General features: G+C 40.9%; 79 protein-coding genes, 2 tRNA genes and 11 pseudogenes (2 of these 92 cut by a window edge). 47 read left to right on the top strand and 45 right to left on the bottom strand.

Features of this window, described 5'->3' with window-relative positions; genetic code table 11:
* Positions 1–626: the 3' portion of a Crp/Fnr family transcriptional regulator gene (locus NXX38_RS12790; RefSeq protein ID WP_148364334.1), read on the top strand. The gene continues 43 nt to the left of window position 1, outside the view; the window shows 626 of its 669 coding nt (coding positions 44–669); its start codon lies off the left edge, out of view; it ends in the stop codon at positions 624–626.
* Positions 627–716: 90 nt separating this feature from the next.
* Here the strand turns inward: NXX38_RS12790 and guaA are convergent, their stop codons facing one another.
* Together guaA and mscL are read right to left on the bottom strand one after the other, a co-directional pair.
* Positions 717–2,240, bottom strand: coding sequence for a glutamine-hydrolyzing GMP synthase (gene guaA / locus NXX38_RS12785; RefSeq protein ID WP_148364333.1), 1,524 nt, complete (start codon positions 2,238–2,240; stop codon positions 717–719).
* Positions 2,241–2,371: 131 nt separating this feature from the next.
* Entirely contained in the window at positions 2,372–2,818 is a 447-nt protein-coding gene (gene mscL / locus NXX38_RS12780; RefSeq protein ID WP_148364332.1) for a large-conductance mechanosensitive channel protein MscL, read from the bottom strand.
* A 142-nt stretch (positions 2,819–2,960) separates the two neighbouring features.
* Between mscL and gap the strand changes: the two genes are divergently transcribed.
* From gap to NXX38_RS12745, 7 genes are all read left to right on the top strand, one after another.
* Positions 2,961–3,971, top strand: coding sequence for a type I glyceraldehyde-3-phosphate dehydrogenase (gene gap / locus NXX38_RS12775; RefSeq protein WP_143258094.1), 1,011 nt, complete (start codon positions 2,961–2,963; stop codon positions 3,969–3,971).
* A 173-nt stretch (positions 3,972–4,144) separates the two neighbouring features.
* Positions 4,145–6,205 (top strand): M3 family metallopeptidase, encoded by a 2,061-nt coding sequence (locus NXX38_RS12770; RefSeq protein ID WP_148364331.1) that lies wholly within the window; start codon positions 4,145–4,147, stop codon positions 6,203–6,205.
* A gap of 24 nt (positions 6,206–6,229) precedes the next feature.
* The gene (locus tag NXX38_RS12765; protein ID WP_258979630.1) at positions 6,230–6,745 is read left to right on the top strand and encodes a DUF4847 domain-containing protein; all 516 of its coding nucleotides are present in this window, start codon (positions 6,230–6,232) and stop codon (positions 6,743–6,745) included.
* A gap of 8 nt (positions 6,746–6,753) precedes the next feature.
* Positions 6,754–7,203, top strand: coding sequence for a dCMP deaminase family protein (locus NXX38_RS12760; RefSeq protein WP_148364329.1), 450 nt, complete (start codon positions 6,754–6,756; stop codon positions 7,201–7,203).
* Positions 7,204–7,233: 30 nt separating this feature from the next.
* A complete protein-coding gene (locus NXX38_RS12755) occupies positions 7,234–8,985 on the top strand; it encodes a S41 family peptidase (protein WP_148364328.1) in 1,752 nt (583 codons plus the stop codon).
* On the top strand, positions 8,963–9,490 hold the full coding sequence (locus NXX38_RS12750; protein ID WP_229091884.1) for a 5-formyltetrahydrofolate cyclo-ligase: 528 nt from the start codon (positions 8,963–8,965) through the stop codon (positions 9,488–9,490). The genes NXX38_RS12755 and NXX38_RS12750 overlap by 23 nt, the downstream gene beginning before the upstream one ends.
* The gene (locus NXX38_RS12745; protein WP_258979628.1) at positions 9,435–10,226 is read left to right on the top strand and encodes a histidinol-phosphatase; all 792 of its coding nucleotides are present in this window, start codon (positions 9,435–9,437) and stop codon (positions 10,224–10,226) included. Before NXX38_RS12750 ends, NXX38_RS12745 begins: the two co-directional genes overlap by 56 nt.
* Here the strand turns inward: NXX38_RS12745 and NXX38_RS12740 are convergent.
* Positions 10,213–10,500, bottom strand: coding sequence for a DUF721 domain-containing protein (locus NXX38_RS12740; RefSeq protein ID WP_074638816.1), 288 nt, complete (start codon positions 10,498–10,500; stop codon positions 10,213–10,215). The genes NXX38_RS12745 and NXX38_RS12740 overlap by 14 nt on opposite strands.
* Positions 10,487–11,606, bottom strand: a pseudogene (recF, locus tag NXX38_RS12735) (DNA replication/repair protein RecF). The gene NXX38_RS12740 and the pseudogene recF overlap by 14 nt, the downstream one beginning before the upstream one ends.
* Before the next feature lie 160 nt (positions 11,607–11,766).
* Here recF and NXX38_RS12730 point away from each other — a divergent pair.
* The 9 genes and pseudogenes from NXX38_RS12730 (at position 11,767) to NXX38_RS12690 (ending at position 21,891) form a co-directional block, all read left to right on the top strand.
* Positions 11,767–12,450 carry a tetratricopeptide repeat protein gene (locus NXX38_RS12730; RefSeq protein ID WP_074638814.1) on the top strand — a complete coding sequence of 228 codons (684 nt, stop codon included), beginning with the start codon at positions 11,767–11,769 and terminating at the stop codon, positions 12,448–12,450.
* Positions 12,451–12,603: 153 nt separating this feature from the next.
* Positions 12,604–13,098: a 6,7-dimethyl-8-ribityllumazine synthase gene (ribH, locus tag NXX38_RS12725; protein WP_004301766.1), complete on the top strand. Its 495-nt coding sequence runs from the start codon at positions 12,604–12,606 to the stop codon at positions 13,096–13,098.
* Positions 13,099–13,148: 50 nt separating this feature from the next.
* Positions 13,149–13,231: transfer RNA gene (locus tag NXX38_RS12720), tRNA-Tyr, on the top strand.
* Positions 13,232–13,240: 9 nt separating this feature from the next.
* Positions 13,241–13,313 (top strand) — tRNA-Gly (locus tag NXX38_RS12715).
* Between the two features lie 62 nt (positions 13,314–13,375).
* A pseudogene (locus NXX38_RS12710) lies at positions 13,376–14,636 on the top strand (Gfo/Idh/MocA family protein).
* Positions 14,637–14,942: 306 nt separating this feature from the next.
* Positions 14,943–16,352 carry a Gfo/Idh/MocA family protein gene (locus tag NXX38_RS12705; RefSeq protein WP_258981946.1) on the top strand — a complete coding sequence of 470 codons (1,410 nt, stop codon included), beginning with the start codon at positions 14,943–14,945 and terminating at the stop codon, positions 16,350–16,352.
* Between the two features lie 114 nt (positions 16,353–16,466).
* A complete protein-coding gene (locus NXX38_RS12700; RefSeq protein ID WP_074560295.1) occupies positions 16,467–17,357 on the top strand; it encodes a YitT family protein in 891 nt (296 codons plus the stop codon).
* A 72-nt stretch (positions 17,358–17,429) separates the two neighbouring features.
* Positions 17,430–20,772: pseudogene (locus tag NXX38_RS12695) on the top strand (glycoside hydrolase family 2 TIM barrel-domain containing protein).
* A 30-nt stretch (positions 20,773–20,802) separates the two neighbouring features.
* Positions 20,803–21,891: a phosphotransferase enzyme family protein gene (locus NXX38_RS12690; protein WP_074560289.1), complete on the top strand. Its 1,089-nt coding sequence runs from the start codon at positions 20,803–20,805 to the stop codon at positions 21,889–21,891.
* A gap of 156 nt (positions 21,892–22,047) precedes the next feature.
* Here the strand turns inward: NXX38_RS12690 and NXX38_RS12685 are convergent, their stop codons facing one another.
* The 3 genes and pseudogenes from NXX38_RS12685 to truA form a co-directional block, all read right to left on the bottom strand.
* Positions 22,048–22,713, bottom strand: coding sequence for a DUF3256 family protein (locus tag NXX38_RS12685; protein ID WP_074560287.1), 666 nt, complete (start codon positions 22,711–22,713; stop codon positions 22,048–22,050).
* Positions 22,714–22,757: 44 nt separating this feature from the next.
* Positions 22,758–23,659: pseudogene (locus NXX38_RS12680) on the bottom strand (EamA family transporter).
* A 68-nt stretch (positions 23,660–23,727) separates the two neighbouring features.
* Entirely contained in the window at positions 23,728–24,483 is a 756-nt protein-coding gene (gene truA, locus NXX38_RS12675) for a tRNA pseudouridine(38-40) synthase TruA (protein ID WP_258979627.1), read from the bottom strand.
* A 129-nt stretch (positions 24,484–24,612) separates the two neighbouring features.
* Between truA and NXX38_RS12670 the strand changes: the two genes are divergently transcribed.
* From NXX38_RS12670 to NXX38_RS12660, 3 genes are all read left to right on the top strand, one after another.
* The gene (locus tag NXX38_RS12670; protein ID WP_148364320.1) at positions 24,613–25,110 is read left to right on the top strand and encodes a hypothetical protein; all 498 of its coding nucleotides are present in this window, start codon (positions 24,613–24,615) and stop codon (positions 25,108–25,110) included.
* A gap of 20 nt (positions 25,111–25,130) precedes the next feature.
* The gene (locus NXX38_RS12665) at positions 25,131–26,783 is read left to right on the top strand and encodes a flotillin family protein (protein WP_148364319.1); all 1,653 of its coding nucleotides are present in this window, start codon (positions 25,131–25,133) and stop codon (positions 26,781–26,783) included.
* 161 nt (positions 26,784–26,944) lie between these two features.
* The gene (locus NXX38_RS12660; protein WP_148364318.1) at positions 26,945–28,075 is read left to right on the top strand and encodes an ATP-binding protein; all 1,131 of its coding nucleotides are present in this window, start codon (positions 26,945–26,947) and stop codon (positions 28,073–28,075) included.
* Positions 28,076–28,453: 378 nt separating this feature from the next.
* Here NXX38_RS12660 and NXX38_RS12655 read toward each other — a convergent pair whose 3' ends face one another.
* Positions 28,454–28,891: a DUF6078 family protein gene (locus NXX38_RS12655; RefSeq protein WP_074560274.1), complete on the bottom strand. Its 438-nt coding sequence runs from the start codon at positions 28,889–28,891 to the stop codon at positions 28,454–28,456.
* A gap of 194 nt (positions 28,892–29,085) precedes the next feature.
* On the opposite strand from NXX38_RS12655, the gene NXX38_RS12650 reads away from it, so the two are divergent.
* The 18 genes from NXX38_RS12650 (at position 29,086) to miaA (ending at position 46,678) form a co-directional block, all read left to right on the top strand.
* Positions 29,086–29,946, top strand: coding sequence for a hypothetical protein (locus NXX38_RS12650; RefSeq protein ID WP_258979626.1), 861 nt, complete (start codon positions 29,086–29,088; stop codon positions 29,944–29,946).
* A gap of 85 nt (positions 29,947–30,031) precedes the next feature.
* The gene (locus NXX38_RS12645; protein ID WP_004301742.1) at positions 30,032–30,709 is read left to right on the top strand and encodes a DUF5715 family protein; all 678 of its coding nucleotides are present in this window, start codon (positions 30,032–30,034) and stop codon (positions 30,707–30,709) included.
* Positions 30,710–30,810: 101 nt separating this feature from the next.
* Complete coding sequence (locus tag NXX38_RS12640; RefSeq protein WP_258979625.1) at positions 30,811–31,803, top strand: PhoH family protein; 993 nt, start codon at positions 30,811–30,813, stop codon at positions 31,801–31,803.
* 86 nt (positions 31,804–31,889) lie between these two features.
* The gene (locus NXX38_RS12635; RefSeq protein WP_258979624.1) at positions 31,890–32,834 is read left to right on the top strand and encodes a phosphoribosylaminoimidazolesuccinocarboxamide synthase; all 945 of its coding nucleotides are present in this window, start codon (positions 31,890–31,892) and stop codon (positions 32,832–32,834) included.
* A gap of 162 nt (positions 32,835–32,996) precedes the next feature.
* Positions 32,997–33,734, top strand: coding sequence for a bifunctional demethylmenaquinone methyltransferase/2-methoxy-6-polyprenyl-1,4-benzoquinol methylase UbiE (gene ubiE / locus NXX38_RS12630; RefSeq protein ID WP_148364314.1), 738 nt, complete (start codon positions 32,997–32,999; stop codon positions 33,732–33,734).
* Between the two features lie 42 nt (positions 33,735–33,776).
* The gene (locus tag NXX38_RS12625) at positions 33,777–34,523 is read left to right on the top strand and encodes a shikimate dehydrogenase (RefSeq protein WP_004304542.1); all 747 of its coding nucleotides are present in this window, start codon (positions 33,777–33,779) and stop codon (positions 34,521–34,523) included.
* A gap of 18 nt (positions 34,524–34,541) precedes the next feature.
* A complete protein-coding gene (locus NXX38_RS12620; RefSeq protein ID WP_074560070.1) occupies positions 34,542–35,492 on the top strand; it encodes an alpha/beta hydrolase in 951 nt (316 codons plus the stop codon).
* A 72-nt stretch (positions 35,493–35,564) separates the two neighbouring features.
* Positions 35,565–36,482 carry a YgcG family protein gene (locus tag NXX38_RS12615; RefSeq protein WP_258979623.1) on the top strand — a complete coding sequence of 306 codons (918 nt, stop codon included), beginning with the start codon at positions 35,565–35,567 and terminating at the stop codon, positions 36,480–36,482.
* 47 nt (positions 36,483–36,529) lie between these two features.
* Complete coding sequence (locus tag NXX38_RS12610; RefSeq protein WP_004304537.1) at positions 36,530–37,111, top strand: LemA family protein; 582 nt, start codon at positions 36,530–36,532, stop codon at positions 37,109–37,111.
* A gap of 210 nt (positions 37,112–37,321) precedes the next feature.
* A complete protein-coding gene (locus NXX38_RS12605; RefSeq protein WP_004320904.1) occupies positions 37,322–38,488 on the top strand; it encodes an AIR synthase-related protein in 1,167 nt (388 codons plus the stop codon).
* Between the two features lie 3 nt (positions 38,489–38,491).
* The gene (gene prfA / locus NXX38_RS12600) at positions 38,492–39,604 is read left to right on the top strand and encodes a peptide chain release factor 1 (RefSeq protein WP_074560074.1); all 1,113 of its coding nucleotides are present in this window, start codon (positions 38,492–38,494) and stop codon (positions 39,602–39,604) included.
* 76 nt (positions 39,605–39,680) lie between these two features.
* Positions 39,681–40,505, top strand: a complete 825-nt coding sequence (gene pyrF / locus NXX38_RS12595; protein ID WP_074560076.1) for an orotidine-5'-phosphate decarboxylase — start codon at positions 39,681–39,683, stop codon at positions 40,503–40,505.
* Between the two features lie 30 nt (positions 40,506–40,535).
* A complete protein-coding gene (locus NXX38_RS12590; protein WP_258979622.1) occupies positions 40,536–41,765 on the top strand; it encodes an HD domain-containing protein in 1,230 nt (409 codons plus the stop codon).
* Between the two features lie 82 nt (positions 41,766–41,847).
* On the top strand, positions 41,848–42,888 hold the full coding sequence (gene lpxD, locus NXX38_RS12585) for a UDP-3-O-(3-hydroxymyristoyl)glucosamine N-acyltransferase (protein WP_217721561.1): 1,041 nt from the start codon (positions 41,848–41,850) through the stop codon (positions 42,886–42,888).
* Between the two features lie 3 nt (positions 42,889–42,891).
* Entirely contained in the window at positions 42,892–44,277 is a 1,386-nt protein-coding gene (locus tag NXX38_RS12580) for a bifunctional UDP-3-O-[3-hydroxymyristoyl] N-acetylglucosamine deacetylase/3-hydroxyacyl-ACP dehydratase (protein ID WP_148364309.1), read from the top strand.
* Between the two features lie 19 nt (positions 44,278–44,296).
* Entirely contained in the window at positions 44,297–45,064 is a 768-nt protein-coding gene (lpxA, locus tag NXX38_RS12575) for an acyl-ACP--UDP-N-acetylglucosamine O-acyltransferase (protein ID WP_148364308.1), read from the top strand.
* 21 nt (positions 45,065–45,085) lie between these two features.
* Complete coding sequence (locus tag NXX38_RS12570) at positions 45,086–45,640, top strand: plasmid pRiA4b ORF-3 family protein (protein ID WP_148364307.1); 555 nt, start codon at positions 45,086–45,088, stop codon at positions 45,638–45,640.
* A gap of 135 nt (positions 45,641–45,775) precedes the next feature.
* Positions 45,776–46,678 (top strand): tRNA (adenosine(37)-N6)-dimethylallyltransferase MiaA, encoded by a 903-nt coding sequence (gene miaA / locus NXX38_RS12565; RefSeq protein WP_004304526.1) that lies wholly within the window; start codon positions 45,776–45,778, stop codon positions 46,676–46,678.
* A 6-nt stretch (positions 46,679–46,684) separates the two neighbouring features.
* On the opposite strand, the pseudogene NXX38_RS12560 reads toward miaA, so the two are convergent.
* The 3 genes and pseudogenes from NXX38_RS12560 to NXX38_RS12550 form a co-directional block, all read right to left on the bottom strand.
* Positions 46,685–48,801 (bottom strand): annotated as a pseudogene (locus NXX38_RS12560) (TonB family protein).
* Between the two features lie 23 nt (positions 48,802–48,824).
* The gene (locus tag NXX38_RS12555; protein ID WP_009000503.1) at positions 48,825–49,193 is read right to left on the bottom strand and encodes a BlaI/MecI/CopY family transcriptional regulator; all 369 of its coding nucleotides are present in this window, start codon (positions 49,191–49,193) and stop codon (positions 48,825–48,827) included.
* Between the two features lie 139 nt (positions 49,194–49,332).
* Positions 49,333–49,635: a hypothetical protein gene (locus NXX38_RS12550; RefSeq protein WP_004304524.1), complete on the bottom strand. Its 303-nt coding sequence runs from the start codon at positions 49,633–49,635 to the stop codon at positions 49,333–49,335.
* A 154-nt stretch (positions 49,636–49,789) separates the two neighbouring features.
* Here NXX38_RS12550 and NXX38_RS12545 point away from each other — a divergent pair, with 154 nt between their 5' ends.
* From NXX38_RS12545 to NXX38_RS12535, 3 genes are all read left to right on the top strand, one after another.
* Positions 49,790–52,000 carry a S9 family peptidase gene (locus NXX38_RS12545; RefSeq protein ID WP_195648484.1) on the top strand — a complete coding sequence of 737 codons (2,211 nt, stop codon included), beginning with the start codon at positions 49,790–49,792 and terminating at the stop codon, positions 51,998–52,000.
* Positions 52,000–52,848: a lipoyl synthase gene (gene lipA / locus NXX38_RS12540; RefSeq protein WP_148364304.1), complete on the top strand. Its 849-nt coding sequence runs from the start codon at positions 52,000–52,002 to the stop codon at positions 52,846–52,848. Before NXX38_RS12545 ends, lipA begins: the two co-directional genes overlap by 1 nt.
* A gap of 63 nt (positions 52,849–52,911) precedes the next feature.
* A complete protein-coding gene (locus tag NXX38_RS12535) occupies positions 52,912–54,030 on the top strand; it encodes a hypothetical protein (protein ID WP_148364303.1) in 1,119 nt (372 codons plus the stop codon).
* On the opposite strand, the gene NXX38_RS12530 is transcribed toward NXX38_RS12535, so the two are convergent.
* Genes NXX38_RS12530 through NXX38_RS12520 form a run of 3 tightly spaced genes read right to left on the bottom strand, consistent with a single transcriptional unit; the run spans position 53,996 to position 56,626 of the window.
* Entirely contained in the window at positions 53,996–54,700 is a 705-nt protein-coding gene (locus NXX38_RS12530; protein WP_148364302.1) for an SAM-dependent methyltransferase, read from the bottom strand. The genes NXX38_RS12535 and NXX38_RS12530 overlap by 35 nt on opposite strands.
* A 54-nt stretch (positions 54,701–54,754) precedes the next feature.
* The gene (locus NXX38_RS12525; RefSeq protein ID WP_148364301.1) at positions 54,755–55,762 is read right to left on the bottom strand and encodes a gliding motility lipoprotein GldB; all 1,008 of its coding nucleotides are present in this window, start codon (positions 55,760–55,762) and stop codon (positions 54,755–54,757) included.
* 6 nt (positions 55,763–55,768) lie between these two features.
* Positions 55,769–56,626, bottom strand: a complete 858-nt coding sequence (locus NXX38_RS12520) for an enoyl-ACP reductase (protein ID WP_004304518.1) — start codon at positions 56,624–56,626, stop codon at positions 55,769–55,771.
* 216 nt (positions 56,627–56,842) lie between these two features.
* Here NXX38_RS12520 and NXX38_RS12515 point away from each other — a divergent pair.
* The 3 genes and pseudogenes from NXX38_RS12515 (at position 56,843) to NXX38_RS12505 (ending at position 61,759) form a co-directional block, all read left to right on the top strand.
* Positions 56,843–58,506, top strand: a pseudogene (locus NXX38_RS12515) (glycoside hydrolase family 28 protein).
* Positions 58,507–58,709: 203 nt separating this feature from the next.
* Positions 58,710–59,936, top strand: coding sequence for a DUF4861 domain-containing protein (locus NXX38_RS12510; protein ID WP_148364298.1), 1,227 nt, complete (start codon positions 58,710–58,712; stop codon positions 59,934–59,936).
* Positions 59,937–60,083: 147 nt separating this feature from the next.
* Positions 60,084–61,759, top strand: a pseudogene (locus tag NXX38_RS12505) (glycoside hydrolase 43 family protein).
* Between the two features lie 85 nt (positions 61,760–61,844).
* Here NXX38_RS12505 and NXX38_RS12500 read toward each other — a convergent pair.
* Both NXX38_RS12500 and NXX38_RS12495 read right to left on the bottom strand, forming a co-directional pair.
* Positions 61,845–62,273, bottom strand: coding sequence for a DUF6575 domain-containing protein (locus NXX38_RS12500; protein WP_309569435.1), 429 nt, complete (start codon positions 62,271–62,273; stop codon positions 61,845–61,847).
* Positions 62,270–62,644 carry a hypothetical protein gene (locus tag NXX38_RS12495; protein WP_258979617.1) on the bottom strand — a complete coding sequence of 125 codons (375 nt, stop codon included), beginning with the start codon at positions 62,642–62,644 and terminating at the stop codon, positions 62,270–62,272. Before NXX38_RS12495 ends, NXX38_RS12500 begins: the two co-directional genes overlap by 4 nt.
* Before the next feature lie 179 nt (positions 62,645–62,823).
* Between NXX38_RS12495 and NXX38_RS12490 the strand changes: the two genes are divergently transcribed.
* Together NXX38_RS12490 and NXX38_RS12485 are read left to right on the top strand one after the other, a co-directional pair.
* Positions 62,824–63,471: an HAD family hydrolase gene (locus tag NXX38_RS12490; protein WP_258979616.1), complete on the top strand. Its 648-nt coding sequence runs from the start codon at positions 62,824–62,826 to the stop codon at positions 63,469–63,471.
* Positions 63,472–63,614: 143 nt separating this feature from the next.
* Positions 63,615–64,754, top strand: a complete 1,140-nt coding sequence (locus NXX38_RS12485; RefSeq protein ID WP_258979615.1) for a glycoside hydrolase family 88 protein — start codon at positions 63,615–63,617, stop codon at positions 64,752–64,754.
* A 61-nt stretch (positions 64,755–64,815) separates the two neighbouring features.
* On the opposite strand, the gene NXX38_RS12480 is transcribed toward NXX38_RS12485, so the two are convergent.
* From NXX38_RS12480 to NXX38_RS12345, 28 genes and pseudogenes are all read right to left on the bottom strand, one after another.
* Entirely contained in the window at positions 64,816–69,102 is a 4,287-nt protein-coding gene (locus tag NXX38_RS12480) for a two-component regulator propeller domain-containing protein (protein WP_258979614.1), read from the bottom strand.
* Positions 69,103–69,999: 897 nt separating this feature from the next.
* Entirely contained in the window at positions 70,000–71,952 is a 1,953-nt protein-coding gene (locus NXX38_RS12475; RefSeq protein WP_258979613.1) for a discoidin domain-containing protein, read from the bottom strand.
* 23 nt (positions 71,953–71,975) lie between these two features.
* Positions 71,976–73,577, bottom strand: a complete 1,602-nt coding sequence (locus tag NXX38_RS12470) for an O-antigen ligase family protein (RefSeq protein ID WP_258979612.1) — start codon at positions 73,575–73,577, stop codon at positions 71,976–71,978.
* Positions 73,578–73,653: 76 nt separating this feature from the next.
* A complete protein-coding gene (locus NXX38_RS12465; protein ID WP_258979611.1) occupies positions 73,654–73,956 on the bottom strand; it encodes a DUF1573 domain-containing protein in 303 nt (100 codons plus the stop codon).
* Between the two features lie 65 nt (positions 73,957–74,021).
* Positions 74,022–74,855: a DUF4369 domain-containing protein gene (locus NXX38_RS12460; RefSeq protein ID WP_258979610.1), complete on the bottom strand. Its 834-nt coding sequence runs from the start codon at positions 74,853–74,855 to the stop codon at positions 74,022–74,024.
* A gap of 26 nt (positions 74,856–74,881) precedes the next feature.
* Complete coding sequence (locus tag NXX38_RS12455) at positions 74,882–75,697, bottom strand: DUF4369 domain-containing protein (RefSeq protein ID WP_122135676.1); 816 nt, start codon at positions 75,695–75,697, stop codon at positions 74,882–74,884.
* A gap of 15 nt (positions 75,698–75,712) precedes the next feature.
* On the bottom strand, positions 75,713–76,081 hold the full coding sequence (locus NXX38_RS12450; protein WP_258981944.1) for a DUF4251 domain-containing protein: 369 nt from the start codon (positions 76,079–76,081) through the stop codon (positions 75,713–75,715).
* Positions 76,082–76,517: 436 nt separating this feature from the next.
* Complete coding sequence (locus NXX38_RS12445; protein ID WP_148364290.1) at positions 76,518–77,243, bottom strand: DUF4369 domain-containing protein; 726 nt, start codon at positions 77,241–77,243, stop codon at positions 76,518–76,520.
* A 16-nt stretch (positions 77,244–77,259) separates the two neighbouring features.
* Positions 77,260–77,772, bottom strand: coding sequence for a DUF4251 domain-containing protein (locus tag NXX38_RS12440; protein WP_148364289.1), 513 nt, complete (start codon positions 77,770–77,772; stop codon positions 77,260–77,262).
* A 43-nt stretch (positions 77,773–77,815) separates the two neighbouring features.
* Entirely contained in the window at positions 77,816–78,526 is a 711-nt protein-coding gene (locus NXX38_RS12435; RefSeq protein ID WP_148364288.1) for a hypothetical protein, read from the bottom strand.
* 193 nt (positions 78,527–78,719) lie between these two features.
* Positions 78,720–79,055, bottom strand: a complete 336-nt coding sequence (locus NXX38_RS12430) for a hypothetical protein (RefSeq protein ID WP_148364286.1) — start codon at positions 79,053–79,055, stop codon at positions 78,720–78,722.
* Positions 79,056–79,085: 30 nt separating this feature from the next.
* Positions 79,086–80,496 (bottom strand): annotated as a pseudogene (locus NXX38_RS12425) (glycoside hydrolase family 28 protein).
* A 33-nt stretch (positions 80,497–80,529) separates the two neighbouring features.
* Positions 80,530–83,793 (bottom strand): DUF4450 domain-containing protein, encoded by a 3,264-nt coding sequence (locus NXX38_RS12420; RefSeq protein ID WP_258979608.1) that lies wholly within the window; start codon positions 83,791–83,793, stop codon positions 80,530–80,532.
* Positions 83,794–83,808: 15 nt separating this feature from the next.
* Positions 83,809–85,920, bottom strand: coding sequence for a hypothetical protein (locus tag NXX38_RS12415; RefSeq protein WP_148364569.1), 2,112 nt, complete (start codon positions 85,918–85,920; stop codon positions 83,809–83,811).
* 118 nt (positions 85,921–86,038) lie between these two features.
* A complete protein-coding gene (locus NXX38_RS12410; RefSeq protein WP_148364285.1) occupies positions 86,039–87,721 on the bottom strand; it encodes a RagB/SusD family nutrient uptake outer membrane protein in 1,683 nt (560 codons plus the stop codon).
* Entirely contained in the window at positions 87,721–90,864 is a 3,144-nt protein-coding gene (locus NXX38_RS12405) for a SusC/RagA family TonB-linked outer membrane protein (protein ID WP_148364284.1), read from the bottom strand. Before NXX38_RS12405 ends, NXX38_RS12410 begins: the two co-directional genes overlap by 1 nt.
* Before the next feature lie 21 nt (positions 90,865–90,885).
* Positions 90,886–92,550: a hypothetical protein gene (locus NXX38_RS12400; protein ID WP_148364283.1), complete on the bottom strand. Its 1,665-nt coding sequence runs from the start codon at positions 92,548–92,550 to the stop codon at positions 90,886–90,888.
* 3 nt (positions 92,551–92,553) lie between these two features.
* A complete protein-coding gene (locus tag NXX38_RS12395; RefSeq protein WP_148364568.1) occupies positions 92,554–94,278 on the bottom strand; it encodes a DUF5108 domain-containing protein in 1,725 nt (574 codons plus the stop codon).
* Positions 94,279–94,295: 17 nt separating this feature from the next.
* Positions 94,296–95,837, bottom strand: coding sequence for a RagB/SusD family nutrient uptake outer membrane protein (locus NXX38_RS12390; protein WP_148364282.1), 1,542 nt, complete (start codon positions 95,835–95,837; stop codon positions 94,296–94,298).
* 13 nt (positions 95,838–95,850) lie between these two features.
* The gene (locus tag NXX38_RS12385) at positions 95,851–99,108 is read right to left on the bottom strand and encodes a TonB-dependent receptor (RefSeq protein ID WP_122135667.1); all 3,258 of its coding nucleotides are present in this window, start codon (positions 99,106–99,108) and stop codon (positions 95,851–95,853) included.
* A 20-nt stretch (positions 99,109–99,128) separates the two neighbouring features.
* Positions 99,129–101,390 (bottom strand): annotated as a pseudogene (locus tag NXX38_RS12380) (fasciclin domain-containing protein).
* 34 nt (positions 101,391–101,424) lie between these two features.
* The gene (locus NXX38_RS12375; RefSeq protein WP_122135665.1) at positions 101,425–102,003 is read right to left on the bottom strand and encodes a hypothetical protein; all 579 of its coding nucleotides are present in this window, start codon (positions 102,001–102,003) and stop codon (positions 101,425–101,427) included.
* 18 nt (positions 102,004–102,021) lie between these two features.
* Positions 102,022–103,689 (bottom strand): polysaccharide lyase family 1 protein, encoded by a 1,668-nt coding sequence (locus NXX38_RS12370; RefSeq protein ID WP_122135664.1) that lies wholly within the window; start codon positions 103,687–103,689, stop codon positions 102,022–102,024.
* 183 nt (positions 103,690–103,872) lie between these two features.
* On the bottom strand, positions 103,873–104,985 hold the full coding sequence (locus tag NXX38_RS12365) for a hypothetical protein (protein ID WP_122135663.1): 1,113 nt from the start codon (positions 104,983–104,985) through the stop codon (positions 103,873–103,875).
* A 69-nt stretch (positions 104,986–105,054) separates the two neighbouring features.
* Positions 105,055–107,485 (bottom strand): annotated as a pseudogene (locus NXX38_RS12360) (glycoside hydrolase family 88 protein).
* 302 nt (positions 107,486–107,787) lie between these two features.
* Positions 107,788–109,098: a glycoside hydrolase family 28 protein gene (locus NXX38_RS12355; protein WP_258979607.1), complete on the bottom strand. Its 1,311-nt coding sequence runs from the start codon at positions 109,096–109,098 to the stop codon at positions 107,788–107,790.
* Between the two features lie 172 nt (positions 109,099–109,270).
* On the bottom strand, positions 109,271–110,761 hold the full coding sequence (gene ltrA, locus NXX38_RS12350) for a group II intron reverse transcriptase/maturase (RefSeq protein WP_258978446.1): 1,491 nt from the start codon (positions 110,759–110,761) through the stop codon (positions 109,271–109,273).
* A 232-nt stretch (positions 110,762–110,993) separates the two neighbouring features.
* Positions 110,994–111,146 carry a hypothetical protein gene (locus NXX38_RS12345; protein ID WP_167511788.1) on the bottom strand — a complete coding sequence of 51 codons (153 nt, stop codon included), beginning with the start codon at positions 111,144–111,146 and terminating at the stop codon, positions 110,994–110,996.
* A 1,043-nt stretch (positions 111,147–112,189) separates the two neighbouring features.
* On the opposite strand from NXX38_RS12345, the pseudogene NXX38_RS12340 reads away from it, so the two are divergent.
* Positions 112,190–115,154 (top strand): annotated as a pseudogene (locus tag NXX38_RS12340) (glycoside hydrolase family 2 protein).
* Positions 115,155–115,196: 42 nt separating this feature from the next.
* Here the strand turns inward: NXX38_RS12340 and NXX38_RS12335 are convergent.
* Positions 115,197–115,343, bottom strand: partial view of an alpha/beta hydrolase gene (locus NXX38_RS12335; RefSeq protein ID WP_258979606.1) — the 3' end only. The gene runs 741 nt beyond the window's last position; the window shows 147 of its 888 coding nt (coding positions 742–888); its start codon lies beyond the right edge, outside the window; the stop codon is at positions 115,197–115,199.

Here is a 115,343-nt window from a genome sequence, read left to right as displayed (position 1 = left end):
AAGGTCTTTGTCATGAAGATTTCACAAGTATTCTGGATAAGGTCAAGCTACACTTTATCAAGCATAAAGTGGGAGAAACTATCATAGAAAATGGTAGTCCGTGTAAACAACTCTGCTTTCTGTTAAAAGGAGAGGTTTCTATCGTCACAAGTTCCAAAGAAAATATATACACCGTCATTGAACAGATGGAAGCACCTTACCTGCTGGAACCACAGTCGTTGTTCGGCATGAACACCAATTACACTTCCGCTTATATAGCACATACGGAAGCACACACTGTCAGCATCAGCAAAGCGTTTGTACTTAGCGACCTGTTCAAATATGAAATATTCCGGCTCAACTACATGAACATTGTCAGCAACCGGGCACAAAATCTTTATTCCCGTTTATGGGAAGAACCGACACAAGACTTACAAGAGAAAATCATTCGCTTTTTCCTGCTACATTGTGAAAAAACGCAGGGAGAAAAGATATTCAAAGTAAAAATGGACGACCTTGCCCGCTACTTAGATGACACTCGGTTGAATACATCAAAAGCACTCAACGAGCTACAAGACAAAGGATTATTAGAGTTACGCCGGAAAGAGATTCTTATTCCGGACGCACAAAAGCTGATAAGCGAATAGATACGAATTAACCAACAAAAGAAATTATCTATCACAAAAATAGCCTCAACAGGAATTTCCATTGAGGCTATCTTTATGATACAAAGTGTATTATTCCCATTCAATAGTTGCTGGCGGCTTGGAACTGATATCATAGGTGACACGGTTCACTCCTTTCACCTTATTAATAATATCATTCGATACCTTACCCATAAATTCATAAGGCAGATGTGCCCAGTCAGCTGTCATGGCATCAGTAGATGTCACAGCACGCAAAGCAACCGCTCTCTCATAAGTACGTTCATCTCCCATTACACCCACGGACTGTACCGGCAACAAGATAACCCCCGCCTGCCATACTTTATCATACAATCCCCAGTCACGCAATCCCTGGATAAAGATATCGTCAGCATCCTGCAGAATACGTACTTTTTCAGGAGTAATATCTCCCAGAATACGCACTGCCAGTCCCGGTCCCGGAAACGGATGACGGGTAATCAGATGCTCCGGCATACCCAACTCACGGCCCACCCGGCGAACTTCATCCTTAAACAACAAACGAAGCGGCTCACACAACTTCAGATTCATCTTTTCAGGAAGTCCCCCTACATTATGATGGCTCTTTATTACCGTACCCGTAATAGACAATGACTCAATGCAATCCGGATAAATAGTACCCTGCGCCAGCCATTTCACGTCTTTTATCTTATGAGCTTCTACATCGAACACATCGATAAAGCCCTTACCTATAATTTTACGCTTACTTTCCGGTTCAACCACCCCAGCCAGTTCTGCGAAGAACTTTGCACTGGCATCAACGCCAATCACATTCAAACCGAGACACTCATAATCCTTCATCACATTCTTGAACTCATTCTTACGCAGCATACCATGATCTACAAAGATACAAGTCAAGTTCTTGCCAATAGCCTTGTTCAGCAACACTGCTGCAACCGAAGAATCGACTCCGCCACTCAAACCGAGAACGACTTTATCATCCCCCAACTGCGCTTTCAGCTCGGCAACCGTACTTTCAATGAATGAAGCCGGCGACCAGTCTTGTTTGCAACCGCAAACATCTACCACAAAGTTCTTCAGGATTTGAGTTCCGTCTTCACTATGGAATACTTCCGGATGGAATTGAACACCCCACACTTGCTCACCTTCTACCTGATAAGCAGCAATCTCCACTTTATCTGTTGAAGCTATTTTCTTGAAATTATCGGGAATAGCAGTAATCGTATCTCCATGGCTCATCCATACCTGCGACCCATCACGCACTCCTTTAAACAGCACATTATCTTTGCAGAATGAAGCCAGGTGAGCACGTCCATATTCGCGTGTTCCGGCCGGTTCCACTTTTCCGCCATTAGTGTATGACATAAATTGTGCACCATAACAAATACCCAATATCGGATATTTACCACGAATTTCACTCAAATCTACTTTGAAAGCATCTTTATCGTAAACCGAGAAAGGACTTCCGGAGAGAATAACCCCTTTAATAGTCGGGTCTTCTTTAGGAAATTTGTTATAAGGAACAATTTCACAATACGTATCCAATTCGCGTACACGACGACCTATAAGCTGTGTTGTCTGCGAACCGAAATCAAGAATTATTATTTTTTCCTGCATATCAATGGTTGGATTTTGAATAAATTGAGTTGCAAAAGTAGAAAAAAGTACGCAATCTATATTAATAATGAAGAGAAAAATAAAGGAGATTCACCAGTTTACACTTGGAACCTCCTTTATTTCAATTAGAATCAACGATTCTTTTCTTTCAATAAATCACGTATCTCCGTCAACAAAACCTCCTCCTTCGTTGGCGCAGGAGGAGCTGGAGGAGTGGCTGCCACTTCTGCCTGTTTTTTAGTTGTCAACTTCGTAATCAACCGTATAAATAAGAATATAGCGAAAGCTATAATCAGAAAATCAAAGGTGGCTTGCAGAAACTGGCCATAATCCAACGTCACGGCCGGAGCTATCTCCTTGCCGTCAGCACCAATCTCCGCTGCTTTCATCACCCATTTCAAATCTGTAAAGTTCACACCGCCAACCAGTAAACCAATCGGAGGCATGATAACATTAGCAACCAATGATGATACGATTTTTCCAAATGCACCACCAATAACAACACCGACAGCCATGTCAATGACGTTACCTTTCATAGCAAACGCCTTAAAGTCCTGTAAAAATGTGTTCTTTCCCATCTTTTTTCAATATTTAATGTGAATTTAATATGCGAATATAAAAACATTTTTGTAATTTTGCACCGCATTTGAAAATAAAACAAGTGCGAAGGCTGAGAGATATTTGAACAAATATTATAAAACCCTTAAAAGTTTAAACAAAATGATTAAAGTAGGTATTAATGGATTCGGACGTATCGGACGTTTCGTTTTCCGCGCTGCAATGACAAGAAACGATATTCAAATCGTAGGTATCAATGACCTTTGCCCGGTTGATTACTTGGCTTATATGCTGAAATACGACACAATGCATGGTCAATTCGATGGTACTATCGAAGCAGATGTTGAAAACAGCAAACTGATCGTTAACGGTCAAGCTATCCGTATCACAGCTGAAAGAAACCCGGCTGACCTGAAATGGAATGAAGTAGGCGCAGAATACGTTGTTGAATCTACAGGTTTGTTCTTGAGCAAAGACAAAGCTCAGGCTCACATCGAAGCTGGTGCAAAATATGTTGTAATGTCAGCTCCTTCTAAAGATGACACTCCGATGTTCGTTTGCGGTGTAAACGAAAAAACATACGTAAAAGGTACTCAATTCGTATCTAACGCTTCTTGTACTACTAACTGTTTGGCTCCTATCGCTAAAGTATTGAACGACAAGTTCGGTATCCTTGACGGTTTGATGACTACAGTTCACTCTACAACTGCTACTCAGAAAACAGTTGACGGTCCTTCTATGAAAGACTGGAGAGGTGGTCGTGCTGCTTCTGGCAACATCATCCCTTCTTCTACTGGTGCTGCTAAGGCTGTAGGTAAAGTAATCCCTGCATTGAACGGCAAATTGACTGGTATGTCTATGCGTGTTCCGACTTTGGACGTATCTGTAGTTGACTTGACAGTTAACTTGGCTAAACCGGCTACTTACGCTGAAATCTGCGCTGCAATGAAAGAAGCTTCTGAAGGCGAATTGAAAGGTATCCTGGGTTACACTGAAGATGCAGTAGTTTCTTCTGACTTCTTGGGTGACACTCGTACTTCTATCTTCGACGCTAAAGCAGGTATCGCTTTGACTGATACTTTCGTTAAAGTTGTATCTTGGTATGACAACGAAATCGGTTACTCTAACAAAGTTCTTGACTTGATCGCTCACATGGCATCAGTTAACGCTTAATTAGAAGCCTGAACAATATAGGAAACCGCTGCGGGAAACCGTAGCGGTTTTTTTATACATTTCATTTTATATATTGTTAAAAAGCAACGTGTTATCCGTTGAATAAGCTACAATTTTAGTAGCTTTGTACCTCTATGAAGAGATTAATACTAACATTGATACTAGTTTGCACTATGAACAATATAATAAATGCCCAGAATCCTTTCTACGGGCAATATCATACGCCGCACGAAACCGTGCCGTTCGACCGGATTAAAACCGAACATTATGAACCTGCTATTCTGGAAGGAATCAGGCTGCAAAATGCTGAAATAGAAGCTATCATACAGAATCCGGAAAAGGCTGACTTCACCAATACAATAGAAGCTTTCGACGAATCCGGAGAATTACTGGATAAAGTAGTAGCCGTCTTCGGCAATATGCTAAGCGCAGAAACGAATGACGACCTGCAAGAACTGGCTCAAAAGATAATGCCGTTGCTTAGTGAACACAGCAACAATATCACACTGAACGAAAAGTTATTCGCACGTGTGAAAGAAGTGTATAACCAGAAAGAGGCTTTGCAACTGACACAGGAACAAAAACAGTTACTGGAAAATGCATATAACAGCTTTGTACGCCATGGCGCCAACCTGGAAGGAGAAGCACGGGAAGAATACCGTCGCCTGACTACCGAATTGAGTAAACTGACTCTAACTTTCAGTGAAAACAATCTGAAAGAGACGAATGCTTATCAAATGCTGTTAACAAAAAAAGAAAGCCTCGCCGGACTACCCGAAATTATCATAGAAGCAGCTGCAGAAACAGCCAAGAGCGAAGGAAAGGAAGGATGGGTATTCACGCTTCACGCTCCGAGCTATGTTCCTTTCATGACGTATTCCGATAATCGGGATTTACGTCAAAAACTGTATATGGCTTATAACACCAAATGTACACACGATAACGAATTCAATAATATCGACATCGTAAAAAAAATAGCCAATACACGCATGAAAATAGCCCAATTACTGGGATACAAAGATTATGCGGAATATACGCTAAAGAAAAGAATGGCTGAAAACAGCAAGTCGGTATACAAGCTACTCAACCAACTGTTGGAAGCATATACTCCTACTGCACAGCAAGAATATAAAGAGATACAAGAACTGGCTCGTAAAGAACAGGGAGCTGATTTCGTTGTCATGCCTTGGGACTGGAATTATTATTCAAACAAACTGAAAGACAAAAAATTCAATATCAACGAAGAAATGCTTCGCCCCTACTTCGAACTGGAACAAGTGAAGAAAGGAGTGTTTGGTCTGGCTGAAAAGTTATATGGAATCACGTTCCGGAAAAACACAGAGATTCCGGTTTACCATAAAGAGGTGGAAGCCTTTGAAGTGTTTGATAAAGACGGCAAATTCTTAGCCGTCCTATACACCGACTTCCATCCGCGTCCGGGAAAACGTGCCGGAGCCTGGATGACGAGTTACAAGGAGCAATGGATAGATAAAAAGACCGGTGAAAACAGCCGTCCGCATGTATCCGTTGTAATGAACTTCACCAAGCCAACCGAGAATAAGCCTGCTTTATTGACTTTCAATGAGGTAGAAACATTCTTACATGAGTTCGGACATAGCCTGCACGGTATGTTTGCCAATTCCACTTACAGGAGTTTAAGTGGAACTAATGTATATTGGGATTTCGTGGAACTTCCCTCACAAATTATGGAGAATTTTGCCATAGAGAAAGATTTCCTCAATACCTTTGCCCGCCATTATCAGACGGGAGAAGTTTTGCCGGATGAATTGATAAAACGTCTTGTAGATGCATCAAACTTCAATATTGCGTATGCTTGTCTGAGACAAATAAGTTTCGGTCTACTTGATATGGCATGGTATACGCGTAACACTCCTTTTGAAGGAGATGTGAAAGCTTATGAACAGGAAGCCTGGAAGGATGCGCAAATATTACCGGTAGTACAAGAAGCTTGCATGAGTACGCAGTTCTCCCACATCTTTGCCGGTGGATATGCCGCTGGATACTACAGCTACAAATGGGCGGAAGTATTGGATGCTGACGCTTTTTCATTATTCAAGCAAAAAGGGATATTCAATCAGGAAGTGGCAGACTCATTCCGCAATAATATTCTGTCGAAAGGAGGAACGGAACATCCGATGGTACTTTATAAACGTTTCCGCGGACAGGAACCGAGCATTGATGCTTTGCTAATCAGAAATGGGATAAAGAAATAAGTATTAAGTTATTAGATATTAAATATGAAGAGAAGTATATTTCAAATAGTAGGATTGCTTTTATTGCTTCCTTTATTTTCTGGATGTAATGATTCGGACGATGTAGCTGCTATCTTTACAGGAAAAACTTGGAAACTAAATTATATCACAGTAGATGGAGGTCATGAGATGTTTGGCTTTTGGGAGAATGAAGAACAAGAAAAAGCAAGTATTGAAGAGCTTAATAAAAACGGTACATACAACATCGTATTTGATGGTACAGTAGATGGAGATGTTATCAACGGAAATATAAAAGGAAGTGTAATTGCAACCAGTACTTTTGAAGGGAAATGGAATGCCAACGCCAAGAACAACAGTTTTAAAGCTACAGTCACCACCGCTGGTAGCTATGGCAACGATAGACTCGCCAAAAATTTTATAGAGGGACTTAATACCGCCACATCTTACGAAGGAGACAGTAACAACTTATACCTTTTATACAAACCGGCATCCGGAAAACAAACTTTCCGCATGGTTTTCCGGATAGTCAGCAATAAATAGTAAACAACATGGACACTAAAAAGAAACAATTAGAACTTGACAAACGTTATATACGCATGGCCAGCATATGGGCTGAAAATTCCTATTGCCAACGCCGTAAAGTAGGAGCTTTAATTGTTAAGGATAAAATGATTATCTCCGACGGATATAACGGGACACCTTCCGGATTCGAGAATGTATGTGAAGATGAAAACAACCTGACAAAACCATACGTTCTGCATGCGGAAGCCAATGCCATTACCAAAATAGCGCGTTCAAACAACAGTAGCGACGGTGCTACCATGTACGTCACCGCCTCTCCTTGCATCGAATGTGCAAAGTTAATCATACAGGCAGGAATCAAACGGGTAGTTTATTCCGAGCATTACCGCCTGGAAGATGGAATAGAGTTATTAAAACGGGCGGGAATCGAAGTTATCTACACAGAGTTAGATGATAATTCCTCTCCCAATAAATAAGAAGACGAACGTTTTAAAAAAGGAATAGACATGAGTACAAAAAACTCTTCACGTTTCACACCTGTCATCATAGCAGTCAGCGTGGTAGTCGGGATTCTTATCGGTACATTTTATGCCAAGCATTTTGCCGGCAACCGTTTGGGTATCATCAACGGTTCCTCCAATAAGCTAAACGCGTTGTTACGCATTGTAGACGATCAATATGTCGACACCGTAAACATGGCCGATTTGGTAGAAAAAGCCATGCCGCAAATTCTAGCCGAACTGGATCCGCATTCAACTTATATCCCAGCCCAAAATCTCGAAGAAGTCAACTCTGAGCTGGAAGGCAGCTTCAGCGGAATTGGCATCCAGTTTACCATACAGAATGACACCATTCATGTCAATGCTGTTGTTCAGGGAGGTCCTTCTGAAAAGATAGGATTAATGGCGGGCGACCGCATTGTTACTGTAGACGATAGCTTGTTTGTCGGCAAGAAAGTAACGAACGAACGGGCTATGCGCACCTTGAAAGGTCCGAAAGGCTCACAAGTAAAATTGGGAATCAGACGAACAGGAGAAAAGGACTTATTACACTTCAACATCACGCGTGGAGACATTCCTCAAAATACCGTAGATGCCGCTTATATGTTAAATGACAATATCGGTTATGTGAAAGTCAGTAAATTCGGACGTACCAGTCATGTAGAATTGCTGAATGCATTAGCACAGCTCAACCATAAAAAATGCAAAGGTCTAATCATTGACCTACGCGGTAATACCGGAGGATATATGGAAGCAGCCATCCGCATGGTTAATGAATTCCTGCCCGAAGGCAAGTTGATCGTATATACTCAAGGCCGTAAATATCCACGTGCAGAAGAATTTGCTAACGGTACGGGTAGCTGTCAGAAAATGCCGCTTGTTGTATTGATTGACGAAGGTTCTGCTTCTGCCAGTGAAATCTTCACCGGAGCTATTCAAGATAACGACCGGGGTACAGTTGTAGGACGCCGTTCTTTCGGTAAGGGACTTGTGCAACAGCCCATCGATTTCAGTGACGGATCGGCTATCCGCCTGACTATCGCCCGCTACTACACCCCATCCGGACGTTGCATCCAACGCCCGTACGAAAGTGGTAAAGACCGTAACTATGAGCTGGATTTATATACCCGTTACGAACATGGAGAATTTTTCTCACGTGATAGTATCAAGCAGAATGAGAGTGAACGTTATAATACCAGCTTGGGACGTACTGTGTATGGCGGTGGTGGTATCATGCCGGATATATTCGTACCGCAGGATACGACGGGAGTCACTTCTTATCTATCGACAGTTATTAACCGGGGATTGACTATTCAGTTCACATTCCAGTACACCGACAACAATCGGAAGAAATTAAGCCAATACGAAACAGAGGAAGAATTGCTGAATTATCTTCGTCATCAGGGTTTGGTGGAACAGTTTGTCCGTTTTGCTGACAGTAAAGGAGTGAAAAGAAGAAACATCCTCATTCAGAAATCATACAAATTATTGGAAAAGAACCTCTTCGGCAACATCATCTACAACATGCTTGGATTGGAAGCTTATCTCCAATACTTTAACAAGACAGATGCTACTGTTATTAAAGGTATTGAGATACTTGAAAAAGGAGAAGCTTTCCCAAAAGCCCCGGTAGCCGTTGAAGAGGAAGAAGTGACGAAGGATAAAAAAGATGGAAAGAAAAAAAGAACTGCGCAAGCATATAGCATTACTGAAGACCCGACACGCGGATTCAACTATGCGAAAGCTGCAATCAGCTAACATACTTGCCGCCCTCGAAGCCCATCCGGCTTTCAGGGCGGCAAATACAGTATTACTATATCATTCACTGAATGACGAAGTAGACACACATGCCTTTATTCAAAAATGGAGGACTGAAAAGCGGATTCTACTCCCTGTAGTAGTAGGCGATGATTTAGAACTACGGATATACACCGGACCGGAAGACATGTCAATCAGCGGTATCTACGGTATAGCAGAACCAACCGGAGAAATATTCACAGACTATGCAGCCATAGACTTCATCGTCGTTCCCGGAGTAGCTTTCGATGCTAAAGGTAACCGTCTGGGACGGGGAAAAGGATATTATGACCGTCTCCTGCCACGCATACCATCAGCCTACAAAGCAGGAATCTGTTTCCCATTTCAATTAGTAGAAGAAGTTCCGGCGGAATCATTCGACATCCGCATGGATATAATTATAACAATCAATGAAGACGAATTATCACACCCATACCACCCGCTGCCATCATGCGACAGGGAGTGACGAAGAATTTGTTTTAAGTGCCATCAAAGGCGGCTATCAAGAATTAGGTTTTTCTGACCACACTCCGTGGAAATACCACACTGATTATATATCCGACATCCGGATGCTTCCCGAAGAATTAGCGGAATATGTGGAAAGCATCCGTTCGCTGCAAGAGAAATATAAAAATCAAATCAGCATAAAAATAGGATTGGAATGCGAATATTTTCCTGAATACATACACTGGCTAAAAGGAGTCATCAAAGAATATAAACTGGACTATATCATCTTCGGAAATCACCATTTTCACACAGATGAGAAGTTTCCCTACTTCGGCCGGAATACAGATTCGGTAGACATGCTCGAACTCTATGAAGAGAGTGCTATTGAAGGAATGGAAAGCGGACTATTTGCCTACCTTGCCCATCCGGATTTATTTATGCGTTCTTACCCCGAGTTCGATCGTCATTGTAAGCTAGTCAGCAGGCATATCTGCCGGACAGCAGTACGGTTAAACTTACCGTTGGAATATAATATCGGATATGAAGAATATAATGACATTCATGGTATTACTACCATTCCTCATCCAGATTTCTGGAAAATAGCCGCCCATGAAGGTTGCACCGCTATCATCGGCGTAGATGCCCATAACAATCAATATTTGGAAAATCCTTTTTATTACAACCGTGCAACCGAAACACTCCGGAAGCTAGGCATAAAGGTGATAAACAGAATATCTTTCTTCAACGAAAAATAATATTTGTAATAACGGTAGCCCCGACTTTCTGATTCAGCGTGCGTACCAATACCTCACGCCCCATCATCAATTCCTGACGAAGAGCAGCAGAAGTCAGATGCACATACAATGTCTGATTACGAATATAAAGATTGCTGGTATAAGCCGCCGCCGGTCCCAAGATTTGAGGCCAGGCATCTAGCAGCCTTTGTTCGTTCAGCGGAGATTCCAAACTCTCCTGACGAAGAAACTGTTGAATCAGTTTTCCTATTTGTTCGGCATCATTGCGCTTCATTTTCAGCCTCCGTTTCTTGAATTGTACCCTCCTCTACACGAAATATTTTATAATCGCTGCCTACCTTATGTAAAATACGGTCGAGATGTCCCCGGTTCGTATCCGTTATAAATATCTGCCCGAAATTGTCTCCGGCCACCAGCTTCACAATTTGCTCTACACGGGAAGCATCCAACTTATCAAAAATATCATCCAGTAATAATAAAGGAACAGTCCGACCGGTACGTTTCAAAAAATCAAACTGTGCCAGTTTCAATGCTACCAGATACGTTTTGTTCTGTCCCTGCGAACCTTCTTTCTTTATCGGGAATTCACCCAACAACATATTCAACTCATCTTTATGAATGCCACGCAAAGAGAATCCCATTATCTTATCCCTCTCCCTGCTTTGCTTCAACACTTCCAACAAAGAAGCATCCCGCGCATGAGACTCATAAGATAGTCCCACCACCTCTTTATCTTGCGAAATAAAGGAATAGAAAGATTGGAAAATAGGAATAAACTCCCGGATAAACGCTTCACGCTTCTGGAATACGATTGCACCGGCTTGCGCCATCATCTCCTCCCATACAAGAAACAGCTCCTCCTCCACCGGAAACTCACTCTTCAACAATGTGTTACGCTGCGCCAATGCTTTATTGTACCGTATCAGCGCTTCAAGATATTCCTTATCATACTGCGAAATCACTACATCCATAAACCGGCGGCGCTCCTCACTTCCTCCGGCTATCAATTCGGAATCGGCAGGTGAAACCATCACCAGGGGCAGAAAACCGATGTGGTCCGAAAAACGACTATATTCTTTCTTGTTCCGTTTAAATTGTTTCTTCGAACGGCGTTTCATCCCACAATAAATCTCTTCAGGAGTTCCGTCCTCCGCTTCCATAAAAGCCCTGAATCACGAAAAAGTCTTGTTCATGACGAATATTTTGAGAATCAATCGGGTTTCCGGAGCTCTTACAGAAAGACAAGAAATACACCGCATCCAGCAGATTCGTCTTTCCCATTCCATTCAGTCCGAAAAAGCAATTCAGCTTAGCAGAGAATCCCAGTTCTACCTCTTCCAGATTCTTATAGTTTAATACAGATATTCGTTTCAGTATCATTGTGTACACGTTAATTTGTTCACAAAAGTAGCAAGATTTTCGTGGTTTTCGGGTGTAAAACAAAAAAAGATGCTTCTAAATTTCGTTTGTAGATATAAAAAAACTACTTTTGCGAGTCGAAATATCAAACGGTGAATAATAACAAAAAGAATCATATAAAATGGCAGAACAAAAGAATCAGAACGAACATCTGAACGTAGAAGATGCACTGACACAATCGGAAGCATTTCTTATCAAGTACAAAAACGCAATTATTGGCGGTGTTGTTGCTGTGATTATTATTGTAGCAGGTTTTATCATGTACAAAAACCTCTATGCTGAACCACGTGAGGAAAAAGCACAGGCAGCTCTTTTCAAAGGACAGGAATACTTTGAACAGGATGCTTTTGAGCAGGCTTTGAATGGCGACAGCATCGGTTATGCAGGTTTCCTGAAAGTTGCCGATGACTACAGCGGAACAAAAGCGGCAAATCTGGCAAAAGCTTATGCTGGTATTTGCTACGCACAACTTGGCAAATATGAAGAAGCAGTGAAGATGCTGGACAGTTTCAATGGAAAAGACCAAATGGTTGCCCCGGCAATCTTGGGTGCTGCAGGTAACTGCTATGCACAACTTGGCCAATTAGACAAAGCGGCTTCTACTTTACTGTCGGCTGCAGACAAAGCAGACAACAACACATTAAGCCCGATCTTCCTGATACAAGCCGGTGAAATCCTGGTAAAACAGGGAAAATATGACGATGCTGTAAACGCTTACACTAAGATCAAGGATAAATACTTCCAATCTTATCAGGCTATGGACATCGACAAATATATCGAGCAAGCTAAATTGATGAAAAAATAATATACCTTATTATATAAGGGAATCGAGGCACGGATTACACCGGATTAAGCGGACTATCTATTAAAACCGTGGAATCCGTGAAATCCGTGCCTTTCTTCTTAATCTCTCATACTCTCAAATTTTCATTTTATAATCCTCAACTTTTAATTAACTATGGCAACAGCTTACCATAACTTATCCGAATATGATTTCAATTCCGTTCCGAATGCAGAAGCAATGAAATTTGGTATCGTCGTATCCGAATGGAATTTCAATATTACCGGTGCTTTACTGAAAGGTGCAGTCGATACATTAAAAAAACATGGAGCAAAAGACGAAAATATTCTGGTGAAAACTGTACCGGGAAGTTTCGAACTTACTTTTGGAGCCAACCAAATGATGGAAAATTGCGATCTTGATGCAATTATTGCAATTGGTTGCGTAATTAAAGGAGATACTCCACATTTTGATTATGTTTGCATGGGAGCAACCCAAGGAATTACCGAATTAAACGCAACTGGCGATATACCAGTTATTTACGGATTAATTACCACAAATACAATGGAGCAAGCAGAGGATCGTGCCGGTGGCAAACTGGGTAACAAAGGAGATGAATGTGCAATTACTGCAATAAAAATGATCGATTTTGTTTGGAGTTTAAATAAATAGTTGTATCTTTGCACCGCAATTGAGAAACAAACCTCCTCAAAAGCAAAAAAGGGCAAATACCAGAGTGGCCAAATGGGGCAGACTGTAAATCTGCTGTCTTTCGACTTCGGTGGTTCGAATCCATCTTTGCCCACAAAAAATTGCGGAAGTAGCTCAGTTGATAGAGCATTAGCCTTCCAAGCTGAGGGTCGCGGGTTTGAGCCCCGTCTTCCGCTCTCCAAAGAGAATCTGAGAAATTAGATTCTCTTTTTTTTGTTTAACTTTAGTCCGTAAGCTTATGAAGAATTCTCCGGTACAATCGCACGTACTCCGGCTAGCACATCCCCCCTATCCCCACTGTCCGCATCGGGATTATAGGACTGGGCAATCGAGGATTGCTCACCTTACAACGTTATCTGCAAATTGAAGGAGTAGAAATCAAAGCTCTTTGTGAAATAAGAGAAGGAAATTTAAGTAAGGCTCAACAACTATTAAAAGAAGCCGGCCGTTCCGAAGCCACAGGATATACTGGAGTGGAGGGATGGAAAAAGATGTGCGAATCGGACGAAGCAGATTTAATATTCATCTGTACCGACTGGTTAATGCACACTCCAATGGCAACCTTCGCAATGGAATGCAATAAACATGTAGCCATTGAAGTTCCGGCTGCTATGAGCGTGGAAGAATGTTGGCAGTTAGTAGACACTGCAGAAAAAACCAGGCGACACTGCATCATGCTCGAAAATTGTTGTTATGATCCTTTTGCACTAATGACCCTCAATATGGCCCAACGAGGACTGTTCGGAGAAATCATGCATGTAGAAGGAGCCTACATTCACGATCTTCGTTCAATGTACTTTGCCGAAGAGAGCGAAGGCGGCTACCACAACCATTGGGGAAAAAGATACAGCATCGAACATACAGGCAATCCTTATCCCACTCATGGGTTAGGCCCCGCCTGTCAGATACTGGATATTCATCGCAGCGACAGAATGGAATATCTCGTTTCCATGTCTACTCATCAGGCAGGAATGAGCGAATATGCCCGCAGACTATTCGGCGAATATTCACCGGAAGCCCACCAGAAATATCAATTGGGAGATGTAAATACCACTCTTATCCACACGCTCAAAGGGAAGACAATCATGCTTCAATACGCCATATCCACCCCACGTCCTTACAGCCGCCTTCAAACAATATGCGGCACACTGGGATTCGCCCAGAAATACCCTGTCCCCTGTATCGCCCTGGATCCTAATGGAGACACTCCACTTGAAGGAGAACTGCTAGAAAAAATGATGGCACGCTATAAACATCCTTTTAGCGCAACCATTGGCGAAGAAGCACATCGCAGAGGCCTACCTAATGAGATGAATTATGTAATGGATTACCGCCTTATTCATTGTCTGCGCAACGGGCTTCCACTGGATATGGATGTATACGACGCTGCCGAGTGGTCGTGCATCACAGAACTAAGTGAAAAATCTGTACTGAATAAGAGCATGGCAGTAGAAATTCCGGATTTCACCAGGGGAGCCTGGAAAAAATACAAATACTAGGTTCCAACAGAAGTACAGCTGAAGCAGGTAGCTTACCCCAACAAGAGTAGTAAACGTTAAGCAATTCTAAAAAGGTGACTTTTTTTTAGGAAGAGTCTCTTTATGACATGTCTTTTATATGTATTTGACGTCACATAAGCCTACACAAAATCAGGTAGAAAAAGCCTGACTCATTTTTTACCTCATAATAGAAACTTATCTGATGAAAATATCGATTATAAATACAAATAATTGGCTAATTAATTACTATTTTTGACACGTAAATGAAAAACAGCGAATAACCCCTATTAAAAACTTTAAAATATGATGAAGAAACTACTTACAGTCACTGCCATCGGCTTGGCTTTGTTAACTTGGCACACCAGTTGTACTCAACAACCAAAGACTCCGGAAGCCTTTACTCCCATCAAAGTAGAAACTCCTGCCCGCCCTGCCGGACAAGAAGATGTAATCCAACTCGTTACTCCTAAAATTGATACCGTTCGTGTCGGTTTCATCGGATTAGGAATGCGTGGTCCCGGCGCCGTGGCACGCTGGACCCATATCCCGGGAACTAAGATTATAGCATTATGCGACCTGCTTCCCGAACGTGTTGAAAAATCACAAGAAATATTGAAGAATGCCGGACTTCCTGAAGCTGCTTCTTACAGCGGTTCGGAAGAGGCATGGAAGCAACTTTGTGAACGAGACGATATTGATCTGGTATACATAGCCACCGACTGGAAACATCATGCAGCAATGGGTGTTTATGCCATGGAACATGGCAAACATGTAGCCATCGAAGTTCCTGCCGCCATGACACTGGATGAAATCTGGCAGCTAATCAATACTTCTGAAAAGACCCGTAAACATTGTATGCAGCTCGAAAACTGCGTATATGACTTCTTTGAACTGACCTCTTTAAACATGGCACAACAAGGCGTATTCGGAGAAGTGCTTCATGTAGAAGGTTCATATATCCACAATCTGGAAGATTTCTGGCCTGAATACTGGAATAACTGGCGAATGGATTATAATCATCTGCACCGTGGCGATGTATATGCTACCCACGGCATGGGTCCTGCTTGTCAGGTACTTAATATCCACCGTGGTGACCGCATGAAAACATTGGTATCAATGGATACGAAAGCTGTCAACGGACCGGCTTATATTAAGAAACAAACAGGAGAAGAAGTGACCGACTTCCAGAATGGTGACCAGACTTCTACCCTGATTCGCACAGAGAACGGAAAAACAATGTTGATTCAGCACAACGTAATGACTCCACGCCCATACAGCCGTATGTATCAAATAGTGGGAGCCGATGGTTATGCAAGCAAATATCCGATTGAAGAATATTGCCTGAGACCTTCACAAGTTGATTCAAAAGATGTGCCTAATCATGAGAATCTGAATGCACATGGTTCTGTACCTGAAAACGTAAAGAAAGCCTTGATGGATAAATATAAAGATCCTATTCATATAGAGCTGGAAGAAACAGCCAAGAAAGTAGGTGGACACGGTGGTATGGACTTTATCATGGACTACCGCCTGGCATATTGCTTGCAGAATGGACTGCCATTGGATATGGACGTTTATGACTTGGCAGAATGGTGTTGCATGGCTGAACTTACCAGACTTTCTATCGAAAACAATTCAGCTCCGGTAGAAGTACCCGACTTCACTCGTGGTGGATGGAATAAAGTACAAGGCTACCGTCACGCTTTTGCAAAATAAAACAGAATATTTCCTTTTAGCACGAGCATAATGAACCAATCCGGCTTCTCCCCCAAAGCCGGATTATTCATGGGTTCGTGTTTGAACATTTTATAGATTATCATTATCACGTTTATGAAAACAGCTATTCCAAAGCCTTCTAAGCAAAGCATTATCCGTGAAGCCAGAGATTATGTAATGATTGCCATCGGCATGATTTTGTATGGTATCGGTTGGACCGTTTTTCTGTTGCCTAACGATATCACCACCGGGGGAGTACCGGGTATTGCTTCTATCGTATATTGGGCCACAGGTTTTCCGGTACAATATACGTACTTCAGCATCAACCTCTTCTTGCTGTTACTGGCACTCAAGTTGCTGGGACTAAAGTTTTGCATCAAAACTATTTTCGGTGTATTTACTCTTACCTTCTTTCTGTCCGTCATTCAAAAACTGACGGCAGGTTTCGGTCTTCTCCACGACCAGCCTTTTATGGCATGTGTCATCGGAGCATCCTTCTGTGGAGGCGGCATAGGTGTTGCCTTTTCGGCCAATGGAAGTACGGGAGGTACAGATATTATTGCAGCCATCATCAACAAATACCGGGACATCACATTAGGAAGAGTCGTGCTTATCTGCGATATGATTATCATTTCTTCCAGTTATTTTGTCTTAAAAGACTGGGAAAAAGTGGTGTATGGGTTTGTAACTCTTTATATTTGTAGTTTCGTTCTCGACCAGGTAGTGAATAGCGCCCGCCAATCCGTACAGTTCTTTATCATATCTAACAAATATGAAGAAATAGGACGGCATATTAACGAATATCCACACCGGGGAGTGACGATTATCAATGCAACCGGCTTTTATACAGGACGAGAAGTAAAGATGATGTTTGTATTAGCCAAGAAAAGGGAATCGCCTATCATCTTCCGGTTGATAAAAGACATAGACCCGAATGCATTTGTATCGCAAAGTGCTGTCATCGGAGTGTATGGAGAAGGATTCGATCATATCAAAGTAAAATAAAAAAGAAATGAAAAACCAATATTGAGATACATGAAATTTCGACCAACCCCCAATTTATTAACAGGCATTTTCATGGGAATATTTTCCCTGACAACACTTAGTACAATGGCTGAGAAAGCCGTGAAACCTTATTGGCAGGACGTGCAGGTAGTTGAAGTCAACAAAGAGTATCCACGTACTTCTTTTATGACATACAACAATCGCGCTGATGCTTTGAGTGGCAAGTTCGAACGAAGCAAGTATTACCGCTTGTTGAACGGAACCTGGAAATTCTACTTCGTAGACTCTTATAAAAAGCTTCCCGACAACATTACCGATCCGAACACCAATACAGATTCGTGGGATGATATTCAGGTGCCCGGAAACTGGGAAGTACAAGGACACGGAATAGCCATCTACACCAATCATGGTTATGAATTCAAACCTCGGAACCCGCAACCTCCTACTCTTCCCGAAGCCAATCCGGTAGGAGTTTATCGCCGGGACATCGATATTCCGGCAGACTGGGACGGGCGGGATATCTACTTGCATCTGGCAGGAGCTAAGTCCGGCGTATATGTATATATCAACGGACAAGAAGTAGGATATAGTGAAGATTCCAAAAATCCGGCAGAATTTCTTATCAACAACTATGTGAAGCCCGGAAAGAACGTACTTACAGTTAAAATCTTCCGTTGGAGCACCGGTTCATATCTTGAATGTCAGGACTTCTGGCGTATGAGTGGTATTGAACGCGATGTTTTTCTGTATTCACAACCTAAAGCCGCTCTCAAAGATTTCCGAATTAAGTCTACGCTGGACGACAGTTACAAAAATGGAATCTTCGGTTTAAATGTCGATTTGAGAAATCATGAAAAGGCTGCAACTAATCTTACATTAGTTTATGAACTATTAGATGCACAAGGAAAAGTTGTAGCTACTGAAGAGAAGACAGCCTATATTCCATCGAACGAAGTGCGTACACTTTCTTTCGATAAGAATCTGACAGATGTCAGCACATGGACTTCCGAACATCCGAATCTATACAAACTGTTGATGACAGTAAAAGAGGATGGCAAAGTCAATGAAATCATTCCTTTCAATGTAGGATTCCGCCGGATTGAGATCAAGCCTATCGAACAGAAAGCTGCTAACGGAAAACCATATGTCTGCTTATTCATCAACGGTCAGCCTCTGAAACTGAAAGGGGTAAATATCCACGAACATAATCCGTCAACAGGTCATTATGTAACAGAGGATTTAATGCGCCGTGACTTCGAACTTATGAAGCAGCATAACTTAAACAGTGTACGCCTTTGCCACTATCCGCAAGACCGCCGTTTCTATGAGCTTTGTGATGAATACGGACTTTATGTATATGATGAAGCCAATGTGGAAAGCCACGGAATGTATTATGATCTCCGGAAAGGCGGTTCACTGGGAAACAATCCCGAATGGCTGAAACCACACATGGATCGCACCATCAATATGTTTGAACGTAATAAGAACTACCCGAGCGTTACATTCTGGTCGCTGGGAAATGGAAGCCGGAAACGGATATAATTTCTATCAGACTTATCTGTGGGTGAAAGAGGCAGACAAAGACCTGATGAATCGTCCGGTCAACTATGAACGTGCTCAATGGGAATGGAATTCCGATATGTATGTTCCGCAATATCCGGGTGCCGACTGGCTGGAAAATATCGGAAAGAATGGTAGTGACCGTCCTGTAGCCCCTTCCGAGTACGCACATGCCATGGGAAACTCCACCGGAAATCTGTGGGGACAATGGCAGGCAATTTACAAATATCCGAATCTCCAAGGCGGATATATCTGGGACTGGGTAGACCAGGGCCTTCTCCAAAAAGATAAAAATGGAAGAGAATACTGGGCTTACGGAGGTGACTTCGGGGTAGACGCACCGAGCGATGGTAACTTCCTCTGCAACGGTCTTGTCAATCCGGATCGTGGTCCGCATCCGGCAATGGCTGAAGTGAAATATGTACATCAGAATGTAGGTTTTGAAGCAGTAGATGCCGCAGCCGGTATATTCAAAATCACCAACCGTTTCTATTTCACTAACCTGAAAAAGTATCAGATTCACTACCATATACTCGCTAACGGGAAGACAATAAAAGGTGGAAAAGTATCTTTGGATATTGCTCCGCAAGCCTCTAAAGAGTTCACCGTACCGGTAAATAGTCTGAAAGCCCAACCGGGAACAGAATATTTTGTCAACTTCAGTGTAACAACCACAGAACCTGAACCGCTGATTCCAACCGGATATGAAATTGCATACGACCAGTTCCAACTTCCTATTCAAGCAGAGAAGAGTATTTATAAAGCAAACGGTCCGGCATTGAAAACAACAACCCAAGGAGATGAATTAATCGTTTCTTCCTCCAAAGTAAACTTTGTATTCAACAAGAATAGCGGATTAGTAACCTCGTATAAAGTAGACGGTACTGAATATTTCAAAGACGGATTTGGTATTCAGCCTAACTTCTGGCGTGCTCCTAATGATAATGATTATGGTAACAGCGCTCCTAAACGCTTGCAGGTATGGAAGCAATCAAGCAAAAACTTCCGCATAACGGATGCTACCATGACAACAGAGGATAGAGCAGTTTCTTTAAATGTGACCTACTTATTGGCTGCCGGCAACTTGTATGTCGTCACTTACAAAATCTATCCGAACGGAATAGTCAACGTAAATGCCAAGTTCACATCAACGGATATGCAGCCTACAGAAACAGAAGTTTCCGAAGCTACCCGCATGGCTACATTTACCCCCGGAAGTGATGCTGCCCGCAAGGCTGCCTCCAAATTGGAAGTCCCCCGTATCGGGGTGCGTTTCCGCTTGCCGGCACAGATGAATAATGTACAATACTTTGGCCGTGGCCCGGAAGAGAATTATATCGACCGCAATCACGGAACGCTCGTTGGCGTATATAAGACAACAGCGGATCAAATGTACTTCAACTATGTGCGTCCACAGGAAAACGGACATCACACAGATACCCGTTGGATCGCCTTATCTCCTAATAAAGGAAACGGTCTGGTTTTGGTAGCGGACAGTCTTATCGGATTCAATGCCTTGCGCAACTCTATCGAAGACTTTGACTCTGAAGAAGCTCTGCCCCACCCTTACCAATGGAATAACTTCAGCCCGGAAGAGGTTGCCAATCACGATGAAAACGTTGCCCGCAACGTATTACGTAGAATGCATCATGTCAACGACATCACTCCCAGAGATTTCGTTGAAGTTTGTGTGGATATGAAGCAACAAGGAGTAGGCGGATATGACAGTTGGGGCGCTCGCCCGGAACCTTTCCACCAAATCCCGGCTAACCGTGATTACCAGTGGGGCTTCACATTAGTGCCCGTTCGCTCGGCTAACCAGGCCAACGAAGCTGCTAAATATGATTATCGATAACCTTTGTATAAATTTTTAAAGAAAAAAAACATGAAAGATTTATCTAGCATCGTAGCTAAATTTAAAGTCCAAGGTACGATAGAAGAAATCAAACCTTTGGGTGCAGGACTTATCAACGACACTTATAAAGTAAATACCAAAGAAGCAGATGCTCCCGACTATGTTTTGCAACGCATCAATCATGCCATTTTCCAGAATGTAGAAATGCTTCAATCCAATATTACTGCTGTTACCAATCACATTCGCAAGAAACTGACGGAAGCCGGAGAATCGGATATAGACCGCAAGGTGTTGAGTTTCCTCGAAACAGAAGAAGGTAAAACATACTGGTTCGACGGTGACAGCTATTGGCGTGTGATGGTATTCATCCCACGTGCAAAAACGTATGAGACGGTGAATCCCGAATATTCCAACTATGCAGGAGAAGCCTTCGGCAGCTTCCAGGCTATGTTGGCCGATATTCCAGAAACATTGGGTGAAACCATACCCGATTTCCACAACATGGAGTTCCGCCTCAAACAACTACGTGAAGCCGTTGCAAAGGATGCTGCCGGACGGGTATCAGAAGTGAAGTACTATTTGGATGAAATAGAGAAACGCGCAGATGAAATGTGTAAAGCTGAACGTTTATATCGTGAAGGAAAACTTCCCAAACGCGTTTGCCACTGCGATACGAAAGTGAATAACATGATGTTCGACGAGGATGGTAAAGTGCTTTGTGTCATCGACCTGGATACGGTAATGCCTAGCTTTATATTCTCCGATTATGGTGACTTCCTACGTACAGGTGCCAACACAGGTGATGAAGACGACAAAGACCTTGATCGTGTAAACTTCAATATGGAAATATTCAAAGCATTTACCAAGGGTTATCTGAAAGGAGCTAAATCATTCCTGACGCAGATCGAGATTGAAAATCTTCCTTATGCGGCTGCTTTATTCCCATACATGCAGTGCGTACGGTTCCTGGCAGATTATATCAACGGAGATACTTATTATAAAATCAAATATCCGGAACACAACCTCGTTCGCACCAAAGCACAATTCAAATTACTTCAAAGTGTGGAAGCAAACACACCGGAAATGACAGCGTTCATCAACGAATGCTTGTTAAATTGAGAATTGAGAATTAAAAATTGAGAAATAGGGATTATTCAATAATCCCGCTGATTAAAAATATCAAAAAGGCAACTAACTCGTAAAGAATTAGTTGCCTTATATTTTTTATTTTGAGAATATCCAGAGATAGCCACAGCGCAGCTTATTTCTCAATTTTTAATTCTCAATTCTCAATTTAACAAATGCTCCATTTTTCCAATGGTAGACTACAGGGCGGCGGAGAAACGGTTTCAGTTTCTCTGCTGTTTCTTTTGACATATAGTCGGGGGTTGTTAACGTAAGTGTCAGTTCCGTATTTTCTTTATTAAAATCGGCTTTCATCAATAGCATATCTGCAGAACGACGTGCTTCATCAAACTTATAAACTCCTATTGAATCGGGAGCATTCAGAAAATCATCCATCAAGGGCAAGGTAATAAAGAGAGATGTAGTAAGCGGTTTCCAGTCGTCCGTATAGAAACGGATGCTGCTATCACAAGCAGGAGCACAAACAGTAGAGACTGTACAGATTACGTTCGTTGAATCATTTAGTGCCAACACTTTCATCTGCCAGGTAGATTGAGCTGACATTTGCATACGGATATAGTCTTTACCAAGATCAGTCATCTCCGACTTCTTGCCGAAACGGTTTTCCACTTGCGCTTTCATCTTACTTTCCAGAAAGTCTATACAATCTTCACGATTCACTTTTGTAAGCAAGGGACTTAAAGAATCCGGCATATTCACAAACAAAGTTTTGGCTTCTTGCGCCTGAAGAGCAGTCGAAACAAAAAGTCCGACAGCAGAGAAGAATATAGTGATAACAAGTTTATTTATTTTCATATCTGTCTTATTTAACCTATGACAAACAGTCTTGTGTTACTGTTTTAACTTTTAGACCCCAAATATAAGAATATCATTCCGATTAACACCAGTATAAGGTCAATCGCTTTGCTTTTTAAATTCTTTTCACGGAAGAAAAGCGCACCGAAAGTGAAAGAAACAACCACACTTCCCCGACGCACCATCGAAACGATAGAAATCATCGAATCGTCGTAACTTAATGCGTAAAAGTAAACAAAATCGGCAGCAGAAAGGAAAATGGAAATCAGGATAATCGTCCAATCCCAGCGGAACGGGTAGTGGACTTTCTTTTAGGCCACCAAAGCAACAGCAGGATAGGACACATGATAAACACCTGATAAACATTATACCAAGATTGCACCAGCATCGGATTCAGAGACTTCATCAGATATTTATCATACAAACCGCTGATAGCACCTGTAATGGCAGCCAGTACAATAAAAAAGATCCATTTGTTATGCTTAAAATCAATTCCTTCTTTCTTTCCCGAACGGCTCAACATAAAGAAAGAGGCAATGGCCAGCATCACGCCAATCCATTGATAGAGATTCAATCGTTCACCAAATACCAGCATAGCTCCCACGAGCACCATCACCGGACGGGTGGCATTGATAGGTCCCACAATGGTTATGGGTAAATGCTTCATTCCGAAATATCCGAATATCCACGAAGACAATACGATGAACGACTTGATGATAATATATTTATGCTGTTCCCAACCAGCAACGGGAACATTGAATATCGTTCCTCCCAACAAATCCGGTTGATAAACGGATATCAGGATAAACGGTAGAAAGATGAGACTGGAAAAAAATGTATTTAGAAACAAGACAGGAAGTACTGCATTATCTTTCAACGATTTCTTCTTGAATACATCATAAAAGCCCAGCAAAGTAGCCGATAGGAATGCTAATAATAACCACATAAGATGATTTACGATTTGACGATTTACTATTTACGATTGAAATTTCCTAAATGATAAGATGCTATTGGTCAGGTAGATTCAAATATATTTTCCGGATATTCCACATTGACCAGAAACAGGGCTTGCCCCGGAGCAGATGTCCCGGCTTTGCAACGGTCCTGCTGTTCTATAATCCGCCGGAAACCTTCAACTGTCAGTTTCCCGCGTCCCACTTCAATGAGTGTGCCTACGATGGCTCGCACCATATTCCGCAGAAAACGGTCGGCACGAATCGTAAATACCCAGGTAGCATCTTCTTCTTGCGTCCATTCGGCATGGGTGATATGACAAATATTGGTCTTTACATCCGTATGAAGTTTACTGAAACTCGTAAAATCGTTGTACTCGAAAAGGATACGTGCAGCTTCGTTCATGCGTTCATAATTCAACTGGTTATAAAGCCGCCAGCGATATTGCCTGTTAAAAGGATATTTCGATGTCGTCACATAATATTTATAAGTTCGCGCAGTCGCATCAAAGCGGGCATGGGCATCCGGCCGAACCCGGCAAACACGATAAATGGAAATATCGGGAGGCAGCAGACGATTTAATTTATCAGTAACAGAAGTAGTATCCAACGGTTCATCGGAATCAAAATGAGCAACCATCAGAGAGGCATGCACTCCCGCATCCGTCCGGCCTGCTCCTATTACTTCAATTTCGCGACGCAGAAAGGTAGCCAATGCTTTCATCAGACATTCCTGCACACTAATCCCATTCGGTTGAATCTGCCAACCGTGATAGTTGGTTCCGTCATAAGCCAAATAAATAAAATACCTTTGCACGCTAATTCCTCTCTTTTAGGGTTTTCGCGCGCAAAAGTAGTTATTTTATCTCATTTATCTTTGTATAATTCGCATAAACCTGTATATTTGGAGAACAAAATAATCATGATTCACTAATACCTCACAATTATGAGTAGTACCATTTTCCTTATTATTGCCCTTGTGACAACAGGAATATTTGTAATCCAATTCGTTTTATCCATCTTTTTCGGAGACATAGATGCCGATGTAGACGTGGATGCTGACATCAGCAGCGTAGTTTCTTTTAAAGGACTAACTCATTTTGGAATCGGATTCGGTTGGTACATGTATTTAGCGGGAAACACTGAAATTCAAAGTTATGTCATCGGTATTCTGGTGGGTCTTTTCTTTGTTCTGGCTGTGTGGTTTCTCTATAAGAAAGCTTATCAACTGCAACAAGTGAATCATTCTGAACAGACAGATCAACTTGTAGGACGGGAATGTACCATCTACTTCAAGCAAAGTGACAGCAAATATACAGTACAGACAAGCCGGGACGGAGCAATGCGCGAAGTAGACGTCATCTCCGAATCCGGAAAAGCATATCAGACGGGTGACAGAACAATCATCACCCGTTATAAAGACGGAACGCTATTCATTCAATAACTATTCAAATACACAATTCTATGACACAAGAAATGTTGATTATGGCTGCTATATTAGTGGCAGTCATCCTACTCACTTTTATTGGTATCCTTTCTCGTTACCGCAAATGTAAGAGTGATGAAGTCCTCGTTGTATATGGTAAAACAGGAGGAGATAAGAAGTCAGCGAAGCTATATCACGGTGGTGCAGCTTTCGTATGGCCGATTATCCAGGGATATGAATTCCTTTCCATGAAACCCATGCAGATTGAATGCAAACTGACGGGTGCACTGTCTGCTCAGAATATCCGTGTGGATGTGCCGACTACCATTACTGTAGCTATCAGCACTGATCCCGAAGTAATGCAAAATGCTGCTGAACGTATGCTGGGTTTGACGATGGACGACAAACAGAATTTAATTACCGATGTCGTATATGGTCAGATGCGTATGGTGATCGCCGATATGACTATCGAAGAATTAAATTCAGACCGCGATAAGTTTCTGGCTAAAGTAAAAGACAACATCGATACTGAACTTCGCAAGTTCGGTTTGTACCTGATGAACATCAATATCAGTGACATTCGCGATGCTGCCAACTACATTGTCAACTTAGGTAAGGAAGCTGAAAGTAAGGCTCTGAACGAAGCACAAGCTAACATCGAAGAACAGGAAAAGCTGGGTGCTATCAAAATTGCCAATCAGATTAAGGAACGCGAAACCAAAGTTGCAGAAACGCGTAAAGATCAAGATATCGCCATCGCAGAAACGAAGAAACAACAGGAAATCTCGGTTGCCAATGCAGATAAGGACAGAATTTCTCAAGTAGCCATCGCCAATGCGGAAAAAGAATCACAAGTAGCAAAAGCTGAAGCCGAAAAGAATATCCGTATCGAACAGGCGAATACCGAAAAGGAAAGCCGTGTTGCCGAACTTAACTCGGATATGGAAATCAAGCAGGCGGAAGCTGCCAAGAAAGCTGCCATCGGACGCAATGACGCACAGAAAGAGGTGGCTCTGTCAAATTCAGAACTGGCCGTGACGCAAGCTAATGCCGACAAGCAAGCCGGTGAAGCTGCCGCCAGATCGGAAGCTGCCGTACAAACTGCACGTGAAATTGCCCAGAAGGAGGTAGAAGAAGCCAAAGCACGTAAAGTGGAATCTTCATTGAAAGCTGAAAAGATCGTTCCTGCGGAAATCGCCAGACAGGAAGCTATTCTACAAGCTAATGCCATTGCCGAAAAGATTACTCGTGAGGCAGAAGCACGCGCAAAAGCTACTTTGGCACAAGCGGAAGCAGAAGCAAAAGCTATCCAGATGAAACTGGAAGCAGAAGCGGAAGGTAAGAAACGTTCATTACTTGCTGAAGCGGAAGGTTTCGAAGCAATGGTAAGAGCAGCCGAATCGAACCCGGCCATCGCTATCCAATACAAGATGGTAGACCAATGGAAGGAAATCGCCGGCGAACAGGTAAAGGCATTCGAGCACATGAACTTAGGAAATATCACGGTATTCGACGGAGGAAACGGTGGCACAAGCAATTTCCTGAATACATTAGTAAAGACAGTAGCTCCGAGCCTTGGTATATTGGACAAGCTTCCTATCGGTGAAACAGTGAAAGGCATTATCAATCCGGACAGTAAAACGGAGGAAGAGCCTGCAACGAAAGCTGAAGAGAAGAAGGATAAGAAATAATCCTGCTCCGACAAATAATAGTGCGCTGATGAAAGAAAATGATTGTTCTTTCATCAGCGCACTATTTATATACACATAAACAAAAAAAGTCTTTGAATATTCCCCAATTATTACGTTCTTTGTATTACATAAAATATGTAACATAAAAGATATAATAAGATATGAAACCATATAATCCATTCCTTGTGTACGGTTACAACAGTCCGGAATACTTTTGTGACCGGGAAAAAGAAACTGATAAAATGATTTCAGCGTTACAAAACGGGCGGAATCTGACATTAATATCTCCTCGGCGTATGGGAAAGACGGGACTCATCAAAAATGTATTCTACCGGATGAAACAGGAAAAGAATCCGAATACCGCCTATTTCTACATGGATATCTATCCCACACGCGACTTAAAGGCATTCATACAATTGCTTGCTCAAAATGTTCTCGGAGAATTGGATACCCTGTCCCAAAATATACTCAGGCAAATGACCGCTTTCTTCAAATCTTGCCGCCCCATAATCAGTACTGACGAAAGAAGCGGTATGCCTACCGTAACTCTGGACTTTGCCCCTGCTCATGCCGAACAGACACTAAAAGAAGTGCTCGACTATATGGCAGCTTCAAAAAAACATTGTTACCTTGCCATTGATGAGTTCCAACAGATTACAGAATATCCGGAAAAAGGTGTAGAAGCATTGCTCCGTTCTCATATCCAATTCATGCCGAATGTACACTTTATCTTTTCCGGAAGTAAAAAACATGTAATGGAAGAAATGTTCAGTTCTGCAAAACGACCTTTTTATCAAAGTACCCAGATTATTGTATTAAAGGAGATTCCATTGGAGAATTATTATTCATTCGCACACTCATTCTTTGCCAAAGAAAAAAGAGAGCTACCGTTAGAAACATTCTCCTACTTATACCAACTTGAAAACGGACACACCTGGTACATTCAAAGCATACTCAACCGATTGTATGAGAAGAAAATCAACCCTATTGATAACCGACTGGTAGATAGCTGTATAAACGACATTTTAGATGAACAGGAAACCATATACCAAAGTAACCTGACACTACTAACCAACAATCAAGTGGATCTATTGAAAGCTATTGCCACAGAAGGCTGTATAAAAAGTATAAATGCCAATGACTTTATCAAAAGGCATCATCTAAAAACGCCCAGCAGCGTTAACGTGGCACTGAAGTCCTTACTAAATAAAGAACTGATATATAATACACCAGATGGTTATATTGTCTATGACCGTTTTTTCGGAAAATGGCTGAAAGACACAGTGATCTAACCACACTAGAAATGATTTGGCAATTTCATTTCTCATATTCTCATAATATTTGATTAATAACCTACTAATCAACAATATATAATATGAGAAATACTTTTCAATAAGGTATTTCTCATATTATTTTGCCTGAAAAGTCGTAAATAAACGGTATTTCTCATACTTATCATCATGCATTTCTCATACCGAAACTGATATTCAATAAACGGAAGTATATACCTTCTTTTTACTTTCATCACAGACTTCCTTTGTCCCATATATTGTGGGAAGAGATTCCCTAGCTGGAGGGAAAAGATTCCCCCATTTTGTGGGAAAGTATTCCCACATTTTATGAGAATACTTTCCCACAATATATGGGACTATCGGAACTAATAGATATCCTTAACCTAGATCATAGTATTCTATGTATTCGTCAAATTGAGGTGATCCGGCAACGCCCCTCTTGCGGAAAAGTCCTTGTATATATTCCTGCTCCTTCGGCTTTATCAATCGCTCTTTGTTGCAGCAACGGTAATAAACAGTCTTGCCGAAATAGGAAATCATCTGTCGTTTAATAATGTTGGCATCAGCAAGCGGCACACGGTCCAATATATGTTTCATTCCCCGTGCAAAAAGCAAAGGTTTTTCATCAATAAAGTAAGTGCAGTCTCCGCCATCGGAAGCGATATGTTCGGGATTGATAACCGTTACAGCAGCCCGTTCTTTCGGCATTCGGAGAGTTACTTGTCGACGCAGACATTTGTCTGCACGCAAACAATGTCCATTCAAGCAATGAGCGAAGCTGACGGGCATAGAATTGTAATCGAAATCTGTTTTCATGTGTGTTATGTTTAGTGGGAAAACAACCTATTCTTTTGATAAGCAGTCACAAATGTATGAAAATTGCTTGATGGCAGGAAATAAATATAACATTTAATTAATTATATTGATTAAATCCATATATTTGTCTCCAACATCAACACAGGAACTTATACAACTATATCTCTCCTGCTAAACTATAAAACAGAATAATCATGAAGACAAAACATTTACTTGGAGCGCTACTGTCATTTCTTTGTACCATTTTCCTTTTTAGTTATGGCAATGACGATGAAAAAAGAATATATCCTTTATCTTTCGAAAAAGAATATTATGAACGACCCTTGCTAGGAGCAGCCAATATTATGATTAGAGGCGGCAACAGAGACTACACTGTAACTGTCGAAAAAACTGAAATTTTAAGTATAGATGTAGATTTGTCCAGTTCAATAGGAATGGGGAGTTTAAAAATCTATCCTAAAAAGAAAGGAGAAACAAAAGTAAGCGTAAAAGACAACATCACCAACGAAACTGTCGATTTAAAAATTAAAATTACAGACGTATATCTGGCGTATTCAATAAAAGAAAGCAATCATCCGGCACTTTCCAATGGTACTGCGATCTATCTGATCAACAATGAAGCAAAAGACTGTTATTTCTTCCGTTATATTTACGCTCAACACGAACTATCCCCTACTCCGATAGCCAAAGGAACATACGATTTTTCAGTCAAATTAGAAAATGGCTCCGGTAACTCATCACCTACACATGCCATACCTTATTTAACATTAAATTATGCGTCCGATGAACAAGGAAATTTCACAGATGCATCAATCCCTCCCACCCTTCACAAATTAAGATTTGAACTATTTGATGGAGTTACAAACGCAAATGCTGTTGTCAATCTTATACAAAGATATTTAAAGGTAGATTGGGAGCAACTTATTAACAATGCTCCTACTAGAAGTGACTATTTGATCATACCATCGCTGAAGACAACAATAGATAACACGGATTATACCATTATAGGCACTCTTGATACCCGTCCGGAAATACCGGAAAATATTTTAGAGTGACCCATAAAAGATATGAGGCGGAAAATAATGCAAAGCATAGAACGTATGAAAAAATAGCGTATATTTGCGGGCAAAAAAATACAAAATGACTACTTACAAGCTTCGTATATTACCGCTATTTTTACTTGTCATTGGGCTTACAACGCTTACTTCAAGCTGCAAAAAGAAAGACATGTCACTGAAATTGAACAAGCCGCACAACATTCGTGGCGTTGTCAGTTACAAACGTTCTTTCCCTGATTTGAACGATGCACATCTGGAAGTCGCTAAAAAGATAGGTATCAGCCCGCTGGCAGACCGAGAAGAAGCGGAAGCAATGAAAGAAAAGTTGACTCATATCACTGACAATGAATTTTATGCAGTGGATTCATTGACACATTCCATTCCCTACCTCGTTCCACGTGCCAGCGCATTGCTCGATACAATCGGCTCCAACTTTCTCGATTCATTGGCTGCCAAAGGTCTGAATCCCAATCAGGTAATCATCACCTCCGTACTACGTACTGAAAACGATGTGAAACGTCTCCGCCGTCGCAATGGAAATGCCTCCGCCAACTCGGCACATTGTTTCGGGGCTACTTTTGATGTTAGTTGGAAACGTTTTAAGAAAGTGGAAGATAAAGACGGTCGCCCTATGCAGGACGTGAGTGCCGACACACTGAAGCTTGTTCTATCCGAAGTTTTAAGAGATCTACGACAAGCTGAAAAATGCTATATCAAATACGAACTGAAGCAAGGTTGTTTCCATATTACTGCCCGATGAACGGAAGATGAATGTAAATTGCAGTAAAATTCACCTCTAAACAATCAGAGAATCCAAAACGTTTCATTAAATTTGCAGAAATTTTTCTTTAATACGATTGAATGATAGAGAAACTGATTGTTCTTGAGGATATTGATCCGGTTATTTTTTACGGCGTAAACAACGCCAACATACAGTTAATTAAAGCTTTATATCCAAAGCTACGCATAGTTGCCCGAGGCAATGTCATCAAAGTGCTGGGCGACGAGGAAGAAATGTGTGCCTTCGAAGAAAATATCACCAAACTTGAAAAGTACTGCGCCCAATATAATTCACTGAAAGAAGAAGTTATCATTGACATTATAAAAGGAAATGCGCCGCAAACGGAACAGACAGGAAACGTGATTGTGTTCAGCGTCACGGGAAAACCTATCATCCCCCGAAGCGAAAACCAGTTGAAACTGGTAGAAGGATTCGCCAAGAATGATATGGTATTCGCCATCGGTCCGGCAGGTTCGGGAAAGACATACACCGCTATCGCTCTCGCCGTACGTGCATTGAAGAATAAAGAAATCAAAAAAATCATCCTTAGCCGCCCCGCCGTAGAAGCCGGAGAAAAGCTCGGTTTCCTGCCCGGCGACATGAAAGATAAGATCGACCCATACCTGCAACCTTTATACGATGCCCTGCAAGATATGATACCTGCTGCCAAGTTAAAGGAATACATGGAATTGAACATTATCCAGATTGCCCCGTTAGCCTTTATGCGCGGACGCACGCTGAATGATGCAGTCGTGATTCTTGACGAAGCGCAGAATACTACCGCACAGCAAATCAAAATGTTCCTCACCCGTATGGGTATGAACACCAAGATGATTGTGACGGGAGACATGACACAGATTGACCTTCCCGCTTCACAAACGTCAGGATTGGTGCAAGCTCTCCGCATCTTGAAGGGAGTGAAAGGTATCAGTTTTGTTGAACTGAATAAAAAGGATATCGTACGCCATAAACTGGTGGAACGTATCGTGGATGCTTACGAAAAATTCGACAAAGAAGCGAAAGCCGAACGTAATGGTTCACCACAGAGGCCACAGAGTACACAGAGGATTTAATCCTGATATTTCAATAAACTCTCTGTGTACTCCGTGTCCTCTGTGGTGAAATTAAAGAAAGAAGCATAATTTTAATATATATCATTATGAATGCATTAACAAAAACAGATTTCAACTTTCCGGGACAGAAAAGCGTGTACCACGGAAAAGTGCGCGATGTATACAACATCAACGGCGAAAAACTCGTCATGGTAGCAACCGACCGTATTTCGGCCTTTGACGTAGTACTTCCTGAAGGTATTCCTTACAAAGGACAAATGCTGAACCAGATTGCAGCTAAATTCCTCGATGCCACTACTGACATCTGTCCGAACTGGAAAATGGCTACTCCGGACCCAATGGTAACGGTAGGTGTATTGTGTGAAGGTTTTCCGGTAGAAATGATTGTACGCGGTTATCTGTGTGGAAGCGCATGGCGTACTTACAAAAGCGGTGTACGCGAAATTTGCGGCGTGAAGTTGCCGGACGGAATGCGCGAAAACCAGAAATTCCCGGAACCCATCATTACTCCGACTACGAAAGCTGAAATGGGATTGCACGACGAAGACATCTCTAAGGAGGAAATCCTGAAACAAGGACTGGCTACTCCGGAAGAGTATGAAATTCTCGAAAAATATACATTAGCCCTTTTCAAACGTGGTACTGAAATCGCAGCAGAGCGCGGACTGATCCTCGTAGATACAAAATACGAATTCGGTAAACACAACGGTACTATCTACCTGATGGACGAAATCCACACTCCGGATTCAAGCCGCTATTTCTACTCTGAAAGTTATCAGGAACGTTTCGAAAAAGGCGAACCGCAGAAACAACTTTCTAAAGAATTCGTTCGTGAATGGTTGATGGAAAACGGTTTTCAGGGCAAAGACGGTCAGAAAGTACCGGAAATGACTCCGGCTATCGTACAAAGCATCAGTGACCGTTACATCGAATTGTTCGAAAACATCACCGGTGAGAAATTTGTGAAAGAAGATACTAGCAATATCGCTGAACGTATATTCAAAAACGTCGAAACTTTTTTGAATAGCTGATAAGCGATAAATGACAGATAATAAATGATAGTTGATAGATGATAAATGATAGTTAATATGCAGCTTATCGCATATAACTATTGACTCTGTCATCTTACAACTATCATTTATCAACTATCTTCTTCAACTATCAACTATCATTTATCAACTATCAACTAAAAAATGGATTACCCGCAACAACATATCAAGCCTTACGACGAAGAAGGGAAAAAGACCGAGCAAGTGGAACGTATGTTCGACAATATCGCACATGCCTACGACAAGTTGAACCATACCTTATCTTTAGGTATCGACCGCAGCTGGCGCAGAAAAGCTATTGCCTGGTTACGCCCTTTCCAACCGCAGCGCATGATGGATGTAGCGACCGGCACAGGGGATTTTGCTATCCTCGCCTGCCGCAAACTGCAACCTGCCGAACTGATCGGCACGGACATCTCGGAAGGTATGATGAATGTGGGACGTGAAAAAGTAAAAAAGGAAGGACTGTCGGATAAAATATCTTTTGCCCGAGAGGACTGTACTTCACTCTCTTTTGCCGACAATAATTTTGACGCTATCACTGTAGCTTTCGGTATCCGCAACTTCGAAGATCTCGACAAAGGGCTCTCCGAAATGTGCCGCGTACTGAAACCGGGCGGCCATCTTGTAATTCTGGAACTTACCACTCCGGACCGTTTCCCGATGAAACAACTGTTTTCCATCTACTCTAAAGTCGTCATTCCATTATTGGGCAAGCTTCTCTCCAAAGACAACAGTGCCTACCACTATCTGCCGGACACGATCAAAGTATTTCCTCAAGGGGAAGTTATGAAAGGAGTCATCGCACGAGCCGGATTTAGCGAAGTCAACTTCAAACGGCTGACTTTTGGCATTTGCACTCTTTATACCGCGACAAAATAGTACCAAATCATTATGAATGATTAATTTAATCCTGATTGCATTATGGAAAAATATGGTTTAATCGGCTACCCTCTGCGACATTCATTTTCTATCGGATACTTTAATGAGAAATTCAAATCCGAAGGTATCAATGCAGAGTATGTGAATTTCGAAATTCCCAGCATTAATAACTTCATGGAAGTTATCGAAGAGAATCCCAATTTATGCGGGCTTAATGTGACTATCCCCTACAAAGAACAAGTGATTCCTTTTTTGGATGAACTCGACCGTGATACCGCAAAGATAGGTGCAGTGAATGTCATTAAAATCATCCGCCAGCAGAAAGGAAAAGTCAAACTGGTTGGCTACAACTCCGACATTATCGGATTCACTCAATCCATTCAGCCTTTATTGCAGCCTCACCACCAAAAAGCTTTGATTCTGGGTACCGGCGGAGCTTCCAAAGCCGTCTACCATGGGCTGAAAAACTTGGGTATTGAAAGTATATTCGTATCACGAACCCACAAAGCCGATGATATGCTGACTTATGAGGAACTGACTCCCGAAATCATGGCAGAATACACAATCATCGTCAACTGTACTCCCGTAGGAATGTTTCCCAAGGTAGATTTCTGTCCTAATATTCCTTATGAGCTACTGACTCCAAACCATTTGCTCTACGATTTGTTATATAATCCTAATGTTACGCTGTTCATGAAAAAAGGAGAAGCACAAGGGGCTGTCGTTAAAAACGGTCTGGAAATGTTGCTGCTCCAGGCATTTGCCGCATGGGAGATATGGCATAAATAAGGATTAGAAAGAATTTTTATGAGGAGAAAAGTTGTATATAGCATCATTATTATCATGCTGGCATTGACCGGCTGCACCATCGGAGGAAGTTTTTATATGTTAAACTTTTCATTGACTCCGAATGCCAAGATTTTGTCTAAAGATGCCGACTCTTATCCCTTCATGTATAGAGACTACCCTTTCCTACGTCCATGGGTGGACAGCCTGAAACAAGTGGACGCACTGAAAGACACTTTCATCATCAATCCGCATGGAATACAACTTCATGCGTATTATGTTGCTGCTCCCCAGCCCACCAGTAAGACAGCAGTCATTGTACATGGATATACAGATAATGCTATCCGTATGTTTATGATTGGTTATCTATATAATCGAGATTTAGGATATAACATATTACTTCCCGACCTGCAACATCAGGGAGAAAGTGAAGGTCCGGCCATCCAGATGGGATGGAAAGACCGTTGGGACGTATTGCAATGGATGAACATTGCCAATGAAATTTTCGGAGACAGTACGCAAATGGTTGTACACGGCATTTCAATGGGAGGTGCGACAACCATGATGGTGTCCGGTGAGAAACAGAAGCCATTTGTTAAATGCTTTGTTGAGGATTGCGGCTACACCAGCGTATGGGACGAATTCTCACATGAACTTAAAGCCAGTTTCCACCTTCCTCCTTTTCCACTAATGTATACCACAAGCTGGCTCTGCGAAAAGAAATATGGATGGAATTTCAAAGAGGCATCCTCACTGAAACAAGTAGCTAAGTCACAACTTCCGATGCTGTTTATTCACGGGGATAAAGATACGTATGTACCGACCTGGATGGTATATTCGCTCTACGAAGCCAAACCGGAACCCAAAGAACTATGGATTGTGCCGGGAGCGGCTCATGCTGTTTCATACAAAGAGAATAAACAGGAGTACACCGACCGAGTCCGTGCATTCGTCGGGCGATACATTCATTAAACCTATTATAACAACGAGTTGTAGATTCATAACAGAAAAAGTTTCTATATTTGCATACATAAAATATTCGTTATGAAATCAATATTGACTTTTATACTAGCAACTATTCTTCTGTTCCCACTACAAGCTCAAGAGAAAGTATACACGGTGGACAACCTCCCGAAAGTTCACCTGCAAAACAAAATGCAATATGTTTGCAACCCGGCCGGCATACTTTCACAGGCTGCTTGTGACAGTATAGACTCCATGCTTTATGCCTTGGAACAACAAACAGGAATTGAAACGGTAGTTGCCGTAGTTCCTTCAATCGGAGAAGAAGATTGTTTCAACTTCTGCCACCAGCTACTCAACCAATGGGGTGTTGGGAAGAAAGGCAAAAATAATGGATTGGTCATTTTGTTGGTTACAGATCAACGTTGTATCCAGTTTTATACCGGTTATGGACTGGAAGGAGTGCTCCCCGATGCGATCTGCAAAAGGATTCAAACCAAATATATGATTCCTTACCTGAAAGACGGAAATTGGAATGCAGGAATGGTGGCTGGTCTTAAAGCAACTTGCCAGCGTCTTGACGGTTCCATGGAAAACGATGCCCTCTCCGATTCGAACGACGGTGGCTCCTTTGATTTTGTTCTTGCCATCCTTTGCTTTATTGTCATCGGTGGAGGTCTTGCTTTCTTTTCTGCACACAGGCAAAGCCGTTGCCCGAAATGCGGTAAACACCAATTGCAGAGAACAGGAAGCGCAATCGTATCCCGGATTAACGGAGTGAAAACTGAAGATGTCACCTATACATGTAGAAACTGCGGACATACCATCATACGTCGTCAACAAAGTTATGATAGCGACTACCATCACCGGGGAGGTGGCGGAGGCGGTCCATTTATCGGCGGCTTTGGCGGAGGTAGTTTAGGAGGCGGAGGCGGTTTCGGTGGAGGCAGCTTCGGCGGAGGAATGGGAGGCGGTGGTGGTGCCGGCTCACGTTTCTAAAGAAAATAAGAAAAAACAGATTATCAAATTCAATAAAAACAAGAAACATGAAGAAGTCAATTATTATCATCTTAGCCGTTGTGGCTATCCTTGTCATATGGGCAGTAAGTGTATATAACGGTCTGGTAACTATGGACGAGAATGTAAGTGGTCAATGGGCAAATGTAGAAACTCAATACCAACGCCGTGCCGACTTGATTCCTAATTTGGTAAATACCGTGAAAGGATATGCAACACATGAAAAGGAAACATTAGAGGGAGTTGTTGCCGCACGTAGCCAGGCAACTCAAATTAAAGTGGACGCCGCCGATCTGACACCGGAAAAGCTGGCGCAATATCAAAAGGCGCAAGGTGCTGTAACATCAGCACTGGGCAAGTTATTAGCTATTACCGAGAATTATCCCGACTTAAAAGCTAATCAAAACTTCCTGGAATTACAGGCTCAACTGGAAGGAACTGAAAACCGTATCAATGTAGCACGCAAAAATTTCAATGATGCTGCACAGGCTTATAACACCAATATCCGCCGTTTCCCTAAGAATATCTTTGCAGGAATGTTCGGCTTTGATAAGAAAGCATATTTTGAAGCAGAAGAAGGAAGCGAGAAGGCTCCGAAAGTAGAATTCTAAAAAAGATCAGATAAAGCCCTTACATATTAAGAGTTAAAATCACAGTTCTCATTACTATGATTTTAACTCTTAATTTTCTATTATTATTCTCCTTTTCAAGAGAATATTCTAAAGTAAAATAGTTAATGATTAACATTTGCCAGTACCTAGTTGGCTGTACCAAAAAAAAGCAGTACTTTTGCAGCCGTATACAATATAATTCTATAACTCATGAGTAATCAACGATACATGATGCGTGGAGTAAGCGCATCAAAAGAAGATGTGCACAACGCCATCAAGAACATCGACAAAGGAATCTTTCCGAAAGCATTCTGTAAAATTATTCCCGATATATTGGGAGGTGACCCGGAATATTGCAACATTATGCACGCCGATGGTGCCGGAACCAAATCATCTCTTGCTTATATGTACTGGAAAGAAACGGGTGATTTGTCCGTTTGGAAAGGTATCGCACAGGATGCATTGATTATGAATATCGACGACCTGCTTTGTGTAGGTGCCGTAGACAATATTCTTGTCTCTTCTACCATTGGACGTAATAAACTGTTGATTCCCGGAGAAGTAATTTCCGCCATCATCAATGGAACAGATGAATTGCTGGCCGAACTCCGTGAAATGGGGGTAGGTGTATACGCAACCGGTGGTGAAACAGCTGATGTCGGCGACTTGGTTCGTACAATCATCGTTGACTCTACCGTAACTTGTCGCATGAAACGTTCAGACGTTATCGACAATGCCAATATTCGTCCGGGTGACGTGATCGTCGGTCTGGCTTCTTACGGACAAGCTACTTACGAAAAAGAATACAATGGCGGTATGGGCAGCAATGGTTTGACAAGTGCCCGTCACGATGTATTCGGAAAATATCTTGCTGAAAAATATCCGGAAAGCTACGATGCTGCCGTTCCCGAAGAATTAGTTTACTCCGGCAAGTTAAAACTGACAGACAGTGTAGAAGATTCTCCGATTGATGCAGGTAAGTTGGTGCTCTCCCCTACTCGTACATACGCACCGGTAGTGAAGAAATTACTCGATGCACTGCGCCCGGAAATCCATGGAATGGTACACTGTTCCGGTGGTGCACAAACCAAAGTTTTACACTTTGTTGAAAATGTTCGTGTAGTAAAAGATAATCTTTTCCCCGTTCCTCCTTTATTCAAAACTATTCAAGAACAAAGCGGTACGGACTGGGCAGAAATGTACAAGGTATTCAATATGGGACATCGCCTCGAAGTCTACTTGTCACCGGAACATGCAGAAGAAGTAATTGCTATTTCCGAGTCATTCGGTATTCCGGCACAGATTGTAGGACGTGTTGAAGCATGTGAGCAAACAGAATTAATCATTAAGAGCGAATTCGGAGAATTTAGATACTAAAGAATGGCAGATAACAGTACCATATTAGAAAAATTAGACGGACTCGTAGCCCGTTTTGAAGAAATATCTACCCTTATCACAGACCCGGCAGTGATTGCCGATCAGAAACGTTACGTCAAGTTGACTAAAGAATATAAGGAATTAGACGACTTGATGAAAGCAAGGAAAGAATATATCCAATTACTGGGTAATATTGAAGAAGCTAAAAATATCCTTGCTAATGAATCGGACACCGAAATGCGCGAGATGGCAAAAGAAGAAATGGACAATAGTCAAGAGCGCCTTCCGGTATTGGAAGAAGAAATCAAACTGATGCTTGTCCCTGCCGATCCGCAAGACAGCAAGAACGCAATTCTTGAAATCCGTGGTGGTGCAGGAGGTGATGAAGCAGCTATCTTTGCCGGTGACCTCTTTCGTATGTATGCCAAATTCTGTGAAACCAAAGGTTGGAAGATGGAAGTCTCCAATGCAAACGAAGGGACAGCAGGAGGATTCAAAGAAGTTGTTTGTAGCGTCACGGGCGATAATGTATACGGAATCTTAAAATATGAATCGGGAGTACACCGCGTACAGCGTGTTCCTGCTACCGAAACACAAGGACGTGTTCATACTTCTGCCGCATCAGTGGCGGTACTTCCCGAAGCTGAAGAATTCGATGTAGTCATCAACGAAGGAGAAATCAAATGGGATACTTTCCGAAGTGGTGGTGCCGGTGGACAGAATGTAAATAAGGTAGAATCCGGAGTACGTCTGCGTTATATCTGGAAGAACCCGAATACAGGTATTGCCGAAGAAATACTCATTGAATGTACCGAAACACGTGACCAACCGAAAAATAAGGAACGTGCTTTGGCCCGTCTCCGTACGTTTATCTATGACAAGGAACATCAGAAATACATCGATGACATTGCCTCCAAACGTAAAACAATGGTATCGACCGGAGACCGTTCTGCTAAAATCCGCACCTACAACTATCCGCAGGGACGAATCACCGACCATCGCATCAATTACACGATTTATAATCTTGCTGCATTCATGGACGGGGATATTCAAGACTGCATCGACCACCTGATCGTAGCAGAAAACGCGGAACGCTTGAAAGAAAGCGAGCTTTAGAAAAATGAAGAGTTGATCGTTGAGAATGATTTCTTAGAAATAGTCAATAGTAAATTGTATAATAGTAAATAACAAGATGGATAAGCAACAATTATTTGAAAACATAAAGCGCAAAAAATCATTCCTCTGTGTAGGACTTGATACTGACATCAAGAAAATCCCGGAGCATCTGTTGAAAGAAGAAGATCCGATCTTTGCATTCAACAAAGCCATCATCGACGCGACAGCAGATTTGTGCATCGCCTATAAACCCAATCTGGCTTTCTATGAAAGCATGGGCGTAAAAGGATGGATCGCATTTGAAAAGACAGTAAAATACATCAAAGATAACTATCCGGATCAATTCATTATCGCTGACGCAAAGCGTGGTGACATCGGAAATACTTCTGCAATGTACGCCCGCACCTTCTTTGAAGAGCTTAATATCGACTCTGTAACGGTAGCTCCTTATATGGGCGAAGACAGTGTTACTCCGTTCCTTACCTATGAAGGTAAATGGGTGATCCTGTTGGCATTGACTTCCAACAAAGGTTCGCATGACTTCCAACTAACAGAAGATGTAAACGGCGAACGTCTGTTCGAGAAAGTATTACGTAAATCACAAGAATGGGCTAGTGACGACCGCATGATGTATGTGGTAGGTGCCACTCAAGGACGCGCTTTCGAAGATATTCGTAAAATTGTTCCGAACCATTTCCTTCTCGTACCAGGTGTAGGAGCACAAGGCGGCTCGCTCGAAGAAGTTTGTAAATACGGAATGAACAGTACATGCGGAATCATTGTTAATTCCTCACGTGGTATCATCTACGTAGATAAAACAGAGAAGTTTGCAGAAGCTGCCCGCACCGCCGCACAAGAAGTACAGGCGCAAATGGCTGAACAACTCAAAGCAATTCTCTGAAAAGAGAAAAAGGATCTCTAAAGAAAACGAATGCCTTACGAAAGAAAGATAATTAACGACCCCGTATTCGGGTTCATCAATATTCCAAAGGGGTTACTGTACGATATAGTACGGCATCCCCTTTTGCAGCGTCTTACCCGCATCAAGCAGGTAGGATTATCATCTGTTGTATACCCCGGTGCACAACATACCCGCTTCCAACACTCTTTAGGTGCTTTTTACTTGATGAGTGAAGCTATCAGCCAACTGGCTTCTAAAGGTAATTTCATCTTTGACAGTGAAGCGGAAGCTGTACAGGCCGCCATCCTGTTACATGATATAGGACATGGGCCTTTCTCACATGTACTGGAAGATACTATAGTAAAAGGGGTCTCCCACGAAGAGATTTCCCTCATGCTGATGGAACGGATGAACAAAGAGATGAGTGGTCAGCTTAGTCTTGCCATTCAAATCTTCAAAGACGAATATCCAAAACGCTTTCTCCATCAACTTGTAAGCGGTCAGCTGGATATGGACAGATTGGATTATCTTCGCCGCGACAGCTTTTACACAGGTGTGACAGAAGGAAATATCGGTTCCGCACGGATTATAAAAATGCTTGATGTAGCGGACGACCGCCTGGTTGTCGAATCCAAAGGAATCTACTCTATCGAGAATTTCCTTACGGCACGTCGCCTGATGTACTGGCAAGTATATCTGCATAAGACGTCCGTCGCATACGAAAAAATGCTTATCAGTACCCTATTACGTGCTAAAGAACTGGCATCACAAGGAGTGGAACTGTTCGCATCACCCGCATTGCGTTTTTTCCTTTACAATGATATCAATCCTACGGAGTTCTATAACAACCCCGACTGTCTGGAGAATTTTATTCAACTGGACGACAATGATATATGGACAGCCTTGAAAGTCTGGAGTACTCATGCAGACAAGGTACTTTCTACTTTAAGCATGGGAATGATAAACCGAAATATCTTTAAAGTAGAAATTTCATCGGAACCGATTAGTGAGGACAGAAAAAAGAAATTAACTTTGCACATCAGCCAGCAATTAGGTATAACCCTTTCCGAAGCGAACTATTTTGTCTCTACCCCCAGCATCGAAAAGAATATGTATGACCCGGCAGATGACAGTATTGACATTATCTACAAAGACGGCACTATCAAAAATATTGCCGAAGCATCGGACATGCTGAACATCTCATTATTGTCCAAAAAGGTAAAGAAATACTATCTCTGCTATCAGAGATTACACAGATAAGTATAAAATATTCATGCAATAACACGGAAATCTGAAAAAAAAATCCGTTATTTGTGAACTAATTAAATTTTAAATTAAAGACATGGAGTTCTCGGCTAAGCAAATTGCAGCATTTATCCAAGGGGAAATCATTGGAGACGAAAACGCTACGGTACACACATTCGCTAAAATTGAAGAGGGAATGCCCGGAGCAATTTCTTTCCTGTCAAATCCCAAATATACACCTTACATCTACGAGACACAATCAAGCATTGTCCTGGTTAACAAGGACTTCACTCCCGAGCACGAAATAAAAGCTACTCTGATTAAGGTAGACAATGCATATGAAAGTCTGGCTAAATTGCTCAATCTTTATGAGATGAGCAAACCTAAGAAACAAGGTATAGATTCATTAGCTTTCGTTGCACCCAGCGCCAAAATTGGTGAGAACGTATACATCGGTGCATTTGCCTATATCGGTGAAAATACCGTGATCGGAGATAATACCCAAATTTATCCACACACTTTTGTTGGAGACGGCGTGAAGATAGGCAACAGTTGCTTGCTTTACTCCAATGTAAATGTTTATCATGATTGCCGCATAGGTAACGAATGTATCCTGCACTCGGGTGCAGTGATCGGAGCTGACGGATTTGGCTTTGCTCCCACTCCGAACGGATACGATAAGATTCCGCAAATCGGAATTGTCATTCTGGAAGATAAAGTAGATATAGGTGCTAATACTTGTGTAGACCGTGCTACAATGGGAGCTACGGTAGTGCATAGTGGTGTCAAATTAGACAATCTGATACAAATAGCACATAATGATGAAATAGGTTCGCATACCGTAATGGCTGCACAAGCCGGAATTGCCGGTTCTACCAAAATTGGTGAATGGTGTATGATCGGAGGCCAGGTAGGTATTGCAGGACATTCCAAGATAGGAGACAAAGTTGGTTTAGGCGCACAGTCAGGTGTACCCGGAGACATCAAATCCGGTAGTCAACTTATCGGAACTCCTCCCATGGAACTGAAGCAATACTTTAAAGCATCCGTCGCACAAAGAAGCTTGCCGGATATGCAGAAAGAATTGCGTAATCTGCGCAAAGAAGTAGAAGAATTAAAACAACTATTAAATAAGTAACCAATGCTGAAACAAAAAACGCTGAAAGATAGCTTTTCACTGAGCGGGAAAGGTCTTCACACTGGACTTGATCTCACTGTAACATTTAATCCTGCTCCGGACAATCACGGATATAAGATCCAGCGCATTGACGTAGAAGGACAACCAACTATCGATGCAGTAGCCGACAATGTGACAGAAACCACCCGTGGTACTGTATTGTCGAAGAATGGAGTCAAAGTAAGCACCGTTGAACATGGTATGGCAGCCCTCTACGCACTGGGCATTGATAACTGCCTCATCCAGGTTAACGGACCGGAATTTCCTATTTTAGATGGTAGTGCACAATATTATGTACAAGAAATAGAACGTGTAGGAACCGTAGAACAAAATGCCGTCAAAGACTTTTATATTATCAAGTCTAAAATTGAGTTCCGGGATGAAACGACAGGCTCTTCTATCATTGTACTTCCTGACGAGAATTTCAGTCTGAATGTACTGGTTTCTTACGATTCAACCATTATTCCGAATCAGTTTGCTACACTCGAAGATATGCATAATTTCAAAGACGAAGTGGCTGCCAGCCGTACTTTCGTCTTTGTTCGCGAAATAGAACCGCTGCTTTCCGCCGGATTGATTAAAGGGGGTGACCTGGACAATGCAATCGTAATCTACGAGCGTAAGATGTCACAGGAAAGTTTCGACAAGTTGGCAGATGTGATGGGAGTACCTCACATGGACGCTGAACAATTAGGCTATATCAACCACAAGCCGTTGGTTTGGCCCAATGAATGTGCCCGCCACAAGTTGTTGGATGTGATCGGTGACCTTGCTTTAATTGGTAAACCGATTAAAGGTCGTATCATTGCTACCCGTCCCGGACATACTATCAATAATAAGTTTGCACGCCAGATGCGGAAAGAAATCCGTTTGCACGAGATACAGGCGCCAAGTTACGACTGTAGTCGTGAGCCGGTAATGGATGTAAACCGTATCCGCGAATTATTGCCGCACCGCTATCCTTTCCAACTGGTTGACAAAGTGATTGAGATTGGTGCTAACTACATTGTAGGTATCAAAAATATCACGGCTAACGAACCTTTCTTTCAGGGACATTTCCCACAAGAACCTGTGATGCCGGGAGTACTTCAAGTAGAAGCAATGGCACAAGTCGGTGGTTTACTTGTCTTGAATTCAGTAGACGAACCCGAACGTTATTCTACCTATTTCATGAAAATAGATGGAGTGAAATTTCGCCAGAAAGTAGTGCCGGGAGATACTATTATCTTCCGTGTAGAAATGCTGGCACCTATCCGCCGCGGCATTTCTACTATGAAAGGATATGCATTTGTTGGCGAGAAAGTTGTTTGCGAAGCAGAGTTCATGGCACAAATAGTGAAAAATAAGTAATAATTGATATATTAAAAGCATGATAAGTCCTTTAGCGTATATTCATCCCGAAGCTAAAATCGGGGAAAATGTAGAAATTGCGCCTTTTGTATTTATAGATAAGAACGTAGTTATCGGCGACAACAATAAAATTATGGCTAACGCCAATATTTTATATGGTTCACGTATTGGTAACGGAAACACTATTTTTCCGGGTGCTGTTATCGGAGCCGTTCCGCAGGACCTTAAGTTTCGCGGTGAAGAATCGACAGCCGAAATCGGGGATAATAATCTGATTCGTGAAAATGTAACAATCAACCGTGGTACAGCAGCTAAAGGGCGCACGATTGTAGGAAATAACAATCTACTGATGGAGGGTGTACACGTAGCACACGACGCATTGGTTGGTAACGGATGTATCATCGGTAACTCTACCAAGATGGCAGGTGAAATCATCATTGATGATAATGCGATTGTCAGTGCTAATGTATTGATGCACCAATTCTGTCATGTAGGGAGTCATGTAATGATTCAGGGCGGCTGCCGCTTCAGTAAAGATATTCCTCCTTACATCATCGCAGGACGTGAACCGATTGCTTTCAGTGGAATCAATATCATCGGTCTGCGCCGTCGTGGTTTTGCCAATGAAGTGATCGAAAGTATTCACAATGCATATCGTATCATTTATCAAAGTGGTTTGAACACGACAGAAGCATTGAAGAAAATAGAAGATGAATTTGAAAAAAGTCCGGAAATTGACTATATTATTGATTTCATCCGTAATTCAGAACGTGGTATCATTAAATAAACAGTTCAAAATAGTCATATTATGATATACAGATTTACTATCATATCTGATGAAGTTGACGATTTTGTCAGAGAAATACAAATTGATCCGGAAGCTACTTTTTATGACTTCCATGAAGCAATACTGAAATCAGTAGGGTACACAAACGACCAGATGACTTCTTTCTTTATCTGCGATGACGATTGGGAAAAAGGAAAAGAAGTAACCTTGGAAGAAATGGACGACAATCCGGAAATGGATAGCTGGGTAATGAAAGACACTGTTATCAGTGAACTGGTGGAAGATGAAAAACAGAAACTGCTATATGTATTCGATTACATAACAGAACGTTGTTTCTTCATCGAACTATCCGAAATTATCACCGGAAAAGATATGAATGGCGCCAAATGTACCAAGAAATCAGGAGATGCCCCTAAACAAACGGTAGATTTTGAAGAAATGGCTGCTGCCAGCGGTTCTCTTGATCTGGATGAAAACTTCTATGGTGACCAAGATTTCGACATGGAAGACTTCGATCAGGAAGGATTCGACATAGGTGGCGACGCAAGTACTCCATACGAAGAAGAAAAATTTTAAGTATTAAGTATCAAGTATTAGGTATTAATTGCTATGCAGCGCCAAGCAGTTAATACCTAATATTTTTTAGTTCCCCACACATCTTAATACTTAATACTTAATACTTGATACATAATACTTAATACTTAAAGCCCAATGCCTACTCTCATTGTTCTAATAGGTCCTACAGGTGTAGGGAAAACGGAATTGAGCCTGCGCTTAGCAGAAACTTTTCAGACAAGTATTGTATCTGCCGACTCGAGACAGCTTTATGCCGAATTAAAAATAGGCACGGCAGCTCCTACTCCCGATCAACTTAAACGTGTCCCTCATCAATTGGTCGGTACGCTCCACCTTACAGACTATTACAGTGCCGCCCAATATGAAATAGAAGCGTTGGAAATTCTGGAAAAATTATTTACGCAACATGAAGTTGTGATTCTCACAGGTGGCTCAATGATGTATGTAGACGCTATCTGTAAAGGTATCGACGATATTCCTACCGTTGATGCGGAAACCCGTCAACTCATGCTACAGAAATATGAGGAGGAAGGACTTGAACAACTCTGTGCAGAACTTCGCCTGCTAGATCCGGAATATTATCGGATAGTGGATCTGAAGAATCCCAAACGTGTAATTCATGCATTGGAAATTTGCTATATGACCGGACGCACTTATACTTCTTTTCGCACCCAACAAAAAAAGCAACGTCCTTTCCGTATTCTAAAAATCGGTCTGACTCGCGATCGGGAAGAGTTGTATGACCGTATTAACCGTCGGGTAGATCAGATGATGGAGGAAGGATTACTGGAAGAAGTACGCTCGGTACTTCCCTATCGCCACCTCAATTCGCTCAACACAGTAGGTTATAAAGAACTGTTCAAGTATCTGGATGGAGAATGGGAACTCCCCTTTGCCATAGATAAAATCAAGCAAAACTCCCGCATTTATTCGCGTAAACAGATGACTTGGTTCAAAAGAGATGAAGAAATACAATGGTTCCATCCGGAACAAGAAACGGAGATACTAGCGTACCTCCGTCAACAAATCAATGCATGATTTCTTCTATTTCTTGTTCTGACGGGTCTGATATTCCTCATCCGTCAACATTTCTACAATAATTACCCCATTCTTTCCTTTATCGCCATAAACGGCCTGTGCTGATTTATCTTTCAGCACAGAAATACTCTTTATATGGTCCGGTACGAGCTTGGATAAGGCATCTTTATCCATAGCTTCTTTCCCATCAATTATGACCAAAGACTGTTCACCTTTTATCCCATATATAGATACACCATTAACACCCTTAGTTCCAGAACTTACATTTAGCGCACTGCCTGAAAGTTCAGGGAACAGTTTAACGACCTCCTGCTCCATCCGTATATTCATCGTAGAAGTTACAGGAGCTTTTACAGGCTTATATCCGATAAACGAGAACCACAGATTGCCGTCTTTTATTGCTTCTAGACTAAAATGTCCATTTATATCCGTTATCGTACCATGATTTGTATTAGGTACAATAATACTTACCCCAGCTTTTGGACGTCCCTCTTCGTCAACAACAGTTCCACTGACAGGGAAATCGGGTATAGCATCCGCATTAGTTGCTTTCTTAGAAAAACTGATTTCTATATTGTGTTTTTTATCCTTACTGCCTCTTTGAGTATTCACAAGTATCACCCCGTTTGCTCCACGTTTACCGTACACTTTTATTGAAGCAGAGTCTTTCAACACAGATAGACTTTCGATTGTTGACGGGTCTAACTTTTCCATAGCTTCCATGCTAATCTCCTTGCCATCAGACAAAATCAAAGGCGGTTTATTCTCTGCAAATCTGAAACTTCCGAATCTTACAGGGATAGTATATTTCACCGGCACAGGTCTGCCACGTTGCTTTCCGGGAATCCAATCCGGCATTTCACTGACAATTCTTTCTGCTTCCCGATTCAATGCCTCCTCATCCGACTGAAGTACATGTACATCCTTTATTTTCCCTGTTTCAGCTACCGTAAAACCAACCATCACTCTGCCACCTGCTTTACCTTTCATAGAAGAACTGGCTACTTTATCCATCAGATACTTTTGCAATGCATTCATACCGCCAGGATATTCCGGCATCTGCTCCACAACTTCAAAGACAATAATTTCTTCTTCCGCTTTAGACTTCACTCCAGACACCACTACGGCATCTTTCTTCTCATCTTTTGATACTTTCACTGTATCTTGCAGCACCTTTTCTTGCACAATTTCCGCCAAATCATTAACTTTGACAGCAGAAATCTCTTCCATTTTTTCAGAGATTTCAGGACGGGCAAAAGCAGTTACTGCAATAGCTGCCAACGGAAGTACATACAAATACTTCAACCGTGCCCACGGATTCGATTTTTCTTTTAACATCATAGTGATACGTTTTTTAAGTTTACTGTGATTAAAGCTGTTGGCCATAGAGTAGAGCCTTGTGCCAACAGCTTTTTTTATTAATAATAGTTGATATTCCTTTGCGTTTACACCCTCATTGATTACAGTCTCATCCGCTTCGTACTCATGAATATTCTGCAACTCCTGTTTCAACAACCACGCACCAGGGTTGAACCATTGGAAAAAGATGCAAATATCCGCCACCAATAAGTCAACTGAATGACGATGGTGAATATGAGCCATTTCATGAATAAGGATTTCCCTCCCGTTTTCCTTCAGGTCTTTCCGGCTGATGACAATATACTTCATCCAACTGAACGGAGCTATCTCCTGATTGTGCACCACAAGTGTACCCCCTTTTCCAACTTCTCATGTTTACCGGAATGTATCAACCGAAAGAGACAAATCAAAGAATAGATATTGCAACAGGCAAGAAACAGAATACCCGCCAAATAAACCAGCAGAACCACCTGTACCCAAGATATAGCCGACGTCTCCTGCACTACATCAGCATCAACAGGGGTAGCTTCCAACTCTGCCATCAGTAGCAACTGCTCGATGGAAAGCATAGCCTGTTGCACCTCAACCTGATGCCGGGTAGTTACTTCGATACAAGGAATGAGTAATGAAAAGAACAACACTCCCAATAAAGCCATTCGATTGAAACGATGAAAAGTTTCCTTGCTAAGTAATAACCTGAAAAACAGGTAAAACAAAACAAGACAAACTGACGATTTTAATATATAGATGAAGAAAACTCCCATAGCATAGATTTTCGTTAAAAAGATTAGTGTTTCTTATCAGCCTGTTCCACTTCGTGAATGAGTTGTTTCAATTCATCCAACGAAATATCTTCCTCTTTAACCAAAGAAGAAACAGCATTCAGATAAGAATTATTAAAATACTTGCTAATCACATTCCGCAACGTTCCTTTACGAAAATCCTCTTCACTGACTACGGGATAGTATTGATAAGTATTCCCAAAAGTATAGTGAGCTAAAAAACCTTTTTCTTCCAGCCCACGCACAATCGTAGATAATGTATTAAAATGAGGCTTGGGCTCTTCATAGAAAGCCAACATTTCTTTCACAAACAAGGGGCCTTTTTCCCAGAAAAAGCCCATGATTTCTTCTTCTTTTGCTGTTAATCCTTTCATATCTGCAACTTTGTTTGCTGCAAATAACGAAAAGTTTTAGTTCATAAACTAATTTATCTAGTTAAAGTAAACTAAAAGCTATAGTTAAGAAGAAAATCTTACTATTAAATACCTGTGAAACAGAATTTCTACTAATCCTTTAGCCCCACAGTTTATTCACAATAAAGTTGCCGATATAGAATAAGTCGCCCATAAAAACAATACTGAATACCAGAAAAGTGAAACAAGTACTCCACCGGGCTCCTCCATCCTCTTCGCCGCGTTTGATACGGAGCAAGGAACTATGCAAACAATCACCTGCTATGAACAGCACAAACAAACTCGGTATCAAGTCACCCCACGATACCAACCACAGATTATCCCCCTTCCCTAACAGGAATGTCAATGCTACGGCCAATAAGAAGACAGAAGCATATTGCAAATCTTTTCTTTTTGAATTCATAGTGGTAATGTTTAAAGTCCTTTTCACAAAGATATTGAATCTCACCCAATAATCCTTATCAAATCTATATAAAAATCGGTCAGGCTTTGTTGAATCTAAGTTTATTGTTACTTTTGCAAGTACGAATTAAAACCAAAACCGATTATAAAAGCAGATGAAAAAGATCAGCATCACTTTATTACTCTGCCTTCTCTGTCTGACCGGAATGGCACAAGGACAAAAGGCACTCGATTTAAAAGATATCACCTCCGGACGTTTCCGCCCGGAAAATATCCAGGGAGTAATCCCCATGCCTGATGGCGAACACTACACGCAGATGAACGCTGACGGCACGCAAATCATTAAATACTCTTTCAAAACAGGCGAGAAAGTAGAAGTGATTTTCGATGTAAGCACTACACGCGAATGTGACTTCAAGAACTTCGACAGTTACCAGTTCTCGCCCGACGGTCAGAAATTGCTGATTGCTACTAAAACGACACCTATATATAGGCATTCATACACAGCTGTACATTACATTTACCCTTTGAAACGAAATGATAAGGGCGTTACGACAAACAACATTATTGAACGGCTGTCTGACGGTGGACCTCAACAGGTCCCCGTCTTTTCTCCAGACGGTACAATGATTGCTTTTGTCCGCAACAATAACATATTTCTTGTTAAGCTGCTTTATGGCAACAGTGAAAGCCAAATTACGGAGGATGGCAAACAGAACTCTGTAATCAACGGCATCCCCGACTGGGTGTATGAAGAAGAGTTCGGTTTCGACCGTGCTTTGGAATTCAGCGCTGACAATACACTGATCGCTTTCATCCGCTTCGATGAGTCAGAAGTTCCCTCCTATTCTTTTCCGGTATTTGCCGGGCAAGCACCCCACATTGATGCTTTAAAAGATTATCCGGGTGAATATACCTACAAGTATCCGAAAGCCGGATACCCGAATTCGAAAGTAGAAGTACGCACGTATGACATCAAGTCACATGTCACCCGTACGATGAAACTCCCGCTGGATGCAGATGGATACATTCCGCGTATCCGTTTCACAAAGGATGCCAACAAATTGGCTATCATGACATTGAACCGTCATCAAGACCGTTTCGATCTCTACTTTGCCGATCCTCGTTCAACACTTTGCAAACTAATACTCCGTGATGAATCTCCTTATTACATAAAGGAGAATATTTTCGATAACATTCAGTTCTATCCGGAATATTTCAGCCTGCTTAGCGAACGTGACGGTTACAGTCATCTCTATTGGTATAGCATGGGAGGTAACCTGATTAAAAAGGTTACTAATGGTAAGTTCGAAGTGAAAGATTTCTTGGGATATGATGAAGAAGACGGCTCTTTCTATTATACCAGCAACGAAGAGAGTCCTCTGCGCAAGGCTGTCTATAAAACAGACAAGAAAGGCAAAAAGACCAAATTGTCTCAACAGGCAGGAACCAATACACCGCTTTTCAGCAAATCGATGAAGTATTATATGAACAAGTTCTCCAGCCTGGATACTCCTTTGTTAGTTACCTTGAACGATAATTCGGGCAAAACGCTCAAAACGCTTATTACAAATGATGCGTTGAAACAAACATTGTCCGGATATGCAGTACCACAAAAAGAGTTCTTTACTTTCCAGACTACAGATGGCGTGAAGTTGAACGGCTGGATGATGAAACCGGTTAATTTCTCCGCATCCAAAAAATATCCGGTACTGATGTATCAATATAGTGGCCCGGGTTCCCAACAGGTATTGGATACTTGGGGAATCAGCTGGGAGACATACATGGCAAGCCTCGGTTATATCGTGGTATGTGTAGATGGTCGTGGCACTGGAGGCCGTGGAGAAGCTTTTGAGAAATGTACCTATTTGAAAATCGGAGTCAAAGAAGCCAAAGACCAGGTGGAAACAGCGCTTTACCTAGGCAAACAAGCGTATGTGGACAAAAACCGCATCGGTATCTGGGGTTGGAGTTATGGCGGATACATGACTCTTATGAGCATGAGCGAAGGAACTCCCGTATTCAAAGCCGGAGTAGCAGTAGCCGCACCGACCGACTGGCGTTTCTATGATACGATTTATACCGAACGTTTCATGCGCACTCCCAAAGAAAATGCGGAAGGATATAAGGAATCATCAGCCTTCACCCGTGCCGATAAACTTCATGGAAATTTATTGCTGGTACATGGTATGGCAGATGACAATGTTCACTTCCAGAACTGCGCAGAATATGCCGAACAGTTAGTCCAGCTTGGAAAACAATTTGATATGCAAGTGTACACGAATCGTAATCATGGAATATATGGTGGCAATACTCGCCAACACCTGTACACACGGTTAACCAACTTCTTCTTGAACAACTTATAATGACGGATAGAGTACGTAAGCCCGAATGGCTGAAAATTAATATCGGTGCCAACGAACGATACACCGAAACAAAGCGAATTGTCGACTCCCACTGCTTGCACACTATATGCAGCAGTGGGCGTTGCCCTAATATGGGGGAATGCTGGGGAAAAGGAACTGCCACCTTCATGATTGGCGGTGATATCTGCACACGTAGCTGTAAATTTTGTAACACACAGACAGGACGTCCCCATCCGTTAGATGTAAACGAACCGACGCACGTAGCAGAGTCCATCGCACTGATGAAACTGGATCATGCTGTCATCACCTCTGTAGACCGGGATGATTTACCTGATTTGGGAGCAGCACATTGGGCACGTACCATCCGGGAAATAAAACGGTTGAATCCACAGACAACCATTGAAGTACTGATTCCGGATTTTCAAGGCAGAATGGAGTTGGTAGATTTAGTAATTGACGCCCGCCCCGACATCATATCACACAATATGGAAACTGTGCGCCGCATTAGTCCACTAGTGCGCAGTGCAGCAAATTATGATACAAGCTTACAGGTTATCAGGCACATTTCCGAAAAGGGAGTCAAATCTAAAAGCGGCATTATGGTCGGACTGGGTGAAACTCCGGAGGAAGTCGAAACATTGATGGACGATCTGTTAGCAACCGGTTGCCAGATCCTTACCATAGGTCAATACCTGCAACCGAGTCACCGGCATTATCCTGTTGCGGCATACATCACTCCGTTGCAATTCGCGAAATATAAAACAGTTGGTTTAGAGAAAGGGTTCAACATCGTAGAGAGTGCTCCCCTTGTTCGTTCCTCCTACCATGCAGAGAAACATATTCGTTAGAAAACAAAACACATACACTATTTGTTTTATAGATAGAACCGACAAATAAACATAAATATAGAGATGGACCATAAAGGAATACTTTCTTCCGCATTTAACATGTCGCTGGGTTTTATCCCCGTTATTATTTCCATTTTGTTGTGTGAACTTATAACGCAAGACACGGCTATTTACATCGGTACAGGTATAGGTATTATAGGAATATACCTTTCTTATCGACGTAAAGGATTGTTAATTCCTAATTTTATCCTCTATATAGCGACCGGAGTGTTGGCACTATTATCCGTAGCAGCTCTCATTCCCGGTGATTATGTTCCCCCCGGTGCGTTACCACTGACTCTGGAAGTCAGTATTCTCATTCCGATGCTAAGTCTTTATATGCATAAGAAAAGGTTTATCAACCACTTCTTAAAACAGATAGGTTCTTGCAACAAACGTTTATATGCTCAGGGAGCAGAAGCCGCCGTTGTATCTGCCCGCATTGCCCTGATTTTTGGAATACTGCATTTCATTATAATCAGCATCACTGTCATTTTGCAGGACCCACTTAGTAAGACAAGTCTATTTGTACTCTATAAAGTATTACCTCCTACGGTCTTTCTCATGAGCATCCTGTTCAACCAGATCGCTATCCGTTTCTTCAATCACTTAATGTCTCACACAGAATATGTTCCTATTGTGAATACAAAAGGAGACGTAATCGGGAAGACCCCTGCGATAGAGGCTGTTAATTATAAGAACGCATACATCAATCCGGTGATAAGAATTGCCATATCCACTCACGGAATGCTATTCCTTTGCGACAGATCGTCAACAGCAATTTTGGACAAAGGAAAAGTGGATATTCCCATGGAATGTTATCTCCGTTACGGAGAATCTTTGGAGGCAGGTGCCACTCGTTTGATAAACAATGCTTTCCCGCATGAGAAAGATATCAAACCAGAATTCAACATCGTTTATCACTTTGAAAATGAAGTAACCAACCGTCTTATCTACTTATTCATCGTTGATATCAAGGATGATTCCATCCTTTGTACCCCTCGCTTTAAAAACAGTAAGCTATGGAGTTTCAAACAGATAGAGGAAAACTTGGGAAAAGGCTTCTTCAGTAGCTGTTTCGAAGATGAATATGAACACCTGAAAGGCGTTATTTATATAAGAGAAAAATACAGGGAATCTTAGACAGTTCAGGCACATGTCCCTTCCAGTCCTTCACTGTACGCGTCTGTATATACTCTCCTTCACACGTAATATCGGCAGCAATACAAAGCTTTGTTTGAGGACGGCAGTTTAATAAAATATCTTCTATCATCTTATGATTCCGGTAAGGCGTCTCAATGAAAAGTTGTGTCTGATTTTCAGCATACACACGCTGCTCCAATGTTTTCAGTTTCTTGGCACGTTCCCCCGGTTCAATCGGCAGATAACCATGAAACGCAAAGCTCTGCCCGTTAAAGCCCGAAGCCATCACGGAAAGAATAATCGAAGAGGGTCCGACCAAAGGAACGACCTTCAGTTTTTTACGTTGTGCGATGGCAACCACATCCGCTCCCGGATCAGCTACCGCCGGACAACCGGCTTCGGAGATAACTCCCATTGAAGCTCCGCCTACCAAAGGTTGCAGATAACCGGAAATATCTTCAGGTGAAGTATGTTTGTTCAACGGATAAAATGTCAACGCATCAATATCAATCTCCCGGTCCACCTTTTTCAGGAAACGACGGGCAGAACGAACATCTTCGACTATAAAATACCGGATACCGGAAATAATTTCCTTATTATAGGAAGGCAATACCTTTTCAATCGATGTATCGCCTAAAGTCACGGGCAACAAATAAAGGGCAGTTTCCACTTATTAAATTGAGAATTGAAAATTAAAAATTGAGAAACAAGAAAGAGAAACGATTCAGGAAGCCAGGTAGTTGGATTCACTTAACATTTCGTGGTAATCAGTAAATTCCAGAAGATCTTTCAGCTTCATATCCTTATGCTTTTTCATGTAAGAAGCAATGATTCTTGCTCCCACCCACGTACCTATCAATGCCGGAGCTTGAGCACCCAACATATCAACAGCAGGAGCAGGCTTCATATAATAGCGAATCACCATCGGGTCACGAGCATGCAGATGATCGTTGGTACAGATATAATTCCATATCTCCTTTTCATTATCCTTGCACCAGTCGCTTTCCTCCTTGGAATACCCCATTGCTTCACCTATATCACTATATCCCAATAAGTTCTGCACTACGTAATTGATCTTCCCCGTATGCATCATCAAGTCAATCAGACAAGTACCTTCATGATAGTTCATACCGTAGCGGCTCAAAAGATAAAAAACAAAACAATCCGGCACAATCCGTTCCGGACGCATCGAGCGACACTGATAATCGTAATAGAAACGCTTATAAAGAGGATAATCTTCCCCCATATATTTATCAAGACTGATTCCCAATAAAGAATCCACCAAAATAATAGATTCGTTGAAAGCGGATACTTGCGAATAGATAAACGGCACTTTCGTATCAGGCACTTCCTTTTTCAGTTTCCGAAATCCTTTGCTAAGTCCTTTTTCCACTTCATCCAGATTAGGATATTTTGCTTCTACATCGCTAAGCAAACGAACCAAAGTCGTATCCGAATAGAATTTTTGCAGACGTTGCGAGATGGTATCATCTTTCACCGTGCCGATAGACAATACATCCTCAATCAGGATCTTCGTCGGCATACGGTAGTCCATCGTCAACTTCTGCATGGCAGAAAAGCTGTTGGAGCGAACATATTCGCTCAACAGCTTATCATATCTCAGAACAGAAATCTCTTCTTCCTTCTGCTCCATACCCTTTCCTGTGCTTATCCCGCAGGAGGTGAAAAGCATACTCATTAATATAATAAGAAGAGAGATCCGTAGTTTCATAATCTTTTATCCGTAAATGATGTTACCATTTTCGTCCATGTACTCATCGAGTCCTTTTTCGTAAGTAGCCATGGCACGAAGACTCATACCTACGCTGGAGAATCCACCGTCATGGAATAAGTTCTGCATAGTCACCTTACGGGTAAGATCGGAGAACATCACGATGCAATAATCGGCACATTCGTCAGCCGTTGCATTTCCGAGCGGAGACATACGGTTGGAGAAGTCGAACAATTTGTCCATACCCTTCACGCCCGAACCGGCAGTAGTAAATGTAGGCGACTGTGAAATCGTGTTCACACGTACGCTATGTTCGCGTCCGTAAATGTAACCGAAGCTGCGAGCAATAGACTCCAACAAAGCCTTTGCATCTGCCATATCATTATAGCCATAGAAAGTACGCTGTGCGGCTACGTAGCTCAAAGCAACGATAGAACCATAATCAGCAATAGCATTCAGTTTCTTGGCCGACTGAATCATTTTGTGGAATGAAACAGCTGAAATATCCAATGTCTTATCCAACATTCCATAGTCAAGGTCATCGTAAGTACGTTTCTTGCGCACGTTGGGAGACATACCGATAGAGTGGAGTACAAAATCAATTTGTCCACCCAGTATATCCATGGAGGTCTTGAATACATTCTCCAAATCTTCTACGCTAGTGGCGTCTGCCGGAACAACCTGGCAATTTAATTTTTCGGCCAAAGCATCGACTTCTCCCATACGGATAGCCATCGGAGTATTTGATAATGTAATGGTTGCACCTTCTTCTACGGCACGCTCTGCCACTTTCCAGGCAATAGACTGATCGTTCAAAGCACCGAAGATAACACCTCTTTTTCCTTTCAACAAGTTGTAACTCATATCTTTTAATAGTTAAATTTTGTGCAAAGATAGGAACTTTCTGCATAAAAACACGAGAAGTGTGCAAATAATAGACAGAAATGACAAAAAATACACGTAATCTATCAATTAGTCCACATCGCCTTAGGCTTTCCCACCTATCTTTGCAATCGATAATTAAGAGGTTTTTTCAAGAAAAACAATAGATGTATAACCCTATAGAAATTAAGTTACTAAATGAACACATTGACAAAAAGACTCTTCTGGATAGCCGTATGCTGTTTACCGTTTATTGCATCGGGATGTAAACAAAGCAAGACTGCTGTAAAAGAAAGCTCAATCAGTGACGCTCTTTACCAGAATTTACCTTTTGAAATGCCGAAAGTACAGCAACCGGTTTTTCCTGCTTACGAAGTAAACATTGAGAAATTCGGAGCCAAAGGAGACGGTCTGTTCCTGAATACCAAAGCTATCAACGATGCTATTAAAGACGTGAATCAACACGGAGGGGGTAAAGTGATTATCCCGGAAGGTGTCTGGTTGACTGGTCCGATCGAGCTGTTGAGCAATGTAAATCTATATACGGAACAAAATGCGCTGGTACTTTTTACCGGTGATTTTGAAGCATATCCTATCATTGCCACTTCTTTCGAAGGACTTGAGACTCGTCGTTGCCAATCGCCGATTTCAGCACGCAATGCAGAAAATATCGCTATCACCGGACATGGTACATTTGACGGAAACGGTGACTGCTGGCGTCCGGTGAAAAAAGGAAAGCTGACTGCTTCACAATGGAAAAAGCTGGTAAATTCAGGAGGTGTTCTCGACGAGAAACAAGAGATATGGTATCCTACTGCCGGCTCACTGAAAGGTGCAATGGCTTGCAAAGACTTCAATGTACCCGAAGGTATCAACACAGATGAAGAATGGGCAGAAATCCGTCCGTGGTTGCGTCCGGTACTGTTGAGTATCGTCAAAAGTAAAAAGGTACTGCTGGAAGGCGTTACTTTCAAAAACTCACCAAGCTGGTGTCTGCACCCCTTGTCATGCGAAGATTTCACAGTAAATAATATCATGGTCATCAACCCCTGGTATTCTCAAAACGGTGATGCTATCGACTTGGAATCCTGTAAAAACGCTCTGATTATCAATAGTGTGTTTGATGCGGGAGATGATGCCATCTGTATCAAATCCGGTAAAGACGAAGATGGACGCCGTCGTGGAGAACCTTGCCAGAACGTGATCGTGAAAAACAATACAGTATTGCACGGACACGGTGGATTCGTGGTAGGTAGTGAAATGTCCGGCGGTGTGAAGAATATCTATGTAGAGGACTGCACATTTATGGGTACAGATGTAGGTTTGCGTTTCAAGAGTACCCGCGGACGTGGCGGTGTGGTAGAAAACATCTACATTAACAATATCAACATGATTAATATCCCGAATGAACCTTTATTGTTCGACTTGTTCTACGGTGGAAAAGGTGCCGGTGAAGAATCGGAAGAAGATCTGTTGAATCGTATGAAGACTGCCATTCCTCCGGTGACGGAAGAAACACCTGCTTTCCGCAATATTCATATTTCCAATATTGTTTGCAGAGGTTCGGGACGTGCCATGTTCTTCAACGGACTGCCGGAAATGCCCATCAGCAATATTACCGTTAAAAACGTTGTGATGACGGAAGCTACGGATGGAGTCGTTATCAGCCAGGTGGACGGAGTTACTCTGGAAAATATTTATGTAGAATCTTCTAAAGGCAACAACATATTAAATGTTAAGAATGCCAAGAATCTGACTATAGACGGAAAGGTTTATGAGGAATTAGGAGCAAAAGAGGAGATTTTAAGTCTCAAATAAGGTTCACCACAGAGGACACGGAGGACACAGAGGATTCTGTTTAATAAAATAAAATCCATTTACTGCATATTTATTCCTCTGTGTCCTCCGTGTCCTCTGTGGTGAAAGAGAAGAAAACCACAATATCATTATATAGAGTAAAAAGCTCAAATAGCAGACTATAATCTCCTCAAAAGAGACACAGTCTGCTATTTTTTCTGCTATTTTTGCAAGGAGAAATACGACGTATAATTTCAGCCTTAGAAACATGAAGAAGAATCTTTTTATTATTACTTTCTTTTTAGGAGCTTTCAGTCTGTCTGCCCAAGCGCAGAAACAGGAGAAAACCATCACAGTTGAAGTGCAGAACAACTGGAATCAGGCAAAAACGGATGCTCCGATTGTCATCAATTTGCATGAACTGCATACTGGTTTCAAAGTAAAATCTGCCATTGTCATGGAAGGGAGCAAAGAAATAGCTTCCCAGTTGGACGATCTGAACAGAGACCGTAAGATGGACGAACTGGCCTTTGTTGCCGATCTTCCTGCTCATGGTAGAAAAACATTCCAGATTACACTTTCTTCAGAAAAGAGTACAAAGACTTATCCTGAACGAGTTTATGCCGACATGTTTATCGTAGACAACCGGAAAGGAAAGCATCAGCGGGTACAAGCTATCACTGTTCCCGGCACTAGTAATATATACAGTATGGTACGTCCTCACGGTCCGGTATTGGAATCGGAACTGGTAGGATACCGCCTTTATTTCAATGAGAAACAGACGCCGGATATTTATGGCAAGTTCAACAAAGGGCTGGAAATCAAAGAATCGCAGTTCTATCCGACGGATGAGCAGTTAGCTAAAGGATTCGGAGATGACGTGCTCCGTGTGTTCGACAGTTGCGGACCGGGTGCGTTGAAAGGTTGGGACGGACAGCAAGCTACACACATCACTCCGGTAGATACCCGCACGGAACGTATCATCTCTTACGGACCGGTACGCGTGATTGCTGAAATTGAAGTGACCGGATGGAAATATCAGGATACGGAACTGAATATGATGACACGTTATACGCTCTATGCAGGACATCGCGATCTTCATATTGAAGCATTCTTTGACGAACCGCTCAATAAGGAAGTTTTCTGCACAGGTGTACAAGACATAGTAGGTACTTCCAAGTCTTTCTCCGATCATAAAGGGCTTGTAGGAAGCTGGGGAACGGACTGGCCTGTAAACGACACAGTGAAATATGCTAAAGAAACCGTAGGACTGGGCACTTGCATTCCTCAACGTTATGTGAAATCGGAAGAAAAGGATAAAGCTAACTTCCTTTATACGATTACCGCTCCGGGAAATAAATATTTCCAGTATCATACGACTTTTACTTCGATGAAAGAAACTTTCGGATATAAAACACCGGAAGCATGGTTTGCCTATCTTCGTGAATGGAAAGAAGAGTTGGCTCACCCGGTAACCGTAAAGGTGATAAGGTAGATACATATACAACTAAACAAAAATTACGAGGTTTCTACCAATTTTTCTATGACTCTGCACAAATATTCCTCCTAGTGCAGAGTCTTTTTTTCTACCTTTGTCACCGGATAAAACCAGCAAATCACTTATATAATTATAATCTATAACATGAAACGATTGACACAGACTTTAGCTTTTTGCCTATTAACGGTCTTCACCGCAGTAGCACAAAAAAACTATGTATCTGAGGTATGGGTTTCCGACCTCGGAAACGGTAAATACAAAAATCCGGTACTTTATGCCGATTACTCCGATCCTGACGCTTGCCGCGTAGGAGATGATTTCTATATGACTTCATCCAGTTTCAACTGTTTACCCGGATTACAAATCCTACATTCCAAGGACTTGGTGAACTGGACGATTATCGGTGCCGCCGTCCCCAATGCCCTCCCTCCCATCGAAACTCCGGAACGGCCGGAACATGGCAACCGTGTCTGGGCCCCAGCCATTCGCCATCATAACGGAGAGTTCTATATCTTCTGGGGGATCCTGACCAGGGAGCTTTTATGGTGAAAGCCAAAGACCCGAAAGGTCCGTGGAGCGAACCAGTCTTGGTGAAACCGGGAAAAGGAATTATTGACACCTGCCCGTTTTGGGATGAAGACGGGAAAGTGTATATGGTACATGCATACGCAGGAAGTCGTGCCGGACTGAAAAGTGTAATCACCATCTGCGAACTAAATGCAGAAGCAACAAAAGCCATCGCTCCTTCACGCATAATCTTCGATGGTCATGAAGCACATCAGACTTGTGAAGGTCCTAAAATGTATAAAAGAAATGACTATTATTATATCTTCCATCCGGCCGGTGGCGTACCAACAGGCTGGCAGGTTGTACTACGTTCTAAAAACATCTATGGTCCCTACGAATGGAAAACCGTACTTGCGCAAGGCAACTCTCCTGTCAACGGTCCTCATCAGGGTGCATGGGTAGATACTCCTACCGGAGAAGATTGGTTCCTTCACTTTCAGGATGTGGGTGCTTACGGACGTATCATGCATCTTCAGCCTATGAAATGGGTAAACGACTGGCCTGTGATTGGCATAGATAAAGACGGTGACGGCTGTGGCGAACCTGTTCTGACTTATAAAAAGCCGAATGTAGGTAAAACATATCCTATCTGCACTCCGCAGGAAAGTGACGAGTTCGACGGATATACCCTCTCTCCACAATGGCAATGGCATGCCAACATCAATGAAAAATGGGCATACTATGCAGGTGATAAGAGCTATGTAAGATTATACTCCTATCCGGTTTTGAATGACTATAAAAATCTGTGGGATGTAGCCAACCTGCTTCTACAGAAAACGCCTTCTGACAATTTCACTGCAACAATGAAACTTACGTTTACCCCTAATCCTAAAAATAAAGGTGAACGCACCGGACTGGTTGTAATGGGTAGAGATTATGCCGGAATCATTCTGGAAAATACAGATAAAGGTCTGGTCCTGTCTCAAGTTGAATGTAAAAAAGCAGATAAAGGAAAACCGGAACAGGCAAATGCTTCTGTGGATCTTTCTCAAAATACTGTTTATCTGAAAGTTCGTTTCAGCTATGACGGCAAGAAGATCAAAGGCAGCGAAGGCGGACACGATCTCATTGTGATGTGTAACTTCAGCTACAGCCTTGACGGAAAGAAATATCAGCCACTAGGCAATCCTTTCCAGGCAAGAGAAGGACAATGGATTGGCACAAAGGTCGGAATGTTCTGCACACGACCGGCTATCGTCACTAACGACGGAGGATGGGCAGATGTAGACTGGTTCCGGATTACTAAGAAGTAATCAATGTATATATAATGATGAAGAAGAAGATTGTCCCACTACTTTCCAACAGAAGTAGGACAATCTTCTTTATCATTATATAAACTCACATACAAGCCCAACCAAATTTGCGAACAAGCTCCGCTAGCAGGCTACGGTCTTTCATTGGCAAATTAATAACCACATTCTCTCGCTTCTCTCCAGACAAAACATATCCCTCAGCCGGCAATTTATCTTCCGACAAGGCACTTTCCTTTAATAGCGTTTTCTGATATTCACCCGATTGAAACACAACATCGTAATACTCATGTTCACTTTCAGGCTGCAGATAGAGCAAACGCAAATCCACTTCACCCACTAAAAAAGATTCAAGCCTATGTGTAGAGATACGAATTCCCGTATAGCGATAAACCGTCTCATCATCGTACAAAAGGCAAAGATACAGTGTATCAAAGGCATCTCTTGCCACAAAAAGTTGCGGCACATCACAGAAATCCAATATCCTGTCTATCCTTAATACATCTTCCATAATCAGACTATTTTAGCTTGTAAAACATTAAATCCCTTCGTTCTCCACCAAGAATAATGTGCTATACCGGAGGTTTTCTTTAACACTCCATCTTTTGGTTCTAAGGTGACTAAAGCAATACTTGCCTTCTTAAACTTAGGAAGTTTCAATCTTTTCTCCGCTTCTTCCCTTTCCGAAAATAGAGAGACTGCCCTTGTTACGCATTCATCTATTCCTAATCCTTTAAAGACTTTATCCGGCTGCATTTTTCTTTGTGAAAAGAAATCTTCTGTTGTAGCAGGATTACCATTTGCAATTCTATAATAATAGCCTTCGCACTGCTTCGCATCTGTAGGAGGGCATTGTTCGGGCAGTGTCTCAAACCATTCTGCATTCATTATTCTTTAGTTTTTCGCAAAGTTAAGTCAATCCGGTAAAATAACAAATATATTTCCAGCTTTGTTTGTCATTGGATATTCTCTAAACTATTGCTCCACTCTTCCCTATCTCACTTTTTTAGTATACCTTTGCAAATCGGGAGATTTAAGTATAAGATTAACAATAAACCAAAGACTCAATGAAGAAACTAGTTATATTTGACCTGGATGGAACATTGCTGAATACCATCGCCGACCTTGCCCACAGCACCAATTATGCTTTAAATAAATTAGGATACCCCACTCATGAAATAGAAAAGTACAACTTCATGGTAGGCAATGGTATCAATAAACTCTTTGAACGCGCATTGCCCGAAGGTGAAAAGACGGAAGAAAATGTACTTCGTGTACGCAATGAGTTCGTTCCTTATTACGATATTCACAATGCAGATGATAGCCGACCTTATCCGGGCATTCCGGAACTGTTATCCTATCTGCAGTCTGCAGGCATCCAAATTGCCATAGCATCCAACAAATATCAGGCTGCCACAGAAAAGCTGGTTGCCCATTACTTTCCCGGTATTCACTTTACAGCAGTTTTCGGCCAACGGGAAGGAATAAATGTCAAACCCGATCCGGCAGTTGTTTTTGATATATTAAAACTAGCCAATGTACAAAAGGAAGATGTTCTCTATGTAGGCGATTCCGGTGTAGATATGCAAACGGCTGCCAATGCAGGAGTTACCGCTTGCGGAGTGACTTGGGGATTTCGTCCACGCACGGAGCTGGAAGAATTTGCTCCTCAATACCTCACAGATACTGCTGAAGAGATAAAACAGTTCCTCTAGGCCGGTAAAGTCTAATATTACATATTTTCCGTACAAATTTCAATATTACTTTCCTTACAATGCTTTTTCTTTGCAACAGGTAAAGAAAGGTTCACTTTTGTGCACCTAAATCTAAGAACAGTAGTAATTTAATTTATTATACAATGAAAAAGCATCTTATACTATTTTTTATCGGAGTAATATTGAGTTATGGGAACATAAAAGCACAGACAGTTCCCGATAAAAAAGATATTCTCAAAGTAACCCTCCAGGTGAACGACTATTTTATGAAGAAATATGCTGATTATCGCACTCCTTCTTTTGTCAAAAAAGTGGTTCGTCCTAGTAATATCTGGACACGGAGTGTGTATTACGAGGGTCTAATGGCACTCTATTCCATCTATCCTGCAGACGAATATTACCTCTATGCCAAGGAATGGGCAGATTATCACCAATGGGGATTCCACCGGGGAACAACCACCCGTAATGCTGATAACTACTGCGCCAGCCAAATCTATCTCGATTTATACAACATTTGCCCTGATCCTGAAAAAATACGGAAAACGAAAGCCAATATGGATATGCTGATCAACACTCCACAAGTAAATGACTGGTGGTGGATAGATGCCATCCAGATGGGGATGCCGATATTTGCCAAAATGGGAAAACTTACGGGCGAACAGAAATACTTTGATAAGATGTGGGACATGTATGAATATACCCGCAACCAGCATGGAGAAAACGGAATGTTCAACCCCAAAGACGGTTTATGGTGGCGAGATCATAATTTCGATCCTCCGTACAAAGAACCGAATGGTAAAGACTGTTACTGGAGCCGTGGAAACGGATGGGTATATGCAGCTTTAGTACGAGTTATGAATGAAATTCCATCCGATGAAAAACATCGTCAGGATTACATCAATGATTTTCTGACTATGAGCAAAGCACTGAAACAATGTCAGCGTGAAGACGGCTTTTGGAATGTCAGCCTCCACGACCCGACAAACTTTGGAGGCAAAGAGACTTCCGGTACAGCCCTTTTCGTATACGGCATGTCCTGGGGGGTACATAACGGGCTATTGGATAAAAAGACATATCTGCCTGTAATCATAAAAGCATGGAATGCCATGGTGAAAGATGCAGTCCACCCGAATGGCTTTCTTGGCTACGTACAGGGAACCGGCAAAGAACCGAAAGACAGTCAGCCTGTCACTTATGATAAAGTTCCTGATTTTGAAGATTTCGGTACAGGCTGCTTCCTGCTTGCCGGAAGTGAAATCTACAAATTAGACCTCCATATATAGTTGATAAACAATCTTACGTTGAATCTGGTCAACTTTTCATAGACCGGATTCAACGTAAACTCTAAGCTTTATTTCTTTCTCCTTTCTGGTAAGCAGAAGGAGATACTCCAAACTGTGCCTTAAAGCATTTACTGAAATAAAGGGGATCGTTAATACCAACTTTATAAGAGACTTCCGCAACAGTCAGATTCCTTTCGGTTAAAAACAATTCGGCAGCCTTCTTCATTCGGACAACACGTAAATACTCATTCGGTGAGTATCCTGTCACTCCGCGTAATTTCTTATAAAACACAGTTCGTCCCATCCCCATCATTTGCGCAAATTCATCAATAGAAATATTGTATTGAGAATAAATCTTTTCGACTACAGCTACCAACTGGTCTGCAAATTCCTTGTCCCGGTCCGTGTTACATAAAGCAGGACGTACCACCCCCGGCTCACTGGAGAATTTCTTCCGCAACTTTTCGCATTGCTCTATCAGCCGGAACACTTGTGCAAGCAAAAGCTTAAAGCTAAATGGCTTCGCAATATAAATATCCGCTCCCGCCTCAAGACCTTCCAGATGTTTATCCGGCGAAGTCAATGCAGTCAGTAAAATAATGGGAATATGGCTTGTCGCAAAGTCTGCTTTCAATTTCCTGGTTACTTCAAAACCGGTCATTCCGGGCATCAACACATCACAGATAATCAGATCAGCATCATAGTTGCATGCCTTTTCAAATCCGGATATTCCATCTGCTGCCACTTCTACTTCAAAATAAGCACTTAGTTCCTCTTGCAAGAATCCACGAATATCATTATCGTCTTCAATTACTAATATTTTATGTTTTCTCGATGAAGTAACAGCCTTCTCATGTTCCTGATATTCTTCTGAAAGTTCCTGCAAATGGTGAGCTTGCATATTCGCTTCTTCCAACAGAACATTGCCGGGCACCAGAAAATCTTTTTCCGAATAAACCGTTTTATCGGTTGGAATACATACGATAAATACAGAACCTCCTCCTTCATTATCTTCATATTCAATGGTTCCTTTATGTACCTGCACCAATTCATGGCTCAAATGAAGCCCTACCCCAATGCTATCTCCGGAGAAACTGCTTTGCATAAAGCGCTTAAACAGTTCACTCTGCTTCTCTTTAGGGATGCCTACTCCCGTATCGGCTACCTGAATCTGCAAGCACTTCTTTGCCTCATCCACATTTACAGAGAACAGAATTGTTCCACCCGAAGGAGTGTATTTGAAAGCATTTGAGAGCAAGTTATAAACCACTTTATCCAGGTTTCCTTTATCAATAAACATTTTGTAGGATGGCACTGACGGCAAAAAGCGGAAATCCATATTTTTCTGTTCTGCCACGTCACTGAAACTTAGATATATTTCATACAGGAAAGCAACTACATCTGTTTCCTGCAGAGAAAGAGCCAATTTGTTATTCTGCATCTTCCTGAATTCCAGCAACTGATTAATCAGCCTCAACATGCGCTGGGTACTTTTATCCATCACCTTCAAAGGATGCAATAATGCCTGAGGAATATCGTCTATCCGGTACATTTTCTCCAATGCTCCCTGAATCAACGTAAGCGGAGTACGGAATTCATGAGAGATATTCGTAAAAAATATCAGTTTATATTCCGTCAATTGCTTTTCAACGTTGATGCGGTTGCGCAGTCTATTGAAATTAATGATGATACGATATGTGAAATACAAGGCTATTAATATCAAGATGAAATATCCAAGCATAGCCCAACTTGTTTTCCAGAACGGCGGTACGATGACAATCTTCAAAGTTGTTTCGGTATCATTCCAAATGCCGGCGCCATCACAGTATTTCACATGGAATATATAAGTGCCCGGCTCAAGATATTTATAAGAAGCAAAGCTCAAAGAAGATGGAACATTCCATCCTTTATCGTAGTTCTCCAGCCAGTACATATACTTGATTTGTCCATTATCCGAATAATCGAGAGTAGAAAAATCAAGCATGAAAGAGTTTTGGAAATATTTCAATGTGATCTTATCCGAATAAGCCAAAGATTCCTGCAAAGGAGAACCCGGCATATTAGGCTTCACCTGAATTCCATTGACAGACAGTCCGGTAATAACAATCGGGGAAAGCAGTCTCTCGGTTGGAATCTTTTTCGGGTCAATAATGGTTAATCCATAGTTTGTTCCAAAAATGAGTTTCCCGTCTGCTCCCATACATGCACTGTTTTCGCTATACACATTTCCCAATGTATAGGATGAGAAGAAGTAGTTTTCAAAAGAATGACTGTTCGGGTTGAATCTTGAAATTCCATATTCCGTGGCAATCCATAATTGCCCCGAATGATCTTCCTGAATAGCCTGAACCATATTATTGACCAGTCCTTCTGATATTCCATAATGCGTATATTTCAAAGATTGGCAATCATCTGTCAGTTCACATAGATTCAAACCGGCCCCCGAGGTTCCTACCCACATACGCCCTTTACTGTCACGAAACAGGCAGCGAATCTCATTGCTACAAAAGTTGCCATCCGTATAGCTAAACAAACGATAGTTATCTTCATCAGCTATCAATGAATCCGGATGGAAAATACAAATTCCTTCACTTGTACCCATCCATATCATTCCTTTTTCATCTTCTGCCATCACCCGGACTATCCGCAAACCATATTTTTTTTGTTGGAAGAAACGACGGAACTTATATTGTCCGCCCGCAGTTTGTTCGGCCAGATCTAATCCGCCTCCAAATGTTCCCACCCACATACGGTTCTTTTTATCACGAAGAATGGAATAAATATTAGAATGAGACAAAGCAAAAGGATTAGACGGATCCGGTTTATACCAAGTGTCTCCTACTTTTAGTCCGTCTCCCCGGGTTCCTATCCATATATTCTCCTGACTATCTTCTGAAATCGCATAAATATTATAGGGCAAATAATGATTATCTATCTTAGTTTTCAGATGAGAATCATAATTATACAATCCACCTCTTCGCGTTCCTACCCATATATCTCCATTCGACATTTTAGTCAGTAACCGAATTGTATTCGAACGGTCAAAAACATCCGGTGATTCTGGATAGACATGCGTAATGCCTTTATTTGAAATGGAAATATGAGACAAACCGGAATATTCGGAGCTTACCCATATTCCTCCTGTCCTGTCTTTCATCAAACATAACAAGAAATCTGACCCTATAGGTCCTGCATTCTTCCCTTCGGAAACAAAGTGTTCCAACCGGTCTTCCTGAATATCATAAGTGAAAAGTCCGTTCCCATAAGTCGAAATCCACACTATTCCCCGATCATCACGAACCACATGATAGCGTTCATAATCTATATATTTCATCTTCTCTTCCGGGATCAACTGGAAGTCCTTTATTTCTCCGCTCTTCACGTTTATATAATAAATCCGTCCCGTATTATTGTAAGCCCAACAATCTCCATAATTGTCATGAATAACTTTCCCATTATTTATTTTCAACTTCCGATAAGGAGTTATTTGGATAGTTTGAAAATCAAACTCATACACTCCCTCGTTTGACGTAAATATAACCCATTTGTCTTTTATCAATGAATGTGCACTGACGGATGTATTACCGGCAATCGTAGAAAGAGATGCTAAACAATCTATCTTTTTCGAGCCATTGACACAGCGATATACATCTCCACCCTTTGTCAAAAAATACATATCCCCTCCATGAGGAAAAGAAGAGGAAAAATTCAGTTCCCTATCTACAATCTCAACTTTCCCTTTATAAACCGATGCAAGTCCATGCATGGTACCAATCCATATTCTGCCACTGGAATCTTCATTGATAAATTTAATTCGATCGTCCGGCAATCTTCCTGACTCTGCGCGGAACTTCACAGAAGTCATGGTACGATTCTCCTTACAAACGATTTGACGCACTCCACTTGCTCTGTGCCAAAGCCACACATCTCCATTAGAAGACATATATATTTCCGAGTAACTCTCTCCATCATCTCCGGTACCGGTAAAATCGACAAAACAAGCTTTTTGCAAGTCATAACAACTGAACAATTCCGGTACTGTCTTTATCCATAGGAAACCATTTTTATCCTCCGCTACCTGTTTTATTCTATTGTCTGCCAAAGAGACCTGATCGTGTTTGCCGGTTTCCAACTGATAGGTAAGAAAAGAATTACCATCATAGCGGGTCAATCCATCTAAAGTGCCCAACCACAAAAATCCTTTACTATCCTGATACATACATCGCACAGAATTACTGGGTAGTCCGTCACTGGTCCTCATTTGTTTGGAACTAAGTTCGATATCGGCATAACTTTCCGACACAAATAAAAACAACAAAGCGAAGAGGGATAATAATTTATTTTTCATACAGTCCTTTAGGTTATTTTGATTGCTGGTTACAAAGATACGTCTTTCCCACTGCAATAAAGAGTACAGCATTATGAAATAATAGAAATTCCATATAAGTTTGTTCCTAATATAATCAGACGACAAACGGACTAGATACACGTTTAGCAAATGACTCTTTTAAAATCTATGTGAACAAAACTAGTTAAAAAGTAAATAAAGTACAAAAAAAGATTCCTACAAATTCCGAATAAGGATTATTATCCATATTTATGTCATTTTTTCCATATACCGAGCTGTACTTTACATGAGCTCAACTCCGGTACAGAAGTAAGCAAACTAATTAGTTTTCTCTAATACCAGCAGTAGTATCTCCCCAAAAAAGAAAGAGTGCCGAAAAACGCTTCACCCTTCACCTTCTCCTGTTCATCGGTGTTATCGGGTGAAGGGCCGCCTTTCACCGAGAGTTCACTTCCGATTTCATTATAGCAAATCTAATTTTCACTATAGCAAATCAGAATATGCTTATAGCTAAATTTATTATGCTCCCGGCAACCAGTTTTTTTCTTCCTAAGATTTGAAACAAACATTAGGATATTCCAAGTGAAAGATGCTAAATGATTGAAACAAACTCTTTGATCTTTAAAAAGCACTGCTTTAAGCAGGCTAAAGCTATGCTTTACTACTTCTAAAGCTTAGCTTTGGATTAAAAAAAAACGTATAATATGAAAGCATAGGTGAAAGGCAGCTTCTTCACCCTGTATCGCTTTATTCATCAGCTTTTGCAATGAAAGGTGAAGGGGGAATGAGAATGTGGAAACTACAGTGTTGGGGCATAATCGTATTATTATATCGCTGTCGATTCCATTTCATAAGATGATTCATATTCCAATTCTACATATGTATTTTACCGATGAATTAATACCACACCTGTTTAATATCTCGATATAAGAAAATTCGTTCGTCTTTTCCTCTACTTCGATTTTTTAATAACAGCAAAGCATTTTGCGGGACATTATGGAATGTCAGTTCAAAATCATCCGCTACTTTTTTCTGTATTGAATGCCAACCATCCATATCCCAATAAAACAACTCGTATGTATCACCAATACGAACATTGTTGTCATCATTACGTGTCATATAGCCTATTCTTCCAACAGATTCCGGTCTGCCCAAATCCAATCCAACCCAGCCATCCCTCAACGTTTTAGATGCAAAAAAAGTCAACGGATTCAAGTCAAAAGCTGCAGAACGGCTATAGTGAGGATTTTTGCTTCGTTCTTCAGAACCTATAATTGTTCCTGTCAATTTCTTATTGCCTTTATCAAAGAACATTAATTCTGCAATATTACAGCGATATGGTTTAGGACAGATATAACGCCAATAACGATACTTTGTGGTATCGCTTATATTCACGCTACCCGATACGCTATACTCTTTAAACGTATGCACTGTAACAGCATCGCTAAAATCCTCCTTTTGGGCAGCTTGAAACATGCTGTACTTTAAACGGAGTGCTGCGGTAAACGCTTTACGTGTTAAGGGATATTTCCGTTTTAGACTAATGCTTCTTTTATGTGCGCTGTCAGGTTTCAAGAACTCCAGTTCACCTTTCTCATTCAACAAAGCGGGATAATTGAACGGGCGAACCCTTCCGTTTATATAATATACCGGCAGATAGACAGCTCCTTTCTCTACTTTATCAAAGGTGACCCGCTTACTTTCTTTTATTTCAGAAAAGCAAATAGGAATCCATTTCTCATTATCAAATACTGCCAGATACGCATATTTTTCTCTGCGTTCTCTTTCCCCAGAAAGTACAGGAAAAGCAGGGTTAATAGTCGTCCCATATTCATCTGTAACGTCTTTCATAAAGACATTACGCAACGTTTTCGGAACACTGCCAGCTTCCTCATTCAACCGGACCAAGCCCTGATTGGGAGAATACGTTCTTCGATATACTTTTCCTTTGCATTCGCCTGGTCGTAGGAAAGCTAAGAAAGGTTCATGTCCTCCTTCACATACCATTCGGCGATCGTGATCTATCAGAATACTTAGCCACGAATGTGCATGTGCTTTTGTAGGCCACTGCAAAACGAAATCATACGAGACCGCAAACCCCTTACTACGCATGATAGCTAAAGCAGTGTTTGTCCTTGTCTCACAAGAATTGGAAGGAATATTGCACCAAAACGGAACCTTATATAACGCATGCCACTTCAGAGGCTTTTTCAAATCGACAATAACGGTATCACGCAATTTGATATTAATAGCTTCCGCTGCATAATAAGGTGTTTTATTCCAGATATCGTTATAAAAATAATCAGATAACGTGTCATTAGCTATCGGTTTCAACACATTGCGCCAATCATCAAAAGCCTGAAATTCTACACACTTATAAGGAAGCATATATTCACAAAATTCATCAAATGTAATACCTCTCGCCCAACTACCTTGTTGCCAATCGTCAAAAGCCGCGTCTATACTTCTTATCAGAAAGTTGGCTTTTATGATAGAGTAATCTTCCTTAAATTCAAAATCATCTGATGGAAACTCTAACAACAGATTATTTAACTCATTCACCTGATCGTCAATCTTTCTGCCAGAGAAGATTATCTTTTCGGCTTCAGTATAATATTCTTCAATATCTTTCCCGGTGTACGATTGGTGTCCAGGCATATTCATTATCAAGAATTTGGCAGCTCTAAGTTTCAAACTTTCGGCTTCGTTTTCTTTATAATGCTCCAACACTTTTTCGAGTTCCGGACGATTGTTGCCCGACAGTGTCAACACCTTTTCCAATTGTTTTTCTTCAGGGCTTTGACAACTGAAAAGCAAAAGAAGAAAAAGAAAGATGAATGTGGCTTTCATTTTGTATGATTGTTAGTTTATAATTAAATATTCTTTTTGCGCAAATAGGTTTTAGCCTCTTCTTGTATGATAGAAACAGTGTAAGATGGTATCTTTATCCGTTTATTGATTATTTCTAAGGCTACCCGTTCGGCAAGTATACAGTTATTAGATTTTACGTAGATTCTCAAAAGTCCTTGCAATGGAAGAAAACGGCTAGGACACATACATTGTGCCAGTTTATAGCGTCTTTCAGCCTCTTCCCAACACCCCATCTGATAGTAATTATCAGCTAATTGCATTTGCAGGTCATATGTATTGATATAAGATTCGCAATGCAAGAATATGTTGACGCTTTGTTTGTACAATTCCACATTCTTCAATTCTGATGCATAATTGTACAAGAAATAGGGATTGCCATTCCACTCATCATATAGCTTGGTAAATACAGATAATTCGTTATCCAGCAAACCATTGTTCTTTTCTGCAACCAACGAAATTCGTTTCCATGTACGCTCGAAAAGAATATTCTTAATCGAAAAAAAACAGAGTATAAAAAGAATAATCAATAAAAATGGCTTGTTGAAACATATTGTTCGTAGAGCAACCTCCCGTTGATTAAGTGAAGCGAGGCAGTAGATAGTCATGAACCAAACAAAAGCATATTTGAATGGATAAGAAAAGCAGGAAAATATAGCAATAGAAACAATTGCTAGTAAGGCTGGAGTATCAAATGACACATTACTTCGAAAAACAGCAACCAACAACAATAAGAATAAAGCGATTCCTATAAGTCCTTGTTCAATCAGCAACAACAAATACTCGTTAAATGAATGATTCGTATTCCCTGCTAACATTCTTTCACTTTCAGCAGCATGAAAAGAAGACAAATATTTGGCTTGTTCCGGCATGTAATCCGCCTTAAAAGAGCCAAGTCCATTTCCTCGAATCATATTTTCCTTACACAATCCGGCAGATACTTTCCAAATCAGAACACGACCGGAAGCGGAAGCTGGTTTCAGATAAATCAGTCCAATGAATAAACCTATTAGCAACAAAGTGCCTCCGCTAATAAAAAAGATGCGCCTTCTATGAATTAACTTCCGATAGCGGAGAGCGTAAAAAAGAAGTGTTACTACGCATAAAGTAAGTATCCCTGTTCTCGAACCGGATAAGATAACGACTATAAAGAGGAGAAGACACGCCATAAACTTGAGCGTTTTTCTTTTTCCATTAGAAGTCTGGCACAAAAGAAAAGGATAACAGAGAACGATGCTTGCTGCAAATCCGGCGGGATTATCAAAAGAACCAGTAACAGAAAAATAAGATTGAGTTTCTATACACCCTACATATTGCAGCAAGCCATACAAGGCCGACAAAACTCCAACGACAGCTAAAATGCTATTAAATGTTTCTGTAGGATTTTTTCCATTACGCATCAACACAAAAAGAATCCATCCAGATACGATGTATACACTGTGTATATATTGCGATGTAAAGAGACTGCAAACGAAAACATATCCCATAAAAACAGTAAAAGACACAAATAGAAAATCAACAAACAGTCTAATTTTTCGCTTCCAGTTCCCTATGCAAATACCTCCCCATACTATGATGCCGACAACGAAACTTATATTTTTAGGCATAAAATACCTATCCATAAACCAATCAGCCGATAAGTATAAGGGGGTGATAAGTAAAAAAGAAAACGTAAAAACATTATCACTGAATAATTGCCTTAACTTGCAGAATATAAAAGAGGGAGTCTGTATTTGCATTGATAATAATTAATTCTTCTTTCGCTCCCAATCCCTTTCCTTTCGGATTGAAAGAAAAATGAAGCGAGCACGATTCATCAGGATTTAATTCATACTTCTCCACCGATGCTTGTGTACATCCACATCCAGTTTCGATCTCTCCTATTTCCAACCTGGCATTGCCTACATTGGTGATTGTAATGCTATCACGACAAATTATATCAGAACTAATTATTCCGAAATCATATGTATAGGAAGACAAGGACATCTCTGCCTTCCTTTTTTGGATTGCAAGAAACGCAAATCAGCAGAATAACAATAAAACCAAGGATTTTACTCATTTTTTATAGTTGTTGATGATGAACTACTCGAAATAGTCTCGATGAAACGGGGTGGATCACCGATCAAACTATCTAATATCATTCGGCTCTTCTTTTTAAATTCTCGTTCTTTCATAATATAATCCCACCATGATAAAAAAGCATCTCGATCCGCTTGGGGCATTAAATCGATAATGCGTAAATATTGAGAGAGTTCAGGCTCCCTAATCGGGTATTTTGTCCTTAAATCACGAGCCAACATGACTCGGATGACATTCGGATATTTTGCATATTTTTCAAGAAAAGTAAACCGACCTTCTGAACGCTGTTCAGTTTCTGATATATCCAATAGCTTACAATTCTCTATATTAGTACTATCTTTCGCCATTTTTCTACGTTCTCTATTCCAATATACAGCATTCCATTGAGCTTCTCGCTCAAGAATATAAGTATCATAATCTTCATTGATGGAAGTGCCCGATACATTAGCGTTATCGTCCCAATCAACCATACGAATATAGATATTACCCGGTTCCACAAAAAGATTAATATCAGTCCCTTTATGGAACGGTGGTCCATCATAGGATATTTGTGCAAAAAAAGGCTTTCGTGTGACAGTTCCTTCGTAAAAAAATTCCTTGCCAATCACCTTTATTTTTATGCTGTTGTCGTATGCTTGTTTTTGGCGTTCTCTTTCTTCAAGAAGATACGATTTATCTATTAATAACACATATTTACCATCTAGAGAATTATCAGGGAATTCACCCCGAATCGTAAATTTCTCTTGCCCCAAAAGCAATTGAGCAGAAAATACGAATATAATGAGAAAAAACAGTTTCTCTTTCATATTAATTACACTTTAACTCTATAAAATCATTTTACAGTTATATCAAGCATATTATTTACCCGTCTTTCAATAAAACGAGGAGCATTACGATTAAGACTATCGGTCAACGCTCTTCTCTTTGCCCAATACTCCTCTCTCTTCATTGTATACTCTCGCCACTCTATCAAAATATCTCGATCCGCTTTGGGCATTAAGTCAAGAATACGTAAATATTTAGCATCCACCAATCTTTTATTTAATTCCTTAACTTCCAAATAGCGAGATAACATTACTCGGATAACATCCGGATATTTGGCATATTTCTCAAAGAAAGCCAATTCACCTTCTTCGAAGCATTCAAATGCAGAATTAAAAGAATGGAAATTATCATCCTTTTGAGTCTGCCCTTCTAACCTAATAGTTCGCAAAACTCTATTTACCAAATTTCTCCGTTCAATGACACAAGTGGCATAGTCTTTATTGATAGGAGTACCCGATACGTTTCCTTCCTCATACCAATCAGTTATATGGATATGGATATTCCCAGGTTCTATTACAAAAGAAGTCGCACTTGTCTGACCACTGAATGTTGGTCTATCATAATAGATTTGCGCCAAAAAAGGTTTACGCATAGTTACCCCTTCATAATAGATTTTTTTATCAGTTACCAATATTTTTACTTCATCATCAGATGCTTTCCATTTACGTTTGTACTCATCAGGAAGAAAAGATTTATCGGTCAGTATTATATATTTTCCATCCAGCGAATTATCAGGAAATTCACCTTGAATCGTGTATTTCTCTTGCCCGTAAAATAGTTGGGCTATAGATACAAACATAAATATGAATAGATATTTTCTCATGATAATAATTAAGTGTTACAGAGACTCCGTTTCTTCTCTTCGCATATTTAATTCTCCTAAAAAATTGATACTTTTCCCCTGCTGCAAGGTGATATAAATGCTCGCACTTCCATTGGAATATACCTTAATATAAAAGTTGCAATTACCTATTGTTGCATTTGCTGAAAACTTGATGTGAGCATTTTTCTTTTTATCTATATCCATAGTATATTTTTTCAAAGGAGCCTGAAAGTAAAGTTCAGCTCCTCTCCTATATGGTATATCAGCTTGACCGAGATAAAGAAGATCAGAAAAAATAGAATCATTTTTAATTTCTATTGAATAATCAGACTCATTCAATAATATAGGATCTTTACATGGAAGAATGCAAATACCTACATTTATCTTGTAGACTTTTGATGTAACAATCTTTCCGACAACTTCCGCCTTTTGTTTCTTTTGTTCTTTTTTTGCTTTGGGCAGAAAGAATCGGAATTTCTACCAGCATTGTCAAAAATAGAACAAGAATTTGCTTTTTTACTTTCATATTAGATTATAACTTAAATATGGATGTATAAAAAGCCTAATGAAATACGGTTATAGGACACGTACCATTGCTACTCTCACAATTGCCTATTCCGATTTGCAAATAATCATCATTCGATTGACAACTAAGCATAGATATGGCTATTAAAAAGGTTAACACAACCATATTCAAGAAAGCTTTGTTTTTTTCATAAAACTATTTTTAAGGTAGTAACATATAGGGCACTTATTCTCCCGCTGATTGTCAACTTCATAATCAAAAACACGTCACACAAATCACAATAAGACTAAAATTCTACTTATTTTTCATCGTTGTTGATGATGAATTACTCGGAATAGTCTCGATGAAACGAGGGGCATTGTTACGTATACTGTCCAATAATGGTTTGGTTTTTTTTTCATATTCATACTTTTTAATAGTATAGTCCAGCCAAGCCAAAAGAATATCCCGATCTGCTTTAGGCATTCGGTCGAGAATCTGTAGATATTTTGGAAAATTAGGATCCCTTGACATTCTTCGTCCGTTCAATAAAAAAGATAAGTGGAATCGTACGACATCCGGGTATTGGGCATATTTTTCTAAAAAAAGTAATTGATTTTCCATACTTCTCTTTGTGCCAATCATATAGGTACTGTAATCTTCATTAATAGGAGTACCTGATACCACCCCCTCATCTGCCCAATTAGCAATACGGATATGAATATTACCAGGCTCAACTATAAAATACAGGCCGAAATTCAACATATTTCTTCCTGTCCTTGCACTTGAAAGATACGCTAAGAATGGCTTTTGTGAAAGTACACCTTCATAATGGAATTTCCCGTCAACCACCAATATACTATCAATAAATAAATGTTTAATACGTTCACTCTCTTCACCAAGAGCTGAACTATTAGTCAAACGCAAATAACTATTATCTAACGAATGGTCGGGTAATTCACCCTGGATAGTGTATTTTTCTTGTCCATAGAATAGCTGGACTATAGATACGAAAATAAAAATGAATAGATATTTTTTCATAATAATATATTAAGTGCTACAAAGACTCCGTTTCTTCTCTTCGCATATTTAATTCTCCTAAAAAATTAACACTCTTCCCCTGCTGCAAGGTGACATAAATGCTCGCACTTCCATTGGGATACACCTTAATATAAAAGTTACAATCACCTATTGCTGCATCTACTGAAAACTTGATGTGAGTATTTTTCTTTTTATCTATATCCATTGTATATTTTTTCAAAGGAGCTTGAAAGAAAAGTTCAGCTCCTCTCCTACCGTATGGTATATCAACTTGACCGAGATAAAGAAGAGTAGAAAAGACAGAATCATTTCTAATTTCAATCGAATTATCGGACTCATCCAATAGTATGGGATCTCTATCCGGATGTATATAAGTATCCGCGTCGATCCTATAGTTTCTTGATACAATGATATTTTTGATAACTTCCACCTTTTGTTTTTTTTGTTCTTTTTTGTTTTGGGCAGAAAGAATAGGGATTCCTACCAGCATTGTCAAAAATAGAACAAAAATTTGCTTTTTTACTTTCATATTAAATTATAACTTAAACATAAATGTATTACAATTTAAAAGCTTAATGAAATGCCGTAATAGGACACGTACCATTGCTACTCTCACAATTGCTTATTCCGGTTTGCAAATAATCATCAACCGCTTGGGTACATTGATCACATTCCCGTCTATACTGTTCTTCTAGTATTGCAACTTGAGTCCAAGATACAAAAGGTATATCCATTACTTTTATATCATAATCATTAAGGCAATCCTCTGTTCTCCACTCTGCTATTTCAGAAAAGGCTGCAATACAGTCTCGGATCGCCTCCTCATCTTTTTCAACACGAGTGATAACAACTTGACGCATTTTACGCTTTTGCCGAGCCTTCATCAATTCTAATCTGGTAAAATCTGTCCCTTCATAAACTTTTCTAGCTAAATTGGAGATCCGATCTAAGCTGGCATAATAATCGTATCCAAGCAATTTATTCCATTGTATTTTCGCTTCTGCACGAGTTTCCATATTAAGTAAATCTTTTCTAAGTTGCTGATACTGTTCCATTTCTTCTCTCGAGAATTTGGAAATGGCATTTTGCTTTTTTCTCAAACTCTTTCTGATTTCTTTTTCCAAATTCTGATGTGCTTCCGAAGTAATAAAGAGATCGGCCGCAGTCACCTCTGCTACCTGTTGAGAGTAATCGCCATCATCATTTGTCTGGCAACTAAGTACAGAAATACTGATTAGAAAAGCTAATCCAACCATCATAAAACCAAGATTCCACTTTTTCATAAGAACAACTCTGAGAGATTAATAATATTGATTTTTTTTCAAAGCGATACCATAATAGTAGTACGGATAAAAGTTTATCACTCTTGTTATGACAAAGGACGACATTTATAAATTGAAATACAAATTTCAACCGTATACAAATGCGTATACACAGCCAATGTATACGCATTTAAATATGTTTTTTAAAGAAAGATCATTCTAAACACAATGATTTAATAAAATCGGTAATAGATTCACAAGAAACATTCATTTTCTTTTTCAATCTGCTACGGCGTATTCGAAAAGAACTTCCTAGAATATGGAACAACTCTGAAATCTGTGCATTACTAAAGTCGATACGTAACAAAAGAATGATATGTATATCATCTTCAGAAAGTATAGGATAATAATGCCTCAATTTATAGATAAAACCATTCTGATGAAGATTTATCCAGAATTCTAACTTATTCCAATTACAATCACTTATTGCAGATAAAGATGTAACATAGATTTGTACGTCATAGACAGTCTTCCATTCTTCTTCATTCATAGCCGGATTTTTATCTATTAAAATTATATCCTATTTCACCAATTCGCCATTGATATAAAGGTTCTTAAAAGTGACATCTTTCGCCCCTTTAATATCATTTCCTCCTTTGGCTACATTATTAAAATGAGAATCCTCTACACTGATGTTATATACATGTTTATCATCCTCCAATCCGATAATAAGCACACCTAATTTACTCTTCTCACAAGTCACATTTTTCAAATGCACGTTACGGACAATCGGATCAAAACCTCTCTTGCATTTTTCCCGATTCTCATATTGTAGATTGATACGAAGTACTGCTTCACGACATTGTCCTACCGTTACATTGCGCACATATACATTTTCTATAAGCCCTCCCCGGCAAGTACTGGTCTTAATACGAATGACACGATCCAGATTCGGACTATCCATCCGGCAGTCTTCTACAAACAAGTTACGGTAACCACCGGAAATCTCACTGCCAATCACTACTCCTCCATGTCCATTCCTCATCATGCAACCACGTACGATAATGTTCTCACTGGGAATATTCCATTTACGTCCGTCTTCATTACGTCCTGATTTAATGGCAATGCAATCATCCCCCGTATCAAATGTACAATTCTCTATCAACACATTCTTACAAGATTCAGGATCACATCCGTCTCCGTTAGGTCCACGATTATAAACAGTCACTCCACTGACAATCAGGCTCTCACAGAAAAGAGGATGAATCACCCAAAATGGAGAGTTTAACAAAGTAACACCTTCAATCAAGATGGTGTGGCAGGAATGTAAGTTCAATAGCTGCGGACGCATACCATCTTCCGGCTTCATCAGACGCTTGTAGACAGGAGTCGATGTTTCACCATACATCAACAGACGTTCACGACCTCCATTGCGTTGAGCCACCATGCCTTCTTTCCAACCATACTTTACGGCTCCACACATCGGCCACCAAGTTTCCATGCTACCTTGTCCGTCAATAATGCCTTTTCCAGTTATGGCAATATTGCTTTCACCATAAGCATAAATCAAGGGGTGAGCATTATAGCAATCAATTCCTTCCCAACGAGTTAAAACTGCAGGAAAATAAAGGCTTTGATCTGTAGAGAATTTCAAAACAGCTCCCTCTTCGAGATGGAAATTCACATTGCTCTTTAGAGTAATAGGTCCGGTATAAAAAGTGCCTTTAGGAACAATTACTGTGCCACCTCCTGACAGACTGCACTGTAGAATAGCCTGATTAATGGCTTCCATGGCAAGGATTAGCCTCATCATCCGTTTTTGCTCCAAAATCAGTTATAAGAAATGTTCGTTTCGGAAAAGAGGTCCGTTTAATTTGTTTTTCGATACGGGCACTTTCTTTAAACGCCTTATCAAAATCAACAGTATTCGCAGATGTTACCTCTGCCACAAATAGCAGTATAAGTAGTAAATAAATAGTTCTTCTCATCATAATGCATCTCTTTTTAATCATTTATTTTTTGTTTTATTGAATTGTAATTCCCATCAGGCCGATAACAACATCGTTCGAAAGTGTTTCCAACGTCAGATGGCTTAATTCTTTAGAAGGATTCAAAGGCATATCCAAAAGTATGCCCGCTCCCCCCTCAATGGAACGTCCATAAACACCCTTTATTCCTAAGTCTTTTCCCAAGTCATTACTTACCATACCTGTCTTGAAATGAATACGATAAGGACGAGGAGAAGATACAGTGAATGCCTGACCATCGACATAGAAATCCTGCTCAATAGGACACCAGTTATCCGGATTCACTAATTCCAGCACATCGGAAGTACCATCCGTATAGAATACACGAATGATACCATTAGCAATGCGGCACTGCATGTGGTTAGTACTACCTGCCATCATCAAATAGGCATGAGAAGCTCTACCGGAAAGCGGAATACTCAAGCTATCCGGATAATTATCCCACAAAGAAGTGAAAGCTATATTGTTTCCTTGAGCCAATGTTCGGAATGAAACACCCAATTGGGTAGTCAACACCTCATCACGTACCAGCGCACGCAAACCCGTATCGTCAATATCAGCTGTTAGTTTCGGGTGACACCACTCACCAATGCCCTGAATAGGAAGCGATAGAGTGGTATAAGGTGAACGGGGAGTGAGATACTTATTCCGGAAAATATCAGTAACATTCGCATTGAACAGAGAATCCATATTTATCATCCGGCACTCTAATGTATTCACCTGTGAGAAAGGGAGAACGACCGATGATTTTTCTAATTCTGATATTTGTATATTCACAGGCTGCCACCATTCCATTTGTCCCTGTTTCATGCGAACAAAGAAAGTATGATGCCCTAAATGATCGTTGACTTTACTTCTAATAGATGTATCACTAACGTTCGGTTGTACCAAAACTCCCTGTGGATCATATATTTCACCGAATAATGCCCCTGAAGTTGAAGGGATATTGATCTCCGCTAAAGCATCCGTCTGTATTTCAGGCAGCATCGAACTCAAACTTTTTCCTCCCCATACAATTTCGACTGTTGATTTCTTTGCAGAAGAGGCAGGGATGATAATCACCGGATAACCAGAAGCCGCTTCTGCAAAACTCCAGTCAGCCTCTCTCCCATTCACTTTCACCGAATGAATTTCTTCTCTCCCGGCATTCACTTGTAATGTCAATGCCAAAGGAGTCTCAAAACGTTGCTCTATTTGGTAGGTATCAACATCTTTTTCCCGAACAAAGCTATAAGTCATATCCGGCAAAGAAATAGAAGCTTTTGACCATTCCGCGGGAAATCCCGGACGAATCACCATCTTACCGTTCAAAACATCCGGTAAAATACCATACAAACCTTGTACCAACAATCGGGAAGCTACCCCAATCGGATCTCCGAAGTCACGATAGCATTCTCCACGGGCAGCATCATAAAAACTGACTTGTCCAAAATTACCCGGACTGTTCCCTAGATACATACCATCCAGAAAGGAGCTTTTCATCAGTCGGCATCCTTCCTCCGGACGTCCTGCCTGAAAATAAGCCAAAGCTGTATGCATCACCTCTGCAAAAGCCACATTATTGATACTCCAGGAATAAGGTAACCAATTGGTAGTGGCAATCGTTGCATATCCCTCTTCCAGTCCATCGGCACATACGGGAATATGAGGTATTTCCGTATCGACATAGCGCGTAGCCTGATAAGCCTGAAAAGGATCAGCAACTTCACTATCAAGTGCATGATATATAGTCCACAATCCCGGACTTTCATGAAGCCGACGATGTCCCATGAAATCCTGATACTCCGCCCAGCAACCTTTACTCTGCATCCAAAGGCGTTTATTCATCGCTTTCAATATTTGTTCGGCTTCCTTCTGATAAGGTACAGAATCTTCACCTATCAAGGAAGCTAGAAAAGCTGCCATTTTATTGGAACGATAGTTGTAAGCCGATGAATGGGTGACAGCACCACTATTGTAATAAAGTGCATCGCTTGCCCAGATACAAGCATAAGCATCATATAAGCCATCATTGTCCGGATCATAATTTAATTTTTCCCAAGCAAGATGACGGGTAATTACAGGCCACATTTTACGGACATACGCCGTATCTCCCATCCAGTTGAAATGCCATAAGAGTTCATCCATATAACAAAGATTCATGTCATAATGATGCATTTGATTATTGCGCCCCGGATTCCGGCAAATATAACCGTTACTATATTGAGGAGTTCCCCAACGTTTTTCCGAACGTGCCAGATTCATTGTGGAGTCCTGTGCCGGATGCGGAATTGTATTCGGAACATCAGTCACCTGACTGGCCGCATAAGCATCAAAATGAGTACGTGCCCGATCATGCCATCCTAAAGCATCACCGGTATACCCGGCTCTCCACCCACTCAACGGCATACGCCAGCCAATAGCACCGTGCAACCAGACTTGCCCATCCCAAATTCCATCGGCAGCAGCAACTAACGCTCCTCCCAAGGTATTCAAATAAGGGTCCGGAGTTTCTATTTTCAAACGGGAGGCTAATGCCAAAGAAGCCGCCTCCGCTTTTTGATAGAGTTTACGGGCATTAGATTGTTCAGGCACTTCCCCACGTACTAAGTATGCTTCTTTCTGCAAGGGAAGTTCACCTGTGACAAGGTCGGCAGCTTCGGCCGGAAGTTCGAAACAATCAGCCGGATCGACTCCCATATCTCCATTACGACTCAAACGTTTCCCGGTAGCACCTCCATGCTGCCAACGAAGTATAGCCCCTTTAGGCATATTCGAAGCGGAAAAACGCCAGATAGCTCCGTCCATATCGGCTAATGCCAATACTACAATACGCAGTTCTCCTTTTCCCCAAGAAGGGTCTGTCAGATAATAGGTACGTTTTCCTGCCGAGTAGCGGGATTCACAATGTCCGGTACGGTCAAGTGCGACTTCTGTTCCATCACGAAGAATGATTTTGAAACTTATATTTCCTCCACGTCCATTATTATAAAACGCAAAAACCGGCCGGTCACTTGTTTCTACACGAAAAGGGCTATGTCTACCATACAAAGCACGGGTATAGCGGTTCTTACCGTTGATACAAACAAATTCATCTCCATCAGGATGGTATTGCAACGTCCGTTTTGCCCCTCGCAAATGCTCGTTTAAGGAGATGGATTCTTTAAAGTCACCGATCTGTTTTGCCTCTCTTTGAGCATTTAATTGCATTGCCGGCAACATAAAAAGACAATAAGCAGTAAGCCCTCCTTTTAAAATAAGATTCAGACGAAAATATTTCATATTTTTTGTGTTTGATTATGGTAATGGCTTCAATCCTTCCCAACGAACATTCCATGTCCCGTCTTTCGGGAATCCCGGATTAGTTTCAAGACACCCGTCCCAACCTGCACACATCATTGCAATAGCAGTCAACAAGCCACCATTACCCGGTAAATAAATGCGCAAACGACCATCTTGATAATTATGACCATTTATCAGGTATGTATTTGTGCGTTTATCCATCATTAAAGCTCCAACAGCCTTTTCCGGTTCGCCCAGACGGGCAGCATTCATGGCTGTCATCGGATAATCCCATCCCCAGGTTTTACCCCAATTCCAGTTATCCCAAATCCAGTGCAATGTATTTTTCATATAATCTTCCCGGATAAGTTTATTCATCGGAAGGATACCGACTGACCCCAGCACTGCCATGTGATCGGAAGTATAACGAATGTCCTTATAAGTATCTGTAGCTGTTTCAGCAGCCAGATAAAGTCCATCTGCATTATAAGCTAAAGGTGAAAGTTTGTCGAGCATTTCGTCCCATTCCAGATTACGCTGTTGCCCCATGCGCTCACGCCATTGTTGGGCGGTCTGCATTGCAAAATGCCAGTAAGAAAGTTCGAAAGGAGGATTTACTGTTTCTGCTGCACGTAACGTTTCTTGTGCGGGGATGGCACCTTTCAACACATAGCGTCCTTCCAGTTCATCATAGGTAGCAAAGGAATACATAAATTCAGCTGTCTCTTGTACTAAACGATTATATTTCTCTAGTACTTCTTTAGTCGGATCGGCACGATAAAGCAATTCTGCCAGATAAATTAAATGGGGTTGTTGCCAAATCAGAAAACTTCCTACTTTAGAGGGAGCTTCTGTTCCTGACGGGTCGGTCATTTTCATCCAACGAACACCGTCAAATCCTTGTCTCTGTGCTATTTGGCGTGCCATAGGTTCTGCTTTTTCATACCAAGCAAGTGTACGGTCGAGTAAATTGCTACGGTTCCAGAGAGCAAATTGGGCTTCGTGCCACCAGATCATTTCAAGATGAAATTTACCAAACCATGAATTATAAGTAAGTCCCGTTTCTTGCGGAGGAGTAGTACCCGCGCTTTGAATAGCAAGCAGATATTGACTAAGTACCACACGTCGTTCCAATTCTTTGGCGCGTGAATCCGTACATGACGAGAAATCAACTGCCGCACCTTCTTTCCAGAAAGAGTTCCAATAGTTTTTTGCTTCTTCCTGAATCTGTTCCACGGTGACAGTCTGCGTAGAAGGAGCTTCACTAGTAAAAGCACAGGTAAAAGCCAATTTGTCGTCTATCGGGGTCAGGACAAAATAATGCTTTGCTTTTTCATTCAAAGTCGCTTTCCCTTCCCAATGCAAAGTTATATAATACTCTGTACTATCTAAAGTGTGCTTCAGGACTGCAGAAGATTCATTTTGAGTAACAATCGTCGTCGTATGTTTATCAATGGCTTCCCAATTACAAGCATCATCACAGTGTCCTCCTGTAGGATACGGAAAGCGAAAACAAATTCCGGTATGTGCCTTGGAGGTTATATGAGCAGCAATCATATCACTGGAAGGATGGCAGACAGTCTCCACCTGATAATCTTCACCATTTAATTTAAACCTGCTCTCAATTTTTCCATTCCACAAACAAAGTTTCTGATGAATATCAGTCACTTGTTCAATATCTGTATCTTCTTTCACGTCGAAACCGACAATCCCTAAATGAAGACGGTGTGGATTGACACGAAACCAGTTAGCGGCATCTTGCTGTCTGCCTTTCTCTTTGAACTGTGTGGCATAAAGTTCTTTCTTCCCTCGCCCAAAATCGTACTCTTTCAAGGTTTCTTCCGGAGTGAGATGTTCCGGATTGGCAAAGCTATGCCATCCCCACTGGCTTTGCGTTCCTAATGGAACACCTTTGCTGTAATTGTCCGGAAATGTCTGTAAACCGGTTATATCTACCGTATAAGCAAACTCTCCATTTCCTACAGAAAGGGAAGCCAATGAATCGAATGCCGTAACAACGGGACTATTTCTTTCTACCAGCGCCTCACGGTCAATAACGGACTGTTTTCCGTCTCCGCAAGCTGTCCAAACAAGAAGTGCTGCAATATATGCTGCTAATGTTTTCATCATTCTTTGTTATTGTTATTTGCAAAAGTATTTATATTTGAAACAATGACGCGGATTCTCTTTCAAAAATCCGCGTCACCCCAACCTAATCCACATCAAAGGATGATTTGAGGATTTTTTATTTTAACTTCCATTTAATGAAATAATCTCCACTCATTATTTTGGAACGGATGGCTGCAGCATTACCAGTACTTTCATACTTTTCCGAAATATATTTCGCCATGAAACTATTATCTTTATAACGTTTCGCCATACGAATCATAGCCGGATAAACTTTTCCTTCGCACGCCATTTCCAACATCATTTCTTTCAATATTTCTTCGTCATTGTTTTGCACATTAGATGTGAAGGTACGTGCTCCTAGGTTACTATAGCTTACTTCTACTCCACGAATCCCTCTGTCACCATATTTACGACTACCAATACCTGTTGTCCCGTTTGAATAATAATATACAGTACTGTTATTCGTCCAATGAGGAGTAATACCATACCAATTCCCGGAATAAGTACCTTCTTCATCAATATCAAACTCACTAGAGTAAGCATTGACCCCTACATTAATCAGTGCGTCTACTACAGATCTTCTGCCCAATTGATTGAATGCTTCCGCCAACATAAAATAAAGGTCTGCACCGCGGTAAGTATATACGAATACATCATCGCGATAAGCGTTACGTACAGGTTTAGAAGTTGGACGGAATTTACTGATAACCCATTTACCATTGTATTCAGATACCGTATAACCCATTCTGAAATCTTTATCTTTATTGCCCAACGGACCGAATTCATTATTTCTGAAACGTTCTACAGCAACCTCTGCTGGTGCCAGCCAATATTTATTCGGATAATCAGAGTCGAAATGCTTCAGCAGGCTGTTCGTCTGCCTGTTTTGATAGTCATACATAATTGCAGATGCCGATTCATAATCATACGGAGTCTCGTTATTAAAGAAATTGGTATAATGGCTGAACAACATATCATTACGTAAGAAAGCAATAGATTGATTCGTGGTACTTTGATATATACTATTCATTTTATTAAGTATCAGGTTGATACATTGCTGGTATCTGCCTAACCACAAACAAATCTCTGCATATATAGCATAGTAAGGAGGAGTCATCATATCCCAACGACGATATTCACTATTTGCCAGTTCTGTATCCGGGTCCACCCAGTCTTTCCATGCTGTTTCGTAAGTCCCGTCAATGTTGTCATAACCAATATCTAACAGATTCTTGCAAGCTACCATCGTTTCGTCAAGATTCAATATGTCAAACTGTGACAGGTCTCTCAACGAAGTCATTGGTTTGTCCACCCATGCCACTTCTCCGTAGATTTTAGCGATTGTCATAAACATCCATGCTTTGATACGCAGCGTACTACTAACTAATGCTTTATAGTGGCTTTCATTTATAGAGTTCTTTTCTTCGTATGCTTTCAATTTCCGAAGATAATCGTTACAAGCATTTACTACTTCGTAGAATCCAGAAGGGTCTGCGTATGAATTACCGCTTAAATCATCATCGTAATTGTACAAATTGTAGAGTTCTGTGGGTGCCGTTGCAGTCGGCACCACCATTTCTCCTCGAAGTTCATTCAAATAAATCACTTTGTCTCCAATGGCTTGCATTTTGGTCATGATACCAATGTAGCCGGAGTACATCTCACTTTCTTCTGATATATAATCCTCATTATCCAGTGTAACATCTGTATCAGGATTGAAGAAGTCATCGCATCCTCCCAATAAGGTAACCGCCAGAATGAAAGCGGCGTTTAATAATATCTTTTTCATCTGCATCATTAGAATTTCAAGTTAATACCCAGTTTGACTGATTTCGGTTGCATCACTTTCGCATAATCAAATCCCTGTGTGGCACTGTTACCGGATGAATAGGCAAATTCAGGGTCCATTCCTAAATATTTGGTAGCAGTAAGCAAGTTTTCTCCTGTCACATACAGTGTGCCGGAACGGAAAAACTTCCAAATCGGTTTGTCGAAACTATAGCTCAACGTAACGCTTTTCATACGTAGAAAAGAAGCATCTTCAATCCAACGGGAAGAGAAATTATTATTTCCAATAGCATCTCCATAGCTGGCACGCGGGATATTAGTCACTTGTCCTTCTACATTCCAACGATTAGTCACTGCTACACTTTGGTTAGAGAAAGAAGAAACTGATTCCAATGTCCTTCTTACCGCATTGTATGCTTCATTTCCTTTTGAATAAGAGAATTCGGCCGCCAGTGAGAAATGCTTATAACGAATATTGGTATAGAACCCTCCAAAGTAATCAGGAGTGGCACTACCCAATGATACATAATCTTTAGAATCAATACGTCCGTCATTATTCTGGTCTACATAACGTACATCACCAGCACTGTATGCCTGATTACTGCTGTTGATCAATGCGGCTTCACTCGCTTCCGCTTGGGTAGAGTAGACACCGTTTGCTTGCAATCCGTAGAATTCATATGGATTTCCACCTACACGACTTACTATCATCGAACCGTCACTATATTGAACTGTTTCCTGATTGTTTCCGCCCAATGATTTAATCTTACTCTCCATGAAAGAGATATTACCTCCTACAATCCATTCAAAGTCACGCATACGGATAAGGGAAGCTTGCAATGAAAGCTCCACTCCATTGTTATCAATTTTTCCGACATTTGCATAATAAGCAGATGTTCCATAGATAGCAGATTTTCCAATGTTCATGATTACATCTTTGCTTCTGCCACGATAATAATCTACTCCCAGACTAATACGGTTTCTCAAGAAAGAGGCATCCAAACTTAAATTCATCTGGGAAGTTATCTCCGGTTTCAAATGCGTATTCGGGATTTGGGTACGCATAATACCCGATACAGCCATATAGGGTGAACTACTATAATAAGATTTTCCATAATTGGAAGAAAAGCGACTGTTTCCTGTCAGGCTGTATTCTGCACGCAAATCCAGACGGGTGATCCAATCCTTGTCTATAAGGAAAGACATATTCTTCGCCATCCATGTGATTCCGCCTGATGGATAAACCCGAAAATGGTTGGTGTATCTTCCGTTTGCGGAAGAACCGTCGATAGACATATTCAATGCAGCATTCAATACATGATTATAAGTATAGTCAACGTGACCATAAATATTAGCCCAGTTCCATTTATTCTGATAACCGTCGAAATAACGACCTATAGCATCAGCCGAACCCAGTACCTGATAGAAGTCATTGGTTGTGTTGCGAGCGTATGCCCCGTCGTATTCCTGCAGAGTAGTCAATATTTGCACTCCTGCCATAGCATTCAAAGCATGACGGCTACTGAATTGCTTGCTGTAGCGTGCGTTTAGGTTATAAAAATAATTAGTCGTTTCGTTTACACCTTCCCGTATCGTATTTTCTTCAGTACCATATGTATCTGTAGTAGGAACGATAGTAAGATCTGTTCTGCCTGGAACGAAAATATGCTCCTTATTATAGTTATAATAAAGCCCGAAGACACCATTAAGAGAAAAACCGGGAAATATTTTATAATTGAAACCTGCCTTAATATTCACATCATATTGGCGACTGTTCGCATCCAAGTCATTGACAATGGCTAACGGGTTACTTACAGCAAAGTCCATATTTTTGCTGATTCCATAATAGTAGTCGGAGTAAATCGGAGTAAATTCTCCGTTATCAGCCTTCTGATAGGGAGCAAGCAGCGGAGACTGCGCATAAGCGGCGAGCAAAGGATTGGTACGCACATTCATCCCTTGTTCTTGATAATTACCGTTGATATATGCCAATCCGACAGTAGCATAGACTTCAAAATTCTTACTTACTAAGAAGTTTCCGTTCAACTGTGTATGATAGCGGTTCTGCTGAGTACTTTTCAATATTCCGTCTTCTTTAGAGTAGCCCAAAGACAAGTCATATTTGGCGATAGCATCACCACCTTCTACTCGAAACAGATTTTCTGTCACAAATCCGCTCCGGTAGATTTCATCTTGCCAGTTCGTATTGTTATTGTAATAGTTGGCGTATCTACTATTAGTTGGGTCGCTCATAAAAGGGAATTCGGTAAAGAACTCATCCATGTTTCCGAAATAACTCATTCCCATGTCTGATAGATAAGAACGGTAATCTATACCATTCAGCAAGGGCATACGTTTGTTATTCCAATTAACACCAAACTGGCCGTAATAACTGATTTCCGTGTTCATATTCTCCGATGTAGCACCATCTGTTTCAATCAGAATGACACCGTTAGCACCCATAGAGCCATATAAAGCCGCTTCCGCACCTTTCAAAACGGTGATATTTTGAATATCATTGAGGTTGTAAGCCTGAAAGATATTACGGCTCAATCCGTTAATCAATGGTGAATCATTTACGTCCGGTATATAAGGAATGCCGTTGATGACTACCAGTGGAGCATTATTACCCACAAAAGAACGTGTTCCGCGAAGATTGATGAAACTTCCCTCTCCTGGCATACCGCTACCACGGGTCACTTGCAAACCCGCAATCTGTCCAGCCAAGGCGCGATCTATCTTCATACCAGCAGGTACGAAATCTTTTTTAGTGATATTCTCTGCAGAAGTAGTCACTTCATTCGTTTCAATACGGAAGGGCAGCACTGTTGTTTCATTATACTTATATTCCGATTCAGGAATCATTATGATCGTCATCTCCTTACGGTTGTCCACTGCTTGAAGCACCGTATAATATCCGGCAGCCCAGACAGAAATAGTGGCTTTCTGTAGATTCTTGCATTCAATTTGAAAAACTCCGCTCTTATCCGTAGTGACATTTTCGCTTCCGGTGACGGATATTACCGCACCCTCAATCGGAACATTCAGGGTGGATAATACTTTACCGCTTATTTTGCCTTGTTCCTGTGCATACAGATTGACAGCGACCAAGCAAAGTAACAGGGTGAAAAATAAAACTTGTATCTTTTTCATGTTGTCTTTATTTTCATAAGATTAATAACAGTCCGCAGTTGGTCTTAAACACCAGTGGTATAGTGCTGCTTCAGATAGATTGGAACCTGATCCACTAAGACGTATCATAATTTCGCTGGCTTCGTCTCCCGGAATAGTGACTGTACCTACAGCACCTCCATCACGATCATATTTTGATTTATTTTTAAATCCTTGTGCAACAGCTTCATCTATTCCTTCCGGATATCCGCCTCCGCCACGATCATAGTGGTAAGCAGATGCATTATTAAGCACCGACTGAGAAAGAGTGGCTACAGGAATTTCTTCTCCATTCTTGATAATTGAAACGGCAATCGCTCCTAAAGTTTTCTTTTGTCTGAACCCCATGGTGAGCGTATATGTTCCAGGAGGAACCTTATAAGGAGTAGCCACATAGCGAGTTCCCACAGTTTCACCTCTAAATGGTGTATAATCAAGCGTATATATTTGATTATCAGGATCTGTCAAGTTAAAATAGAGAACTCTGTAATATATCGTAGGGAATCCTAATGCTGCCCATCCTGCGCAGTTCGCTTCATCCGTTTCACTAATCTTGTTAAATGAGAGATTGGTAGTCTTGAAATACGTATCTTTATCATCGGCACTCAAATATTCGTAGTTTCTGAAAAGCTCTTTAAGGCGATATATCAATACGTTAGTAGGTATCTTCATTTCAGTGACATGGTAAGCTACTCCGTTACTCATGGATATCGGATTGTCAAGATCTACTTTCTGCACGGTCGTGCGCCATTGTTTACTGAATACAGAAGTTAAGTCCTCATTGCTTTCAAAACTGGCTTTATCATAAATCTTATTAAAGAAAGCCGATTGAAATATCCAGTTTTCCAGAATGCTGTCTGCACGTGTCATATTCCAGTTCTCCAGATTTTTCCGTGCTACGCTTAATGCGTTATTGATTACGTCATTGGACGGGATTAGCATGGTAGCACTGAGATTTTCGGACATGATGTCAAACTTTACCTTTTCAAAATAAGGAGCTCTTACGGTAAATACCGAGTCATATACGGTATTTCCCGTATTGTCTACTCCTACCACTTTACTCGCGTCTCTGTCAAATGTCAAAACATTACGTGACAAGATCATTTCACGGAAGATAGAATAATCGTCACCCAAATTTTCTATGATCTCATACATGCTGCGCGGAGCATTGATAGCCTGATCTAACAAATACAAATATCCATTGGTCAGTTTAACTACCCGAGTTACGGTTGCATTATTAAATTGAATACTAGAAGTATTATTTTCCCCATCGGTTTTACTGATATTCAAATATTTACCGCTCCACATCAAAAGACGTTGTCCATCTTCCAGATTTGAAGGTGAGATAGAGGCATCAGAGATATAGGTCTGAGCGGTGTATATAGGATCATCCCCCGCTGCAATGCTTGACTCCACTGCCAGAATGGTGTACATTTGTTCTTTCGCCAATAATTGTTCCACCATGCCTGTTTCGCTGAACAGCTGGTACATATTACTTAAAGAGGATTCTTGAGCCAAATAATCGGTAAGGGATTCATTGACAATGGAAATCTCCATATTATTAACCGTACTGGCGTTTTGAGCATAATGCTCATCCCATGTGTTAGTACAACCGCTTCCTATCAATCCGATAAGGGCAATGCCGAGTATATATTTTTTTGCTTTCATGGTTTATTCGTCAAATATGGGTTCAAATTCTAAATAATCTAAGTATATACGATAATCGGATTTATCACTAGCAGCAGGGTCCGTCAATACCAGTCTGAATGTGTGAGTAGAGTTTTCTGTAAATTCTATCTCATCATAAATCACATCTTCATAACATCCCAACTTGTTGCTTTTGAGAGTAGTGGTTGAACTGGTATACGGTGCACGTGTGACTGAATGATCTCCATCAAAGCTGAAAATCATTTGTCCTCCGTTACTTCCGCCACTTTTTGTTCTGATAAAATCCATAGATGTAGCATAACCAAAGTGTAATGTTACTTTGTACTTTCCCTTGATGATAGACGGTGTTTCCATTGAGATCCAACCTGTATTACCAATGTTCAACATTAGAAAGTCATAATTACGGGCAGTTTTCCAGTCATTATTCGTCCGGGTAGTAAAATAGGTAATATTATAATATTTATCAAAAGCTCCTGATGGATTCTTTAGTTCATATTCATAACAATTAAGTTCTGAGATGTCGCATTTCTTTTCTGCCGTTCCAAATGATTCCTGAAATTTAATGCCCTCCTCTCCATGACCGTCTGCAATCCAGTCTTTGATAACAGAGAAATTACATACATCAAACAATACAGTTTCCGGTTTTACATCCGCAATCGGCAGGTAAGTGGAAACTTGATGAATATAGCCATTCTTAGCTTGCAAATTACAAGCGTCTTCCACAAAGACAGCTTTGTTTGCTTCGTCCTGATAGTTCAAGTAAAATTTTCTATCTTCCTCTTGGCTTATTCTTACCACATTTCCTTTGCACGATGTGTTCCATATCTTAGAAGTCGCATTTTCACTGTCAAAACTCTGCAAGTCGTTCAAATCATAACTTCCGGTCAGGATGTGATAGGCTACATATTTATACAATGCATTCTCCGGATTACTATAGTCACTGCTTGCTCCCAACAGTTGTGCTAAATCAGCCAGACTATTGATACCTGCATCATGAAAAACATCATCCGTTACAGCTAACAGTGTGTAATTGCGTTTCTGCTTGATAGTTTGTCCCTGATCATTTTTCAGTTCATCATAGATAATGTCCAACTCAGCTCCCCATCCCGTCGCATCTAAAGCGGACTTCAAGAGGGCGTAAGGACGTCCGCTTTCGGATATCCGGGCATATACGCTTTCAGTAAGCGGAGTTAACGTATTTCCTAACACATATACATAACCGTTGGATACCGGATTTGCAAATTCAAGCACATGGGCTTCACTGTTCAGATAAACGGACCGCATACCACCACCGCCATTTTCCGCACTTCCGAATGATACCATCAAAATATCGTCAGAAACAGTTTTCTTAGCCAATGCACCTTCCTTCTCAATAAAAGTTGCTTGATTAATGGTGTCTTGTATAATATGATAAGACACCAAATTACGTGCATATTCCGTTCCCAATTCTTCGATGGAAGAAACCCCTCTCCGAGTGTAAAACTCCTGTACAGCTGTATTGTTGGGAACGAAAAGAGTGAAGCGCTGGGTAGCCTGATTCACCGCATTGTATAAGTCCGCATATTTCATGATGTGAATCCATTCGGAAAAGTCTTCCGACCTGCTGGATAAATAAGTTGCAGCAGGCTGTGTATCAAAGACCACAAAAGTGTCTCCATCATACGGATCATTACAAGCTGCACATAAAACGATGAGCAGCATCCAGTAATATTTTTTTAGTTTTTTCATCATATATCGTTATTTAATTATTCATAATAAGGATTTTGTGTCAATAACGAGTTGTTGAATATATCTTCAGCAGGAATTGGCAGATACCAAGCATTATCGTTATCCAAAACAGAACTCAGCCATTTATTTTCCGCAGTAAGGTTATTCTCCATAATGATTGCTTTAAAGCGGGCTTTATACTTGAAGTTTTGCTGCTTACCGTAGCGCAATAGGTCATACCAACGCTTGCCTTCTGCTGCAAACTCCATGTCGCGTTCGTCCAATAGCATTTCCAATAACATTTCTTCAGTAGCTTCGTTAATATTGTCCGCACTGACTTCACTTCGTGGGTTTAGCTCTGAACGTTCGCGTATCTGATTAATTATAGCCAATGCTTCTGTCCAGTTGGCAGAACCGCCGATACGAATCAGTGCTTCCGCTTTCATCAACATTACGTCTGCCATACGATAGATGATATAATTGGCATCCAGAATGGTGCGTACAGCTTCCCGGTCGGCGACTCCCATTCCTGAATATTTCCAGATAATGCCGTTGTCCGGATAGTTAGCATAAGCAGTACCGGCGAACGAGCCATAATAGGTGCGACTTATTTCATCTCCTCTATGTTGTGTGTATTCATCTATTAAGCGAAGAGTCATCGGCTCAGAATACATATAAGAGTCTATTGTAACATCAGTGCCATAAGGGAAAACCTTGGACGGGCTTCCACTTCCCTGCGCATAATTGGTTTCATCATATTGTATTTCAAAGATAGATTCGTTACTGTTACCGGGATAGAACATATTGAACCATTGTCCGGGTGTCGACATAAATACTGGTCGCATAGCGGCTGTAGCGTTGATCAGGTAATCAGCATAGGTGACACACTCTTCGTAATCTTCTGCCCAAAGGCAAGTTTCCGCCATCAGTGCGTACAATGCCCATTTGGTAGCACGTCCTTTGGTAGCCCATGTTCCGTCAAATGTTTCTTTGGCAGCATTAGTTGCCAACGCTGCATGTACATCACTTCTTATCAGCTCCAGAATTTCCGTTTCGGATGACTTGGCTACATCATTAGGCATGGCATCGTCTACGTAGGGTTCGGTAATCAAGGGAACCTCTCGAAAGTTACGTACCAGATACAGGTATGACAGTCCGCGTAGAAAATAGGCTTCTGTCAGATGTGAGTTCATTCTCGATTCATAATAACTCGCATCTTTGTCCATCACGGTTGGTGCATATTTCAACACAGCATTCGCCATACCGATCACTTGGTAGAAGGTACCCCATTGAACTGTTGATGTACTGGGCAACACCTGAAAGTTCTGAATTAGACCGGTTTTTGTTCCTCTGCCAGGGACGATGACAGAACTTCCTCTCAACTCTCCCCAATTGATGATATAGGGAACACAAGTACGTAAACGACTGTAGCCCTGAGCGAGAATGGCTTCCACATCTTCGGAAGACTCCCAGTACATATCGGTGGATTGCTTATCTTTGGGCAGAACATCGAGCCAATCGCTGCATCCACTCACCAACAAACTTCCGGACAGTAACAATATAGTAAATATCTTTTTCATGTTCGTAGATCTTTTAAAAACTTAAATTAAAGCCGGCAACAAGTTGAATAGAAGCCGGTGTAGTAGCACTATCTGTGGCATATGTATTTTCGGTCTTCACTTCCGGATCCTGACCGGTGTATTTAGTCCAAGTAAAGAGGTTGTATCCAGTGACATATACATCAATATTGCTAAATCCCCAACGCTGAATTATTTTTTTCGGCAAGCGATAGTTGAACGACAACGATTTCAAACGCAGGTAAGAAGCATCTTCCACAAAGCGGTCGGAACCCAATGTGTTGTATCCTTCTCCATAAAGTGCACGCGGAATATCTGTCTGATCGCCTTCATTACGCCAACGTCTAAGGACAGCCGTACTTTGATTGTCAATTCCACGCATGGATTCATTATTCAGACGGGTAGAGTTGACTACGTCCTGTCCATAACGTCCGTAAAAAATAGCCGACAGCTTAAATTGCTTATAGCTGACGTTGACACCAGCACCTCCGGTGAATCTCGGATTAGAGTTACCTAAATAGACAATATCATATTGATTGATGACACCATCATGGTTTATATCCTCGTAGAGAGCATCTCCGGGAGCTATGGTAGCTGTTCCATTCCGCATAACAATCGCGTTACCGGAAATATCTTTCATCACGTTGCCATCTGCATCACGTGCATACGTAGCATCTTTATTCTGGCAAACACCTTTGTAGCGATAGCCGTAGAAAGAACCCATCGGACGTCCTTCTTCTCTACGGTATGCATAGATGCCATTACCGAAGGTATAGTTTTCTTCGGTATAGTTATCCGGCATTTCCGTAATCTTGTTCTCGTTGTGAGCGATGTTAAAGTAGAACCCTACACGCCAGTCTTTATTTTCAAACGGGACGGCATCAACACGGAATTCCCAACCTTTATTCGTCATCTTTCCGGAATTCATGTAGCTGACTTCATAGCCATTTCCATAACCAATACTAGTTGGCATTTTAACTTTCTTTTGCAACAGATCTTTGATATATTTCTGATAGACATCGACCGTGAAGCGAAGTTTCCCTTTTAAGAAAGAAGCGTCCAGCCCTGTATTATATTCAGTGGTTGTTTCCCATTTCAGGCGATTGAGCTGCATGCTGCTCGGGGTAATGGCGCTCATATCCATGTAATTGTCTCCGGAGGCGTACGAACCCAGATAGAGCGAAGCGCCAGAGGCAGCATTCCCCGTCTGTCCTAAACTAAAACGAAGTTTAAACTCATCCATCCAATCGTTCGAAAAGTCCATGAATTTCTCATCTGCCAAATGCCAAGCGACACCGACAGTAGGGAACATTCCTAAACGTTCCGATTTACCCATAGTTGAGTTGCTCTCTAATCCCAAAGAAGCATTGACGATATAGCGGTTCAACAGAGTATAGTTCATTAAAGCCACACCGTTGATGCTACGCGTCTTAGAATCTCCAGAACTAATTTTACGTACGGCACTTCCGATAGTAGGATCGGCAAGACCGGAAGAAGCGTTACCGGAAGTTTCACTTCCATAACTGGATTTAGTCGTTTCCACAGTACGGAAGACACCGGTCGCAATAATGCTATGCTTATCATTCCAATTTTTACGATAGATCAACTTGTTCTCGGTATTGATGGTCAATTGGTCAGAAGAAGTATCTGTACTGCGGTTTGCATTACTGTCAGTCCAGGCAAGTCCGGTAGCTACTTGCGGCAAAAACATGCGTCCTTTCGTATTACGGATATTCATGTTGACATTACCCCAATAAGTTAGCCCATTCAATATGTTGTATTCAATGTTGAAATTCATCTTACTTTCCCGCTGGATAGTTTTGTTGACACTCTCATTCGCCATAGCAATAGGATTGTAATATCGACTTTTTTTGCTGTCAAAGGCCGGATCTAATGTGGAATTTTCATTGTGATTGAAATACTGTGAAGTATAATTTCCAGTCGCATCGTCAATATAGTAAGGAGATTTGTTTGGTGCTTTGCGGAAAGCCTCTGTACGTACATTGTAATAATTATTATTTCTCGTAGACTGAACAAAAGAGAATTGCGTTGTAAAAATTAACTTGTCAGAAAACTTGTAACGTACGTTTAACGAGGAGTTCAAACGACTGAAATCGGTTCCGACAGTCGTACCGCCTTCATCCAGATAACCTAAAGAGAAACGGTAAGTTGCTCTTTCTCCTCCACCACTCATAGAAAAAGTATTTTCCCATGATTGCGTATTTCTACGTACTTCAGACAGCCAATCTGTATTCTGGTTATATTCGTCAAAATAAGTCCAGTCCGGCTGATAACCGATCTCCGGTGAATTGTAAAGCATCTGCAAATAGCTGGCAGAGTTAGCAAGACCAATGTAATTGGCACTATTCCACAGAGCATCGGAAATTAAGGCCGAATATTGATTACCATCCAGCATCGGAATACTTTCCGGTTCAAACTTGGCGGAGAACTTGGAAGAAAAACTGAAACGCGTTTTTCCCTGCACTCCTTGTTTTGTTTTGATGACCAACACACCATTAGCACCTTTGGTACCCCAAACAGCAGTAGCCGCCGCATCTTTCAAAACCTCAATGGATTCAATATCTTGCGGTGAAATATTTAGCAAGGCACCCAAGTCATCATTGTTGATGGTCGAAAAATCCGTATTATCATCAATCTCAGCCGGATAAGGTACACCGTCGACTACGATCAACGGCTCGGAATTGGCGTTCAGCGTACTTCCACCACGAATCTGGATAGAGGCACGTGCACCGGGGTCACCACCGCCTAATACAATGTCGACACCACCCAACTGCCCCTGCAGGGCATCTTCAATAGAAGTAACCGGAGCAATAGCTACCAAATCTTCCATATTGACTTTCTGTGTGGCAGAAGATTGCTCTCTGGAACTGATACCCATATCGTTGCGTTCAATTCGTTTTCCCGAGATTACCACCTCATTGATTGACTGTGTATCGTCTTTCATGGTAACATTCAGCCTGGTCTGACCATTATACTTGATTCGTTGGGTTTTCATTCCAATATAAGAAAACACAATGGTCAGATTATTTTCATTTGGTACTTTCAAGTTGTAGATACCGTCCATATTTGTGATAGTACCGCCTAATGAACGGTTTTGGGAATTAAGGATGTTAACGTTTACTCCCACCATAGGCTCTGCTGTCGCGCCAAACATCTCGGTCACTTTACCGGACAGGACTTTAGCTTGTCCAAAAGCTTCGCCGGCAGTTGTCGCGAATACGATAGCAATCAGTATGTATTTTAATAATTTCATAATCTCTATTTTTCTGTTAATCAAAAGACGTCATCAATCAGGTGGAAACAACCCTCTTCGTATGCGAACGGAAAGTAGTAATAGTCTGGAATCACATGACATTTTTTGTATCCTTCCAACTGGATACTCAGTGAAGTCCCGTTATCTGTATAAATCAGTTGTGGCACAGTCGCTCCTTCAGTTTCTGCTGTACGTTCACTCCAATAACGTCCACTCTTGAAATCAGATCCAATATAAGGATAAGAAGCTATCACATTTTGTTTGGCAGTCATAAAGTATGAGTTCAGATAGTTTGCCAATTTTGCTTTATCAAAGTCACCAGTCAACTCACCATTGGCATCAAATGAGGCATTGGTTGCTCCCGGAATCCTATTATCCAATAAGGCTTGTTTGATAGCTTCATTGGTAGGAATAAATGCGACAAACCGTCCTTTTAAGAAAATATTCATCAGTACTTGATTAGATATAATATCTGTTTGACGCAGTAATTGGGTAAAGCAGTAATACGGATAATTCCTGTCCGCACAAATAGCAAGATTGTAATTCAAGTCACCACTTTCTGCCATAAATAGCTGATTACAATCAAAGCTGTAGGCACTGCCGTTAGAGCCGTCTTTCAGTTTCGTAAATGGGAAGAAGACCTCTCCATTGAATTGAGGATTCAATTGCTGATTGAAAATAGCATTACAAGTAATTTCTCCGTCCTTAACAAACCAGAAGTTCCAACTGGACTGTGTAGGGATTACTTTCATTCCATTCTCCGGCAATTCACTTTCCTGACCACTAGGAATGCTAGCAGAGTGTAAATACATAATATTCTGTTTGGCAGAACTACTGATTTCTGACCAACCATCATCTCCCATTTCTTCCAATCCTTGAGTACTATAAACGGTTCTGATACCTGAAGCATCAAATTGGTCCGCAGTGGGAACAAGCATAATATATTTCACTAAATTAGATGTGTAAGAGGATATCAGGGAAGACCCTCCCAATGCATAAAGGAAAGAACGTGCATCCCGATATTGGAACAAAGGTCCTACTACAGACGCAAATGCACTCGGCTCCTGAATCTCGTTCATTCCGTAGAGTGCACCATTCACACACATGATTTTTTCATTCAACATTGCCGGATTGATATTGATTGGCGAACCGAGTAAGGATTCCAGTTTTCCTGTTCCTATTTCTTCGGGAAATACCAATGAGCCACCATAGATAAACTGGTATAGAAAATAGTTAAGAGCCAGTGGATCAACCTCTCCCAATGAAGAGTAACCTCCGACTTTCCAGAAATTGTCGAAGAAATGATTAATGGCTGTGTTTGACGGTGCAAAGATGCTGTAAGCGGTAGCAGTCAATAACGTAAAATTTAGATAACTGCTTGTAGGCCATTCACAAGCAATGTTCGGCAGACTGTTGTGCTGATACTGATAAAGGGTATCTACCCCGTATGCGGCAGCATAGGAATCACTTAATGTATTATCGGCAATATATTCACCGAAGGAATCGTATAAATTGAAGAAGATAGGAATATTCATCTTGTTTCTTCAATTCGGTATAAATTGTTTCCAATGGTTCAATCACCCGATCAATCGTATGAATATAGCCATTATTAGCAATTATTCCGTATTCTTTTACTGATGCGTTAGATACGTTGAATCCATTTTCTCCTGTCCAAGTAGAGTTAGGATAAAAAGCTTCGTAATTGCTCTTCGCATCAATACCTTTCGTCTGGAAATAGCGATAAGAGAATACCGGCAAATAGCGTTCCAAGTGGTACACCATAACAGAAGAACCTGTAGCAGTTGTCTCAATTGTTGGCGCATCACTGCTTCTTGTTCGGTGTTTGTAATACAGACCTGCTGCTACACTCTGCTCTTCTTCCGTTTCCGTATTTCCCGTTGGGCGGAAGTTTACCAACTTCTCCTTATTATAAGAATAATAAAGAACGTGGTAACCTATTACTTTTTTACCTCATCGACAGGCATGTCGTAAATAGTGGCATAACCTTTTTCGTTTAGATAGGATTGGAAAGCGCTATCGTCTGGTGCCATAACAGTCAGGATTGCTTTACCTTCAAGCATTTGCTTGAAACCGGCAATCTCCACTCCTTGCAGGAAGATGGAATAGTTTCCGTGTTCACTAGAACTCAATACTTCCCATGCGTTGTCTGCTACCCAGTCTGGCACTTCGTAGTGCTCGTCCATATTATCTTTACAGGCAGTAAAGAGTAATGGAATGCATAACAGCCAAAGCATTTTTCGTAAAAATGTTGCGTTTCTCATTGTTTAATAATTTATGAATTTCTAATATATTGCTTTATTCTTCAAAAAAAAGTTCGATATCTAATGCATACTCGTGCTCTGGCACATAAGGATAATCAACATCAAATTCAGCTTCAAAATCAGCGTTAGAAAGAGAACCTCCGGGTTCTATTCTATCTACAGTTTCGTCAAAAAAAATAGTACCCAACCCTGTACATTGTGATGCAACAACCATTCTACATTTTTTTATACCATAGTATCTTCCCTCATCAATCAACACTTTTACTTTTACGTGATGAGTTCCATAGGTTAAATCAAAATAGCTCCAAACGTATTCATCGTTTTTTAAAAGCCCGCCTAATGGTCTAAAATAATCATAATGATCATCTATCCATACAAAACATTGATCTATTCTATATGCCTCAGGAGTAGAATAATTGAATATATAATCCTTAAAAGAATTAGCATAAATATTTAGAATAGCAACAAAAGTGGTTGTATCTGTTTCTATGCTTCTCGTTTGCACTGACTTAGATTTGGTTGCCTCTATAAAATAGTCTTCATTTGTACACGAAATAGCAAAAAAGACAATACAGGACAAACAAATAGCTTTTAGAAATCTGTACTTTTTCATAATATGATTTATTATTAGTTATTCACCGTATGCTTCTTTCCAAGCCTTTTCATACTCATCCGGGAATTCAAGAGAAAGAGCATAGTTCTCAATCATTGTATATCCGTTCTCTGCAATCCGAACAGCATCTCCTGCATTATTTTTATTTAGCCCCCATTTATCCTCAAAATCATCGGGTATGCCGTCACTGTCCGTGTCTATCGGACCGGTTACACTGACTGCAAATTCAGCGTTCCAAATATTGGCCAGTGGATATTGACGTTCTATCGTCTGATTACGAAAAATCATGCCTTCAATTCCCAATGAGGTTAGTTCGCTAATCAAAAATTTGTCGACTGCATCCCGTTCTGGCAAAACAGGACCTACATTCTCCACCACCCAATAGTAAGCTTCTGTTGCACTGGTTGTAGAAGAAATGGTCGGATGTAAAGCATCCGGAGCACTTAATCGATCTATCACAGCACTACAATAGGTATTCCAATTGCTTTGCGTAAGTTCAAATCCGTTCAAAGTACCATCTTTATCTTCATCATAATAGTTGCCTACACAATAGGAAAAGAATGTACCCGTACCTCCACCACCGGTGAGTGGTTTGGCGGGATTCACTTGATATTTAACTTCATAATATCCGTCTCCGGATTTTCGACATTGCTCTTCATCACCAATAATACTTGGGTCTACATCTACTTCCGCAAAATTCTGCCATGTCCATGCCGGTCCTTTAATAAAGTAATTGTTTTCAATCACCGTATTGGAGGTTCCAGCGGATTCACCTCCTGCATCATAAGCTGTTCCATTTCCCCAGTTATAGATTATATTATTAACGTATTGATTCAGCCCTTTTACTTTAAAATTACGGGTCTTATTATCAATTAATAGATTTCGGAAAATAGTAATTCCGTCTTTTTCACCGGTTTGAATTAAACCTCCGCAAGAATGATTCTGGCATCCTTGTCCTAGAATTGAATTCTGCAATGTTATGTTATAGAGTCTTTCCGGCTGCTTATCATTATTGAGTGAGAAACATTCATCTGTTCCCCACGTGAAAGAACAATGGTCATAAATTTGATCATGACCGTAAGCTGCCCCTCCCGCATCTATATTATCACTGCTACTAACCTGCCGACCGGCACGCATACGCAAATAACGTACAATCACGTTGTCAGCATTGGTAGAAGACGTTCTGCCATTGTAGAGCACAATGCCGGGAGCGGGAGCTGTTTGGCAGAGAATCGTCTGATTATCTTTGAATACAAGCACCTCTTTATTCAAATCAATCAATCCAGATACATTGAATACTATGATTCTGTTTGACTGACTAACAGCATCTCTAAACGATCCAGCACCACTATTATTCAAATTGGTTACAACATAAACCTCTCGATTACTACTGGCACGGGCTCCTTCCGAATTTCTACCGTGCCCCACTGCTCCTGGAAATGCTGGCGCGTTATTGGCAAAGTTAGGAAATGCAGGACCAGAACTTGTAGAACCACCACTTTCTTCATCCTCCAAAAATGAACTGTGAGGATTGATGGCAGGGTCTGCATCCTCCTCATCTACAGGTTCTTTATCTACACAAGCCGCTAGCGAGGAAAGCGAAAACAAAAAGAAATATAAAATGCTTGTTAAGCATCTCACGGCAATTGGATATGCCTTTTTTTGAAAAGTTGCTGTGTTTCTCATTTTATATATAAAAAAATAATTAAGAAATACTTATTTGATTAATAAATTAAATTCAAACCTAAAAAAATTGTATATCAGTTATCAAGTATACTTGATTATTTTGCTATTTACGCAATCAGTAGTTGAATATCTATTTTAATATTGATCCCATCTTTATACGTAAAAATCAAGATTTTTTAGTTATTAAGGTACAATGCCCCATTGTGATGCATAAGCATCCTGAATTTCTTTGGTATTGAAACATACAATCTCAATGTTGGGATAATAATCGATAGTAGCATCTATCCTAACTGAAGATTCGTCTAATTCATCCATAGGATACCATTCTGAATATTCTCCGTCATCCCATTTTACTCTATAATAAGCTGAATACCAAGATACTTCTGTTTCACCAATCATTGTATCAATATTCGACTGTAATTTAGCCCATATACCTGTTATTAAATATAATTCATATCCAATATCATCACCATTAGGTAATCTTACCATTTTATGCCAACTTACATTATTAATAACCATTCCATTTCTATCTATAGAAAGTTCTTGTTCACAATACCCTTTATAACAATATTCCTTTTGAGTAGAATTATATACAATTCCAAGAACAAAGTCAATATAAGTTGGCTTAGCTGGTTCAAAAATGGATTCCCATTGATAATAAGTATAAACACTAACGTTTCCGTTTACATAAGGACCTGAAGAACCATCGTCGTATGTTTCATCATAAAATCCTAATGTAATATCTAATGTATAATCATTGTTTTCAGCATAAGGAAAATCTACATCAAATTCAACTGTAAAGGCTGAATTTGTGAAAGAAGAATCTGCTCTTTTAAGAATAACTCTATCGTAAAGCACCATACTTGCTTCACCGTTCTTTAAAGTTACCAAAGCATTACATAGTTCAATCGGATATATATATGATTTACCATCATCAATTTCTATATTCAATTTAATTCGATGTTTTCCGAAAGGTATCATAAAACTACCTTTTACATTTTTTCCACTTTGTGGATAAAGGCATCTAGTATGATCTTCCTGATTATCAATATATACAAAACACTCATCTACATGATCACCTGTATTATACTGATAATCAAAATAAGGTTTTGTAAATAAATTCAGATTAACCATACATGTATTATCACTTGCCTCGTCACTTAAAAGTCCTTGCTGCGCATCTCTTTGCATCAATGCAGTCTCTTCATATTCCATAAAGCCATTACCATCACATGAGATAACAAGCAAAGGAATAATTAAAAATAACATCGATTTGATAATTTGTTCTTTTTTCATGGTACTACATTTTATTAGTTCATTAATTGAAACAATAGTCGAAAATTTCCTATCATTTCTACTTCTATATTATTTGTTCAGTTCAATACATCCCATAATGAAAGGGCCTGTTGCTTTAGCATCATTATCTCTCATTTTCTCTCCTATATAATACTCGAAACTGCCGTCACGGTAAGGCTTACCACCTAATCCACCCACTTGGCAACATTTGGTTAATGTCAATGTTCCGTCCGGATTGGAAATCAGTAGTTTATCACACAGACCTTTAAAAGCCTTTTCTGCAATGGCGCGATACTGACTATCAATGTATCCTTTATTCACAGCTTTCATATAGGCATACATACATTGTGTCGTAACAGAAGCTTCCGGAAAATTACCGGTACGTGAAGGTTGGTCAATTACTTGATACCACAAGCCATTTTTATCTTGGTATTTTGAAAGAGTTTCTGCTAATTCCTTCGTCCATTTAATCATATCAGCATAGCCTGAATGATCTTGGGGAATATATTCCAAAGCATCTACTAAAGCCATAAACCACCAACCGATACTACGTCCCCAGAAATTAGGAGAATGGCCAGTTTCCGGATCAGCCCAGCGCTGGCTACGGTCCTCATTCCATGCATGATAATAAAGTCCGGTCTTGGTATCGTATGTATGCTGATGGCAGAGAGTGAACTGTTTAACAGCCTCATCAATCCATTCCGGACGATTAAATTCAGCTCCATATCTAGCCATAAAAGGAGAAGCCATATACAATCCATCCAACCACATCTGATAAGGATATATTTTTTTATGCCAAAAACCTCCATCTGTTGTACGAGGCTGCTTTTTCAACTGGTCTATCAGATTCTCGATAGCCAATTTATATTTCTCCTTTTGGGTTTCATCGTATAAATCAAAAAGAACTTTCCCGGAGTTGATATAATCCAAATTATAGGTTTCTTTCTTATACAAATAAATATCCCCTTTATTATCTACCAAAGAATCAGCCCATGCCTCTACATAATCAAAGTACCTACGGTCTCCTGTTTTCTTCCAAACTTGTAACATCGCACAACAACCTACTCCTTGCGCATAACCAAAATACAGGCGTTTTCCATGATCCAGTTGCCACGCTTTCGGGAAACGGCGAATTTCCGAATCGGCAAACAGACGATAATAAGTGTCGGAAGCAAAAGAATCCGTACGGAAAGGAACTGCTGGAAATCCGGCTTTATTAAACAGATTCACTCTAAAGAAAGTCCCATAACCGTAGCGTACAGCTACAGGTACAGAGACATAAGTTGAAGAAAGCGTTATCGAACTTCCATCAATTACGGCTTCAGCCGGATAAAACCGCGCATCATTGCCAGCAATAAAAAATCCTTTTACCGGTTCATTGCCGGGTGTCTGCAGGCCACCTTCCGCAAATTCAAAATCTAATGTAATTTCTCTCCCATTCACTTTCATTGATTTGTAGAGAGGTCCTGAATAAACAATCTTTTTACCATATTGCTTTGCTAATGCCCAAGCTGCCAGCCGTTCGCCCGGTGCAACTTTATTTCGTGGATGTATGTCTGTAGAATCGGCTGCATCCGTCACTACTGCCATTCCAATGTTCTCAAGTCCACCTAACCATGTTTTCAATTGTGCTTCACGAATACCTGCCGATTGTTTGTAATGTGGTGCAATCTGTACAAAATAGAATGGCATATCCGGCTGATTCCACTCTTTCCGCCAACTATTTATCAAGTTAGTAAATACCTCCTGATATTTCTCATAACGAACAGAGTTGGACTCTCCCTGATACCAGATATTCCCTTTTACAGTATACCCTACTATAGGAGCAATCATACCATTCCACAATGTAGCCGGAACCTTGCACTTATCTTTTTCCCTACTCACCTTTTCCTTTGAATATTGTTTTAAGACATCGGCATACAGCGGATTGTTTTCCATCACTTTCATGCTTGTCCAGGATTCGGCATGTGTTCCTCCCCAAGTAGACTGAATTAAACCAACCGGTGTACTCAATTCCTTATACAATTTACGCCCAAAGACAAATCCTATAGCAGAAAAGTCTTTCAGATTCTCCGGACTACAAACCACCCACTTCCCTGTACAATCCTCTTTTTCACCATCAGGCGCCATCTGATGCTCTACATGAAACAGACGGATTTCCGGAAAATCAGCATCTTTCATTTCCTCCGCTTCCATACAGCATTCCTGTTTTCCATTTCACTTGCGGATTACGAGCTACTGGAAATTCCATATTTGACTGTCCGGTACAAAGCCAAACTTCACCTATTAATACATTATTGATATGAATCTTATTATCGCCTTTCAATATCACAGACTGTCCGGAAGTGGCTACCGGTGTTTGTATCATCAATTCCCAATGACCGCTTTCTGAAGCAACCACCTTATATTTCTTATGATCCCACGAAGTTTTTACCTGAATCTTCTCTCCGGGACGTGCTTTTCCCCAGAAACGTACTTTCGCATTTTGCTGAAGTACCATATTATCTGATAATATAGAGGGAAGTTGTATATCTGCATAAATTCCCAAAGGGAAAAAACAGATCAATAGCCACAGACAAAAAATAATTCTACAGAATTTCATTGTATTTTATAGTTTTAGATTCAATGTTTTACTAAATAAGCACATGTCAAAGATACCGTATTACATGGCAGAATGAAAGGAAAGGAATATGGAGAATTCGACTTTCTTATGTAAATTCATATGCGTACAGCCTATCAGACGTCGTTTTTGTACGATTTTACAGTCTATGTACAATTTTCCAGTCTTTCTGCCATTCTTTTTTAATTCACCTTAGTTATTTCAACCTTTCTTATGATGAGTGAATCAATTATGTTTTCATCTATCTTCACATCCTTTTTCGCCTTGATAGCCAGATTGTCGAAACAGAAATTGGATAATTTGTACTGATTTGATTTCTCTACAGCAAAAAAGGAATCGCAATCCAGGTGAATATTACGCATCGTTATATAGCTGGAATATGAGACCGGCATATCTTTGCGATCTTTCAGATCATAAAACTGTGTCCATGGAGCAATAAAGATGCAATTGCGAACATTCCCTTTTATGTCTTCAACCAAGATGTACTTATATTGTTGAGGAGTATCCGGACGCATTTTCAGCCATAAAAGGCGTTTAGCCTGATCCAAATCACAACGCCGGAGAATTATATTATGATTATAGATTGACTCACTTCCACAAGTCAGCACTCCGTGACAAAATCCGAAAGTACAGTCTTCAATGATAATATCACAATTGCCACCATTATCAGGATTTTGATCCGCCCAGGGTCCTTTCCCGCCTTTTAAAGCAATCGCATCGTCATTGACCGACATATAGCACCCCTTAACCAGTACATTTTTACATGCATCAATATCAATAGCATCTGTGCTGGGAGCTTTTACAGGGGAAGAGGGAGAATAGATATGTAAATCCAAGAGTTTTACACTATCACACTTATAAATGTGAGTCGTCCAAAATGGAGAGTTCACCAGCCGTACATCAGAAATCTGTACGTTATTACTATGGGATATATGAAGCAAACGGGGACGTAATTCATCCATATTAGTACATTTAGGAATAACCCGCCGCCGCAACCAGAATGATTTCCAGTATCGTTCACCGTTTCCGTCAATCGTTCCTTTCCCGGAAAGAGTAAAACCATCAATCTTATCAACATTAATCAAGGCAGAAAAGTATTTCAGATTCTGTCCTTCCATCCGTGTTTCTATTACAGGAAAGTTGCTAATATCATCACTACCTTTTAATATAGCCTTTGATTCCAGATGTAAATGTGTTCCCGGTTTGAAGAAAAGTGCGCCACTAAGATAAGTGCCCTCCGGAATGACAACAACTCCCCCACCATTGTCGGATGCCAAATCTATAACAGCCTGAATCTTTTCAGTTTGTAGTAGTGTACTATCATTCACTACTCCATAATCTGTAATCAAGAATTTCTTTCCCATTATACTGATATCAGTTTTCTCATTTTGGTAAAACCAATCCGGTATCATTTTACCATCGGGAAATTTCTCCTGACTAAATAGTTGTAAGCTACAACATGCCGCTACTATTAAAATTGCTGACTTTATCATTTTCTACTGCTTATTAGTTATGTAGGTCGGCGGCATTGCTGCCGCTTTCCCCATTAAGAACTGTACGTGCGACTTTCACCGCATACAGCTCCGATAATTCTAAATTTAATTCTCATAAAATTAAATCGGCTCATAATCATCTTGCGATGACTTGTTTCCGATAAAGTTTTCTTCACGCACGTTGACGGGCACTTTTGAGTTTCCGCCTTTCGAAGTATTCGTCCCATGATGGGTCGAACGGATTGGCCTCGCATCTTATCTTTGTGTGTCGCTTGATTGGAATTTCTGTCAGTTGCTGTAATGTGAACTTATCCTTTATTTCTCCACATACATATTCAAAACCGAAAATCCAATTTCTGCCACCTTTTCGGATAAAATACTTCTTCCTTATCCATTTCCTTGACTTGTCGGTATGTCTGCGATATGACCATCTTTTAAGTTGATTTATTAAGATATGGTCACATCGGCAGAACACCTCCTTTGATACCACATGGCTGTAGTAGTTACCCCATCCCTTTATTATAGGATTGAGTTTCTCTATCAGCTCCTGCTGGGATGATGCCTTACCTTTGGTCAGCACAACCTCATGCAGCTTGTCAGTGAAACGTTTCTGACTTTTCTTTGACGGCTTTATTAACAATGTGCCGTTGTACTTCCGGACATTGAAACCTAAAAAGTCAAATCCGTCACTGATATGTGTTATCAGTGTCTTCTCATCGGATAGGGTAAGTCCTCTTTCCTTTAGAAAAACTGTCAACATTTCCTTTATTTCAAGTAACGTTTTCCTTTTGTCAGCAGTGACAATGAAGTCATCCGCATATCTTACGAGATTGACTTTGGGGCAGTAAAGTTTTCCATTGACATAACTTGCCTTGTACTTCTCTTTGAGCATCCTTTCCATGCCGTCAAGAGTTGCATTTGCAAGTGTCGGTGAAATAATGCCGCCCTGTGGTGTCCCTTCAATAGTCGGTTGAAGCAGTCTGTTGAATACAACTCCACTTTTCAGCCATTTTCTTAATATCTGCCTGTCGATTCGTACGTTATCGAGAAGCCATTCATGGCTGATATGGTCGAAGCAGCCTTTTATGTCTCCCTCCAATATCCATTCGGGAGAGCAATCCCTGCTTAGCCATCTGTGAAGCGCATCTATCGCATCTGCCGTACTTCTGAACTTTCTGAATCCGTAAGAGTTTGCATCCGCTTCACTTTCCGTTATGGGTTCCAATGCCATAAGATACAGTGCCTGCATGGCTCTGTCTTTCATGGTCGGTATTCCCAACGGTCTTGTCTTGCCGTTTGCCTTAGGTATGTTAACTCTTTTCAATGGGAGGGCTTTATATCCTCTCCGTGTCAAAGAACGTATAGCTTCTATTTTATTGGCATCGGTATCCCACTTTATGTGGTCAACCCCTGCCGTGCGTTTACCTTTATTGGAGGTCACTTTCCTTACTGCCAATGCCTTGGCTTCGAACGAAGTGACAAGCAGGTGCTGCAAGGCTTTAACCTTGTTGTACCTCTTTTCTTTATGAGCCTTTGCTATTCGGACTTGCAGCTTTCTGACCTTTCGTTCACATTTGGAGAAGTCAATGCTTTTCCATGTTGTGTTACGCTCGGCTGAAGATGCACACTCGGCTTTCGCCTTGCTCCTTTGCTGTTTCTTCATTTCGTTAAAGTTCTACAATCGTTTCACAAAGAATTACCCTGCGGAAGTCTGCCTGCTTTCGCATGAGGTGACGTTTAAACCTCTATCTTCCGCATTACACGGAAGCGTTCGCTTTCTCCGCAATCCTTTACCCGCACATCATTCGGCTTCTCTTGCGATTGGCTTACCTGCCCGATAAAGGACAGGAGAGATACGGGCTTACCAAGTTCCGTACAAGTAACTTACGACCGACTTAAAGTCCGCCCATCCACCGGCAGTGCTGCATCCGTGTAGTCCTGAAAAAGAGAGAACTATCCTGACTGCCCGCCATTTTGGCTATAGCTTGTAAATATCCGTAAGCTATTCTTTTGTTACGATGGTGCAGCGGTTCACATACGTTACTCATATCGGTCAGCCTAACAGCCTATACATTGGATATTTCTGCATAGAACCATATTGTCAAGAGGGCTTCGCACCAAACAATTACTCGTAAAGCACGCCTCTTTAGGCTACTGTTGACGGAACAACAGGTTCAGACATTATGCTGAACAATTACTTGTACGACTTCTTGTCGCACATTTTTCTGCAAAAGTACCGCATCTGCCCATTCACCCCAAGCTTAAGGATATGGAGATATTGATTTTCTTATGGAGTTCCATGCAAAAGCCTCAAATACTACTTATTCGTATACAATATTCCATATCCGGATGCACTTTTCTACATACCTAAAATCAGTACAGTTTCTCCGTCTCTTAAATAAAAAGCGCATCCTCTTTATAAAAGAAGACACGCTACAAATAGACTTTTTTCTTATATCGACGTTTGGAGATTAATTCCCCGGCAGAATATTATCTCGTAATCACAGAAACTGTAATATCGTACGTAAAGAATATAATTTTTCAACAACAATGTTTATATCATTTACTTTTCATAAGAAATCCCCAATCAAGTTATATTTCGTATTATACCAAAGAAGAAAAAAGCTGACTCATCTTTCATAATCCTCTTCACCGTTCTTAATAAATTATTGAGGAGTTTATTATAAACGCTATCCAAGTTTATTATAAACTATAAATTCCGGATCTAAGAACACAGCCATGATTTTTTGCAACAAAAAAGGCTGCAAATCCCATAAAGATTCGCAGCCTTTGGCTTATACGAAAACTCTCACAGTTTAACTACTGCAAGAATTTCCTAATATATTGTCATCATATTGTACCGGTTTCTTTTTCATTCTTTTTATAATACTACCTTTTACCCATTGATATTAACATCCACAAATATACAACATAAAAAAGGTTTTGTCAAGAGCATCCCGCCCATAAGAAGAATTATTTTTAAATTAATTTCAAAAGGTGCACAATTGTATATAATCTTTGTACATTTCTCCATTTCATACATTCAAAAAAGAAGTAATTTTGCGAGTGAATAAATATATTATTGATTATCATGAAACACCAATTATATCTTTTCGTTTTTCTGCTGATCACACTGTCTATTATCAACAGTCAGGCGGCCGAACGCAAAAAATACAACTTCAACAGTGAATGGAAGCTGCAAATAGGAGAATTTCCTAAAGCCAAAGACACTAAATTCGACGACAGTGAATGGAAGCAAGTAACTTTGCCTCATGCTTTCAATGAAGATGGAAGCATTTAAACTCTCCATCGAACAATTGACAGACACAGTGGTGTGGTATCGCAAAAGTTTCCGGATTCCGGAACTGAAAAGTAACCAGAAAGTATTTATCGAGTTCGAAGGAGTACGTCAACGTGGAGACTTCTATCTCAACGGTCATAATCTGGGCAGACACGAAAATGGCGTAATGGCAGTGGGATTCGACCTGACTCCATATATGAAGGAGGGTGAAAACGTAATTGCCGTTCGCACCGATAACAACTGGATGTACAGAGAAGAGGGAACCAACTCCAAATTTCAGTGGAACGACCGCAATTTCAATGCTAACTATGGCGGTATCCCCAAAAATGTATTTCTGTACGTTACCGATAATGTATATCAAACTCTTCCCTTATACAGTAACCTGAAAACAACAGGTGTTTATGTGTACGCCAAAGATTTCGATATAAAAGGGCATAAAGCAACCATTCATGCCGAATCAGAAGTCAGAAACGACAGTAAATCTCCCCGCCAGTTCAGTTATCAAGTGACTGTGCTTGATGCCGATGGCAAACGATTGAAGACTTTCCAAGGTGATAAAGTGACTTTAAAAGCAGGAGAGACTAAAACGGTAAAGGCATCCGCCATTATCAATAATCTTCATTTCTGGAGTTGGGGATATGGTTACCTGTATACGGTAAAAACTGCCTTGAAAGATGACAACAATCAGATATTCGATGAAGTCAGCACCCGCACCGGATTCCGTAAAACACGCTTTGTTGAAGGAAAAATAGAATTGAACGACCGTGTTATCCAAATGAAGGGATATGCACAACGTACCAGCAATGAATGGCCTGCAGTGGGTCTGTCCGTACCAGCCTGGTTGAGCGACTTCTCTAATGGTCTGATGGTAAAAGGAAATGCAAACCTAGTTCGTTGGATGCACGTCACTCCATGGAAACAAGATGTAGAATCTTGCGACCGTGTAGGTCTGATACAGGCAATGCCTGCCGGAGATGCGGAAAAAGACCGTGAGGGACGCCAATGGGAGCAACGGGTGGAACTGATGCGCGATGCAATCATTTATAACCGCAACAACCCGAGTATCTTGTTCTACGAATGTGGCAACAAAGCTATCAGCCGTGAACACATGATAGAGATGAAAGCTGTCCGTGACAAATATGATCCGTTTGGCGGACGTGCTATCGGTTCACGTGAAATGTTGGATATTCGTGAAGCGGAATACGGCGGCGAAATGCTATATATCAACCGAAGTGAGCATCATCCGATGTGGGCTACCGAATATTGCCGCGACGAAGGTTTAAGAAAATACTGGGACGAATACAGCTATCCTTTCCATAAAGAGGGTGACGGTCCGCTTTATAAAGGTAAACCGGCTACTGATTATAACCGTAACCAAGATGAATTTGCCATTACCATGATAGCCCGCTGGTATGATTATTGGCGTGAGCGTCCCGGAACAGGCAACAGGGTCAGCTCCGGCGGCACTAAAATTATCTTCTCTGACACCAATACCCATTACCGGGGAGCGGAAAACTATCGCAGAAGTGGAGTGACAGATGCTATGCGTATTGAGAAAGACGCCTTCTATGTACATCAGGTGATGTGGAACGGATGGGTAGATACGGAAGAAGACCAGACCTACATTATCGGACACTGGAATTATCCTGAAAATACAGTAAAACCCATACATGTGGTATCTACCGGGGAAGAGGTGGAACTTTTCCTGAATGGTAAATCTCTGGGTAAAGGCAAACGCCAATACAATTTCCTCTTTACTTTTGACAACATAACATTCAAACCGGGTAAACTGGAAGCAATCAGCTATAATCAAGCAGGAAAAGAAATCAGCCGCTACGCTATACATACAGCCGGTGAACCAGCCAAACTGAAACTTACCGCTATTCAAAATCCCGAAGGATTCCATGGAGATGGTGCAGACATGGCTTTAATACAGGTGGAAGTTGTAGATAAAGACGGAAAACGTTGCCCATTGGATAATCGTACGGTTCAATTCACACTCAACGGTCAAGCAGAATGGCGTGGAGGGATTGCTCAAGGTGAAAACAATCATATCCTTGATACAAAACTTCCGGTAGAATGTGGCATCAACCGTGCACTGATCCGTAGCACAACCACTGCCGGAAAAGTAACTCTGACAGCACAGGCTAAAGGATTACTTGCCGCCACACTCACATTGGAAACAGTGCCTGTAAAAGTTACTGAAGGCTTGAGCACTTATCTCCCGCAGGAGACTTTAAAAGGACAACTGAACAGGGGTGAGACTCCTTCTACCCCTTCTTACCAAGACAGTAAAAAAGGTGTACGCATCGTTTCAGCAAAAGCCGGTTCCAATAACAGCGATGCTGAAAAGAGCTATGATGATATCGAACTGACGGAATGGAAAAATGACGGTAAGTTGAGCACTGCCTGGATTACTTATACACTGGAGAGAGAGGCCGAAATAGACGATATATGTATCAAATTGCAAGGCTGGCGTTCACGCAGTTATCCATTGGAAGTATATGCCGGAAACACCCTGATTTGGAACGGAAATACAGATAAGAGTCTGGGGTATATTCATCTCAATGTAGAAAAACCGGTACGTGCCAACACTATAACCATTCGCCTGAAAGGAAATACCAGTGACAAGGATGCTTTCGGACAGATCATTGAAGTAGAAGCCAAAGCTGCCAATAAAATGGAACTGGAAAAGAGCAGTAGCAAAAACCAGTTAAGAATCATTGAAGTAGAATTTCTCGAAACAATCAAATAAATTAGTTCTCAACAGGTATTAGCACTGCTTTAATAGCCTCCCCTAAAAAGTCATTAGCCAAGCTTTCAGCTCCATCAACATTTCATTGCGGAATTTAAAACTATCTTTCATTCCCCATCCGTGTCCACCACTGGGATAAATATACATGGCGGCCGGTATCTCCTTTTCTTTCAAAGCAGAATAGTAACG

It is taken from the genome of Bacteroides sp. BFG-637, assembly GCF_024793605.1.
GTDB classification, from domain to species: Bacteria; Bacteroidota; Bacteroidia; order Bacteroidales; family Bacteroidaceae; genus Bacteroides; species Bacteroides vicugnae.
The sequence above is the reverse complement of the archived record's forward strand: the minus strand, read 5'-3'. Positions and strand labels throughout refer to the sequence as shown.

Excerpts from the sequence above, each read along its gene's own strand:
- guaA (WP_148364333.1), bottom strand. The coding sequence starts at position 2,240 with ATGCAGGAAAAAATAATAATTCTTGATTTCGGTTCGCAGACAACACAG.
- mscL (WP_148364332.1), bottom strand. The coding sequence starts at position 2,818 with ATGGGAAAGAACACATTTTTACAGGACTTTAAGGCGTTTGCTATGAAA.
- gap (WP_143258094.1), top strand. The coding sequence starts at position 2,961 with ATGATTAAAGTAGGTATTAATGGATTCGGACGTATCGGACGTTTCGTT.
- NXX38_RS12770 (WP_148364331.1), top strand. The coding sequence starts at position 4,145 with ATGAACAATATAATAAATGCCCAGAATCCTTTCTACGGGCAATATCAT.
- NXX38_RS12765 (WP_258979630.1), top strand. The coding sequence starts at position 6,230 with ATGAAGAGAAGTATATTTCAAATAGTAGGATTGCTTTTATTGCTTCCT.
- NXX38_RS12760 (WP_148364329.1), top strand. The coding sequence starts at position 6,754 with ATGGACACTAAAAAGAAACAATTAGAACTTGACAAACGTTATATACGC.
- NXX38_RS12755 (WP_148364328.1), top strand. The coding sequence starts at position 7,234 with ATGAGTACAAAAAACTCTTCACGTTTCACACCTGTCATCATAGCAGTC.
- NXX38_RS12750 (WP_229091884.1), top strand. The coding sequence starts at position 8,963 with ATGCGAAAGCTGCAATCAGCTAACATACTTGCCGCCCTCGAAGCCCAT.
- NXX38_RS12745 (WP_258979628.1), top strand. The coding sequence starts at position 9,435 with ATGAAGACGAATTATCACACCCATACCACCCGCTGCCATCATGCGACA.
- NXX38_RS12740 (WP_074638816.1), bottom strand. The coding sequence starts at position 10,500 with ATGAAGCGCAATGATGCCGAACAAATAGGAAAACTGATTCAACAGTTT.
- NXX38_RS12730 (WP_074638814.1), top strand. The coding sequence starts at position 11,767 with ATGGCAGAACAAAAGAATCAGAACGAACATCTGAACGTAGAAGATGCA.
- ribH (WP_004301766.1), top strand. The coding sequence starts at position 12,604 with ATGGCAACAGCTTACCATAACTTATCCGAATATGATTTCAATTCCGTT.
- NXX38_RS12705 (WP_258981946.1), top strand. The coding sequence starts at position 14,943 with ATGAAGAAACTACTTACAGTCACTGCCATCGGCTTGGCTTTGTTAACT.
- NXX38_RS12700 (WP_074560295.1), top strand. The coding sequence starts at position 16,467 with ATGAAAACAGCTATTCCAAAGCCTTCTAAGCAAAGCATTATCCGTGAA.
- NXX38_RS12690 (WP_074560289.1), top strand. The coding sequence starts at position 20,803 with ATGAAAGATTTATCTAGCATCGTAGCTAAATTTAAAGTCCAAGGTACG.
- NXX38_RS12685 (WP_074560287.1), bottom strand. The coding sequence starts at position 22,713 with ATGAAAATAAATAAACTTGTTATCACTATATTCTTCTCTGCTGTCGGA.
- NXX38_RS12670 (WP_148364320.1), top strand. The coding sequence starts at position 24,613 with ATGAGTAGTACCATTTTCCTTATTATTGCCCTTGTGACAACAGGAATA.
- NXX38_RS12665 (WP_148364319.1), top strand. The coding sequence starts at position 25,131 with ATGACACAAGAAATGTTGATTATGGCTGCTATATTAGTGGCAGTCATC.
- NXX38_RS12660 (WP_148364318.1), top strand. The coding sequence starts at position 26,945 with ATGAAACCATATAATCCATTCCTTGTGTACGGTTACAACAGTCCGGAA.
- NXX38_RS12655 (WP_074560274.1), bottom strand. The coding sequence starts at position 28,891 with ATGAAAACAGATTTCGATTACAATTCTATGCCCGTCAGCTTCGCTCAT.
- NXX38_RS12650 (WP_258979626.1), top strand. The coding sequence starts at position 29,086 with ATGAAGACAAAACATTTACTTGGAGCGCTACTGTCATTTCTTTGTACC.
- NXX38_RS12645 (WP_004301742.1), top strand. The coding sequence starts at position 30,032 with ATGACTACTTACAAGCTTCGTATATTACCGCTATTTTTACTTGTCATT.
- NXX38_RS12640 (WP_258979625.1), top strand. The coding sequence starts at position 30,811 with ATGATAGAGAAACTGATTGTTCTTGAGGATATTGATCCGGTTATTTTT.
- NXX38_RS12635 (WP_258979624.1), top strand. The coding sequence starts at position 31,890 with ATGAATGCATTAACAAAAACAGATTTCAACTTTCCGGGACAGAAAAGC.
- ubiE (WP_148364314.1), top strand. The coding sequence starts at position 32,997 with ATGGATTACCCGCAACAACATATCAAGCCTTACGACGAAGAAGGGAAA.
- NXX38_RS12625 (WP_004304542.1), top strand. The coding sequence starts at position 33,777 with ATGGAAAAATATGGTTTAATCGGCTACCCTCTGCGACATTCATTTTCT.
- NXX38_RS12620 (WP_074560070.1), top strand. The coding sequence starts at position 34,542 with ATGAGGAGAAAAGTTGTATATAGCATCATTATTATCATGCTGGCATTG.
- NXX38_RS12615 (WP_258979623.1), top strand. The coding sequence starts at position 35,565 with ATGAAATCAATATTGACTTTTATACTAGCAACTATTCTTCTGTTCCCA.
- NXX38_RS12610 (WP_004304537.1), top strand. The coding sequence starts at position 36,530 with ATGAAGAAGTCAATTATTATCATCTTAGCCGTTGTGGCTATCCTTGTC.
- NXX38_RS12605 (WP_004320904.1), top strand. The coding sequence starts at position 37,322 with ATGAGTAATCAACGATACATGATGCGTGGAGTAAGCGCATCAAAAGAA.
- prfA (WP_074560074.1), top strand. The coding sequence starts at position 38,492 with ATGGCAGATAACAGTACCATATTAGAAAAATTAGACGGACTCGTAGCC.
- pyrF (WP_074560076.1), top strand. The coding sequence starts at position 39,681 with ATGGATAAGCAACAATTATTTGAAAACATAAAGCGCAAAAAATCATTC.
- NXX38_RS12590 (WP_258979622.1), top strand. The coding sequence starts at position 40,536 with ATGCCTTACGAAAGAAAGATAATTAACGACCCCGTATTCGGGTTCATC.
- lpxD (WP_217721561.1), top strand. The coding sequence starts at position 41,848 with ATGGAGTTCTCGGCTAAGCAAATTGCAGCATTTATCCAAGGGGAAATC.
- NXX38_RS12580 (WP_148364309.1), top strand. The coding sequence starts at position 42,892 with ATGCTGAAACAAAAAACGCTGAAAGATAGCTTTTCACTGAGCGGGAAA.
- lpxA (WP_148364308.1), top strand. The coding sequence starts at position 44,297 with ATGATAAGTCCTTTAGCGTATATTCATCCCGAAGCTAAAATCGGGGAA.
- NXX38_RS12570 (WP_148364307.1), top strand. The coding sequence starts at position 45,086 with ATGATATACAGATTTACTATCATATCTGATGAAGTTGACGATTTTGTC.
- miaA (WP_004304526.1), top strand. The coding sequence starts at position 45,776 with ATGCCTACTCTCATTGTTCTAATAGGTCCTACAGGTGTAGGGAAAACG.
- NXX38_RS12555 (WP_009000503.1), bottom strand. The coding sequence starts at position 49,193 with ATGAAAGGATTAACAGCAAAAGAAGAAGAAATCATGGGCTTTTTCTGG.
- NXX38_RS12550 (WP_004304524.1), bottom strand. The coding sequence starts at position 49,635 with ATGAATTCAAAAAGAAAAGATTTGCAATATGCTTCTGTCTTCTTATTG.
- NXX38_RS12545 (WP_195648484.1), top strand. The coding sequence starts at position 49,790 with ATGAAAAAGATCAGCATCACTTTATTACTCTGCCTTCTCTGTCTGACC.
- lipA (WP_148364304.1), top strand. The coding sequence starts at position 52,000 with ATGACGGATAGAGTACGTAAGCCCGAATGGCTGAAAATTAATATCGGT.
- NXX38_RS12535 (WP_148364303.1), top strand. The coding sequence starts at position 52,912 with ATGGACCATAAAGGAATACTTTCTTCCGCATTTAACATGTCGCTGGGT.
- NXX38_RS12525 (WP_148364301.1), bottom strand. The coding sequence starts at position 55,762 with ATGAAACTACGGATCTCTCTTCTTATTATATTAATGAGTATGCTTTTC.
- NXX38_RS12520 (WP_004304518.1), bottom strand. The coding sequence starts at position 56,626 with ATGAGTTACAACTTGTTGAAAGGAAAAAGAGGTGTTATCTTCGGTGCT.
- NXX38_RS12510 (WP_148364298.1), top strand. The coding sequence starts at position 58,710 with ATGAAGAAGAATCTTTTTATTATTACTTTCTTTTTAGGAGCTTTCAGT.
- NXX38_RS12495 (WP_258979617.1), bottom strand. The coding sequence starts at position 62,644 with ATGAATGCAGAATGGTTTGAGACACTGCCCGAACAATGCCCTCCTACA.
- NXX38_RS12490 (WP_258979616.1), top strand. The coding sequence starts at position 62,824 with ATGAAGAAACTAGTTATATTTGACCTGGATGGAACATTGCTGAATACC.
- NXX38_RS12485 (WP_258979615.1), top strand. The coding sequence starts at position 63,615 with ATGAAAAAGCATCTTATACTATTTTTTATCGGAGTAATATTGAGTTAT.
- NXX38_RS12480 (WP_258979614.1), bottom strand. The coding sequence starts at position 69,102 with ATGAAAAATAAATTATTATCCCTCTTCGCTTTGTTGTTTTTATTTGTG.
- NXX38_RS12475 (WP_258979613.1), bottom strand. The coding sequence starts at position 71,952 with ATGAAAGCCACATTCATCTTTCTTTTTCTTCTTTTGCTTTTCAGTTGT.
- NXX38_RS12470 (WP_258979612.1), bottom strand. The coding sequence starts at position 73,577 with ATGCCTAAAAATATAAGTTTCGTTGTCGGCATCATAGTATGGGGAGGT.
- NXX38_RS12465 (WP_258979611.1), bottom strand. The coding sequence starts at position 73,956 with ATGTCCTTGTCTTCCTATACATATGATTTCGGAATAATTAGTTCTGAT.
- NXX38_RS12460 (WP_258979610.1), bottom strand. The coding sequence starts at position 74,855 with ATGAAAGAGAAACTGTTTTTTCTCATTATATTCGTATTTTCTGCTCAA.
- NXX38_RS12455 (WP_122135676.1), bottom strand. The coding sequence starts at position 75,697 with ATGAGAAAATATCTATTCATATTTATGTTTGTATCTATAGCCCAACTA.
- NXX38_RS12445 (WP_148364290.1), bottom strand. The coding sequence starts at position 77,243 with ATGAAAAAATATCTATTCATTTTTATTTTCGTATCTATAGTCCAGCTA.
- NXX38_RS12440 (WP_148364289.1), bottom strand. The coding sequence starts at position 77,772 with ATGAAAGTAAAAAAGCAAATTTTTGTTCTATTTTTGACAATGCTGGTA.
- NXX38_RS12435 (WP_148364288.1), bottom strand. The coding sequence starts at position 78,526 with ATGAAAAAGTGGAATCTTGGTTTTATGATGGTTGGATTAGCTTTTCTA.
- NXX38_RS12430 (WP_148364286.1), bottom strand. The coding sequence starts at position 79,055 with ATGAATGAAGAAGAATGGAAGACTGTCTATGACGTACAAATCTATGTT.
- NXX38_RS12420 (WP_258979608.1), bottom strand. The coding sequence starts at position 83,793 with ATGAAATATTTTCGTCTGAATCTTATTTTAAAAGGAGGGCTTACTGCT.
- NXX38_RS12415 (WP_148364569.1), bottom strand. The coding sequence starts at position 85,920 with ATGAAAACATTAGCAGCATATATTGCAGCACTTCTTGTTTGGACAGCT.
- NXX38_RS12410 (WP_148364285.1), bottom strand. The coding sequence starts at position 87,721 with ATGATGCAGATGAAAAAGATATTATTAAACGCCGCTTTCATTCTGGCG.
- NXX38_RS12405 (WP_148364284.1), bottom strand. The coding sequence starts at position 90,864 with ATGAAAAAGATACAAGTTTTATTTTTCACCCTGTTACTTTGCTTGGTC.
- NXX38_RS12400 (WP_148364283.1), bottom strand. The coding sequence starts at position 92,550 with ATGAAAGCAAAAAAATATATACTCGGCATTGCCCTTATCGGATTGATA.
- NXX38_RS12395 (WP_148364568.1), bottom strand. The coding sequence starts at position 94,278 with ATGAAAAAACTAAAAAAATATTACTGGATGCTGCTCATCGTTTTATGT.
- NXX38_RS12390 (WP_148364282.1), bottom strand. The coding sequence starts at position 95,837 with ATGAAAAAGATATTTACTATATTGTTACTGTCCGGAAGTTTGTTGGTG.
- NXX38_RS12385 (WP_122135667.1), bottom strand. The coding sequence starts at position 99,108 with ATGAAATTATTAAAATACATACTGATTGCTATCGTATTCGCGACAACT.
- NXX38_RS12375 (WP_122135665.1), bottom strand. The coding sequence starts at position 102,003 with ATGAAAAAGTACAGATTTCTAAAAGCTATTTGTTTGTCCTGTATTGTC.
- NXX38_RS12370 (WP_122135664.1), bottom strand. The coding sequence starts at position 103,689 with ATGAGAAACACAGCAACTTTTCAAAAAAAGGCATATCCAATTGCCGTG.
- NXX38_RS12365 (WP_122135663.1), bottom strand. The coding sequence starts at position 104,985 with ATGAAAAAAGAACAAATTATCAAATCGATGTTATTTTTAATTATTCCT.
- NXX38_RS12355 (WP_258979607.1), bottom strand. The coding sequence starts at position 109,098 with ATGATAAAGTCAGCAATTTTAATAGTAGCGGCATGTTGTAGCTTACAA.
- ltrA (WP_258978446.1), bottom strand. The coding sequence starts at position 110,761 with ATGAAGAAACAGCAAAGGAGCAAGGCGAAAGCCGAGTGTGCATCTTCA.
- NXX38_RS12345 (WP_167511788.1), bottom strand. The coding sequence starts at position 111,146 with ATGAGTAACGTATGTGAACCGCTGCACCATCGTAACAAAAGAATAGCT.